Annotated in this window: 120 protein-coding genes and 3 tRNA genes; 61 read left to right on the top strand and 62 right to left on the bottom strand. The window is 46.8% G+C overall.

Going from position 1 to position 113,358, the window contains the following annotated elements:
- The first annotated feature begins 5 nt into the window (after positions 1-5).
- From OU814_RS17040 to OU814_RS17055, 4 genes are all read left to right on the top strand, one after another.
- Positions 6-491: an allophycocyanin subunit alpha-B gene (locus tag OU814_RS17040; RefSeq protein WP_017287927.1), complete on the top strand. Its 486-nt coding sequence runs from the start codon at positions 6-8 to the stop codon at positions 489-491.
- A gap of 131 nt (positions 492-622) precedes the next feature.
- Entirely contained in the window at positions 623-1,180 is a 558-nt protein-coding gene (locus tag OU814_RS17045; RefSeq protein WP_017287928.1) for a DUF924 family protein, read from the top strand.
- A 24-nt stretch (positions 1,181-1,204) separates the two neighbouring features.
- Positions 1,205-2,377, top strand: coding sequence for an alpha/beta hydrolase (locus tag OU814_RS17050; RefSeq protein ID WP_268184486.1), 1,173 nt, complete (start codon positions 1,205-1,207; stop codon positions 2,375-2,377).
- Positions 2,378-2,551: 174 nt separating this feature from the next.
- Positions 2,552-4,825, top strand: a complete 2,274-nt coding sequence (locus OU814_RS17055) for an S-layer homology domain-containing protein (RefSeq protein WP_268184487.1) — start codon at positions 2,552-2,554, stop codon at positions 4,823-4,825.
- Between the two features lie 98 nt (positions 4,826-4,923).
- Here OU814_RS17055 and hemN read toward each other — a convergent pair whose 3' ends face one another.
- From hemN to queF, 4 genes are all read right to left on the bottom strand, one after another.
- The gene (gene hemN, locus OU814_RS17060) at positions 4,924-6,321 is read right to left on the bottom strand and encodes an oxygen-independent coproporphyrinogen III oxidase (RefSeq protein ID WP_268184488.1); all 1,398 of its coding nucleotides are present in this window, start codon (positions 6,319-6,321) and stop codon (positions 4,924-4,926) included.
- A gap of 388 nt (positions 6,322-6,709) precedes the next feature.
- Entirely contained in the window at positions 6,710-7,459 is a 750-nt protein-coding gene (locus OU814_RS17065; protein WP_268184489.1) for a biliverdin-producing heme oxygenase, read from the bottom strand.
- An 11-nt stretch (positions 7,460-7,470) separates the two neighbouring features.
- Positions 7,471-8,547 carry a magnesium-protoporphyrin IX monomethyl ester (oxidative) cyclase gene (acsF, locus tag OU814_RS17070; RefSeq protein WP_268184490.1) on the bottom strand — a complete coding sequence of 359 codons (1,077 nt, stop codon included), beginning with the start codon at positions 8,545-8,547 and terminating at the stop codon, positions 7,471-7,473.
- 498 nt (positions 8,548-9,045) lie between these two features.
- Entirely contained in the window at positions 9,046-9,441 is a 396-nt protein-coding gene (gene queF / locus OU814_RS17075) for a preQ(1) synthase (RefSeq protein WP_017287934.1), read from the bottom strand.
- A 239-nt stretch (positions 9,442-9,680) separates the two neighbouring features.
- Here queF and OU814_RS17080 point away from each other — a divergent pair, with 239 nt between their 5' ends.
- The gene (locus OU814_RS17080) at positions 9,681-10,250 is read left to right on the top strand and encodes a hypothetical protein (protein ID WP_036044579.1); all 570 of its coding nucleotides are present in this window, start codon (positions 9,681-9,683) and stop codon (positions 10,248-10,250) included.
- A 209-nt stretch (positions 10,251-10,459) separates the two neighbouring features.
- Positions 10,460-10,798 carry a P-II family nitrogen regulator gene (locus OU814_RS17085; protein ID WP_017287937.1) on the top strand — a complete coding sequence of 113 codons (339 nt, stop codon included), beginning with the start codon at positions 10,460-10,462 and terminating at the stop codon, positions 10,796-10,798.
- An 83-nt stretch (positions 10,799-10,881) separates the two neighbouring features.
- On the opposite strand, the gene OU814_RS17090 is transcribed toward OU814_RS17085, so the two are convergent.
- Both OU814_RS17090 and OU814_RS17095 read right to left on the bottom strand, forming a co-directional pair.
- Entirely contained in the window at positions 10,882-11,316 is a 435-nt protein-coding gene (locus OU814_RS17090; RefSeq protein WP_017287938.1) for a PPC domain-containing protein, read from the bottom strand.
- A 14-nt stretch (positions 11,317-11,330) separates the two neighbouring features.
- Positions 11,331-12,023, bottom strand: a complete 693-nt coding sequence (locus OU814_RS17095) for a DsbA family protein (protein WP_268184491.1) — start codon at positions 12,021-12,023, stop codon at positions 11,331-11,333.
- Positions 12,024-12,551: 528 nt separating this feature from the next.
- Here OU814_RS17095 and OU814_RS17100 point away from each other — a divergent pair.
- From OU814_RS17100 to OU814_RS17125, 6 genes are read left to right on the top strand one after another with little or no spacing between them, the layout of a single operon-like run.
- Positions 12,552-14,918: a ribonuclease R family protein gene (locus OU814_RS17100; protein WP_190653679.1), complete on the top strand. Its 2,367-nt coding sequence runs from the start codon at positions 12,552-12,554 to the stop codon at positions 14,916-14,918.
- A 45-nt stretch (positions 14,919-14,963) separates the two neighbouring features.
- Complete coding sequence (locus tag OU814_RS17105; protein WP_268184492.1) at positions 14,964-15,584, top strand: flavin prenyltransferase UbiX; 621 nt, start codon at positions 14,964-14,966, stop codon at positions 15,582-15,584.
- A 7-nt stretch (positions 15,585-15,591) separates the two neighbouring features.
- Positions 15,592-16,179 carry a TIGR04282 family arsenosugar biosynthesis glycosyltransferase gene (locus OU814_RS17110; RefSeq protein ID WP_268184493.1) on the top strand — a complete coding sequence of 196 codons (588 nt, stop codon included), beginning with the start codon at positions 15,592-15,594 and terminating at the stop codon, positions 16,177-16,179.
- Positions 16,176-16,853 carry a TIGR04283 family arsenosugar biosynthesis glycosyltransferase gene (locus tag OU814_RS17115; RefSeq protein ID WP_268184494.1) on the top strand — a complete coding sequence of 226 codons (678 nt, stop codon included), beginning with the start codon at positions 16,176-16,178 and terminating at the stop codon, positions 16,851-16,853. The genes OU814_RS17110 and OU814_RS17115 overlap by 4 nt, the downstream gene beginning before the upstream one ends.
- 29 nt (positions 16,854-16,882) lie before the next feature.
- The gene (locus OU814_RS17120; protein WP_268184495.1) at positions 16,883-17,737 is read left to right on the top strand and encodes a class I SAM-dependent methyltransferase; all 855 of its coding nucleotides are present in this window, start codon (positions 16,883-16,885) and stop codon (positions 17,735-17,737) included.
- Between the two features lie 47 nt (positions 17,738-17,784).
- Positions 17,785-18,483, top strand: coding sequence for an HAD family hydrolase (locus OU814_RS17125; RefSeq protein WP_017287945.1), 699 nt, complete (start codon positions 17,785-17,787; stop codon positions 18,481-18,483).
- A 33-nt stretch (positions 18,484-18,516) separates the two neighbouring features.
- Here OU814_RS17125 and OU814_RS17130 read toward each other — a convergent pair whose 3' ends face one another.
- Together OU814_RS17130 and OU814_RS17135 are read right to left on the bottom strand one after the other, a co-directional pair.
- On the bottom strand, positions 18,517-20,154 hold the full coding sequence (locus OU814_RS17130; RefSeq protein WP_017287946.1) for an acetolactate synthase large subunit: 1,638 nt from the start codon (positions 20,152-20,154) through the stop codon (positions 18,517-18,519).
- Between the two features lie 60 nt (positions 20,155-20,214).
- A complete protein-coding gene (locus OU814_RS17135) occupies positions 20,215-21,582 on the bottom strand; it encodes an NAD-dependent succinate-semialdehyde dehydrogenase (RefSeq protein WP_017287947.1) in 1,368 nt (455 codons plus the stop codon).
- A 495-nt stretch (positions 21,583-22,077) separates the two neighbouring features.
- Between OU814_RS17135 and OU814_RS17140 the strand changes: the two genes are divergently transcribed.
- The gene (locus tag OU814_RS17140; RefSeq protein ID WP_017287948.1) at positions 22,078-22,482 is read left to right on the top strand and encodes a response regulator; all 405 of its coding nucleotides are present in this window, start codon (positions 22,078-22,080) and stop codon (positions 22,480-22,482) included.
- Here the strand turns inward: OU814_RS17140 and OU814_RS17145 are convergent.
- Complete coding sequence (locus OU814_RS17145) at positions 22,448-22,867, bottom strand: DUF2294 domain-containing protein (RefSeq protein ID WP_017287949.1); 420 nt, start codon at positions 22,865-22,867, stop codon at positions 22,448-22,450. The genes OU814_RS17140 and OU814_RS17145 overlap by 35 nt on opposite strands.
- 86 nt (positions 22,868-22,953) lie before the next feature.
- Positions 22,954-23,133: a hypothetical protein gene (locus OU814_RS17150; RefSeq protein WP_017287950.1), complete on the bottom strand. Its 180-nt coding sequence runs from the start codon at positions 23,131-23,133 to the stop codon at positions 22,954-22,956.
- Between the two features lie 109 nt (positions 23,134-23,242).
- On the opposite strand from OU814_RS17150, the gene OU814_RS17155 reads away from it, so the two are divergent.
- Entirely contained in the window at positions 23,243-23,767 is a 525-nt protein-coding gene (locus OU814_RS17155) for an SRPBCC family protein (protein WP_144056192.1), read from the top strand.
- A gap of 21 nt (positions 23,768-23,788) precedes the next feature.
- Here OU814_RS17155 and cofH read toward each other — a convergent pair whose 3' ends face one another.
- Genes cofH through OU814_RS17170 form a run of 3 tightly spaced genes read right to left on the bottom strand, consistent with a single transcriptional unit; the run spans position 23,789 to position 26,477 of the window.
- Positions 23,789-24,916, bottom strand: coding sequence for a 7,8-didemethyl-8-hydroxy-5-deazariboflavin synthase subunit CofH (gene cofH / locus OU814_RS17160; RefSeq protein ID WP_268184496.1), 1,128 nt, complete (start codon positions 24,914-24,916; stop codon positions 23,789-23,791).
- Positions 24,909-25,664, bottom strand: a complete 756-nt coding sequence (locus OU814_RS17165) for a circadian clock KaiB family protein (RefSeq protein ID WP_017287953.1) — start codon at positions 25,662-25,664, stop codon at positions 24,909-24,911. Before OU814_RS17165 ends, cofH begins: the two co-directional genes overlap by 8 nt.
- 51 nt (positions 25,665-25,715) lie before the next feature.
- A complete protein-coding gene (locus tag OU814_RS17170) occupies positions 25,716-26,477 on the bottom strand; it encodes an ABC transporter permease (protein WP_017287954.1) in 762 nt (253 codons plus the stop codon).
- A 110-nt stretch (positions 26,478-26,587) separates the two neighbouring features.
- Here OU814_RS17170 and OU814_RS17175 point away from each other — a divergent pair, with 110 nt between their 5' ends.
- The 3 genes from OU814_RS17175 to OU814_RS17185 all read left to right on the top strand — a co-directional run bounded on the left by OU814_RS17175 (position 26,588) and on the right by OU814_RS17185 (position 30,110).
- The gene (locus tag OU814_RS17175; RefSeq protein WP_268184497.1) at positions 26,588-27,700 is read left to right on the top strand and encodes a DegT/DnrJ/EryC1/StrS family aminotransferase; all 1,113 of its coding nucleotides are present in this window, start codon (positions 26,588-26,590) and stop codon (positions 27,698-27,700) included.
- A gap of 250 nt (positions 27,701-27,950) precedes the next feature.
- On the top strand, positions 27,951-29,693 hold the full coding sequence (locus OU814_RS17180) for an ABC1 kinase family protein (RefSeq protein ID WP_190653689.1): 1,743 nt from the start codon (positions 27,951-27,953) through the stop codon (positions 29,691-29,693).
- A gap of 42 nt (positions 29,694-29,735) precedes the next feature.
- A complete protein-coding gene (locus tag OU814_RS17185; RefSeq protein WP_017287957.1) occupies positions 29,736-30,110 on the top strand; it encodes a hypothetical protein in 375 nt (124 codons plus the stop codon).
- Positions 30,111-30,187: 77 nt separating this feature from the next.
- Here OU814_RS17185 and OU814_RS17190 read toward each other — a convergent pair whose 3' ends face one another.
- Complete coding sequence (locus OU814_RS17190) at positions 30,188-31,360, bottom strand: hypothetical protein (protein WP_268184498.1); 1,173 nt, start codon at positions 31,358-31,360, stop codon at positions 30,188-30,190.
- Positions 31,361-31,560: 200 nt separating this feature from the next.
- Between OU814_RS17190 and OU814_RS17195 the strand changes: the two genes are divergently transcribed.
- The 3 genes from OU814_RS17195 (at position 31,561) to hpsE (ending at position 33,282) form a co-directional block, all read left to right on the top strand.
- Positions 31,561-31,932, top strand: coding sequence for a hypothetical protein (locus OU814_RS17195; protein WP_268184499.1), 372 nt, complete (start codon positions 31,561-31,563; stop codon positions 31,930-31,932).
- Positions 31,933-31,990: 58 nt separating this feature from the next.
- Positions 31,991-32,230 carry a DUF6737 family protein gene (locus OU814_RS17200; protein ID WP_268184500.1) on the top strand — a complete coding sequence of 80 codons (240 nt, stop codon included), beginning with the start codon at positions 31,991-31,993 and terminating at the stop codon, positions 32,228-32,230.
- Between the two features lie 83 nt (positions 32,231-32,313).
- Positions 32,314-33,282: a hormogonium polysaccharide biosynthesis glycosyltransferase HpsE gene (gene hpsE, locus OU814_RS17205; protein ID WP_268184501.1), complete on the top strand. Its 969-nt coding sequence runs from the start codon at positions 32,314-32,316 to the stop codon at positions 33,280-33,282.
- Here the strand turns inward: hpsE and OU814_RS17210 are convergent.
- The 6 genes from OU814_RS17210 to OU814_RS17235 form a co-directional block, all read right to left on the bottom strand.
- Positions 33,274-33,774: a chemotaxis protein CheW gene (locus OU814_RS17210; protein WP_268184502.1), complete on the bottom strand. Its 501-nt coding sequence runs from the start codon at positions 33,772-33,774 to the stop codon at positions 33,274-33,276. The genes hpsE and OU814_RS17210 overlap by 9 nt on opposite strands.
- Entirely contained in the window at positions 33,771-36,755 is a 2,985-nt protein-coding gene (locus OU814_RS17215) for a hybrid sensor histidine kinase/response regulator (RefSeq protein WP_268184503.1), read from the bottom strand. Before OU814_RS17215 ends, OU814_RS17210 begins: the two co-directional genes overlap by 4 nt.
- Positions 36,756-36,844: 89 nt before the next feature.
- A complete protein-coding gene (locus OU814_RS17220) occupies positions 36,845-41,080 on the bottom strand; it encodes a GAF domain-containing protein (protein ID WP_268184504.1) in 4,236 nt (1,411 codons plus the stop codon).
- Between the two features lie 37 nt (positions 41,081-41,117).
- On the bottom strand, positions 41,118-41,678 hold the full coding sequence (locus tag OU814_RS17225) for a chemotaxis protein CheW (protein ID WP_017287964.1): 561 nt from the start codon (positions 41,676-41,678) through the stop codon (positions 41,118-41,120).
- A gap of 13 nt (positions 41,679-41,691) precedes the next feature.
- Positions 41,692-42,057: a response regulator transcription factor gene (locus OU814_RS17230; RefSeq protein WP_017287965.1), complete on the bottom strand. Its 366-nt coding sequence runs from the start codon at positions 42,055-42,057 to the stop codon at positions 41,692-41,694.
- A gap of 40 nt (positions 42,058-42,097) precedes the next feature.
- Positions 42,098-43,309: a response regulator gene (locus tag OU814_RS17235; protein ID WP_026148603.1), complete on the bottom strand. Its 1,212-nt coding sequence runs from the start codon at positions 43,307-43,309 to the stop codon at positions 42,098-42,100.
- A gap of 329 nt (positions 43,310-43,638) precedes the next feature.
- Here OU814_RS17235 and OU814_RS17240 point away from each other — a divergent pair, with 329 nt between their 5' ends.
- On the top strand, positions 43,639-44,742 hold the full coding sequence (locus OU814_RS17240; protein ID WP_268184505.1) for a tyrosine-type recombinase/integrase: 1,104 nt from the start codon (positions 43,639-43,641) through the stop codon (positions 44,740-44,742).
- Between the two features lie 1,440 nt (positions 44,743-46,182).
- Positions 46,183-46,767, top strand: a complete 585-nt coding sequence (locus tag OU814_RS17245; RefSeq protein ID WP_268184506.1) for a hypothetical protein — start codon at positions 46,183-46,185, stop codon at positions 46,765-46,767.
- A 26-nt stretch (positions 46,768-46,793) separates the two neighbouring features.
- Here OU814_RS17245 and OU814_RS17250 read toward each other — a convergent pair whose 3' ends face one another.
- Positions 46,794-46,952, bottom strand: coding sequence for a hypothetical protein (locus tag OU814_RS17250; protein WP_268184507.1), 159 nt, complete (start codon positions 46,950-46,952; stop codon positions 46,794-46,796).
- A 172-nt stretch (positions 46,953-47,124) separates the two neighbouring features.
- Entirely contained in the window at positions 47,125-47,790 is a 666-nt protein-coding gene (locus tag OU814_RS17255) for a hypothetical protein (RefSeq protein WP_268184508.1), read from the bottom strand.
- A 282-nt stretch (positions 47,791-48,072) separates the two neighbouring features.
- On the opposite strand from OU814_RS17255, the gene OU814_RS17260 reads away from it, so the two are divergent.
- Complete coding sequence (locus OU814_RS17260) at positions 48,073-48,348, top strand: hypothetical protein (protein WP_268184509.1); 276 nt, start codon at positions 48,073-48,075, stop codon at positions 48,346-48,348.
- A 118-nt stretch (positions 48,349-48,466) separates the two neighbouring features.
- Here OU814_RS17260 and OU814_RS17265 read toward each other — a convergent pair whose 3' ends face one another.
- Entirely contained in the window at positions 48,467-49,165 is a 699-nt protein-coding gene (locus tag OU814_RS17265; protein ID WP_268184510.1) for a recombinase family protein, read from the bottom strand.
- 165 nt (positions 49,166-49,330) lie between these two features.
- Here OU814_RS17265 and OU814_RS17270 point away from each other — a divergent pair, with 165 nt between their 5' ends.
- Positions 49,331-49,768 (top strand): hypothetical protein, encoded by a 438-nt coding sequence (locus OU814_RS17270; RefSeq protein ID WP_268184511.1) that lies wholly within the window; start codon positions 49,331-49,333, stop codon positions 49,766-49,768.
- A 54-nt stretch (positions 49,769-49,822) separates the two neighbouring features.
- Here the strand turns inward: OU814_RS17270 and OU814_RS17275 are convergent, their stop codons facing one another.
- Positions 49,823-50,035 (bottom strand): hypothetical protein, encoded by a 213-nt coding sequence (locus tag OU814_RS17275; protein WP_268184512.1) that lies wholly within the window; start codon positions 50,033-50,035, stop codon positions 49,823-49,825.
- Between the two features lie 47 nt (positions 50,036-50,082).
- On the opposite strand from OU814_RS17275, the gene OU814_RS17280 reads away from it, so the two are divergent.
- Both OU814_RS17280 and OU814_RS17285 read left to right on the top strand, forming a co-directional pair.
- Entirely contained in the window at positions 50,083-50,274 is a 192-nt protein-coding gene (locus OU814_RS17280; RefSeq protein ID WP_268184513.1) for a hypothetical protein, read from the top strand.
- A gap of 48 nt (positions 50,275-50,322) precedes the next feature.
- Positions 50,323-51,039 carry a hypothetical protein gene (locus OU814_RS17285; protein ID WP_268184514.1) on the top strand — a complete coding sequence of 239 codons (717 nt, stop codon included), beginning with the start codon at positions 50,323-50,325 and terminating at the stop codon, positions 51,037-51,039.
- On the opposite strand, the gene OU814_RS31380 is transcribed toward OU814_RS17285, so the two are convergent.
- From OU814_RS31380 to OU814_RS17370, 18 genes are all read right to left on the bottom strand, one after another.
- Entirely contained in the window at positions 51,009-51,182 is a 174-nt protein-coding gene (locus OU814_RS31380; RefSeq protein ID WP_442786145.1) for a GIY-YIG nuclease family protein, read from the bottom strand. The genes OU814_RS17285 and OU814_RS31380 overlap by 31 nt on opposite strands.
- Positions 51,183-51,230: 48 nt before the next feature.
- Positions 51,231-51,587, bottom strand: coding sequence for a hypothetical protein (locus OU814_RS17290; RefSeq protein WP_268184515.1), 357 nt, complete (start codon positions 51,585-51,587; stop codon positions 51,231-51,233).
- A gap of 173 nt (positions 51,588-51,760) precedes the next feature.
- Positions 51,761-52,138 carry a hypothetical protein gene (locus OU814_RS17295; protein WP_268184516.1) on the bottom strand — a complete coding sequence of 126 codons (378 nt, stop codon included), beginning with the start codon at positions 52,136-52,138 and terminating at the stop codon, positions 51,761-51,763.
- A 4-nt stretch (positions 52,139-52,142) separates the two neighbouring features.
- Complete coding sequence (locus OU814_RS17300) at positions 52,143-52,325, bottom strand: type II toxin-antitoxin system HicA family toxin (RefSeq protein WP_268184517.1); 183 nt, start codon at positions 52,323-52,325, stop codon at positions 52,143-52,145.
- Between the two features lie 465 nt (positions 52,326-52,790).
- A complete protein-coding gene (locus tag OU814_RS17305; RefSeq protein ID WP_268184518.1) occupies positions 52,791-54,626 on the bottom strand; it encodes an ATP-binding protein in 1,836 nt (611 codons plus the stop codon).
- A gap of 77 nt (positions 54,627-54,703) precedes the next feature.
- Complete coding sequence (locus OU814_RS17310) at positions 54,704-55,564, bottom strand: hypothetical protein (protein WP_268184519.1); 861 nt, start codon at positions 55,562-55,564, stop codon at positions 54,704-54,706.
- Between the two features lie 11 nt (positions 55,565-55,575).
- The gene (locus OU814_RS17315) at positions 55,576-55,992 is read right to left on the bottom strand and encodes a hypothetical protein (RefSeq protein ID WP_268184520.1); all 417 of its coding nucleotides are present in this window, start codon (positions 55,990-55,992) and stop codon (positions 55,576-55,578) included.
- Positions 55,989-56,192 (bottom strand): hypothetical protein, encoded by a 204-nt coding sequence (locus tag OU814_RS17320; protein ID WP_268184521.1) that lies wholly within the window; start codon positions 56,190-56,192, stop codon positions 55,989-55,991. Before OU814_RS17320 ends, OU814_RS17315 begins: the two co-directional genes overlap by 4 nt.
- On the bottom strand, positions 56,189-56,347 hold the full coding sequence (locus tag OU814_RS17325; protein ID WP_268184522.1) for a hypothetical protein: 159 nt from the start codon (positions 56,345-56,347) through the stop codon (positions 56,189-56,191). Before OU814_RS17325 ends, OU814_RS17320 begins: the two co-directional genes overlap by 4 nt.
- A gap of 11 nt (positions 56,348-56,358) precedes the next feature.
- Entirely contained in the window at positions 56,359-56,688 is a 330-nt protein-coding gene (locus OU814_RS17330) for a hypothetical protein (RefSeq protein ID WP_268184523.1), read from the bottom strand.
- A gap of 92 nt (positions 56,689-56,780) precedes the next feature.
- Entirely contained in the window at positions 56,781-57,041 is a 261-nt protein-coding gene (locus tag OU814_RS17335) for a hypothetical protein (RefSeq protein WP_268184524.1), read from the bottom strand.
- A gap of 234 nt (positions 57,042-57,275) precedes the next feature.
- Positions 57,276-57,590, bottom strand: a complete 315-nt coding sequence (locus OU814_RS17340; RefSeq protein ID WP_268184525.1) for a hypothetical protein — start codon at positions 57,588-57,590, stop codon at positions 57,276-57,278.
- A gap of 54 nt (positions 57,591-57,644) precedes the next feature.
- Entirely contained in the window at positions 57,645-57,887 is a 243-nt protein-coding gene (locus tag OU814_RS17345) for a hypothetical protein (RefSeq protein WP_268184526.1), read from the bottom strand.
- Positions 57,888-58,868, bottom strand: a complete 981-nt coding sequence (locus OU814_RS17350; protein WP_268184527.1) for a ParM/StbA family protein — start codon at positions 58,866-58,868, stop codon at positions 57,888-57,890.
- Positions 58,869-59,056: 188 nt separating this feature from the next.
- The gene (locus OU814_RS17355) at positions 59,057-59,272 is read right to left on the bottom strand and encodes a hypothetical protein (RefSeq protein WP_268184528.1); all 216 of its coding nucleotides are present in this window, start codon (positions 59,270-59,272) and stop codon (positions 59,057-59,059) included.
- A 68-nt stretch (positions 59,273-59,340) separates the two neighbouring features.
- Complete coding sequence (locus tag OU814_RS17360; protein ID WP_268184529.1) at positions 59,341-59,499, bottom strand: hypothetical protein; 159 nt, start codon at positions 59,497-59,499, stop codon at positions 59,341-59,343.
- 47 nt (positions 59,500-59,546) lie between these two features.
- Entirely contained in the window at positions 59,547-59,864 is a 318-nt protein-coding gene (locus OU814_RS17365; RefSeq protein ID WP_268184530.1) for a hypothetical protein, read from the bottom strand.
- Between the two features lie 96 nt (positions 59,865-59,960).
- The gene (locus OU814_RS17370; protein WP_268184531.1) at positions 59,961-60,182 is read right to left on the bottom strand and encodes a hypothetical protein; all 222 of its coding nucleotides are present in this window, start codon (positions 60,180-60,182) and stop codon (positions 59,961-59,963) included.
- Positions 60,183-60,709: 527 nt separating this feature from the next.
- Between OU814_RS17370 and OU814_RS17375 the strand changes: the two genes are divergently transcribed.
- Together OU814_RS17375 and OU814_RS17380 are read left to right on the top strand one after the other, a co-directional pair.
- Positions 60,710-61,018: a hypothetical protein gene (locus OU814_RS17375; protein ID WP_268184532.1), complete on the top strand. Its 309-nt coding sequence runs from the start codon at positions 60,710-60,712 to the stop codon at positions 61,016-61,018.
- Between the two features lie 617 nt (positions 61,019-61,635).
- Positions 61,636-64,839: a PriCT-2 domain-containing protein gene (locus OU814_RS17380; RefSeq protein ID WP_268184533.1), complete on the top strand. Its 3,204-nt coding sequence runs from the start codon at positions 61,636-61,638 to the stop codon at positions 64,837-64,839.
- Between the two features lie 564 nt (positions 64,840-65,403).
- On the opposite strand, the gene OU814_RS17385 is transcribed toward OU814_RS17380, so the two are convergent.
- A tRNA-Asp gene (locus OU814_RS17385) sits at positions 65,404-65,477 on the bottom strand.
- 177 nt (positions 65,478-65,654) lie between these two features.
- On the opposite strand from OU814_RS17385, the gene OU814_RS17390 reads away from it, so the two are divergent.
- Complete coding sequence (locus OU814_RS17390; RefSeq protein WP_017287985.1) at positions 65,655-66,230, top strand: hypothetical protein; 576 nt, start codon at positions 65,655-65,657, stop codon at positions 66,228-66,230.
- Here OU814_RS17390 and tsaD read toward each other — a convergent pair.
- The gene (gene tsaD, locus OU814_RS17395; RefSeq protein WP_017287986.1) at positions 66,227-67,267 is read right to left on the bottom strand and encodes a tRNA (adenosine(37)-N6)-threonylcarbamoyltransferase complex transferase subunit TsaD; all 1,041 of its coding nucleotides are present in this window, start codon (positions 67,265-67,267) and stop codon (positions 66,227-66,229) included. The two genes, OU814_RS17390 and tsaD, sit on opposite strands and share 4 nt — an antisense overlap.
- A gap of 170 nt (positions 67,268-67,437) precedes the next feature.
- Here tsaD and OU814_RS17400 point away from each other — a divergent pair, with 170 nt between their 5' ends.
- The 8 genes from OU814_RS17400 (at position 67,438) to OU814_RS17435 (ending at position 73,236) form a co-directional block, all read left to right on the top strand.
- Positions 67,438-67,980 (top strand): Photosystem I reaction center subunit III, encoded by a 543-nt coding sequence (locus OU814_RS17400; protein WP_268184534.1) that lies wholly within the window; start codon positions 67,438-67,440, stop codon positions 67,978-67,980.
- 27 nt (positions 67,981-68,007) lie between these two features.
- Positions 68,008-68,133, top strand: a complete 126-nt coding sequence (gene psaJ, locus OU814_RS17405; RefSeq protein ID WP_071596157.1) for a photosystem I reaction center subunit IX — start codon at positions 68,008-68,010, stop codon at positions 68,131-68,133.
- A gap of 158 nt (positions 68,134-68,291) precedes the next feature.
- On the top strand, positions 68,292-68,420 hold the full coding sequence (locus OU814_RS17410; RefSeq protein WP_017287989.1) for a hypothetical protein: 129 nt from the start codon (positions 68,292-68,294) through the stop codon (positions 68,418-68,420).
- A gap of 63 nt (positions 68,421-68,483) precedes the next feature.
- Positions 68,484-69,089: a DUF3318 domain-containing protein gene (locus tag OU814_RS17415; protein ID WP_017287990.1), complete on the top strand. Its 606-nt coding sequence runs from the start codon at positions 68,484-68,486 to the stop codon at positions 69,087-69,089.
- Between the two features lie 236 nt (positions 69,090-69,325).
- On the top strand, positions 69,326-70,450 hold the full coding sequence (locus OU814_RS17420) for an ABC transporter ATP-binding protein (RefSeq protein WP_326498315.1): 1,125 nt from the start codon (positions 69,326-69,328) through the stop codon (positions 70,448-70,450).
- 10 nt (positions 70,451-70,460) lie between these two features.
- The gene (locus OU814_RS17425; protein ID WP_017287992.1) at positions 70,461-71,561 is read left to right on the top strand and encodes an ABC transporter substrate-binding protein; all 1,101 of its coding nucleotides are present in this window, start codon (positions 70,461-70,463) and stop codon (positions 71,559-71,561) included.
- Between the two features lie 12 nt (positions 71,562-71,573).
- On the top strand, positions 71,574-72,458 hold the full coding sequence (locus OU814_RS17430) for an ABC transporter permease (protein WP_017287993.1): 885 nt from the start codon (positions 71,574-71,576) through the stop codon (positions 72,456-72,458).
- Complete coding sequence (locus OU814_RS17435) at positions 72,442-73,236, top strand: ABC transporter permease (protein WP_017287994.1); 795 nt, start codon at positions 72,442-72,444, stop codon at positions 73,234-73,236. Before OU814_RS17430 ends, OU814_RS17435 begins: the two co-directional genes overlap by 17 nt.
- Here OU814_RS17435 and OU814_RS17440 read toward each other — a convergent pair.
- From OU814_RS17440 to OU814_RS17450, 3 genes are all read right to left on the bottom strand, one after another.
- Positions 73,233-74,177 carry a CHAD domain-containing protein gene (locus OU814_RS17440; RefSeq protein WP_268184535.1) on the bottom strand — a complete coding sequence of 315 codons (945 nt, stop codon included), beginning with the start codon at positions 74,175-74,177 and terminating at the stop codon, positions 73,233-73,235. The genes OU814_RS17435 and OU814_RS17440 overlap by 4 nt on opposite strands.
- Before the next feature lie 146 nt (positions 74,178-74,323).
- Positions 74,324-75,094 (bottom strand): PD-(D/E)XK nuclease family protein, encoded by a 771-nt coding sequence (locus tag OU814_RS17445; protein ID WP_190653701.1) that lies wholly within the window; start codon positions 75,092-75,094, stop codon positions 74,324-74,326.
- Positions 75,094-75,678 carry a PAP/fibrillin family protein gene (locus tag OU814_RS17450; protein ID WP_190653702.1) on the bottom strand — a complete coding sequence of 195 codons (585 nt, stop codon included), beginning with the start codon at positions 75,676-75,678 and terminating at the stop codon, positions 75,094-75,096. The genes OU814_RS17445 and OU814_RS17450 overlap by 1 nt, the downstream gene beginning before the upstream one ends.
- Positions 75,679-75,973: 295 nt before the next feature.
- Here OU814_RS17450 and OU814_RS17455 point away from each other — a divergent pair, with 295 nt between their 5' ends.
- The 4 genes from OU814_RS17455 to OU814_RS17470 all read left to right on the top strand — a co-directional run bounded on the left by OU814_RS17455 (position 75,974) and on the right by OU814_RS17470 (position 78,325).
- A complete protein-coding gene (locus tag OU814_RS17455; RefSeq protein ID WP_017287998.1) occupies positions 75,974-76,213 on the top strand; it encodes a DUF3134 domain-containing protein in 240 nt (79 codons plus the stop codon).
- A gap of 83 nt (positions 76,214-76,296) precedes the next feature.
- Positions 76,297-77,388: a phospho-N-acetylmuramoyl-pentapeptide-transferase gene (gene mraY / locus OU814_RS17460; RefSeq protein WP_268184536.1), complete on the top strand. Its 1,092-nt coding sequence runs from the start codon at positions 76,297-76,299 to the stop codon at positions 77,386-77,388.
- A 69-nt stretch (positions 77,389-77,457) separates the two neighbouring features.
- Positions 77,458-77,547 (top strand) — tRNA-Ser (locus OU814_RS17465).
- A 112-nt stretch (positions 77,548-77,659) separates the two neighbouring features.
- Positions 77,660-78,325 (top strand): FHA domain-containing protein, encoded by a 666-nt coding sequence (locus tag OU814_RS17470; protein WP_017288000.1) that lies wholly within the window; start codon positions 77,660-77,662, stop codon positions 78,323-78,325.
- A gap of 7 nt (positions 78,326-78,332) precedes the next feature.
- Here the strand turns inward: OU814_RS17470 and phoU are convergent, their stop codons facing one another.
- Positions 78,333-79,004: a phosphate signaling complex protein PhoU gene (gene phoU / locus OU814_RS17475; protein ID WP_017288001.1), complete on the bottom strand. Its 672-nt coding sequence runs from the start codon at positions 79,002-79,004 to the stop codon at positions 78,333-78,335.
- A 248-nt stretch (positions 79,005-79,252) separates the two neighbouring features.
- Here phoU and OU814_RS17480 point away from each other — a divergent pair, with 248 nt between their 5' ends.
- The 3 genes from OU814_RS17480 to purB all read left to right on the top strand — a co-directional run bounded on the left by OU814_RS17480 (position 79,253) and on the right by purB (position 82,155).
- The gene (locus tag OU814_RS17480) at positions 79,253-80,026 is read left to right on the top strand and encodes a hypothetical protein (protein WP_268184537.1); all 774 of its coding nucleotides are present in this window, start codon (positions 79,253-79,255) and stop codon (positions 80,024-80,026) included.
- A gap of 5 nt (positions 80,027-80,031) precedes the next feature.
- Positions 80,032-80,715, top strand: coding sequence for a cysteine hydrolase family protein (locus OU814_RS17485; protein ID WP_017288003.1), 684 nt, complete (start codon positions 80,032-80,034; stop codon positions 80,713-80,715).
- Positions 80,716-80,832: 117 nt separating this feature from the next.
- The gene (gene purB, locus OU814_RS17490; RefSeq protein ID WP_017288004.1) at positions 80,833-82,155 is read left to right on the top strand and encodes an adenylosuccinate lyase; all 1,323 of its coding nucleotides are present in this window, start codon (positions 80,833-80,835) and stop codon (positions 82,153-82,155) included.
- Positions 82,156-82,210: 55 nt separating this feature from the next.
- On the opposite strand, the gene OU814_RS17495 is transcribed toward purB, so the two are convergent.
- Both OU814_RS17495 and OU814_RS17500 read right to left on the bottom strand, forming a co-directional pair.
- A complete protein-coding gene (locus tag OU814_RS17495) occupies positions 82,211-82,981 on the bottom strand; it encodes an SH3 domain-containing protein (RefSeq protein ID WP_268184538.1) in 771 nt (256 codons plus the stop codon).
- 225 nt (positions 82,982-83,206) lie between these two features.
- Positions 83,207-83,968, bottom strand: a complete 762-nt coding sequence (locus tag OU814_RS17500; protein ID WP_017288006.1) for an SH3 domain-containing protein — start codon at positions 83,966-83,968, stop codon at positions 83,207-83,209.
- A 196-nt stretch (positions 83,969-84,164) separates the two neighbouring features.
- Between OU814_RS17500 and petP the strand changes: the two genes are divergently transcribed.
- From petP to psb35, 5 genes are all read left to right on the top strand, one after another.
- The gene (petP, locus tag OU814_RS17505; protein WP_239741164.1) at positions 84,165-84,461 is read left to right on the top strand and encodes a cytochrome b6f subunit PetP; all 297 of its coding nucleotides are present in this window, start codon (positions 84,165-84,167) and stop codon (positions 84,459-84,461) included.
- A 109-nt stretch (positions 84,462-84,570) separates the two neighbouring features.
- Positions 84,571-85,662 carry a Get3/ArsA fold putative tail anchor-mediating ATPase NosAFP gene (locus tag OU814_RS17510; RefSeq protein ID WP_190653708.1) on the top strand — a complete coding sequence of 364 codons (1,092 nt, stop codon included), beginning with the start codon at positions 84,571-84,573 and terminating at the stop codon, positions 85,660-85,662.
- Positions 85,663-85,707: 45 nt separating this feature from the next.
- Positions 85,708-86,685, top strand: coding sequence for a chlorophyll synthase ChlG (gene chlG / locus OU814_RS17515; protein ID WP_017288009.1), 978 nt, complete (start codon positions 85,708-85,710; stop codon positions 86,683-86,685).
- Between the two features lie 237 nt (positions 86,686-86,922).
- On the top strand, positions 86,923-89,295 hold the full coding sequence (locus OU814_RS17520; RefSeq protein WP_197693269.1) for a transglycosylase domain-containing protein: 2,373 nt from the start codon (positions 86,923-86,925) through the stop codon (positions 89,293-89,295).
- A gap of 109 nt (positions 89,296-89,404) precedes the next feature.
- Positions 89,405-89,620, top strand: coding sequence for a photosystem II assembly protein Psb35 (gene psb35 / locus OU814_RS17525; protein ID WP_017288012.1), 216 nt, complete (start codon positions 89,405-89,407; stop codon positions 89,618-89,620).
- A 26-nt stretch (positions 89,621-89,646) separates the two neighbouring features.
- Here the strand turns inward: psb35 and OU814_RS17530 are convergent, their stop codons facing one another.
- Together OU814_RS17530 and OU814_RS17535 are read right to left on the bottom strand one after the other, a co-directional pair.
- Positions 89,647-90,063, bottom strand: a complete 417-nt coding sequence (locus OU814_RS17530; RefSeq protein WP_017288013.1) for a tellurite resistance TerB family protein — start codon at positions 90,061-90,063, stop codon at positions 89,647-89,649.
- Positions 90,060-91,376 carry a 16S rRNA (cytosine(967)-C(5))-methyltransferase gene (locus OU814_RS17535; RefSeq protein ID WP_268184539.1) on the bottom strand — a complete coding sequence of 439 codons (1,317 nt, stop codon included), beginning with the start codon at positions 91,374-91,376 and terminating at the stop codon, positions 90,060-90,062. Before OU814_RS17535 ends, OU814_RS17530 begins: the two co-directional genes overlap by 4 nt.
- Positions 91,377-92,119: 743 nt before the next feature.
- Here OU814_RS17535 and OU814_RS17540 point away from each other — a divergent pair.
- Complete coding sequence (locus tag OU814_RS17540) at positions 92,120-93,481, top strand: toll/interleukin-1 receptor domain-containing protein (protein WP_268184540.1); 1,362 nt, start codon at positions 92,120-92,122, stop codon at positions 93,479-93,481.
- Between the two features lie 338 nt (positions 93,482-93,819).
- On the opposite strand, the gene OU814_RS17545 is transcribed toward OU814_RS17540, so the two are convergent.
- From OU814_RS17545 to OU814_RS17555, 3 genes are read right to left on the bottom strand one after another with little or no spacing between them, the layout of a single operon-like run.
- Positions 93,820-94,242: a type II toxin-antitoxin system VapC family toxin gene (locus tag OU814_RS17545; protein WP_268184541.1), complete on the bottom strand. Its 423-nt coding sequence runs from the start codon at positions 94,240-94,242 to the stop codon at positions 93,820-93,822.
- Positions 94,239-94,553: a hypothetical protein gene (locus OU814_RS17550; RefSeq protein WP_268184542.1), complete on the bottom strand. Its 315-nt coding sequence runs from the start codon at positions 94,551-94,553 to the stop codon at positions 94,239-94,241. Before OU814_RS17550 ends, OU814_RS17545 begins: the two co-directional genes overlap by 4 nt.
- Before the next feature lie 44 nt (positions 94,554-94,597).
- Entirely contained in the window at positions 94,598-94,849 is a 252-nt protein-coding gene (locus tag OU814_RS17555) for a helix-turn-helix domain-containing protein (RefSeq protein WP_268184543.1), read from the bottom strand.
- Positions 94,850-94,987: 138 nt separating this feature from the next.
- Here OU814_RS17555 and OU814_RS17560 point away from each other — a divergent pair, with 138 nt between their 5' ends.
- The 3 genes from OU814_RS17560 (at position 94,988) to OU814_RS17570 (ending at position 96,924) form a co-directional block, all read left to right on the top strand.
- Positions 94,988-95,191, top strand: a complete 204-nt coding sequence (locus OU814_RS17560; protein WP_268184544.1) for a hypothetical protein — start codon at positions 94,988-94,990, stop codon at positions 95,189-95,191.
- Between the two features lie 69 nt (positions 95,192-95,260).
- The gene (gene murD / locus OU814_RS17565; RefSeq protein WP_268184545.1) at positions 95,261-96,625 is read left to right on the top strand and encodes a UDP-N-acetylmuramoyl-L-alanine--D-glutamate ligase; all 1,365 of its coding nucleotides are present in this window, start codon (positions 95,261-95,263) and stop codon (positions 96,623-96,625) included.
- A 23-nt stretch (positions 96,626-96,648) separates the two neighbouring features.
- A complete protein-coding gene (locus OU814_RS17570) occupies positions 96,649-96,924 on the top strand; it encodes an isochorismate lyase (RefSeq protein ID WP_268184546.1) in 276 nt (91 codons plus the stop codon).
- Here the strand turns inward: OU814_RS17570 and OU814_RS17575 are convergent.
- The 3 genes from OU814_RS17575 to OU814_RS17585 all read right to left on the bottom strand — a co-directional run bounded on the left by OU814_RS17575 (position 96,921) and on the right by OU814_RS17585 (position 100,963).
- Positions 96,921-98,528, bottom strand: a complete 1,608-nt coding sequence (locus OU814_RS17575) for a slr1306 family protein (protein ID WP_268184547.1) — start codon at positions 98,526-98,528, stop codon at positions 96,921-96,923. The two genes, OU814_RS17570 and OU814_RS17575, sit on opposite strands and share 4 nt — an antisense overlap.
- Positions 98,529-98,668: 140 nt before the next feature.
- Complete coding sequence (psbA, locus tag OU814_RS17580) at positions 98,669-99,751, bottom strand: photosystem II q(b) protein (RefSeq protein WP_017288020.1); 1,083 nt, start codon at positions 99,749-99,751, stop codon at positions 98,669-98,671.
- Between the two features lie 177 nt (positions 99,752-99,928).
- Entirely contained in the window at positions 99,929-100,963 is a 1,035-nt protein-coding gene (locus OU814_RS17585) for a hypothetical protein (RefSeq protein WP_017288021.1), read from the bottom strand.
- 358 nt (positions 100,964-101,321) lie between these two features.
- Here OU814_RS17585 and OU814_RS17590 point away from each other — a divergent pair, with 358 nt between their 5' ends.
- Positions 101,322-102,008, top strand: coding sequence for a helix-turn-helix transcriptional regulator (locus OU814_RS17590; RefSeq protein WP_017288022.1), 687 nt, complete (start codon positions 101,322-101,324; stop codon positions 102,006-102,008).
- Between the two features lie 97 nt (positions 102,009-102,105).
- On the top strand, positions 102,106-103,077 hold the full coding sequence (cofG, locus tag OU814_RS17595) for a 7,8-didemethyl-8-hydroxy-5-deazariboflavin synthase subunit CofG (RefSeq protein ID WP_268184548.1): 972 nt from the start codon (positions 102,106-102,108) through the stop codon (positions 103,075-103,077).
- Here the strand turns inward: cofG and OU814_RS17600 are convergent.
- The 4 genes from OU814_RS17600 to tig all read right to left on the bottom strand — a co-directional run bounded on the left by OU814_RS17600 (position 103,023) and on the right by tig (position 107,580).
- Positions 103,023-103,877: an alpha/beta fold hydrolase gene (locus OU814_RS17600; RefSeq protein ID WP_268184549.1), complete on the bottom strand. Its 855-nt coding sequence runs from the start codon at positions 103,875-103,877 to the stop codon at positions 103,023-103,025. The two genes, cofG and OU814_RS17600, sit on opposite strands and share 55 nt — an antisense overlap.
- Before the next feature lie 62 nt (positions 103,878-103,939).
- Positions 103,940-105,277, bottom strand: a complete 1,338-nt coding sequence (clpX, locus tag OU814_RS17605; protein ID WP_026148614.1) for an ATP-dependent protease ATP-binding subunit ClpX — start codon at positions 105,275-105,277, stop codon at positions 103,940-103,942.
- Positions 105,278-105,286: 9 nt separating this feature from the next.
- Positions 105,287-105,982, bottom strand: coding sequence for an ATP-dependent Clp endopeptidase proteolytic subunit ClpP (gene clpP / locus OU814_RS17610; RefSeq protein ID WP_086371024.1), 696 nt, complete (start codon positions 105,980-105,982; stop codon positions 105,287-105,289).
- Between the two features lie 191 nt (positions 105,983-106,173).
- Positions 106,174-107,580: a trigger factor gene (tig, locus tag OU814_RS17615; RefSeq protein WP_017288027.1), complete on the bottom strand. Its 1,407-nt coding sequence runs from the start codon at positions 107,578-107,580 to the stop codon at positions 106,174-106,176.
- 436 nt (positions 107,581-108,016) lie between these two features.
- On the opposite strand from tig, the gene OU814_RS17620 reads away from it, so the two are divergent.
- From OU814_RS17620 to OU814_RS17645, 6 genes are all read left to right on the top strand, one after another.
- Positions 108,017-109,057 carry an aspartate-semialdehyde dehydrogenase gene (locus OU814_RS17620; RefSeq protein WP_026148615.1) on the top strand — a complete coding sequence of 347 codons (1,041 nt, stop codon included), beginning with the start codon at positions 108,017-108,019 and terminating at the stop codon, positions 109,055-109,057.
- A 25-nt stretch (positions 109,058-109,082) separates the two neighbouring features.
- On the top strand, positions 109,083-109,979 hold the full coding sequence (gene dapA, locus OU814_RS17625; RefSeq protein WP_268184550.1) for a 4-hydroxy-tetrahydrodipicolinate synthase: 897 nt from the start codon (positions 109,083-109,085) through the stop codon (positions 109,977-109,979).
- A 103-nt stretch (positions 109,980-110,082) separates the two neighbouring features.
- Positions 110,083-111,843: a ribonuclease J gene (locus tag OU814_RS17630; protein WP_017288030.1), complete on the top strand. Its 1,761-nt coding sequence runs from the start codon at positions 110,083-110,085 to the stop codon at positions 111,841-111,843.
- Positions 111,844-111,920: 77 nt separating this feature from the next.
- Positions 111,921-111,993: transfer RNA gene (locus OU814_RS17635), tRNA-Arg, on the top strand.
- 200 nt (positions 111,994-112,193) lie between these two features.
- Positions 112,194-113,018: a restriction endonuclease gene (locus OU814_RS17640; RefSeq protein ID WP_268184551.1), complete on the top strand. Its 825-nt coding sequence runs from the start codon at positions 112,194-112,196 to the stop codon at positions 113,016-113,018.
- 70 nt (positions 113,019-113,088) lie between these two features.
- A complete protein-coding gene (locus tag OU814_RS17645; RefSeq protein ID WP_017288032.1) occupies positions 113,089-113,337 on the top strand; it encodes a hypothetical protein in 249 nt (82 codons plus the stop codon).
- Positions 113,338-113,358: the final 21 nt, after the last annotated feature.

Below are 113,358 nucleotides of genomic sequence, written 5' to 3' on the forward strand. Positions count from 1 at the left end.
TAAACATGAGCGTAGTTAGCCAAGTTATCCTACAAGCCGACGACGAGCTTCGTTATCCAACGAGCGGCGAATTGAGTGGCATAAGAGAATTTTTTCAAACCGGAGAGCAACGGACTCGAATCGCCGCGACTCTGTCTGAAAGTGAGAAAAAGATTGTTGAGCAAGCGAGCAAATTGTTGTGGCAGAAGCGTCCTGATTTCATTGCCCCGGGCGGCAACGCTTATGGCAATCGGGAGCGGGCGCTATGCTTACGCGATTATGGCTGGTATTTGCGATTGGTAACGTATGGGGTACTGGCCGGCAGTACTGACCCGATCGAGAAGATTGGGGTGATCGGGGCGCGGGAAATGTATAACGCGCTCGGTGTTCCGGTTCCTGGAATGGCGGAAGCAATCCGCTGTTTGAAGGAAGCTTCTCTTGGTTTGTTAAACAATGAGGATGCAGCAGCAGCAGCTCCTTATTTCGACTACATCGTTCAAGCAATGTCATAGAGACACTGGAAGTTTTTGAGTTCCCCGCTGTTTGCGGAGATGCGGTAGAGTTTGCGGCATTTCTGAAAACGGCGGGGAATTTGTTTTTAAATTATTCCGAAATTTTACGGAACCCATTGGGAGAAAGATTTATGAATACAGCAGAAGTGTTGCAGTTTTGGTTTGGAGAAACGCTCGAGCGGCGGGAGGCTTGGTTTAAGAAAGATCCTGCCTTTGATGCAGAGATTCGCTCCCGGTTTCTCTCACAGTATGAACAAGCGGCTTTAGGCGAATTGGAGGATTGGATGAATGCGGCTGAAAGCAGTTTAGCGTTAGTGATTGTGCTGGATCAGTTTCCGAGAAATATGTTCCGAGGAACGCCGCGATCGTTTGCCACCGATGCAAAAGCGTTACAAGTGGCTCAATGTGCGATCGCTCAAGGATTTGATCAGCACCTCCCACCGATGCAGCGCTTCTTTTTCTACCTGCCGCTAGAACACAGTGAAAATCTGGATGACCAAAATGAATCGGTGCGCTTATATGAGCCTTTCAGGGATATTCCTGAATTAGCAGATACGTACGACTATGCCATCCGACATCGCGATGTGATTGCACGATTTGGACGGTTTCCCCACCGCAATCTAATCCTCAATCGACCTTCGACCCCCGAAGAACTTGAGTTCCTGAAACAGCCTGGATCGTCCTTTTAAGACCTTTTCGAGTAGAGAATCTGTATGAATATTGCTGCTGAAACGATCCCAACTCTTGAGCAAATTAATCAAACTAAATCTGCGATCGACGCGCATATTGCGAGCCTAAATCAGCACCCTGATCGGCGAGAAGGGGCAATGCCGTACTATTTGTTTCATGAACCTGGAAGACCGATTCGCGGCACAGTCATGATATTCCACGGGTTCAGCGCAAGACCCCATCAAATGTGGCGTTTAGCAGATTATCTCTTTCAGAATGGCTTTAATGTATATCAGCCTTCGATCGCAGGACATGCCTTGATGTATCCCGATCGCAACTGGGCGCAAGTCGATCTCAAACCTGAATATGCAGAGCCGCTCAAAGACAAAGTTCAGAAAGATCCGGTACTGCAAACTTTTCTCCAAAATTTTGCGCATAATCCAACGGCAACCCGTCCAGGGTTTATGCAGCAAATGGGATTGATCGCCCGCTTATTGCTGATCGAACCGCAGTTGTTAGATATTGTGAAATCCTTGGAATCGAATAATGATCCTGATTTCGATCGCTATTTCACGTCTTCGCATTTGCGCTATCTGACTGAAGCTCAGGCGAGATTCGCAGAATTAGATGCGATGCCGGGAGCCGTTTTCACAGTCGGTTTATCGGTGGGAGGCGCGGTGGCTCTGGGCTTGGCAGCATCGCGACCTGAGCGGGTGCGAGGAGTAGTCGCGTATGCACCGTTGCTGAAGATTTATGGAGAACAGCGGCGGCGATATGTGAATTTAGCAGGTCCTTTGGATATTAGTGAGTTGGGCTGGGATGAGAAGTTGCGGTTTCCAGTCGGCTGTTTGACGGCTGCCGATCGCTTTGGCTCTCAAGTCGTGATGAGTGATGAATCTGTGCGATCGCTGTCGAATATTCCGACGTTTTTAGTGCTGACTGAGAATGAAGATGCAGCGGATATTGAGACGAGCCAGGATTTTTATCAGCGGATTGGAGGAGAGGGAGAAGGGCATCGGTTCTTCTTATATCCGAGTGAGGATTTAGTGCCACATCCGATGGTTGATCCAACTGAGGTCAGCCAGAACATGAGTAATCGATTTTGGCAAAGTTTGTATCAGGAGACGTTCCGATTTTTGACGACTGGGCGGGCGAATATGACGAATCTGGGTCGGATTGAGCAAGATCCAGGTTTACCGATCGTGCCTGGAGTGTAGCAATTCTGCGGGAATTCTTCCAGGATTGACGTTTTCTCTGACTCAAAGATTTCTAACGGATAGGTGTCCACATTCGATCGAGTGAGTATCATGAATTACTTTCTCGTATTCCTGGAATTGTCTGTTTCGTGTTTGTTTCAGACCCAATAGCATTTATCACAAAGCTCTGACGTTATGGTTCAAGTAAGCTCCCCTGTTCTTTATGTCAATCCTGCAAGCGGCAATGATAGCGCTGCTGGAACTCAAGCCGCTCCCCTCAAAACAATCGCCCGCGCGCTCCAACAAGCAAAATCTGGGACAACAATCCAACTTGTTCCCGGAACTTATAATGCCGCTAGCGGCGAGGTGTTTCCGCTGTTCGTTCCCGCAGGGGTGACGGTTGTCGGTAATGAATCGACAAAAGGCAAAGATATTCTCGTACAAGGCGGTGGAACTTACCTGAGTCCAACTTGGGCAGGGCAAAATGTGACTTTCCGACTCGATACCAATGCTCAGCTTCGAGGCGTGACCGTGACCAACCCGAACACTCGTGGTAGTGGAGTTTGGTCAGAATCGACTGCGCCGACGATCGCAAATTGTACGTTTACTTTATGTAAGCGAGAAGGCGTTTTTGCGACCGGAACTGCAAACCCGGTCGTGTCAGATTGCATTTTTCTGCAAAACGATGCGAACGGAATTGCAATTTCTAGAAATGCAAAAGGTGAATTGCGCCGTAACGTCTGTCAAAACACAGGCTACGGGATTGCGGTTGGCGACAATGGCGCACCCTTGATCATTGAGAATCGATTGTTTGAAAACCGCTCTGGAATTGTTGTGAGTAATTCAGCACGTCCAGTGTTGCGCGGCAATACGATCGAGCGAAATACCGATTCTGGACTGACGATCGTGGGCAGCGGTTCGCCTAATTTAGGCAGCAGTCAAGACCCAGGCGGAAACATTATTCGCGACAATACAGACATTGATGTCGAAAACGGAACGAATGTGTCGATCGCTTCTGTTGGCAACCAAATCAATCCCTCTAGAGTCCGAGGCGTAATTGATTTCATTGTGAGTCAAGTTCCAACTCCCACACCAACCCCGACTCCAACTCCCACACCGATACCAACGCCAACCCCGACTCCCACACCGACACCGACTCCAACTCCCACACCAACCCCGACTCCAACTCCCACACCAACCCCGACTCCAACTCCCACACCGATACCAACTCCAACGCCGACTCCAATTCCGACTCCCACACCAACCCCGACACCAACGCCAACGCCCACACCAACGCCAACGGCTGGAGTTACGGATATTCGGGGGCATTGGGCTGAGGCATTTATCCAGTCATTGGTAGCTCGCAATCTGATCACGGGCTTTCCAGACAATACGTTTAAACCAGAAAGTCCGCTAACTCGTGCTCAATTTGCAGCGATCGTGGCAAAAGCATTCAATCTGCCCCTCAAGCAACCTGCCACGAATTTCTCAGACGTGCCCTCGAATTTCTGGGCGGCTGAAGCGATCGCCAAAGCAAATCGCATGGGCTTTATTACTGGCTTTCCGGATGGAACCTTCCGTCCTGGCTTGAATTTAACCCGTACTCAAGCGCTCGTTGCATTAGTCAGCGGGCTAGGCTTTACAGGTGGAACTCCAAATACTCTGGCACTGTATAGCGATCGCGCTCAGATTCCGAGTTTTGCGAGCGAGCGAATTGCGGCTGCAACTCAGCGGCGATTAGTCGTGAACTATCCGAATGTTTCACAATTGCGTCCATTGCAGGAGATTACACGGGCTGAGGTCACGACTTTTATCTATCAAGCTTTAGTCGCAACGAATCAGGCACAAGCGATCGCGTCTGCTTACATCGTCAATCCTGATACTGCGACGACTGCCTTTGTTGATGTCACGAATCACTGGGCAAAGGATTTCATTTTGGGCTTATCTGGTCAGAATTTTATCCAAGGATTTGCCGATGGCACATTCAAACCCGATGCCCCAATGACTCGCGCTCAGTATGCAACTGTCATTGCGAGAACCTTTAACCCGGCTCCGCGCCGCGATTTAGCCACTTTCCCAGATGTGCCTGGGGATTTCTGGGCAAAAAGCGCGATCGAGCAAGCGTATCGAGCAGGTTTTATTTCCGGGTTCCCAGATGGCACCTTTAAGCCGAATCAGAACATTACACGGCTTCAGTTGGTGCTCTCTTTGGTCAGCGGATTTAACCTCTCTCCTGCAAATCCGAATGTGCTAGCAGTCTTAGACGATCGCAATGCAATTCCGCAATCGTTCCAAGATCGAGTAGCAGCAGCGGCTCAAGCAGATATGATTGTGAACTATCCGAATCAAAAGCAGTTCAATCCAAATCGTGAAGCAACACGGGCGGATGTCTCAGCCATGGTTTATCAAACCTTACTTCGAGACGGGCGAGTAGCAGCAGTAGATTCGGGGTATATCTTGACAGCCTAGAACCGCAGAGCGAATTTGATGGGGAGTAGGGAGCAATCCGAGCCTGGGTTCTCCCTACTCCTTACTCCCCACTCTCCACTATCAATGCCGTTTAACGACTAGATCGACTTAGAAAAAGTTTGAGCTTTCCGATCGCCTAGATAGGTATCAAACACCGCTGCAATATTCCGAATGAGTAACCGTCCAACTGGCGTAATCTCAATGCCATCACTCCACCGCTTGAGCAGTCCATCTGCTTCGAGCGCATCTAGACGTGAGAGTTCATCCGCGAAGTAATCATTGAAATCTTGATCGAATCCCAAATGATATTTTGCTTCTAAGTCTGCTGCTGAAAGTTGGAACTGACACATCAGTTCCATAATCACAGTGCGTCGGATCAAGTCATCTTGGCTTAAGAGCACTCCTTTCTCAATCGGAAGCTCAGAGGCATCGATCGCAGTGTAGAAGTCTCTTAACCGCTTGTGGTTCTGAATATAGACATCTTGCAACATACTGATAGAAGTAATGCCAAAGCCGAGTAAATCTGACTCAGGCTTTGTGGTGTAACCTTGGAAATTCCGATGCAGTTGTCCGGCTTGTTGGGCGATCGCTAATTCATCATTGGGCTTCGCAAAGTGATCCATGCCAATAAACACATAGTTACTTTGTGTAAGTTGAGCGATCGTGTTTTGCAGAATCTTGAACTTTTCAACAGTACTAGGCAGCGCCGATTCTGGCATTCGTTTCTGAACGGGTTTGAGCCAGGGAATGTAGGCAAAATTGAACACCGCAATGCGATCGGGATTAAGCGCTAACGTTTTCTCAACTGTTTGCTGAAACGTGGCTGAAGTTTGGAACGGTAAACCATAGATCAAATCGACGTTCACACTTTCAAATCCAGCTTCCCGAATCCAATCCATCACATCAAAAAGCATTGCTTCAGGCTGTACCCGATTGATTGCGACTTGCACTTCAGGATTGAAATCTTGAATTCCAAAGCTAATTCGGTTAAAGCCGAGTTGCCTTAGAGAATGAATGTAATGACGATCGACATAGCGCGGATTGATCTCGATCGACAGTTCGGCTGTGGCATCGAATTTGAAGTAGCGATGGAAGCGATTCCAAAGAAATTCAACCTGTTGTAAGTCAAGGTAGTTTGGTGTGCCGCCACCCCAATGCAATTGATGAACTTGACGGTCAGAACTGACCGATTGAGCAACTTGGCGGATTTGACGGGCAAGGTAACCTAAGTAGGGTTCTGCGACTTCTCTACGTTGAGTGATGATCGTATTGCAGCCACAGAAGTAACAGGGTGTTTCACAGAAAGGGATGTGACAGTATAGGGATAAGGGCGTTTTTTTGTGATTGCCGAGGTCGATCGCTCGGTCGAAGAAATGAGGATCGAAGTCGGAACTAAGTTCTGTAGCAGGCGGATAGCTGGTATAGCGGGGAAGGGGCAGGTTGTACTGGTTCAGGAGCGCCGCGTCAAACTCGACCGTTTGGGATAGTTGTTTCATTGGAAAGGATTTAATGGGTTTGGATGGGCGAGCTGTTTTGCAGCATCAGGGTTGAGGGACGAAATTGCCTCTGTTAGCGTGAGGTTGCGACTTTGCACAACAATCGTTGCGGGTTGTGCAAGTTGAGCATTTGCTTAGAAGATGCTTTAAAAGTAATCGTTGAGACGCATTCACCCGCCCCGGAATGGAATTCCAGGGCTAACGGTGCGAAGTCCTTAAAAGGACTGCATCGCTCAAACCTCTGTGTAGTCCAGTTTAGTGGACTTCGTTTTACTAGCCCTGGAATTCCATTCCGGGGCAGGAGGACAACGTGAGCGAAGAGGCTTTTTGTACTTTTAAAGCGTCCTCTTAAGCAATCGAAACTCCACGCATCAAACAATTCTTCGAGTTAAGGAGCTAGGACAGGTTCACGATCGCTACCATGCGATCGTCGTTCTGTACTTCCAGGACGATCCTGCCGAGTAAGTAAATCAAAGGTATGTTCCCCGATCGCTGCTTTCACATCGGGTTCGAGTTCATGCATCACATCTTGATTGAGCACAAAGGCAAGGTTTGCTTCGGCAACAATCCGTTCGATTGTGTTCTCGTCTACAGGCAGGCTATCTAGCATCTGACGGTAACACTCTTTGAATTCTCGTCTGGCTTCAGGAGTTGAGATTTGCTCAAACTCATAAAAATTTGTTCCCTGATTCGGAGGCAAAGATAATGCCGATCGAATGACATTCTTCAAACTCTGGCCTCCTGATAAATCGCCCATATAGCGGGTGTAAGCATGGGCAACCAGCAAGATTGGATCAGTAGCAGCGAGCGTTTTAATTCGAGCGCAGTATGCAATTCCCGCAGATGATGCAACGATCTGATTTTGCCAGTCTTCACCGTAGTAGAATGCGAGATCGCGCGCCAGATTCGCAGCTCGATTCAACCCTGGGAAGTAGAATGCACCAAACACTGGATCTTGAGCGTGCTGCTGTAATGCTGCTTCTAAAGTGCTGTAAACAAAGTACAAATTTGCAAACAGTTTCCGTAGAGGTTCGCGTTCTACAATACCTTTCACAAAGCATTTCATAAATGCAGTGTTTTCTGCTGTGGTGTGAGAGCGTTGGGTTCCTTCTCGTAAGCGGACAGATAAAGTACTCATGAAATTGTTTCCTAATGAATGACAGGACGAGAGGCTTCTGCATCAATTGCAGGTAAGAAATAGAGGCGGAGAAGTTGCCAAATGATCACAGCAATCCAAGGCAATTTTTGGAGCGTTTGAATGAATTTCGGGCGCGACTGACTCGAAATCTCTGCTAGTTTCTGATTCGCGATCGCGCATTTTTCGAGCCGAGGGAAGAACTCTGGATGATCCGTATCCAGCACACTCGGAAAAGCTCGCTTCGAGGTTTCGTTCGTGTTTTGAATTACAGCCTTGTTGTACTCTTGCGGATCAATACCAATCGAGTCGTAAAACGTCGATCGTTCTAAAACAGTCAAGGTGTGAGTTGCAAAGACAGTCAGCAGAAAGAATCTTGCCCACAGTCTTGCTTTCCAGCAATTCCAGAGTTTGGGCTGCGATCGCAAGAGTGCTTTAAAGAAATCTCCGTGTCGATTCTCATCTTGGCACCAACTCTCAAAGTACCGAAACAGAGGATAAAACCGATGTTCTGGATGCTGTTCTAAATGGCGGTAGACCAAAATATAACGCCAGTACCCAATTTTTTCCGAGAGGTAAACGGTGTAGATCACCCATTCTGGCGGAAAGAAAGTATAGGTTCGATTTTTCGTCAGATAGCCCAGATCAAGAGTCAAGCCAAAGTCTGCCATTGCTTTATTCAAGAACCCGGCATGACGAGCTTCATCGCGCGCAAGTAAATGGAATGCTTCTGATAGTAAAGGTTGCCGATTTTTAAGCTTGCGAGAGAGTTCTTTAAAGAGCAAAAAGCCCGAAAATTCTGAAGTACAAGAGCGCTCTAGAAAATCAATAAACGCGTGCCGGGTTTCACCATCAATCTTTTCCCAATCTTGCTGAAACTCTTCATTGCGAACAAAATGGTGACGATTATAGTCTGCTCGCAATTCTGCGACGACCGATTCTAGTTCTGCTTCATGCCCGGATAAATCCATTTGGGCAACCGCATCAAAATCAGTGATGTAAAACCGAGGAGTTAAGAGCGTTTCTTGAACAGGTTTTTTAATGCCAGGCGATTGTTCTGGCAGGTCGGATCTCGAAACTGTGCTGACCATAGAGCGAATGATAACGACTGAAATTACTTTCCCCGAATCTGCGATCGCGGCACAAGTGAGTTACCTGCTCTGCTCTATAGTTACCACAAGTAAAACATTGAGATGAGCACAAGGTTAGAGGGCTTTCTAACAAATTGTTAAAACATCCGCTGAGATTGAAGCAAGGCATCACTCCTAGAAGCCTTCCACCTTTCATCACTTAAATTTGCAAAAGATTTTGCTTTCTCTCATTCTGCTTGTCTACTCTTGCAGCAATCATTACTAGCTCAAATGAAAAGCTCGATCGTAAGTGCTGTTTGCTTTACTAGGATGTCTACTTCGAGGTTAGAGCCAGTAGTTACTGCTCAAGCTAGTTTAGGATCTGAATCGGTTCTGTCTCGCTCCTAAACTGCAAGCTAGAACAAGACAGAACACGGATTTTTTTGCGCTCACCCTATCAAGAAGAACGAGTTCAGACGCTCAGCGAGAATTCTGGACGGTTAGCGAACCGCATTCTACTTATACCTTCGTATGCGTCACTTCTACTACGGTATGCACATTTCCTCGGGGCGTGTAGTCCGCCTTAATCGAGATTTCTAACGGATCACACGCTGCCACAATGTCATCTAGAATTTGATTCGCCGCTTCTTCGTGAGAAATATAGCGATCGCGATAACTATTGATATACAGCTTAATTGCTTTCAGTTCGACGACGCGCTGATCCGGAACATAGCTCACATAGATCGTCGCAAAATCGGGATAGCCAGAAAACGGACACTTACAGGTAAACTCTGGCAGCGTAATATTGATCGTATAACGCCGTCCGGGTCTAGGATTCGGGAAAGTAATTAGACTTCCCTCTTCGATCAGGCGTTCGCCATACTTTACTTCGGGATGGTCTTGCGCTTGCGTCATAGCCTATGAAATTGAATGAACTGACTGATCTTAGCAATCGAATTTGCACGGAGGCACGATCGCGTCTCAAGTTTTTTGAGTACTTGATCTCCGCAATCCCCGAAATTCGTTCACAAAATCGTTTCTTTTTGAAAAAATCTTGACTAAAAATGCGTTGCTTGATTCAATTGCAGCTATTCTGAGGGCATCACAATTTCTCGCTGTTTTGTCAGATTACTCTCGCTGTTATGAACCCCATGATGCAGAAAACACCTAATCGATCGATCAATTTGCCGCCTCAAGCTCCTGCAACCGGATATGCCCCTTCTGTACCGATTTCAGTCTACCGCGAGGTGATTGCTGAGCTTCAAGCTACAAAGAACTCGGTGGAAGCCATGAAGATTCAAAACCAGCAATTGGCAAAACAGAATCAGCAATTGCGGCAAGAAATTGAACGCACGGTACAAGCAGCACTCCAACTCCGCCAAGTCTCCAATGCAATGCCGGGAATTAATCCTGCTGCACCACCCGCACCTCGTCTCGACTTGATGCCCGAAGTCGAAGCTGCATCCTTCCAAATCCCGGTCATGCCACCCCGCATCCCCGTTGCTCCCAAACCAGAACCCGTTCCATCGAGTCTCGAATTTCCTGAAGAGAAGCTGGTAATCGAAGAAGACAGCAAGCCCCGGCGCAAAATTAAGCCAGAACAAGACACTCATTTTGAACTCAGCGGTTGGATGTTGGGCTTAGTCATCGCTTTGATCGTCGTGACTGCTTTCGGCGCTGGCTTCTTGCTGGTGCGTCCTTTGCTGAGTCCTTCATCAAAATAAATTCTCGAATGTAACCAATAGCAACCCGAAATTACGAATTACAACTGATGAATTCCGATTTTGAGTGGCTCATGCGACACTCAAAAATACTATTACAATCGGCGAGGCGGGTAATGATCGGTAGCGATCGTTACAAAATTCTCTTCACCAGAAATGATAGATAGTCTCATGCCCGAATTATAGAGATCACGATTAAGGAGTGTAAGCGCTTGAAAAAGGTTGAAGCGATTGTTCGCCCATTTAAACTCGACGAAGTCAAAATTGCATTAGTCAATGCCGGAATCGTGGGAATGACGGTTTCTGAAGTCCGAGGCTTTGGACGGCAGAAAGGTCAGACCGAACGGTATCGCGGTTCTGAATATACGGTTGAGTTTTTACAGAAGCTCAAAATTGAAATTGTGGTGGAAGATGATCAAGTAGACATGGTGGTTGACAAAATCATTGTGGCGGCTCGAACCGGAGAAATCGGGGACGGGAAGATCTTTATCACACCTGTTGAACAAGTAGTTCGGATTCGTACCGGCGAAAAGAACTTTGAAGCGGTTTAAAAACACGAACCTCCCGAGTTTTTGAAACACTCAGAAGGCTTGCTTCGCTGTGAAGGCGATCCAGATTCGGATCGCCTTTATATTTATTGAACGGGTTTCAGCCGAGTCAATTTCAACTTAAAGGGGCCGCCCGCCGTTTCTCCGAAAGCTTTGACTCGAACGATGTAATTCGCATTGCGCGTGATGCGAGTAAATAAGAGCGAATTCGTTGTCCCATCTGGACCATCATCATTCTCGGCAACGGTTGTCCCTTGTGAGGTCATCAGCGTGACGATCGTATCAAAACTATCCGAAGACAAATCGATCGCCACTTGTTCTCCCGCCTGCAAAGTCACCACATAATCGCGTGCGAAATTGCCTTGCCCGGTGGGAATATCGGCATCCGTTAAGCGATCGTTAATCTCTTTTCCAGGGGCCAGCGGGATTGGCGCATAGGAGCGAGTCGATTGAGCCATTGCGGCGGTCGTCATCAAAACCGCAATTGGAGCCGCACAAAGCCAAGCCATCCATCCTTTCATAACCGTTCCTTTCCTTACTGTGCTTGGTTTAAGTTTTTCTCTAAGGTAGCAAGATCGACTGCCCCTGAAAATGCACGACCATTCATGGCAAAGAACGGAGTACCAGAAATTCCAAGCTGCTCTGCAAGTTGAAGATCTTTTTCGATCGTGGTTTCTGCCGCTTGAGACGCGCGATCGCGATTAAACTTCGCCACATCCAACCCCAGAGTCTTGGCAATCTCTGGATAAATCGCCTCATTCAACTGTTTCTGCTGCGCAAACAAAGCATCATGATATTGCCAGAATTTTCCCTGTTGCTGAGCCGCCCAAGCCGATTTCGCCGCTGGTAGGGCTTGATCATGAATACTCGTCAGCGGCAAATGTTTATAAACCAGAGTGACGCGATCTTTGTACTTGTCTACAAACTGGCTCACCGTGCCTGCTGCTGCTTGGCAGTAAGGACATTGAAAATCAGAAAACTCCACCAAGACAGCCTGACCGTTGCCTTTCGTGGGAGACTGAGCGATCACCGATTTTGGATTCTGCTGGAGATCGCGGAGAAACGACTGTTGTTCTTGTTGTTGTTCTTGTTGTTGTTCGCGTTGATAAGCTTGTACCGAATCCAGAATTGCCTGGGGATTTTTGCGAATCACTTGCAGGACTTGTTCTTCAAATTTTGGATCAATCTTGCTATCTGCCTGCACTGGCAAAGAGCAACTGATTAACATCAGACACAATATAACCAAGCCCGCGAATTGTTTCAGCCTTCTCATCACGATTCCGTCTCAAATCTGTCCTCGCACTATAGCTTAACTTCAGACTTCCGAGACGCATGAACCCGCAAAAGATTCCGTCTCAAATCTGTCCTCGCACTATAGCTTAACTTCAGACTTCCGAGACGCATGAACCCGCAAAAGTTCGAGATTCAATGTGTCATTAGGCTCAACTTGAGTAACAATAGTAAAGGTGCGATCGCATTGGCGGTCAGGCTGTCGTGTAACTATGAGCGACGCTCGGCCTGTCAACATGTTCGTACAGGCGCTTTTCGAGACTTGAAATTCCGAATCGATTGATTTTGGTCAACTTCGGGAGTTCAACCTCATAGAGCCAATGCTAAGTGCGCAGCTTCCTATCTGTTAAAACTGGGAATCGGCTTGTTGATTAATCGGAACTGATTCGAGCTTCGGTTCCGGTGAAGTGACGACTTCAGAGCCATTTGCACACCCCACGCAGAACACACGAGGACAAATCGCTTCATGGAATTCTCGATCGCTGAGTTACTCGCTAACTTCACAGATGATAAATTAGTGGCTCCAAAAGCTCTCGAAAAAAAGCTGGAATGCCATGATGAACCGAGCCTAAGACGCTTACAGATCGCACTAGACGCACTCGAAAAAATCGGAGTGCTCGTGAAGGAACGGGGCAAATATCGTCGAGTGCCAGAAGAAGGCGTAGTAGAAGGAAAGTTACGCTGTTCAAGCAAAGGATTCTGCTTCGCGATTCAAGATGTCGAAGGGTCAGAAGATATCTACATTCGCGAAAGCCAACTGAATCATGCTTGGAATGGCGATCGCGTTTTGGTGCGAGTGACGAAGGAAGGCAGTCGTCGTCGCAGTCCAGAAGGCGAAGTCAGATTGATTTTAGAACGGGCAAATCCCTCGGTTCTGGCTCGCATTAAAAAGAGCGAAAGTGGAGAATTTCGAGCCGTTCCCCTCGACGATCGCTTATTGTTTGAACTGCAAGTCAATGAAAATGGCATCCAACTCGATAATGCGATCGATCATTTGGCACATGTGCAGGTCAAACGCTATCCGATCGGGCAACATGCCCCCCTCGGTAAAGTCGCAAAAGTCTTAGGCGCAGATGATGACGCAGCCGATATTGATATTGTCTGCTGCAAACACGATTTGCCGCGCGAATTTCCTGAAACGGTTTTAGCCGCAGCAAAAGAGTTGCCGACTAAATTGACCAAAGCGGAATTAAAAAATCGAGTTGATTTACGCAATTTGACCACGCTGACGATCAAATCTAGCGACGAAGATAGCGCCGATGATGCGATTACCTTAGAGAAAACGAAAGCAGGCGGCAACTGGCGCTTAGGCATTCATATTGCAGATGTCGCGCACTATGTTGGATCAGGAGCGCCGCTCGATCGCGAAGCTCAACGTCGAGGCGCTTCGGTTTATCTGAGTGAATTAGTCGTCCCGATGCTGCCCGAACAGATCACCGATAATCTCTGTTCGCTTCAGCCCGGAAAAGATCGACTTGCCGTTTCAGTGCTGATTACACTCGATGATCAAGGTGGCGTGCTGGAATTCGAGATTCAGCCCACAGTGATTAATGTCGATTACAAGTTGAGTTATCACCAAGCAGAAGAGATTCTCAAAGACAATCACACAGAAGAATTGAAGCAGTTTGAGCCGATTTTTGAACTGTTGGCGCAGCTCGATAAGCTGAGTCATGCGATCAAAGACCAGCGACGACAACGAGGCGCATTTGAACTGAACCTGCCAGAAAAAATTTATGCGCGTCCTGACGGTTCAGAATCGCCAGAAGAAACAGATAAATTTACGTTTAGCAAGTTTCACTACGATGATGAAGGCGTATTAGGTGCAGTGGTTGTTTCTGCAACACTCCCGATTCACTCGATGATCGTTGAACTGATGTTGCTGGCAAACCAGACCGTTGCATCTCATTTGATTGCTCTGGGAGTTCCTAGCGTTTACCGCGTGCATCCCACCCCTGATCCAGAAGAGGTGCAGGAATTGGTGAAATTAGCAGTCAGCATGGGCATCGAACTGAAGCTAGAAAACGAAGAAGAAGTTCGCCCACAAGATTATCAGAATTTCACACATGCCTTTGCAGAATCGAATGCAGAACGAGTTTTGACTTACTTGTTGCTTTCGACCATGAAACCTGCATTCTACAGTTCTCAGCCGAAACCACATTTTGGCTTGTCATTAGAGCAAGGCTATACGCACTTTACGTCTCCCGTGCGGCGCTATCCTGATTTGCTCGTGCATCGCGCCTTACATGCGGTCTTTGAAGCAGGACGCGATCGTCGATCTTCGCGCGTGAAAGATAGTGTTGATTTACGCCATAGCTCTTGTCATGGAGAGATCAATTGGAATGTGCTGCCGACCGATGTGCATCAAGAATTGGAAAGCCATTTCGGTGCAGTCGTTGTGCATGTGAGCGAACGCGAGAAAGTGGCTCAAGACGCAGAAAACGATCTCGAAGGCTTGAAGAAAGCCGAGTTGATGAAAGAGCGCACAGGCGAAATCTTCCACGGATTGATTACGGGTGTTCAATCATATGGATTGTTTGTCGAACTCGAAGAATTGCTCGTCGAAGGTCTCGTGCATGTGAGTTCGCTCAAAGATGATTGGTACGAGTTTCGATCGCGTCAGCAAACTCTAGTCGGACGCAAGAATCGCAAGCAGTATCGACTCGGCGATCGCATTGAAGTTCAAGTCAAGAGCGTCGATTACTACCGCCAGCAAATTGACCTGATTGCAGTCGGTGGTGGCAGTGAAGCGACCGACGAAGAATTTGAATCCGAAGAGCGATCGGAGTTTCAACCTGAACCTGCCCTCCCCGATGAGGAGTTTAGTGAGGAATAATAAGAGATGCGGGCATGTCCCGCATTTTTTATTTAGGTATTCTCTGTGGTCAATCGTCCTATCATTCTTGGTGTTTCTGGGGCTTCAGGCTTAATTTATGCCGTCCGTGCTTTGAAGTACCTGTTATCGGCAGATTACGCGATCGAGCTTGTCGCATCGAAAGCAACTTATATGGTGTGGCAGGAAGAAACAGGAATGCGGATGCCACCAGACCCAATCCAGCAGGAGCAATTTTGGCGCGATCAAGCGGGAGTCGAAACTGCTGGAAAATTGAACTGTCATCCTTGGGGAAATGTCGGTGCGAATATTGCCAGTGGGTCGTTTCGGACATTGGGCATGTTGGTTATGCCTTGCAGTATGAGCACCGTCGGAAAATTAGCGACGGGGTTGAGTTCAGATTTGCTAGAACGCGCAGCCGATGTGCAGTTGAAAGAGGGACGTAAGCTAGTCATTGTGCCGAGAGAAACCCCGTTTAGTTTGATTCATTTGCGGAATTTGACGGCTTTAGCAGAAGCAGGAGCGCGGATTGTTCCGGCAATTCCAGCTTGGTATCATCGTCCGCAGACGATCGAGGATTTAGTAGATTTTGTGGTGGCGCGGGCGTTAGATCAGTTTGAGATTGATTGTGTGCCTCTGGAGCGGTGGAAGGAAGAAGGTAGGGAGTGAGGAAATTGTGCAAGAACAGTTAATTGTTTTCACTCGTTATCCTGAAGCGGGTAAAGCTAAAACTCGTCTCATTCCAGCACTCGGAGAAGTTGGGGCTGCCGAACTGCATCGACAAATGACCGAAAGAACGATCGAGAAATGCCGCAGTCTCAATTGTCAGCTCTGCATTTATTTCACAGGTGGAACTTTAGAACAGATGAAAGATTGGCTCGGGCATGATCTTTGCTATTACCCGCAGCATTCTGGAGATTTAGGCGATCGCTTAACTCACGCATTTCAAACGGCATTTGATCGCGGTGCAAAATCTGCGATCGCGATTGGCACAGACTGTCCCGACCTCACATCCGAACTCTTAGCGCTAGCATTTTCCAATCTAAAAACTCATCCGATCACGATCGGTGGTGCAACTGATGGCGGATACTACTTGATTGGATGCAATCAGTTTGTGCCCGATGTGTTTCAAAATATTCAATGGAGTACAGACATCGTATTTCAGCAAACGGTAGAAATTATTGAACGATTGGGATTGTCGATCGCTGAACTTCCCATTTTGCACGACATCGATCGTCCCGAAGATTTGCAATATCTGACATGAAAATCTCGATCGTCATTCCCGTTCTCAACGAAGCTCGTCACCTGCCCAATACGCTCTCGATACAAGCAACCGATATCGAAATCATTGTTGTAGATGGAGGGAGCCAAGATGAAACCGTTGCCATTGCTCAATCTTTTGGGGTGAAAGTTCTTCAATCTCATCCCGGTCGTGCTGCCCAAATGAACGCTGGAGCGAAGGTCGCATCGGGTGAAATTCTGCTCTTTCTCCATGCAGATACCAGGCTTCCAGGTGGCTTTGATCAAATGATTCGGGACGCTTTGAAGACAGCAATTGCCGGAGCATTTCAACTGAGAATTGATGCTGATCAACTCGGAATTCGTTGGATTGAACAAGGCGTGAATTTGCGATCGCGTTATTTACAACTTCCTTACGGCGATCAAGCGCTCTTTTTAAGAACCGAAACCTTCCACAAAATCGGCGGCTTTCCTCATCTGCCCATTATGGAAGACTTTGAATTTGTCAGGACGCTGCAACAATTGGGAAAGATTGTGATTTTGCCCAAACCTGTGATCACATCAGGGCGACGCTGGCAGAAACTTGGCGTTTTCAGAACCACGATCGTCAATCAAATCGTAGTTTTTGCCTACTTGATAGGCATTTCACCCAAGCGAATTCAAGCTTGGTATCGATCCGGACTGAGAACAATTCGCTAAACTAAGCACCAGTAGCGTTGTTTGCACCTATGCCAGTTCGCAAAGATACCCTGTTTGAGCAGTACCTTGCCCCGATCGTTCGTCTCTTCATCGATGAAAAAGAGATGAAACAACTTCACGACAGCATTGATTGGAAAGCAGGCTGCGATCGCTTGACCGATCCGAACCTGAGCTATCCCAGCTATTACAAAGACCAGAATTTTCATGGTATCGAAGGCGGCTATCTCACGATCGGTGCAGCGACCTCTTACGATCCGATAACGCAATACGCATTACCGCCAAATGAAACCTGGGTGCGACAAGCCGCGATCGATGCGATTCAAGGCGTGCCGTCGAGAATTCTCGATCTTGGTTGCGGCACTGGCTCAACGACACTCATGCTAAAACAAGCATTTCCGACCGCAGAAGTGATTGGATTAGACCTGTCGCCCTACATGTTAACGATCGCCGATTACAAAGCGAAACAAGCGAATTTAGACATTCAGTGGCGACATGGAAAAGCAGAAAGCACGAATTTTGCAGAGGGTTCCTTCGATCTCGTGACTGCATCGTTATTGTTCCACGAAACCCCCACGCAAATTTCCAAACGCATCTTGCAGGAATGCTTTCGATTATTGCGAACAGGTGGAGAAGTTCTGATTCTAGACGGCAGCCAGAAGACCCTGCGACAAACTGAATGGCTAACACAGATTTTTGAAGAGCCTTATATCCAAGATTTCGCAAACGACAGTATTGAAGCATGGATGGGAGCCGCCGGATTTGAGGCAGTGCAAAGCCATGACTTCTGGTTGATCCATCAAATTACGCATGGAGTCAAACCCTTACCCCATAATGAATCTGAAAACTTCAGCGATGTTGAACAATCGGCTTGGGCGATCGCTTGAGCAAGCTTGGGTGTAAGGTAAAAGATGCGAGAATCATCTCTACGTGTATGCTGAAAGCCGTTCTGTTTGATTTCAATGGAGTGATCATCAATGATGAACCACTTCACGATAAGCTTCTCGAACAAATCCTCATTGAGGAAAATCTGCGTCCTAAGTCTGGCGAATTTCGCGAATTGTGCTTGGGACGGAGCGATCGCGTGTGTATTCAAGAGTTGCTAGAACGGCGCGGACGAGTAATCACTGATGAATATCTCGATGAATTAGTTGCTCGTAAAGCCAAAGCTTATGTAGCGCAGATGAGTAGCTTAGAAAGGCTCCCTCTCTACTCTGGCATTGAAGATGTAATGTTCAAACTGCCCAATTGTAAGTTTGCGATCGTCAGTGGTGCTTTGCGATCTGAAATCGAGCTAGTTCTAGAACGAGCAAATTTACGATCGCGCTTCCACGTGATTGTATCGGGCGATGATTTAACCGTGAGTAAGCCTGAACCAGATGGATATTTACTCGCGATCGAGCGCTTAAATCAGACCTTTCCTGACCTTCAATTCACTGCAGAGAACTGTTTAGCGATCGAAGATACCTTTGCTGGAATTCAAGCAGCAAAAGCTGCAAAAATTCCAGTCGTTGGGGTGGCGAACAGCTATCCGTTTCATATGTTGCAGCGGTGTGCAAATTGGACAGTCGATTATCTGATTGATTTGGAATTCGATCGCATTCAGGAACGCTATCAAGCTGCAATGGTTTAAGGTTGATTGACTATCCCTGAAATTGTTCGGCTCCTAAATCGCGCAGCTTAAATCGCCTGCTCTTTGCGTAAATCGTAAATTCTCCCGATAATCGATCGGGCAATCAATCACCGCCGGAACCTCTTGCTCTAGCGCCTCTTTCAAGGTCGGAATTAACTCCTCCGCTGATTTGATACGATAACCCTTCAATCCCATGCTCTCGGCAAATTTGACAAAATCGGGATTCCCAAACTTGATAAACGAGGAATGCCCAAAATGATTTTCCTGCTTCCACTCAATCAAGCCATAGCCCCCATCATTAAAAATGATCGTGACAAACGGAGTACCGACCCGCAGCGCTGTCTCTAACTCCTGACAGTTCATCATAAAACCGCCATCTCCCGTGACTGCTACAACCTTGCGATCGGGATGCACCAATTTCGCCGCGATCGCACCCGGAATCGCAATCCCCATCGCTGCAAATCCATTTGAAATAATGCAAGTATTCGGACGATGACAATGATAGTGCCGCGCCATCCACATCTTATGTGCCCCGACATCTGAGATCACGATATCTTCTGCGCCCATCACTTGCCGCAAGTCATAAATTAGCTTTTGTGGCTTAATCGGAAACTCTTGATCATCAGCATATTGAGCATAGTCACTGCGAATATCCGCCCGTAAATGCAGAGCTTGCGGTTCCGGTTTACCATCGCGATCGCAGCGATACAAAATCTCTTGCAATGAATCTGAAATATCTCCTACAACTTCCGCGATCGGCACATAGCTACTATCTACTTCAGCCGGAGTACTTCCAACATGAATCACAGGGATCGTCCCTTCTGGATTCCATTTTTTCGGCGAATACTCGATCAGGTCATAGCCGATCGCAATCACCAAATCTGCCTGGTCAAACCCACAGCTAATATAGTCTCGCTGCTGAAGCCCTACCGCCCAGAGCGCTAAGGGATGCGGATAAGGAATCACGCCTTTTCCCATAAACGTATTCGCGACAGGAATATTTAATCGAGTCGCAAATCGGGTGAGCATCTCACTGGCATCGCAGCGAATGGCACCATTTCCGACCAAAATTAATGGATTCTTCGCCTCATTAATGGCTGCCGCCGCCTTCTCAATACTCCGAAACGAAGCAAAGGACTTTTCAATGTTGTCAGGACGTAAGGGACTGCCCTCTACTGCCATCGCAGCAATGTTTTCAGGCAAGTCAATATGGACGGCTCCGGGCTTCTCAGTCTGAGCGATCTTAAAGGCTTTACGAACAATCTCAGCGGTATTACTCGGGCGAACAATCTGAGCATTCCACTTGGTCACAGGCGCAAACATTGCCACCAAATCGAGATATTGATGCGATTCAATATGCATCCGATCGGTTCCCACTTGTCCCGTAATAGCGACTAAAGGAGCGCGATCGAGATTTGCATCAGCCACACCCGTCATCAAATTTGTCGCCCCTGGTCCTAACGTAGACAGGCAGACCCCCGCTCGTCCAGTCAATCGTCCATACACGTCTGCCATGAAAGCTGCACCTTGTTCATGGCGAGTCGTGATAAACCGAATTGATGAGCCTTGTAATGCTTCTAACACATGGAGGTTTTCTTCTCCTGGCAGGCCGAAGATATATTCAACTCCTTCAGCCTCCAAACATCGAACGAGTAACTCTGCTGTATTCACCGATCATCCTCCTCAGTAGTTTTTGACTTGTTATTGATAGCTCAGATTGATCGATTTAATTTACTTCACCCAAACCGATTTGACATTGACAAACTCCAAGATGCCTTCGCGTCCAAGCTCCCGCCCAAAGCCCGATCGCTTAATTCCCCCAAACGGCATCCGCACATCCGATTTGACCATACCGTTGATAAACACAGCCCCCGCTTCAAGCTCTGAAATAAATCGATCTTGCTCGGTTTGATCCTGTGTCCAAGCACTCGCACCTAGCCCAAAAGGTGAATCATTTGCCCGCGCGATCGCACTCTCTAAATCCGGCACGCGAAACACCAGTGCAACGGGTCCAAAAAACTCATCATGCTCAGCCAGACAGCCTTTCGGAATCTCACTCAGAATGGTTGGCAGGTAGAAATTACCCGGTCGATCGCGCAGCGCATGACCCCCAATCAGGACTTTTGCACCTTGCTGCACTGAAATCTCAACTTGCTGATCCAAGTCTTGCAAAATTCCAGGAGTAGCAAGCGGTCCAATGTCAGTATCCATTGACATTGGATCACCAATTTTGAGCTGCTTGTATTGTTCAACTAAGCGATCGATAAATTGATCTGCAATTTCTTCGGCAACAATAAACCGCTTGGCTGCAATACAAGACTGACCGTTATTGATCATCCGCGCCGTTACCGCAGTTTGAACCGCTTGATCCAAATCAGCACTCGGCATCACAATGAACGGATCACTGCCCCCGAGTTCGAGAACAACCTTTTTAATTTGCTTTCCAGCAGTAGCAGCGAGACTTGCGCCAGCAGGTTCACTTCCGGTTAAAGTCGCGGCTTTCACGCGATCGTCTTCAACAATCGCAGCAACTTTGTCAGCACCCACTAACAAAGTTTGAAACGCTCCTTCCGGGAAACCAGCACGAGTAAAAATCTCTTCGATCGCTAAAGCTGACTGCGGCACATTAGAAGCATGTTTGAGCAGTCCCACGTTCCCCGCCATCAATGCAGGAGCCGCAAACCGAAACACTTGCCAAAATGGAAAATTCCAAGGCATGACAGCTAAAACGATACCCAACGGCTGATATTTAATTAGACTCGTCGTGGCATCAGTTTGAACCGAAACATCCGCTAAATATTGCGCCGCATGTTCCGCATAGAACCGACAGACCAGCGCGCACTTTTCTACCTCTGCAATGGCTGCCTTCAAAGGTTTTCCCATTTCTAGCGTCAGCAGTTTACCAAAGCGATCGCGCTCTTGCTCTAAGATAGTTGCGGCTTCGGATAACCACTGCGAACGCTGACTCAATGAAATCGTTCGATACTTCAAAAATTGCGCCTGTGCCAAGCTAAGCTTCTGTTCGATCTCAATATCACTCAAGGCTTGAAATGTCTTCACTGTTTCCCCAGTGAACGGGTTAACTGTAGCGATCGCCATACGTTCCCTCCTACAAGTCGTGACTTCTTTTACGACTTGCACAACATATTCTGCTTCAGTTCTAACAGATTGATGCAGCGATAATCACTTCCGCACTGAAGAAGCTATTTATTATTCTGTGATCAGAAGCATTCTCCGATACATTAAGTTTTGTACTTATTGTTGCAAACTAAATATACTCAATCAATATAAATTTGGAATTCTCACCAATCTAAACCTCATGTAACTAAATATTATCGTTCATGCATTTTTCGCTATCATGAGGACAGCGACAACCAGATTAATAAAGCGCCCTTTCATTGCCGCTTTAGAAATGCTTCACTCAGCGCTTAGGAATGTCTAAATCAGTAGAATTTTGCCGTGGCGTGAGTTTCGTTCAGTCGTAACTTACGAGTTTTGAGGGCTAAGCGCAGTCGCAGCCTGCTCCACCAGGATTCTCTTGAAGTGAGCTTTTCTTACGGTTACAAAAGAAACCTGAGTTGGACACCGTTTTTCATGAATTCATCAAAATTTTCCGAACAGCCGATCGTGCTTGCTGTGGATGACAGCATTGACAATCTGACTTTGATGGAGTGCCAGCTTGAAGCCGTTACGTCTTGTGCAGTCGTCACAGCCACAACAGGTCAAGCTGCCCTTCAGCTAGCACAGCATCAATTGCCTGATTTAATTCTGCTCGATATTTTACTGCCTGACCTGAGTGGGATTGAAGTCGCTCGCCAGCTTCGTCAGTTTGCACTGACTGCTAAGATTCCGATTGTGGCGCTCACCGCCCTCGCCAGAGACGAAGATCGCGATCGTATTCTTTCCGCTGGGTGTAATGACTATCTCAGCAAACCTTATGACTTAGACGATCTCTTCGAGGTCGTTACTCGTCACTTACCCCAGCATTCTCTTCTCTAGAGCGTTTTGGCTGTGATTCCCGTAGTTGCGGAGCTTCTTCTAGCACCACAATCGTGCCACTGCGCCCCGTATCAAACGTCGCATCGCTGAAGATATCCACAACTTTAATGCCAACGATCTCTTGAATCATCGTACTCAACTGCGGATGCAGTGCTTTATCGAGGTCACTTCGTACTTTTTCTGCAAGTTGCTCTTGTCCGTTTTCCATTAGCAACTGTTCAGGCTTGGTAATCGAGTCTTCTAGCACGATCGTAATTTTGCCGTCTGCGATATAACACTGGACTCGACTGGGCTGATGTCCTAACTGAGTCCGATAAAACGCCTGAACTCGTTGCGATAGTGTCCTTTCTAACTGCCCGCGCGTCGGTAAAGCCGAAGAATTCATAGTTGCTAAATGTAAACGATCAAGGTCTGCATATTAGTCATTATTCTGATCTTGATCGCTTTACTAATCTCTCTAGAGAAAGGTTCTTATCGGACTTCGATCAACCCATTCACGATCGTCAAAATAATCGACAGGAAAATCAGAATCCACAAAACGAATCCTGGCAAGAAGGCAAGAAGTCCAATACCGCGCAAGATCCATACGATCGCGGTCATCGCTAAAACTACGATATAGACTGTTGCTCTAGAGTTACTGGGTTGATTCATCTTCGTTCGGGGGAGAATTTTTACAATCTTTATAGAGTTAATGCACTTATTTTATGCGTTGCCTGTTATCGTAACGAGTGATCGATCCTTTGGTGTGGGAGTGACGCTCATGATGACGTTAACACGCGACGTAGTTGCCCTGATGCGCGGCGAAATTTTGCTAGAGACTCGCGCTCATTCGGCTTGGGGTGGAGCGGTGACGGCACAGATGTATTTACCGATCGCATTACCTCAAGTGTGGCAGCAGGTGACTGATTATCCACGTTGGACACAGTATTTTCCGGACGTGACCCGGAGTGAGATTCGTCAAGTGTTGTCTCGCCAAGGTGTAAAACGGCTGTACCAAGTGGCAAGTAAGGCATTTATGATGTTTACAGCTCAGGTCGAGATTTCGCTGAGTGTGTTAGAAACGCAACAACAACGGATTCAGTTTTACTTGGAATCTGGTAGCTTTAGCGAGTTTCATGCCGATTTGAAACTACAGCCGCATGGAGAAGGAACGATCCTGACTTATTCAGTGCAGGCAATTCCAACGATTCCAGTTCCGAGTTTTCTGATTGAGCAAACGATTAAGCTTGATTTGCCCACAAATCTACGGCAAATGCGATCAGTCATCTGCTCAGGACAATCTTAGAAAACATCGGCTCTGACGAAGTTAGGCACAAACCAGCAACCGATACAATGTATCTCTCTGTGCATAAGGTCGATCGAGAGAACGAATTGCAGTCTGCAACGTCTCTACCTCCATACAAGTCCCTCCGATCGCTCCTGCCATTGTCGTGATATGTTCCTCCATCAAAGTTCCGCCAATGTCATTACAGCCCCATCTCAGCGCCTCAACCGCTCCTGCCAGTCCTAGCTTCACCCAGCTTGGCTGATGATTCGGAATCCAGTTGCCGAGAAAAATTCGAGCAACAGCCGTCAGTAACAGCGCATCAGCAAGAATCGGCTGATCATGTCCAACTCTGCGCCGCAAAGGTTTCGGAGCCTCTTTCCCGACAAACGGCAGCAAAATAAATTCAGTGATCCCAGTCAATCCAAGCTGCTGAGCCGACTGTTGAATCGATCGGAGTTTCTCTAAATGCTGAATCTGTTGTTCTGAAGTTTCAATGTGTCCTGATAGCATCGTGCTAGTCGTGGGAATTCCTTGCTGATGAATGGTTTGAACAATCTCAATCCAAGTTTCAGCATCGATCTTTTCCGGACAAAGAATCTTACGCACCTGATTATCTAGAACTTCCGCAGCAGTTCCCGGCATCGAATCGACACCCGCATCTCTCAACCCAACAATGACTTCGGCAATTGTCGATCGATCTTCTCGCGCAATAAATTGCACTTCTTGCGGCGAAAACGCATGAATGTGTAGCTCAGGAAACTCAGACTTAATCGTCTCAACTAGCTTTTGATAGTACTTTAATGAACTCTCTTGAACCTTTGCTGTCGGATTCAACCCGCCTTGCATACAGATCTCAGTCGCGCCTCGTTGGACTGCATCGGTTGCTTTTTCTAGAATCTGTGACCAATCTAGCCAGTAAGATCCTTCGTCGCTTTCATCTCGTCGAAAAGCACAAAAGCTACAATGCTGCTCACAGATATTGGTGTAATTAATATTACGGTTGATCACATAAGTCACTGTCTCGCCTGCCTGTTTTTGTCGCAAGCGATCGCTACTCTGCCGAATCTTCTCAATCACATCCACATCTGTCTGCTTCAGCAGTAAAACCCCCTCATCCACAGACAGATCTAACCCAGATTCTGCTTTGTCTAAAATTGCATCAATCATCCTTCAGCCCTTCATTCAAAGCACCTAAAATTTTTAAAACTCGATCGACATCCTCCAAATTCCCCACAATGCGACGAACCGGAGGCGGATATACCTTTACCAGTGTAGGCGTTGCAGAAACCTGATCAGCTTCTGCCTGCTCAGGATGCTTAAAAATATCAATCACTTTCAACGTGTAAGGATGTTCCAAGGAATCTTCTAGTAACTCATGTAAATTCTGCAAAATCCTTGCTGTTGCAGCGCTGTAGCCAGAGACAAACAAGCGCAACACATAACCTTGCGGGTAAGGAGAAGCAGGCTGCTGCACCGTGACAGGCGGAGTGGGATCACATCGCATCACCAGATCATGATTCTCCCAAAGTTCGGGAAACCGATGACGATACGTTTCTAAAACCATCGGATCACAAATCTCTTGAGAAGGCGCAACCTGCCAATGCAAATCACCCGCCTCGAACACCGTATTCAATAATGCTCGATATCGAAATACAGGCGGATACGCTTCTGCAAAGATCCGAATTTGATTCGTTCTCGCATCAAACCAGCGATCGAGCGTTGCCGTATAGCAAGGAACTAGAAAATGAGGCGGTTCCGAAAGCTCTAAAACCTCTTGCAGCGCCATACACAAGTTAAGATGCCAGCGCCCTTGCTTGTCGGGATCGATACAGTAGAGCAGATCACCGCCTGGCGTGAACAGCGCAATGCCCTTAAAAATGCTAGGAATCGATCGATGAAAGTGAGGATTCAACACGAAGCCACTGATCGAGAAGATTGCCCTCAGTGTATCGCTGTTTGCCAGAAATCACCATCGAATCAACTGCGCCTGTGCATTGAAGAACTTTCGCCAAATTCCGGATGTCACAAGCAAGGTAACAAGCAGTGTCGCAAACAAAACCATAAACAAAATCACAATCTGAAATGCGATCGCTTGAATCGGTTCCGCACCGCCCAACAGTTGCCCACTCACGATCTCTGGAATCGTCGCCAAACCCACGATCGACATTGCATTGATCACAGGCAACACTCCCGCCCGAATTGAGTCTTTCCGATACGACTCAATTGCCTGTGCTGGAGTCGCCCCCAAACTCAATCGCGTCTCAATTTCTAAAGAATTCGACTTTAATGTATTGAAAAGACGTTCTCCCGAAATCGCTGCTGCATTCATTGCCTGAGACAGCACGATTGCCCCTAACGCAATCAAAAATCTCGGTTCATACCAAACTTGAGGCTGAACCACAATCAATTGAACATACGCTACTGTAACCAGTGTTGTGATCAATAACGATCCAACAATCCCTGGCAATGGCAATTTCTGGCTAATCCGATTGCGCGTCACGATCGCGCTAATCATCACCAACACCCCCAATACAAACAAAATCAAAATCGGACTAAGCGGTGGCGCAAAAATGACAGCCAAGACATATCCGACTACAGCAAGTTGAATCACCGCTCGTCCTGCCGCCAAAATCAGACTGCCTTCGAGTCCTAATTTTTGCCAAGACGAGAGCGCAAATGCCGCCCCAACTAGCCCGATCGCCCAAACTGCCTGCGTCGCAAAATTCATTGCCCGATTTTCCCCTTGCCTGATATCTTTAGATCCAATTGAGAAACCAATCTCAATCCTTTCCGGTCTAAAGCATAAGACCAAATTAACTACAGGTGTGGTAAAGCTGAGTGAATACAATTCCCCCGTTTGATCTGTCTGAACAATTTAAAGCGATCGGTTCAGAAATTAATCAAGCTGTTTTAGAGGTGCTGGCTTCCGGTCGATACATTGGCGGAGCAGCGATCGAGAATTTTGAAAAATCATTTGCTCAATATATAGGCTCTGAGATCGCGATCGCGTGTAATTCCGGTACAGACGCTCTATTTCTCGCGCTTCGCGCGCTCGACATCGGCGCGGGCGACGAAGTGATCACCACACCTTTTACCTTCATCGCAACCGCAGAAACGATCAGCGCAGTCGGTGCGACACCTGTATTTATCGACATTGATCCACAAACCTTCAATCTGGATCTCAATCAAATCGAAGCAGCCATCACTCCAAAAACGAAAGCGATCATTCCCGTACATTTGTTTGGTCAGCCTGTAGACATGACAAAGCTGATGGCGATCGCAGATGCCCATCAACTCAAAGTCATCGAAGATTGTGCTCAATGCACTGGGGCAGAATGGGTAGGCAAACGTGTGGGTAGCATTGGACAGATTGGCTGTTTTAGCTTTTATCCCACAAAGAATTTAGGCGCATGTGGAGATGGCGGTGCGATCACCACGAACGATCCTGAAATTGCTTCCAAGCTAAAAATGCTTCGAGATCATGGACGCTACAGCGGTTATTACCATGAAGCACTCGGGGTGAATAGCCGTCTCGATGCGGTTCAAGCTGTCATTCTCCAAATCAAACTTCGCTATCTCGACTCTTGGAATCAGAATCGGACGAGAATTGCCGATCGCTATTTCTCTTTCCTCTCTTCAATTCCTGGCATTACACCTCCACAAGCGCTCGCAGGTGGTCAGAGTGTTTGGAACCAATACACGATTCGAGTTCACGAAAACCGCGACCAACTCAAAGCTGATTTGCTCTCGAAAGGCGTGAATTCGATGATTTATTATCCAATCCCGCTACACTTGCAGCCCGTTTATAAATCGTTAGGCTATCAACCCGGACAACTTCCCGAATCCGATCGAGCGGCTGCCCAAGTCTTGTCACTCCCCATGTTCCCAGAACTGTCTGAAGAGCAGCAAGATCAAGTCATTTACAGTTTGAAAGACTGCTTGATTCGATAACGGATGCCTGAAAAGACTACAGAATCTAGATTACAGCCGCTCACAATAATCAAATTTTGGGCTGTAAAGATGTAGTTTTGTATACTAGAATAGGAGCAAATAACAAAAATCGTAATCATCACAGGGCAGCTAAGCCAGCGGAAAATCCCGGAACTTCCAACAATTTAATGTTGTTAAGAAGCGGAACAAAGACGATGATATTGCTGCAGGTGGTTGCGTTTCATCGATCGAATCAAGAGGCTAAAAAACTGTGGGTCGAACTCCGCTTTTTCAACTCAAACGTTACGACTTCAACGCGATCGCAAATCATTACCGCTTCCGCCCCTGGCAAGTCATCTGGCGAGCACTGCAAGTCACACTGCTATTTACGGGATTTGTCTTTGGTCTGAAATGGGACGACTGGCGAGGCGTTGCAGACCGCAACAAATTTAAGCGCGCCGCTCAAATTCGGCAAATCTTGACTCAACTGGGACCCACGTTTATCAAAGTCGGTCAAGCCCTTTCGACCCGACCCGACTTAATTCGTCAAGATTACCTGGATGAACTGATCAAGTTACAAGATCAGTTGCCCCCCTTCCCGACTGAACATGCCTTTCGCATCATCGAAACTGAACTCGATGCAGACATCGATGAAATTTTCGCGCAAATCTCTACAACTCCGGTCGCAGCAGCTTCTCTCGGTCAGGTTTATCGCGCTCACCTCAAAACAGGCGAAGAAGTTGCCGTCAAAGTTCAACGTCCCAATCTTCTCCCCACATTAACCCTAGATCTCTACATCATGCGCTGGGCTGCGGGCTGGTTAGCCCCGTGGCTCCCATTAAATCTAGGGCACGATCTCACCTTGATCGTCGATGAATTTGGAACCAAGCTCTTTGAAGAAATTGATTATCTTAACGAAGGACGCAACGCCGAGAAATTCGCTACGAATTTCCGCAATGATCCTTCCGTCAAAGTTCCTTCAATTTATTGGCGTTATACCTCGCAGCACGTGCTCGTCTTAGAGTGGATTAACGGCTACAAATTAACTGACGTAGAAGGCATCGAAGCGGCTGGAGCCGATCCAAACGCCATCATTCGCATCGGAGTGACATCCGGGCTGCGCCAACTCTTAGAATTTGGCTTCTTCCATGCCGATCCTCATCCTGGCAATCTGTTCGCTGTTCCTACCGAAAATGGCGGACAAATGGCATACATCGATTTCGGAATGATGGATCAGCTCGAAGAAGAAGCAAAAGAGACGCTAGTCGATGCGGTCGTTCATTTGATCAACAAAGATTATGTTGATCTCGCTCACGATTTCGTCAAACTTGGCTTTCTATCGCCTGGAACTGATATCTATCCGATCGTTCCCGCCCTTGAATCTGTACTTGGAGACATCATGGGCGAGAGTGTTGGCAATTTTAACTTCAAAACGATTACCGATCGCTTTAGCGAACTGATGTATGACTATCCCTTCCGGGTTCCAGCCAAGTTCGCATTGATTATTCGATCGCTCGTCACCCAAGAAGGCTTAGCCCTCACGCTCGACCCCAATTTCAAAATCGTTGAAATTGCCTATCCTTATGTGGCGCGCCGCTTATTAACTGGAGAATCCCCTCGCTTACGTCGCCGCCTGATTGAAGTTCTCTTCAAAGATGGCAAGTTCCAATGGCATCGGTTAGAGAACATGATTTCTATCGCTCGATCGGATTCGAGTTTCGACATTCTTCCAACCGCCCAACTCGGTCTACAGTATTTGCTATCCGAGGAAGGACAATTCTTACGGCAGCAAATTCTAATCGCTCTCACAGAAGACGATCGCTTACATACCGAAGAAGTTCAGCGCCTGTGGGAACTCGTCAAAGACGACATCAAACCAGCTCGAATCTGGACAGCCGCATTAGGAGTCGGAGCAGCGCTTCTGCCGAAAGCGATCGCAGACTTATCCACCGCAGGGACAGCTGCCTTAATTCCAACCGTCTCTTCTTTGACGGGCATCAAGCTAGAACGGTAGGATATGGGGAATTAGCGAACTTTGAACCCGTCCTAAAAAACTGTGCAATACTTATTTCCCCAACCTCCTTACCTCTTATTGATCGTTGCTCTCCTAGCAAGCCTTGCTTCTGGGTCAGCCTTTCAAGCGGTTTTAAAACAATCGGTGAAAGAATGGTCAGAAAACAAATCGACTCGCAGCCTAGCGACGATGCGTGGATTATCTTTATTCACCCCGTTTCTAGGAATGGCAGGCGGTGCGTTTTTCTTTCTTTCAGCAGGTGTTGAAATCTTTGGTTTTCCAACTCGATTGGCCTATGCCATTTCGCTTCCTTTAACGATTGGAACAGCATGGCTCGTCTGGTGGCAACTCGGTAAAATTCTCACCCAAATCGAAGAAGGCGGTTCAGCCGCGCTCGACCTCGATTCTTGGGGCTAATTTCATTTCCTTCTCGCAAACAAGCGCTTGATCTGAGGCAAGATCAAGCGCTTGTTTTTGACACCAAGCATCAGTCATTACGGTTGTAAGAGTGCCACACCTTCAATCCAATTGCCAACTAACACTCGTTCACGGCTGCCATTGGGCGAGAGCATATAGATCGCACTTCCATTGCTATAAATCACTGTTCCATCTGCTGCCAAATCATAGGATAAAACCCCTTCAGCCAAAATTTCTGGAACCCCTTGTGTTCTCTGTCTTACTAATTGCCAAGTTTTGGGCACTAACGACGGGGCATCTGGCTCATCTAAATTTCGATCGCGCAACATCTCCGGTGTCACCCACTCTCCCCAAGCCTGCAACTGCTTCTGCTCTATCTTCTGCTTCGTCACTGCATTCATCAAAGGCTTCCCAGTGTAAATCTGTGAAAAGAAATTCAACCACTGGAAAATTGCGTGCAGCAGTCGGACTGGAATCAGGAAAATTTCCTTCAAAAATTGTAGAAAGTTGAACGATCGCTGTCTCGCTGAGTAAGGTCTACGAATGTAGTACAGCCACCCATCTGCATCCAACTGAGGAGATAACAAATCAGATTTTGGATCAGATGCCAACGTTAAAACATCCTGCTTCTCAAAGTCCAACTTCTCAATCGTAAACGGCGCACGATCACTCACATACCCCTGATGATCTCGGCCAATTCCCGCCGATTGATACACTAAAGCTTTTTCTTTGCCTAAAACCCATCTTGGAGCTAAATCGATCGAATCTCCTTCCGTCACTTCACGTGGGCGAGGCGCATCAATCTGCATCACGGCAATGTTGGAGATTCCCGTTTGATAGTTCGTCGTACAGGCAATTAATTTGCGATCGCGATCATAGTTCAAATGCCCAACTTGAAAATCTGCGGTATGAAATAATCGATCTTCTCTCTGTCGCTTTGGCTGAAACAAAAAGATACCGCCTACATCTCCAGCATTCAGCGCATAAAGTAGCTGTTCAGTATCACCTTGACACAAGCTTGTAATCTCAACTCCTACAACCGACTCTGGTTGCTGTTGTAATTGAGCCTTTAGACCCGGCGGAAGCATCATTTCTTGCAGCCCACGAGGCTTCCAAGCCTTATTCCGTTCCATTCTCAGTTTTCGCTCTTGAACTGTAAGCCCGAACTGGCTTTCAACTTCTTGAACCGGAGCATCTTGGTACTTAAGAAAAAGCTTTCCCTGACTGATATAAGCAAGACTAAGGGTCATGAATGTACATCTGGATTTTTTGCGCCCAGTATACCCAAAAACCTCTCAGCAAGCTTGATTTTCGAGTAGAGTTAGAGAATATCAAGTTTTGTTACGCTACTTATTTGTTGAGGGCTATAAATCTATCTCAAGATATACTTCTACAAAATCACGCCTGTTGTAACGACATATTGCTGATTCTGTAGGAGAATAAACAACCCGTGCAAGATCATACCAGCTTAGACCTTGAGCAAGAATTGAGCCGTTTAGCCTGTGCCTTTGCTACTCGAAATACTGAAATCGGCAAAGCAGTCATTGCGAATTTGAGGAGCCGTCTCACCCTCCGTGATGTAGCAGGAATGGTGATTGTAAGTCTGGAACGCTTAGTTTGGATAGATCCGCTTGCATTCTGTTGGGCGATCGAGAATGTGATTCCAGGCTACGTGATGCGTGAGATTCGCCGAATTACTTCTGTAACGCTCTATCGCCGTCTGATCACTCAAGGTTACGAACCCGGACACGACTTTAGTATGGATGGTAAAGGACAAGTTCTTCTAAACGCGCAAGCAAAAAGCGCAATGTTTGCCGGATAGCTTACTCAAGCCACAGTTAGTAAAATAATCTGACTGTGGCTTGAGCAATATCACTTCTATGAATGATCAATCAACAAACATTTGGCAATACAAACCTTGGTGGTGTCAGCCTTGGTCAATTCTACTCACAGGAATTTGTATAATTGCTGGCAGTTGGTTTGTGTTCACAAAACTATGGCTGACCACTCTCGTCGCAGTTCCAATTTTAGCCTGGATGATTTTTTTCTTGATTATCTATCCTCAGCAGATGCAGGCTTACCTAAGCAAGATCAATAGCTCGGATGATAGTTCAAACTAGCCTAGGCAAAAGCTTATCCCTGTGTTCGGGCACCTTTTTGGGCACTTTAGGGATGTCATGCTTCTGAATTAGGCAAGCCCTCTATGGTACGGATAGATTTTACAGTCGCGATTCGAGCGTACAATGCTGCTCAGCGTTTGCCACTTTTGCTTCAAAAATTACAATTCCAGCAAAATACTGAATCAATTCGATGGGAAATTTTAGTCGTTGATAACAATAGCACTGACAATACTGCTGAAGTCGTGCAAACTTATCAATCGCAGCTGAGCCAGCTTCGCTATATTCTTGAGACTCAGCAAGGAGCTGCGATCGCTCGAAAACGAGCCATTACTGAAGCCCAGGGTACTTGGATCGGCTTCCTTGACGATGACACCTTGCCCGCTCCAGATTGGGTTGCACAAGCTTACAAATTTGGACAAACGCATCCGAAAGTAGGAGCGTTTGGCAGTCGAATTCTTCCTGAATATGAAATTGAGCCACCGAAGAACTTCGATCGCATTGCTCACTACATGCCCATTATGCTTAAAACGCAGTCCTTCTGCTATGACACTCATCTCAAAGGAATGCCTGTTGGTGCAGGGCTGGTGATTCGCAAACAAGCTTGGCTCGAAAGCGCGATCGGCGACCAAATTATCCAAGGTCCAGTCAAACAAGGATTTGCCCTGAAAGGCGAAGAAACGGAAGTCCTTTGGAAAATGAAATCATTCCATTGGGAAATCTGGTACAACGCCGAAATGACAATCGCTCACAAAATCCCGCAATGGCGGCTAGAAAAAGACTATTTATTGAACTTTCTAAGTGTGATCGGACTAAGCCAGCATCGCTTTCGGATGCTTCGCTACCCAGTTTGGAAACGCCCGATCGCTTTCCCTTTTCTCCTCATTAACGATTTACGCAAAGTCGTCCTCTCCTGGCACAAACATCAGCAATCCAACGATCTGATTGATGCCTGTGAACTCCAGTTCTTTATGGGTAGACTTCTCAGCCCTTTTTATATCTGGAAGAGACTTCTCCTCCAGCATCTTGCATCGAAACAAGAGCATTTATCCTAGAGAATTTTCGGATAATGCAAGGACACGCTTCATCTCTAGTAAAAAGATGGCTAGCGTTGCCTTGCCTTGAGGTAAAACCACAACATGGCTAGCAATACTTAAGGGATGCCCCTGACGATAGGGAGCAGGCAACTGCCGAATCGCTGCCGCATCAATTTCGATCAAATCGGGGGGTGCATCTACTCGAAGCGCGCAAAGCTCCGTTTCAACCTGTGTCACCACTAAAAATTCTGCTTGCGATCGCGTGCTCACTGCCTGCGCTTGCCCTTGTGTCATACTCAACTGCGATCGCAAATTCAGCACAGTCAGAGTATACTCACCTACCGGCACCACCTCCAACGTCCCAGAAGCGCTTGATTTCAATTCTTCTGGCACATTCACAACTCGCAAAATGCTCTCCAGTGGTAGCCCGAATCGATATCCAGCAATCGTAAAAACAACCAACCGCATCATCTGCCGCGTCGTTTGAGAATGCTCTATCACTTGAGTCATCGCACCACCTTTCCTGCCATCAATTGATGAACGAGTTGAACTAATTGATCTGAATCAAACGGCTTCGTCAAATAAGCCGCTGCACCCAATTGCTTTGCTAATTGTTGATGTTTCTCATTACTGCGCGAAGTCAGCATCACTACCGGAACGTGAGGAAGCTGGGATTCCTGCTCATACCGCATGAGAAACTCGAACCCGTTCAAGCGTGGCATTTCTACATCACAGGTAATTAACTGAATCTCAGGATGACATTGCAATTGTGCGATCGCATCGAGTCCATCCTGTGCCTGCACAACTTGGAATCCTGCATCTTCTAAAGTCATAGCTAATGCTTGCCGAACTGTGATCGAATCATCAATGACTAAGACTGATTTGAGGGATGTCTCTTTTTGAGCAGGGGGCGAAATTGCAACCGGGGCTGAAAGTTTACCTTGATTCTGCTCGACTAAGGTCACAGCATCGATCGCGAGGAGTGATCGACCATCTCCCAACACACTGCACCCATACACGTATCGAGGTGCAGCGATCGTACTTCCCATCGGGCGCAACACTAATTCCTGCTCACCCAGTACTCGATCGACCTCTAGCCCAATCCAATGCTTTTGACGACGAATGATCAGAATTGAAGTGGTCAAGGTGGGAGCAGCTCCGAAAGTTTCAGGAGATTGGGCTTGCATCCCGAACAACCAATTCGTATAAGTCACCAACTGCCCCAAGCTGTGAATCGTAATGGTGTGTTCTTCTCCTTCATATCGCCAGCGTAATGTGCGCTGGTTGCCAATCTGATCAATCTCAGCAGCATCTAATGTCACAATCCGCTCAACGTCATCTGAGGGAAATCCATACGTTGCCGAACCTGCCTGACAAATGAGCAACCGAGTACTCATCAACGTTAAAGGCAATCGCAAAGAAAATGTTGTTCCCTGGGTTGGAACTGAATCAACCGTGATATCGCCTTTCATCGCTCTGATTTGCGATCGCACAACATCCAACCCTACCCCTCGCCCTGACAATTCTGTCACTTGCTCGGCCGTCGAGAATCCAGGCTCAAACAAGAGATCCAATAATTCAGACTTCGAGATTTGGTCAATTTGATTAGAAGACAATCGATGTTGTTCAAATCCACGTTGACAAATCTGCTCTAAATCCAACCCCTTGCCATTATCCGAAACTTCAACCAAGGTTCGATTGCCTTTCTGATAAGCTCGAATCTCAATTTCTCCAATGCCTTTTCCTTGTTGTTGGCGAATTGCGTCACGCTCAATTCCATGATCGAAGGCATTACGCACCAGATGGAGCAATGGATCGTAAAGCTTGTCTGCCAATGCTTTATCAATCATCACCTGCGTGCCAGTCAACTTCAGATGAACTTTTTTCCCATAGGTTTCACACAGCTGCTCAACAACTGGTGGGAAGCGATTTAGAACTGTTCCGATCGCGATCATCCGCACATTCATCAAATCATCGCGCAGATTCGTCAATAATCGACCTTGTTTGCTGCGCGATAGTCGTGACTCCCTAGCTAAAAAGTCGATCGCCTCAGTCGATTCATCAATCCGTTCTGCCTGTTCTACGAGTGTTTGTAGCAGTACATGCAAGTCATTGTATCGATCCAGTTCCAGGGTATCGAAGTTCTGTTTCAAGTCGTTCTCAACAACGAGAGAACCGCTTCTTCTGGAGAATCGCTCTGGAGCGAGCAATGACCACTCACGCAACTGTGCTAGAGCACGCTGATGTTGCTCTACCTGATGCAGCAATTCTGCTAGCATCATTTGGAGCCGCTCATCTTGCAAAAGTTGCTGGTTTTGATGAATGAGCAGTTCACTGGTGATAAAGTTGAGCGATTCCAAGTGGGTAAGCTTGACTCGAACTGTATCCTGAGCAGGCTTTTGAGACACGTTTTGCGCTGACTCTTTCAGGTGTAAAGGCTCAGATGGTGACTCAATCTCGGTTTCTGCGATCGGGGTATCCCATAATTCAAATCCTAGATCTGCCTTGGCTTCAGGCAATTCGGTCTGCCATGCCTCAAACTGATCCGCCAATGCTTCAATCTCAGGATCAACCGAAAACACCGCTTTCGGTTCGTCAAAGCTTTCGGCAACTTGAGGTTCAGAGAGTTCATTTCGTGAACGCTGGAAGAAGTTTTTGATCTTTCTCCAGGCGCGATGAGAGAGTTGCTGGCTATTTTGAATCGAATTCGATTCTGCAAAGCTCTTGAGTGTGGATGACACTTTTCCACCTGAGACACGGTCACCTGACAGCACTGCAATTTGCCCTTGTCTAAAATCAGCTAATGCAGCTTGGGCAATGTCACGAACCTGATGAGGCTTCTGCTTCATTGCCTTTAATGCCGTGTGTGCAATTTCCCCAAATCCCGGCAAATTAAGCGACTCTGCTAATCCCAGAAATACCTCGGACTGAGTATGTAGCGTCAGCGCGATCGTGTCGTCATCGTTTTGAGAAATTGCGATCGCTAATTGTTCTAGTCGCTCCGTCACTCCCGTTTCAAACAGCGATTGAGCAATATCAAATCCCAAATCTGCTGAGGTTGGCAAAGCTGCACCTGGATCAAAGTGTTTGCCTAACTTGTTCCGAATTTTAGAAAAGATAATTTCAGATCGATCGAGCACTTCCGTATCCTGAGACTTTACTCCTGAGACAACAGTTGTCAAAGGTAAGCGTAAGCAATCATATCCCTCATACAGTAAGGCTTCTAACTCCGCATCAATCTCAACTTCTGGCTTGTAGAACGCCTTGAAAACATCCTCAAATGCATGTGCCATTGATTTCATGCTATCAAACTGAACGCTGGCTGCTGCACCCTTCAAGGTATGTGCCGCACGCATCAGTTCATGCACTTTCGCCGCAGAACGCTCTTTGCGCAGAGACAGTAAATTTTGCTCGATCGTTTGCAGCAAATCTTCAGCTTCAGCTAAAAAATAGGAATAAGTTTGTTCGCGAAGTTTAGCATCAGAAATCATAGGGAACTCACAGAATTGCAGATGAACAAAACAATTCAAGGCATTGAGGTTCAAGCCGGATTTGGCTCAAACCTCCCACCTCATATTTCCTAGCTGACTTTGAATTGTCCAACACTCGTTTGCAGTTGTTGAGCTGTATTGAGTAGCTCTTGGAAAGATGCAGAGATTTGACTCGACTGAGCAGAGTTCTTACTTGCTAGTGTTGCCACGTCTGTCATCGATTGAGTCACGAGTTTCGACTGCTGCGTCTGTGCTAGCGTTGCCTGGGTAATTCCTTGTACCAGTTGGCTAATCTGCGCGGTTGCATTGATAATCTCAGTCAACTGCTGACGAGTTTCATTCACCAGACCTGTTCCACTGACAACCTGTTGAATTCCTGTATCCATGGCTGCCGCAACAGCACTCGTTTCCGATTGAATCTCTTGTGCAAGTTTCTCAATTTCACGCGTCGCGTCTGCCGATTGTCTCGCGAGCGATCGCACTTCATCCGCAACGACTGTAAAGCCACGTCCATACTCTCCCGCACGCGTTGCCTCGATCGAAGCATTCAGCGCTAGAAGTTGCGTCTGTGTTGTAAAGCTTCCAATCAAGCTAACGACCTTAGAGATCTTCTGAGAAGATTCACTTAAGCGTTTAATCTTCTGACTGGTCTCTGCAACCGTTTCCCGAATCGCCAAGATCCCATCGACCGTCCGGTTCATAGCAGCATCTCCAGATCGAACCGTTTGATTCGCCTGCTGAAGTGCAGTTTCAACTTGACGCGCATTTGTCGCAACTGCTTGAGTTGAACTGACCATTGCTTGGAGCTGATCCAAAGCCCGAGTGACTTCCTGCAACTGCTCTTCTGCTTGTTGTGTCAGCTTTGCGATCGCACCACTACTATTCTTAGAAGTACTTGCAACTTTGGTCGATGTCGCTTGGACTTGAGTTACAATCTTCCGCAAACTTTGAATTGTATTGTTGTAGGCATCTGCGATCGTTCCAACTTCATTTTCTACGACTGGAACTCGGATGGTTAAATCTCCCGAGAATACAGGTTTAATTGCACCCAACAGTTGAATCACCTGCATTTGCAATTGTTCTTTCGCAGTTTTCTCACGTTGAGCCGCTTGAGCAAGCTGCTCGGACTGTGTTCTTAACTGTTCAAGTGAATCCACTTGTTCTAGGGCAACACCCAATTGTCCTGCAATCTGATTCAGCAATACAACCTCTGCTTCTTCCCAGTGACGGGTACTTCCATTTTGGTAGACTGCCAAAATTCCCCAAAGCTCTTGGTGCTTAAAGACAGGAACAAGCGCATAAGCTTTCGCCTCAAACTGTTCTAGAAGCTCAACGTGACAAGGGTCATGACCCGCATTGTAAATATCATCGATCGCTAAGCTTTCTCGATTGCGATATCGTCCACCCTGGGTTTCCCGCAGATACGTATCTTTGACATTGGTACCAATTTCAGTGCCAACCAGCTTACCCCATCCACTATTAATCGATTCATAAATGAAGTCGCCACTCCAGTCTGGATTGAACCGATAAATGGCAGCCCGATCGACTTTCAGAAGTTGCCGAATATCTTGCGTGATCACTTGGAAGACTGAACTGATGTCAGCAGATTGGCGCACAAAGTCGATCGATTGACGAATTCGATCACTTACTTTTGCCAAGACTTTCTCTCGGTCAGCTTGCCGTTGAATCTGAGAAACGTAATCAGCTTGCTGAATTGCAACCCCTAACTGTGCTGCCAACTGAGCGAGAAGATTCACTTCTGACTCTTCCCACTGACGCGGAGCCGAGTTTTGATAAGCACCCATCAATCCCCAAAGCTTCTGCCCCGAAAAAATTGGAACAATCGCATAAGCTTTAACTTGAAACTGCTCCAAAATTTCAAGGTGGCAAGGCAAATGCCCAACCTGATAAATGTCATTCACAACAAAGCGTTCATTATTTCGGTATCGCCCGCCTTGAGTCTCTTGTAGATGAGTATCGTCCCAAGCGGTTTTGACATCTGCTCCAACTAGGCGCACCCAACCTGGGGCAACTGACTCTGAAACAAATTCACCTCCCCAATCTTGATTAAAGCGGTAGATGGCAATGCGATCGGCTTGCAAGAACTGACGAATCTGCTGAGTGGTTTGACCAAAAATCGTTTCAGTACTTTCAAACTGCCGCATCCGCTCTAGCACTGATTTATTCACCTGGTCAATCACGCGAATAAAGTTCCGTTCCCGCGCCGCTGATTTTGTCAATTGCTCAGCTTGATTCTCAACTTTCTCTAGATATTCAGCTTGCTGGATTGCAACTCCAAGCTGGGTTCCGATTTGAACCATCAAAGAAATTTCTGACTCTTCCCATCGACGCGCCTCAGAGTTTTGATAAGCTGCCAGCAGTCCCCACAGCCTATCTCCTTGCATGATGGGAACGATGATATAAGCTCTTGCCTGAAACCGCTCCAGTACACCGAGATAGCAGGGAGAAAAGTTTGCTTTATAAATATCCTCAACGGCTCTAAAGGTTTCTCCTCGCGTATAGGCTCCACCTTGAGTTTGTTCCAGATACGTGTCGATCGATTTTGCAGATTTACCCATCGATCTGATGGTGCAATCGCTCGCATTCTCTCGAAAACTTGAATCGCTGAGTTGCTCTTCCATCACTGAACGCCAACCCGCTGTCACAGATTCCGCAATAAATTCGCCGCTCCAATCTTGCTCAAAGCGGTAGACCCCTACTCGATCTGTATTTAATAACTGTCGAACTTCTTGGGTCGCAGTTTTGAAGATGGTATTGAGATCCAATGAAGTGCGGATCTTTTCGATCACTCGTGCGCCTGCTCTTTCACGTTCAGTCACTTTTGCAAGTTGCGCTGTACGGGATTTCAATTGATGTAAGTTCTCAGCTTGCTGAAGTGCAACTTCTAACTGAGTTCCAATCTGCATCAGCAGGGCGATTTCTGCTTCTTGCCACTGCCGTGGACCTGAGTTTTGATAAGCTGCAAGCAATCCCCAAAGCTTCTGATTCTGTAAAATTGGAATCATCACGTACGCTCTTGCTTGATATCGCTCCAGCATCTCAATGTAGCAAGGCGAAAATCCGGTTTGATGAATATCAGTGACAGCTCTAAAATTGACGCCTTTCGCTAATCTTCCGCCTTGAGTTTGCTGCAGATAAGTATCTGTCAGCTTTCCTAGCGATCGCACACTACATTCGCTAACATTCTCTTTCAAAACAGGATTATCAATTTGCTCTTGGAGCAGCGAAGTCCAACCTGGTGCCGTGGATTCTGCAACAAATTCACCACTCCAATCTTCTTCAAACCGATAAATGCTCACCCGATCCGCTTTCAGCAATTGTCGAATTTCTTGGGTAGTAGTACGAAAAACAACATCTAAATCCAGCGATCGACGAATCCGATCGATAACTTTGAAAACGGCTTTTTCAGTTTCACCTTGCTGAGCCAGCCTTAATGCAAAGTCAGACTGCTGAAGATTGATCGTCAATTCTAGGCAAAGTTGATACAGTAAGTTAATTTCAACTTCTTGCCAGAGGCGCGCTCGAGAACATTGATGAACCACGAGCAATCCCCAAGCCTCACCAGCAACACGAATCGGTAAGCTTAAGCTCGCTTTAACTTGAAGCTGATCCAGAAGCTGATGTTGATAAGGCATCAAATCGACGCGCGTGATATCTTCGATGACGACGACTTGATTCTTGACATAATCTTCAGGCTGATCAAAGCAAAAGCAAGTTAACGCCGGCGCTTCCCCAAGTGCTGGGGTCCATCCACGCTGAACCGATTCTGCCACGATCGAACCGCCTTCTTGTGCACCAAAGCGATAGATGATGGCTCGATCGACTTGCAAGGTTTCGCGCGCGACTTTGACAAAACCTTTGAGCAAAGCATCTAAGTCAGGCATTTGGCGCATTTGAGCAGAGATTGCGTTTAATTGCTTCCGCTGATACCGAAGCTCACGCGATGCACCTTGCTGGTTCGTTTTTTTGGGTTGAGTCGCAGCAAATTCAGCAACTTGACGGAATAGATTTTGGACATTCGGCTTGTCCAGAAGTCCAGCCCGTTTGAGTTCTGATTTTAGACCTGTCAAAGCAGTCACAACTTGCTGAATGTCTCGCCCTGCATCTTCAGGTTCTGAACGACTGACCCCATTACCATTGGAGTAGCCTGGAGATTCGGAAACCTCGATCGATAAATCCGCACCGTTGCTTGATATCTCAACGGGAGTTTCTGAAAGGAAAGCAGTAAATTCCTCAAGAGTGGGTTCTGAAGACATCATAGAAGACATATCAAGCGTGGGTTCAGTACGACGCGATGCGGACATAGGGAATCTCCTGGAGGCAATAGAAAAAGAAAATTTATCAAGAATTGAAATGATGCAATTGTAAAGACGGATCTTGTACAACCGCCGCCGCATCTAAAACCAGGCTGCGATCATGCTTAAAATATCCTCTTATAAATGGAAAAAATGGGTTCGTCTGAAGATCAGCAGGAGGATTGAGCAACATTTTGGGGTTGTATTCCTCAATTTCGTAAATCTCTGGAATAACAAGACCCAGAGTGTTGTCATTAATTTGCACCACGATCGTGCTTAAAGTGGTGAGCTTTTGCATCCGATTCAAGCGAGTTTGAACTCCCAGTTGTTGTGCGAGATCAACAAGCCAGAGGGAGTCTCCGCGCCAATTTGACATGCCTAAAATACAAGCATTCATCTGGGGCACAGGCAGAATATCTGCGATCGCAAGGGTCTGAACAGCTGCAATACCCTCCACTGCAAGGAGCATCGATTGAGTTCGATCCAGGCGAAATCGCAGAAATTTCTGCATCGGTTCAGTGCCAGCAGGCGGACTGAGAAGAGATGCCAAACTAGTCAGTGAAGCCGTTGCAATTGGAGTTCGCGTGAACTCAGACAATTTGGTCATAGTTCCTCCGAGCCTAATTCACCATCAACTGGCGAACCGTGTTGAGGAGTTCTGTCTGATCAACGGGCTTTGGCAAATATGCATTTGCACCGAGCAAGTTGCCCCACATCATATCGACATCTGTGCCTTTGGTAGAGCAAAGGACAACTGGAATCTGGCTGGTTTTGGGGTCAGCTTTCAATTCTCGACAGAGTTCAAAACCACTCTGACCTGGCAAAATTACATCTAATACAATCAGGTCAGGCGTTTGGGTCGAGAGTTTCGTTTGGGCTTCTTCTCCACTAGTTGCACTGACGACTGTCAGCCCAGCTTTCTGCAGATAGCCTGTGAGAAGTTGCATCTCAGTGATGCTATCTTCCACGATGAGTACGGTTTTCATATGTTCCTCCGGGTTACTGAGATGAGAAGCTTTTAATGATTTAGTCAAGAATCGGTAGCATCTTTCGCGCGATCGCTAACACGCGATCGGCATCGACTGGCTTTGCGAGAAACCCTGATGAACCCACAAATTTTGCGCGAACCCGATCTATGATTCCGTCGTTACTCGTCAAAATAACAATCGGAACGTCTTTGAAAGTAGACACCCGACGAATTTGGGCACAGATCTCGTAGCCATTCGCAATTGGCATAACTAGATCGAGAAAAATTAGTCCTGGCTTTTTCTCAATGAGTGTCGGTATTGCCTGCACAGAATCTTGAACGCCGACAAACTGATACCCCGCTTCAGTCAAAATGCGTTCCATAATTTGACATTCGCGGAGACTATCATCAATGCAAGCGACGACGGGTGCCTGATTTGAACCCGTTAAGGGGAGAGAAGGCACGATCCCAGAAACAGGTGCCCCAGAGATCGGTGGATCAGAAGTGTCAGAGATGGGAGTGCTGCTTGATCGGGATGCACCCGGAGGGGGTAAGTCAGGAATTTTAGTTAAGCCAATCAGTCCTTTCCGATACAGGGGAACGAGAACGCGCGTCATCTGAATGAGGTCTTGCTTCATCAGCATTGCTAAATCTCGTAGAGTGCGCCGACCATCAACGAGTGATACCAGCATTTTGTAAACTTTCTCAGGCGCATACTCTGGAAGTTGTTTAGGATTGCGTAGAACTGGGGCGAGATTTGGAGAATGATCGGCAAGTCCAAGCGATCGCCAAGTATTCCACTGCTGTTGAACCTCTGCAAGGAGTTGTTCAGCATTCAGAAGCGCTAACGATGCCTCCAACATCGCTGAGGCATCCGAGCGGAAAGCAACAGGCTTAGTTTCCTCCTGTTGGATAATATCGAATAAGACATCAATAACGGTGCTCCGAATCACTGCAACTGCGTGTTCAGGGCTAATTTGCTGACGTTTTACTAAGACCGCTAAAGCATCATAATCCTGGCAGGGATTTTCATCCGAGGGAGGAAGCGTGAGCAGGTTGGGGCTGAGGTGTGGGCAGTGCTGGGTTAAATAGCGATGCCAGCGGCGGCGAGGATGAGGACCACCCGTTGCCCAAATCAGCCGACCCATATAAAGATATAAGCTCCATTGCTGTCCACGGGTCGAAACGTCCAGCCGTCCACTAAAGTGCATCCGACTACGGAGACCTAACAGACCACTAGGAGAATCGGTTGAGGAATCGTCAACTAACATTTCCTAAAGTTCCTTAGATTTGGGCTTTGAGCATTTACCCAGGTTTTTCTAAGGTTATCTTTCCCATGTCGAAATGAATCTTCACTATCTCCAAGTAAGAAATTTCATGCACGATTCAATGAATGTTGACAATCCATCTACCAGAAGCTGATGGGCTAAATTCCTATATCGGAGGGGATAGGGTAATCTACGGGACTGACGGGGCTCGAACCCGCAACTTCCGCCGTGACAGGGCGGTGCTCTAAGAGCCTGTAATTCAATCGGTATAGGCTTTTCAGCCTTTGTCTGCTTCAAAATTTCCCAATCCTATCCAGATTTGGGACAGGATCATGAGGGCAATTAAGCCGATTAATCACAATGGGTCAATCCAATTAAAATTTTCTGTCTCTGGAAAGCGTTATAGCTTTCACCCGATTCCAGGGGGACGGTTTGCAGACAAAAGAGATCTGGCAACTGCCCAAGCGATCGCAACTCAAATTGAAAATGCCCTTTTATCGGGGCATTTCGATCACACTCTACAAACTTATCGACTTGCCCCTAAAACGGCTTCATCTGACCCCTCACCCGTTCTATACAGCTCAACGTTGGAATTATGGGACGCTTGGGTAAATACCCTGAGTCTCTCTGAGGAAACCAAAGCGGATCACTATGAAATGATCCGCCGCATGATCGTTAAACATTCCCCCCTGGTAACTCAAACCGATTGGTTAACCAGTGCCAAAATTGCCCCTTCCACTTTTAACAAGCGCTTAGGGTATCTCAAATCCTGCTTCAAATGGGCAATGAGCCAGGGCTGTGTAGAGAATGACCCTATGCAAGCCATCAAGACAAGGAAGGGCACTAAACCCGAAATCAAACCCTTTTCTGCCAGTGAAATGACTCGGATTCTTCAGAGCTTTGAGCAGATTTGCCCACACTACACCCCCTTCGTTCGTTTTTTATTCCTCACGGGTTGCCGCATCAGTGAAGCGATCGGCTTGCAATGGCTCCATGTGGACTTTGAACAGAAACTCATAACCGTCTCAGAGTCCTTATCCATAGATCGATCAGGCAACGGCTATAAACGCAAGCGAAAATCCACTAAAACCGGGAATGTTCGACTATTGGCGTTCAACACTCCCCTGGCAATCCTGCTGGATCATCTAAAAACCCCAGGTTGCCATAGGGAAGATTTAATTTTTACCACAGTAAAAGGGTGTGTCATTGATGCAGGAAATTTCAGAACTCAATATTGGATGAAGGCACTAGAACATGCTCAAGTACCTTATCGGAAGATTCACACATCTCGACATACCACAGCCAGTTACGCAATTTACGAAGGGATTCCAATAACTGCGATCGCCTATCTTCTGGGACACAAAGACACACGTATGGTGATGCAAACTTATGGTCACCTGATTAATCGACCGGATCTACCAGAGATGCCAATTTGAACCACATGGAACTCACTAGGAGTCGTTACCTGAGTTACCTGAGTTACTCAAGATATCGGTAGTCACCCGATATGTTTCCACCCGACCGCGGGGAAATAGGTCGTTACTTGAGTTACTTATTTACTTATTATTTCTTTTTTAAGTAACTTAGGTAACTTACATTGAAAACCCTTGATTTCACTGGGTTTCAGAAGTTACCTATTTTTTGATCGCGAGGTAACTTGGGGTAACTTTCCAATCCTCCAAAACAGGGAGATTTTCGCTAAAACCCAATTAACAAAGGAGTTTTAGCGAGTTTCTTCATATTCTCCTAAAGTTACCGATCGCCTGATCCACAAACTGAGATTGCTCCCCTAAATTCCTCTCCATTTAGGCTTTCAGAGAAAAGCGATAGAACTCTCGAAACGTGTGAGCGTTTTGGCTGTTTCCTCTGGGACTAGTCCTGACAGTTAGGAAGTGTACTCGAGTGTTTTATTTTTAGAACGAGTACATTCTCAGAACTCGCACTTAATGACATTTTCCAGAAGAATGCAGGCATTACTCAAGAGATCAAAAAACTGATGAAACAGCGAGGTTTCAACCCGCAGGATCTTAATGAAGACGACTTCGGACGCTCGTTTAAACATTCTTGATCAAGCACTTAAGGTAGCGACTCCCTGATCCAAAAGCTCAAGGGAACAGCAGAGACGGTTATTACAAATACTGGGGACAAGCTTTTCAATTCCTAGACCGGAGTGCTTGGCTTTCTACAATGCTTGGCTAGAGAGAAATTACGTTCACCATAACCCGATTAGGCAGATTAAGCTTGCAACTGCTACAACGAGTGTTACTTTTTTACAAGGCTGTGAACTTCTTGTTTACTCATTTAGGACTCATTTTAAGAACATATATGTAATGGAAAATTGATAATCATTAAAATTCAGTCTTTTTAGGGAGATGCGTAACGCTCAAGCGTGTAATATTGGTGTACACACGATAGCGTTACCGTAAAACTGTGTTACGTTGATGAAATCTGTATTGGTTTTACTACAGAGGGATTTCTATGAGTCCACACGCACCTTGCAACCTGCCTGATTCTAAGCATCTAGATCAATCTTCTCAGAGTGATGTCGATTCAAGTGAGAATGCTTCGCGCTGTGTTCGGGCAGGATCTCACAAGGTTATGACTTATGAAGAGAGACGTGAATTTTTGAAGAATACACCACTAGGAAAAATCCTTGGTCTGCACAGATCTAACTCACCCAGTTAATGTAGACCGGCAGGCTATCTAAATTTGTAAGGAGGGCGAAACGATTGCCCTCCTTATTTTTTTAGCAGTAGGCAACGCTATATCTATATATTTTTTTGATAAAACTCGCTATATGTGGATCATCGGGTGGATCATGTGTTTTCATATAATAACCCTCTTAAACAGCGCGAAATGCAGCAGTCAAGATGATTGTGTCAGCTTCTTATAAAACTCAAATTGATTTTGGCGGTAATGGAAAGCCTTCCTTTCTAATTGAACCTGCGCATTTTGATGATATTTCTAACGCAGAAACGTGGGATTTTGATTGGTTGAGTCTTTGGAATGCAACCAACTTTGACTACGAGGGAATAGCTAGGATTTCTTGGCAATCCAAAACTTACGGTTTCATTCGCTACAGTATATATCCTGATTTAGAAGAACCGATGGTTATCGAGATCCAACAATTAGAAGCTTCACCTATCAGTAGGAGTGATAGTAAGAGCAGACTTGTAGCACCAATAGGAAAATGGCTAATTTGGTATGTTGCACAGATTGCTCTAACTTTTGGTAAAGAATCGGAAGAAGCTCTAATTGTGCTTTCAGCTTATGAAGCAGCCTTTACATATTATCAAGAGAAAATAGGAATGACATTTGAGCGTTGGACTACTATTGCACCTGGCGAAGATGGAGCTGTATTCACTTTCAACCGGCAACAAACAAGACACTTTTGCTTAAAACTTGAAGAGGAATTTGGAAGACCCACAAAAGTAGGTCTGACTAAAATCATTTCTCTTTAGCCTTGTATTATGAGATGAGAGAATATTTAGCTAGCCACTTCAAACCATACAAAGCAGTGTGTTGAGGTTGCCTTGAGGATCGAATCTAGCGCACCAAACACCATCATTGAGCCAAACCTTGATCGCGTGAATTGACCAAGTGATCGCACCTGAAGTGTCCATCTCGCGTAGTCGTCAAGAGTCACGAAATTACACCTTCCAATACGAGAAAATTGGAGCGCGCGATATGGTTACGGTCGATCAGTTGCGTGAACTGGAAACACGAGTGAATGAGCGAAATTCGCCTAAGCGCAGCGCAAAGTATACGATCGACGCGCGGTAGTGGTGCGGCGAGAAGGCAAGCTGGATTCTGAGCGATCAATGAAATTTAATATCAATCAGTTCTACTTGAACTGAAGTTTCTGCGCGTACATTCCAACACTTGTATTGATGCTCTACTTTTGTTCCAAACGCATTAGTGCCATACACGCTTTGATTTAAAACCAAGCTATTCAGATTTGGATATTCAAAAGCTCTTGAGTTAAAAACCCCAAAATCATTGCTACCGCTTTCTAAAGCTATTGCAGCCTTACACGCTTTCTGAAATTCGCCAATAGACTCAAAGCCAAAATTCTGACTGAATTTAGCCTTCTCCTCAGCCTTCTTTTCCGCCTCTATCTTTTGTCTTTCTAATTCTGCAACTCGTTCTTGTTCTTGTTTTTGAAGTTTTACCGCTTCAGCTTGTTTTTGCCTTTCAATCCGAGTCTGGATGCTTGATGACGGCGCTACAGTAGCAGTTTTATCGGGATTTACAACTACAACGAACATAGCCCAACTAATTGGTACTCCGGCAATCCCAGTTGCCGCCCATACCCACCATCGCGCTGCACCTTTCAAGCCAATTTTTTGCCATAACAAGTAAGATCCGATACTTAATGGGAATCCGAAAACCCCACCGGTAAATAAGCCTGCTATTCCGCTAATTGCTATATCACGAGAAGTTTTTTCAGCTTTTTCAGCTTGAGGCTTTACATCTAAACTCATGTGTTCCTTCTTACTCTCTAAGGGGTAACTTACGCACGTTACCGTAAGAAGCAGTTTTCTCAAACAGACATAAATCCTAACGGCAGAGATCTTCATCCTGTCTTTACAGTTTCTACAATTGTGGTTTTTTTACAGTTGTAGAAACTGTATGCCCCCCTTCTTTTTCAAACAGCAAAAACCCCACTCGATCGCGCTTGATCGAGTGGGGTTTCTTCAAAATTGGATGTAGCCGATCGTGCGACAGATCGGCTACAGAAAAATTACCAAGACTTTCAAACTAGCATGACCTATTTTAATCTGCGCAAAGTAACTTTCCCACTGATGACTTATTCCGAAGATCGACCAACTGACCTAACCCTAGAACGATTCAAGGAACTTTTCAAAGCGCAATCAGAATTTGCACCGAAGCGGGCAGACAAATTGATTCAAGCTTGTCTTGATGGGACATTGGCAGAAGGATCGATGTTTGCGACCGAGCCGACGAATCCATTGAAGCGATACATCTTGTACAACGGCGGTCGCCTTGTCGAATATGACTGCCTTGTCAAATTGCCCTGATCCGTATCTGATATGCAGCTTTTTCTGCTACGGATAATTACGGATAATTACTACTCGCAATCACTGATAATCAACGAAAATCACTGTTTCTGGATTGTTGGCAGCGCCTACCGATCGTTTATACGCTTTGTAAGCGCTGCCTCACGTTAGCGGCGTACCATTTTCCACCGCGAGAAGTGGCGAAACCTTCATCGTTGAGAGTTTTGGCGATCGCATGATACCCATGTCCCAACTCTCGGAGCGACATCGCATATTGAATTGCCCCATCGGTTGCGATCGCGGCTTTCTGTCTTGCAGCATTCCGCCCTACTTCCCCATTTGGGGCGGCTCCTCTTGCTTTTCTAGCGCTTAGGGCTTCACGGGTACGCTTTGCGATGAGTTCCCGTTCTTCCTGCGCTAACACTGCTTTAATTCTCAATTCCAGCATGGAAGCATTGGGCGACTCTGCCACAATTAATTCAGGCGTTCTGTCTCCAAAGAAATAACGATCGCAGTACCCAGCAACGTGATACACCTCGCGACTGAAGCGATCGAGCTTGGCGATCATGAGCCGCGCTCCTTCGGTCTGGCAAAGCTCGATCGCTTTCATCAGTTCGGTACGTTCTCGCGGGTCAACTTTCCCGCTAACCGACTCTGCGAAATCGGCAACGATGGACAATCCCAACTGAGCGCACGTGCGATCGCACATTTCTTTTTGAGCTTCTAGCCCCAAGCCTGATTTTTCCTGTGCGTCCGTACTTACGCGCCGATAAACGACAACTTTGGACATATCCCATTGAATCGGGGCATTTTTGCGGGTAGTTTTGGTCATTGCCATCGTCGAATCGCTCCATTTTGTAGTGTTCTTACGGGCGTTAGATCACTACATTATACCGTTAGAACACTACAAAACGACCAAAAACAGACCTTAAGCTGTACCTAAGTCAGCATTGTCAGCAAAATTGAGTGATGAATTGCGGATTGCATCAAAAATATGGGACAGATGAAAAATATCGGAGTAAGACTATCCGATGAATTGTTCGCGGCGTTAAACGGTCGTTGTGCTGCGAGCGGAGAAGATAAGTCGGACATCTGCCGAAACGCGATCGCGCTTTATCTGGGCGAGCCAGTGCCACCATCACCTGATGAGCGCTTTCAGGACATCATCGATCGTCTTTCACGGCTTGAATCGCTGATTCTGCAAAAATGCCCCTCTGAGAATGGGCAGGAATGTGGCTCAAATTCATCTCAGGTATATTCGGACGTTGCAAATCCGCCATATTTGCTGAGTGAATGGGTGAATGAGGACGCGCTGATCGTTTGCCCATATTGCGGCTCACTCGATTCTGATTGGGCGGAAGCGTACCCGGAGGATGCAGAAGTGAAGTCGATCACTTGCCATCAGTGCAGGAAGCGATCGTCTTTTGATATGACCCGGTAGTTTAAACGCAAAAAGCCGCGCATCAGACCACTTGATCTGATGCGCGGCTGAGTTTTACTTGCGTGGTTTCTTCTTGTCGTCGTCGTCAGGCTTGGTTAAGCGCTCAATCGGCTTCAAGACCGTTTGAACAACTTGCGCCTTATGTTGCAAGTCGGCAGCTTGATCGGGTGTAATAACCTCTGACTGAGCCAGGACAGGCAGGAAAATAAGCCGACAGGCGAAAAGTGCGAAGTTTGCGCGGACTAATAAGCGATGCAGTCTAGCCATAGTAGTTTGAATACGTTTACTCTTCTAAGCTGTTCAACTGGGAGTAGTTGCTCAGTTGGCTAAAACCTATCGAGAGTTTGGGGGCACAAAATGGGCAACTTCTCACCGTCCAAACGCAAAAAGCGCCCATCGGATCAGGTGATCCGATGGGCGCTTTGATTAATTTCTATGCGGAAACGCGATCTCTCTGGCTACTGCTCGATCGTGCCATCACATTCAGCCTTATTGCTGGATTCTGAATGTGATTTATATGACAGGATTTTAAAGCGGAATACTGAGACAGACTAATGAAGCGCCCCCTACTTATCCTGATTCCAATTGCGCTCGGAATTCTTGGAGGAATTGGAATCGCTGCCAATAATGAATCGAAACCGAGTCCAACTTCTACAGCAAATCAAGCTCCTATCCCTACACGGACCGCTAAGGAAACGTGCGGGGATTCGGGCAGTGCTGACAACTGGTATCCGGTTTTTATCGACGGTGGGAACTTGGCAGAGATTCAAGCGAAATTTTGCAAGGATGCGATCGCGAAAACTCGCGAGAAGACCGGAAAGCCGACAGTACAACTAGCTAGTTTCAGCGATCGTACTAGAGCCGAGAAATTCGCTAAGTCTGTTAGGGGCGAGGTGGGTGAAGCATATTCGGTTGCTGCTGCCTCTACTCCTGTTCCCATTGCACCTGTTGAACCGGAAATCAAAGCACAGCCATCAAAAACAGATGGTGAAAGGTTTGCAGAAGAAATGGAGAAATATCTCTCAACTGCTGAGAATACCAAATATGCGCGGGAAACCTTACAAACATGGAGAAGGGGAAATGCCCAGTTTCGTACAAACGATCTGGAACTTGCGATGAAATTCACCTGTGAATCAAAACAAGAGGAACCAGACCCGGATCGAGTAGCGCTAACTGCATTCGAGATAAACGAACGTGCGAACCCTTTGTCTCAGTATCAAACCTTTAACCGTGCCAAATATCACGCTGCAAAAGTAGTCGCTGGGTGTTGAGATTTCAGCATCCAGCACACACCCTGCCGTAGAACCTCCCTATCAGAGCATGAGGTTCTGAGGGTCATGAGCCGCTTGTCGATATCCTTGGCGATACCAATTTTGAGCACTTGTTGCCGCTCGGAATGCATTACGTAAATCATGCGGCACAGGATCGATCGCGCATTTGATGAGGAACAGTGCGAAAAGGATCAACGATCGCGATACTGCGGACACACGCGGCTAGTCGCAATCACCTCAAGGCTCACTAGAAAATCATGAAGTCTTTCCCGGCTTTCGGCTGACTGCTTACGCAGATATGCGACCCGCCGATCTGATATCTCATTGCTCGTTAATCCCTGATCATACAAATCGCAGTACGATCTCAATCCACGGACAATTGTTTGATCTTCAACTCGATCGAGGCTGTAATTAGACAGATCTCGCACTGCGCTGATCGCGCTTTGCTGAACAACCCAAGCGCTCGGTTCTGCCTTGCTCTGACTCGCGAATCCCACAACAGAAGAAAGGACGATCGCGCTTGAGAGCATCAAATTCTTGAATTTCATGATTTTTCTTTGCCTAGCTGTTTCTTCTTTTGTATCCGAAGTATTGAGAAATACAGCTCGGCACAATGGCGGAAACTACTTACCTGAATTCGAACACACTGCATTATGTGCTACCAGTACTACGAGTGAATCGGACTCGATTTCATTAAAAACCGTATCCATATCGAACATATTCAGCAGCTCAACTCGTCGAAGCACGACTCGAACATAAGCGCGTTTAATCTGCTCAACTGACAACCCGGACGATCGCGTAAATTCCGGTTTAGCTCGGCAATTCGCTTCGACTGAGCGACCCACAGCCCGATCTCAGTCTGCGATTGCCAACATTCGATCAACTGCTGGCGTTTCTTCTCGCTCAAGCCAGCGACCGGGCATTCTTTCCAGCTTGATGTTTTTGGCATCCATCGGAAAAGACGATCGTTTTTCTCCCCGAATGGTGCAGTCCAGAAATAGATTTGTTCAATTCCGAGCCGCTTTGATTTGGCGCGGAACTCCAAGCCGATCGGATCGAAGCGATTGAATCCAGGGACACAAAATGATGCTAATTTCATGCGGCTAAACTCCTGCAACGCCGAACAATTTTGACGAGAGTGCGCGATCGATTTTGCCGCGTTGAGCAGCGAGGGAAACCGCGATCGTCCCTCGCTGTGGATGGCTCCAGATTTGATGTGAGCCTTTGCCATTGCGCTTGAACTGCCATCCGTGGGCTTGGAGTTGCTGTTTGAATTTGTGGCTCATGACTTATTCCCCGCGAGTCGAATCACGTAAAGATGCGCGGCCGAGACTTGCGTTTCGTTATCTATTGGTTCGATGTACGTATCAATGAAAACAACCCGAAACTTCAACATTTGTCTCCTCAATTGGAGGGTGATGCAGGAGTGTATCGGCGGCACGAAATCAGACTCAAAGCCCTCGATCGAGTCTTTAGCTACAACAGGAATTTCATCAAAATCTGTCCTTCCATCCTTTAATCTGGTCAAAAATTCTACTTCATTTTTAACTTCCCAAACGACACAATGCATGGTCATCTCCTAATAGTTTGATAGTTCATTTGTAGAGCGTCGCACTGTCGCATTTTGCGGTGTCGCATGTCGCATGTCGCATTCTGTCGCACTGTCGCAAGGGCTGTCGCACCCTTGTCGCACCGTTGCGACAGAATGCGACAAGGGATATTTTGCGACAATGCGACAAATGCGACAGAGGTTAATTACTGTTAGTAAAAAACGTGCCATCAACCTCGTAAATTTCTTTATCTAACGCCATTACTTCCAGGTAAAGCTTGATATCCTCTGTAGACATCCCACGAACAGGCTGACGGGCATTTCTGGCAAGGTCACGAGGTTTAGATCCTTCACTATTTGCCAGTAGGAAACGCTTGATTTCGGTTCTGATTGCGAGTTCTGAATCATCTGTTTTAGCGGCATCAGATGGCATTGAATCGCTGTGATAGAACTGCTCGATCGGATGCTCGGCTTCATCAGATTGCAGAATCGACTCTAAAGAATGTCTGCGCGATCGTGGTTCCGGTTTTGGTTCCGGTGCAACATCTTGAACCAGGTCAGGATAGACCGGAGTGATTCCCCACGAATTTGTGATCGAGTCGAAGTACACTCGCCCGGTTTCGTTCAGTTGGGATTGAGTCGGTTCACCACTAAAGAAAGTCGATCGATTGGCAATCAATCCTTGATTTGATTTCGCCAACAACAACACCCGTCTGTAAACGTTGCGAGTTCCGCCACTGATGCCGAAATCATCGGTATTCGGCGATTGGCTCACTAGCCATCCATATTGCTTAGAACTCCGTCCCATTGAGCAAAGTGCGTTGAACCCTGCCATCAGTCCCTTGAACCACTTCCCGGTCTTTTCCTTCACCGCCAAGGCTTCATCAAAAATCAGAAGTTTCATGGGTGCGCGTGAGTTTTGAAACTCAGCAATGAAGTTATCGATCGCGTCTTGAATGGCTTCCATGTCCTCAGCAGGAGTGAACGGACGAATAGGGCATTGCAGCAAGCGATCGCACATCTTCCAGTAATCCGCCTCTGCCGGATCTGACTTCGGATCAATCGCCCAAATTTGGCAAGCAGGATGAAGCTGTTTGATCCAGCGAGTTGCGTAAGCGATCGTGAGTCCTTTACCTGCCCCTGGTTGCCCAACAATCAAAGTCGATTGGAGATGTTCAGCAAGTGACTTTGCAATGTCCTCAGATGCTCCATTTTGAGCCGTAGAACCGACACTTTGAATCATTGGCGAGGAATGCGCCTCTACCGCATTCAATCGGGTATTCGCCCCGATTGTGGACACTGCCGCAGGTTGAAAAGTCGATCTCGCTTTCTCCCCTTCAATTGCACCTGCACTTTGCAACCCATATTCAGGGAAGCGCTTCGATGCTTCTGGCAGATGGCTTGTATAAATTGCGGGATTGCCTAGAACGTCTCGCAATGCTTGCGGATTTGCAAAGTAGCTCTGAATCGTTCCCGCGAGAAACGCATCAATCAGAAATTGATAGCACGCCCACCGTTGCGTCGGTGGTACATGGTTCATTGCTGATAGCAATCCTTCTGGTGAGAAGTGGAGCAATTCATACTCAATCTTTTCGCGATCGCTCAAGTAGGCTGCATTCTCTCGAATTGAATCGCGCTGTCCTTGGATTGCAGCGACATCGTAAGCGTTTCCGGTTTCGGTTGAACTGGCTAACTCAAAATCTCTCTCTGCTTGGGTCTTGCTAGACATCGGCATGATTTGAAGCTTGCCAGTTTGCAGCCATTGCCCGAAAACCGAGACACCATAGCAAATCGCGCCACCCGCGATAAACAGGCTACCCAATGGATTGCTGAGAATGAGTAAGCCTGCGCCACCTGCCATGCCAGCAAGAGCGGATACTTTACCGACTCCGGCATTAGTCTTTGACTCTCTAATCTCATTGCGTAGCGCATGTTTGCGAGTCTCAATGAAGTTGAGCGTATCACCCATTTCTAGCAGGGTTGCAGGCAACAAATGCTCGTCATTCATCCGTTGCGGGTTAAATTTATCTAATGCCATTTGGGTAGCTCCGAGAAAGTAACTTGAATGGAACAGAAACGCGATCGCAGTTCACGCCTGCGATCGCGCTTTGTTGTTTATGCCGATTTGGATTTGTTTTTAGATGGCTTTCTGAAGTTCAGTAGCTTAGGGAAGCGCTTCGACTCTCCCTCGGCTTTTACGATGTCTTCATTCGCTTGCCACAGTGCCACAAACTTTTCAGCCGCGAACACGTTGATATAAGTCCAAATTGCACAAGTCACGAAAGCGCTAGGACTAAGGAACATGAACCGATAGAGCGGTGCAACTGCCGACGCAATATCCACAACGTAGGAAGCTCGAACCGCCCCTGAGATTTTCTTGTGATTGGCTGTACCTGCTTGCTTGTAGGCTTTCGCTTCGATGTGCGCCAGGTCAATCGATTCTTTTGGAACGTCCCCCACCCGAAAATTCTTCACCGCTTCATAGTCCTGCTTAGCCTTGGCGACAGACTTCTTACCGCGCTGCAAGTTGGCTTGAACTCCGAGAACGACGATCGAGATAATCCCGGTTATATAGAAATTCGGATCAGCGAATGCAATCCCAATGTTCTGAATATCGCCATTGTTAGGACTGAACGGCTTGGGCATGAATGACGGATGAGTTTCGGCAATGTATGAGCCATCAAACTTGCCAGTCTTAGAGAAGTAGTTACCGATCGCGAGTGCTTGCCAGTACGATTCAGCGCTGCACAACCAAAAGTAAATCGCCATTGAACCGAGAAAGATTCGCTGCCCGCCTTTTGGAGCCGTACACCATTTGTAAAGCGCCGCAGGACGGGAGAAGAACCACGCGATCGTGTCTGCCATTGAAGCAACGATGTCATCAACAGTCGGGTCGGTGCTGTGATTCGCTTTCGGTGGTTGCGCTTTGGGCGTTTCGGTCTGAGTTGAATTGCCTTGAGTGCTACGAATTGACATGAGTTTTGCTCCTATTTGAGTAAGGGGTGATTAGGGTCATTACAAACTTTGGTGTCTGGCGTGAATTTGCGATCCTTCCAGATACCCGCGCATCGCTCGAACTTGTCAAAAATCAACCGTGTCTGCGTCGGTTGAGTGTTCCAAAATGGAAGCCCTGGCTTGATTTGCTCCCTGCCGACATCGTTGACAATCAGGCGATGAATGTTTAACTGATCCGCCTTCTGAAATGCCGTAGCCTCTCGGTTTTGGGCATCGGCTTGCTTCTCTGCAATCCGCGCCCGTTGCTCGATTTGGGCAGTCCGCATATCGGTCTCATGCTGCTTACCCGCTTTGATGAATAGTTGACTGCCACCGATGGCAACGGAAGTTAGCAGGATGCCGAGACCAGCATTTCGAGAGAACTTGTAAAGCTGTTTGGGTAGGCTCACTTTGCCCTCCGTTGCTCGATTTGCTCAACTTCATCCGGTCGGATTGTGTTGTTTTGAATCCGGTTGGTTGGTTCGATTGCTGGACGATCAGCAGGAACTTCAAAGCCTTTAATCGGTTCGGTTTTGGGCTGATGGCTGATAGGTTGGCATCCTTGGATGATTGCGACCAGGGCGATAAATGGAATTAAAAAGCGTGTCATTTGCTCAATCTCCGTTGCTCGATTTGAGGAATATCAAGGCGAAATCGAACGCCCTGGTCACGCACCCAGTAGCCAGCGACAAAGGCAAGCAGGACACATCCAAATACGAAAATCCCGCTTGCCGTCGAGCCATCATCACGGTGATAGTTGCTCATCTCATGCCCTCCTAAACCAACCAAGCGATGAGTGCGTAACACTGCATGGGATCTTCCAGCGATTCGAGCGATTGAAGTGCAAGCAGCATTGGATCGGTCGCCGTCTCGTTTTCCATTGAGGTTTCCACACCATCCCCGATCGCGTCTGTAACGCTTGTCCAAAAGTCGTCTTGAAGTGCGGAAGCCAAACCCCAAGCGTGAACCGCAAGCACAGCAACTAATGCCTTTTGGTCGTTGTCCGACAGCAAACACTTGCCTGCTGCATCTTCAAATTGGTTTGCAAACTGAGCGATCGCGGGATTGTTGTAATCTCCGCCGAAATATCCGATCGATTTGTTCATAATGGTTGAATCCTCAAGTGATTTACGTTGTTTGGGGATAGCCGATCGCTTTCCTTTGTCACGGGCTGGGCGATCGGCTTTTTGATTGAAAGTCAGTCAGCAGATTTCTCAGATGTTTCTTTCGGCATCTTCATCATCTTGAGCAAGCTCGCCTTGGCATGGAAAGCGATTTGATTTGCATCAAGCTGCTCTTGCATTGCTTCAATGCTCGAAATCTCAATGTCTAAAACGCGATACTGATCCTGCTCAAAGTTAATATGGTCGCCCGTTCGCGGAAGAACAGGAGCCACTAGATAGCGCTCCGTCGAGCCGCGAGTAAGAAGCTCAAATGCCGAAAATTTGATGATGTACACTTTTTAGCCTCTGGATGGATTGGAGAAATTGGACTGAGGAATTCTGATGATCGATCGAGATGTTCGGAGAATCTTTGGACGCTGGCTCAGCTTCCAGCATTTTTCAAGCAATCGAAAATTCTCGAAAGCCTTAAATTGAGCGATATGCTCCGGGGGGAATTCCATCATGGTTAGTAGATTTTTTTTTGTTTCTTGTTCAACTCATCGTCAATCTGAGTAAAGCTTGAAGAACTGCTAATCGAGTCCATAACCCTCATCTAGTAGTTCTTCAATTGCGTAAATGAGATAGTCAATTTCTTGCCGATCGTCTGGGTCGCTGAAATCAAAACTCCACCACTCGAACGCATCGCGGACGGTGCAACAGATGTGAAGCATTTCCGGATCGTCATATTCGTTGGGAATGTCGGGATACTGCCAAACAGCATCGATGCGATGTCCGCTGAATTCGTTAGCTTCCGACTTCAGAAAAGAATGAAGGTTGAGCAAGTCATCGCGGGGAACACTGTCGAAAAACTGCTCAACCTCCTGAGAAACTTCGGGTTTGGTCATGGGAGAATGATTGAATCCTCATTGATTTTGTGTTTAGTGGGGCGAGTTGCATTGCTAATCTGTCTCATCGCCGAGAAGGTCATCTTCATCCTCATCGGGGGATTCCTCAGACTGATTCGCGATTGGAGTCGTTACCAGCGAATGAGGAAATCCGCCAAAGGTCAAAGCACCTGCACTGAATGATTGAAGAATCCATTCAATGAATGCCGCGTCATCACCCGAAAATCTCGGATAGATTGCGCGGCATTGGCTCACGAGTTCCTTGCTGATATAAGGGCGAAGTTTTCCAGCTTTCATTTACGCTGCCTCCGCTTGGCTTTGAAACATCCAAACAGCGCGCGCGTGAAGCCCTTTAGCATTCGCCCATTGTGGGTCAGAGACGATCGTGAAGCCTTTAGCTTCCAAATACCGACGAACAGCAGGGATGAGGCATGAGCCGCCGGAAGCAAGCTTCATGTCTGTTTGCTCCAAGTGCTGCATTGTCCGCTTCTCTAAATCAGGCAGTACCCGATCGAGCCACTTGTGAACCTCTCGCTCTACCACACTGGAAAAATCGCTGAAGTTGTTCAACCCGGACACTGTATGACCTGGCTTTTCCAGAATATTGACTGATGTTTCCTTGGAAAGTCCGCCAACCTTCCCGACTGCTTGAACCGCTTCGGTGCAATTTGCAAGCTCATTAATCAAGGTTCGCGATCCGCAGTTGGGAGCAATGTACGGGTCGCAAAGGACTTTTAGTTTATCGAAGGCGCTAACGTTGATTGTTCCGCCTCCGATTTCCATCAGGTAGACCTTCTTGGCTTGCGGACGCTCATCCAAGATGACTCCGACGCCTTCATGAAAAGTACTCAGAACTTCGATATCGATCCGCTTAGTAACGCCGTTGCAGGTGAAGGAGTGAACCCCGTTAAGCGCGGATTCAATGGATTTGCCGTGTAAATCCTTACGTGGGACTGAGACAGCTAATTTCAAATTGTCGCCATCTTTCAACACATCCCACATTGCAGAAATCAGAACGGGTAAAGCAAAGTGAGCTTTGCCGTTTTCTATGTTCATAACTTCCTCATCGCCATCGGAACAATCAATCCATGATTGATTGTTCCAGTGCGAAAACTGAGAGGCGCAGGTGATTGCATTCGGGTAGTCGGAATCAACTAAGTCGATCGCGCTACGCATTGAGATTTGCTTCGGCTCTGACTTTTTCTTGGAAACTTCGGAGTAAACGATCTTCTCTTTCCAGTTCCCCGTGTCAACGCCTGCGATGATTGTTCGTGCCATTCGTTCAAAATCTCCTATGAGGTTCAGTTTTTGTGTTTGGGTGAAACTAGCCCAAAAAGTAAACGTTTTCTAGTAAAAGAATTTCTTTTTGGGCTAGGAGTCGAGATCTGCTGTTTGCTGTTTTGGGCTAGAAAGTATCGATTTCTGCTAAGAAACAGCAATTTTTAGGCTGAATTTACCTTTTGAACTTAGAACGGATGCAGCACAGCAAAACTGCAAGCCGCTCGATCTGGATGAGTTCTGCTTGCAATTTCGCCCCAATCCGATCGCGCTTTCAGCCTGCAAAGTCCGCGATCGAATTCCCTGCAATTGCCGCAAACTCGCTTTAATGTTCGCGGTTGAATAGCCTTGGAAATGCGAAGCATATAAAGGTCGATCGCGTCAGAGGTCGTGATTGTTGTCATAATGTTGTTGTTCGTAATTGGACAAACAAAGAGCCGCTCTACTGTGCAAGGTGGGAGCGGCTCTTTGATTAGCGTTGCTCGTCAAAATTCGTGATTGACGGACGATCCGGGGGCACTACTCGCTGATTCAATTCGAGAAGTTCTCTCGCATTTCCAGCAGTCAGGATGGCGAAAGCTCTCAGGAATAGCAAAGGAACGATCGCGCTTCTAAGTTTCGGCATAATCATTAGTTTTGTTCCTTGGGGTCAGCGCTGACCCCGTTTCTTTTCGCTGTCTAAACTTGCGCTTCTAGTAACTCGTCGATTTCGCTTTCTGCTTCAGGCAACATGGGAAGCTCGATCGTTGGAATCTGAACCGAAATTCCGCGCTGCTCCAACCAAGGCAGAAGTGCAAGGTCAAAGTACTTTCGAGCATTGCGTCCGGTTGAAATCGCCCAACCGTAGACGAATCCGATCGCCGCGAAGAATGCGATCGCGTCCTGCCAAACTCGCTGATAGTCAACTGACATCGAAGCAATTTCGCCATCTTGAACAACGGAAACACGCTGAGAAGTGTATGCGCCAATTGCAGCGCACAAAATGAATGTGAACATGATTGAATTCCTCGCAATAGTAGTTTGAATGCCCGTAGGCAATAGCGCGTTTAGGAATTGCACCTAGAACATCGACTTGGTTATCGATCGCGCTGATCAATTGTGATAGAAAACTCTACCAATCACGCTTCCGGTGGATTGGTTGCCTAGGAGCGTGACTCTAGAACTGCTATCAAGATGAAAGTCGATCACTTCTGAACTATCAAACCAGGCATGGCTAACTTGGTTTAACGCTCCAATGAAATCGAGGGCTGCAAAGCTTCGGTCTTCAAATGTTGCGGGATTTCGGAACGTAAATTTCTTCATTTGGTCTGACATATATTCTTCCATTGGAGCTTTGAATCAATGTAATGGAATCAATACTTCGGACAAAATTTGAGCAGGTTTTACGGCTCAAGCCCTGATTCAATCGTAGACCAGATCTTTTTTCAAAGTGAGGGGCAAAGCTAAGTTGGAAAAAATGACTCACCCGTGAAGCTTCAAGCGCTGAAAGCATTGTGTTTAGAGTCGGTTGCTCACCCCGACTGATTTCGGTCTTCTTATCTACGAGAGGCATCACTCTGAGCGGACTCCCCGTGAGGGACTTTCACCCCCGGCTTGGGGTTGTCTCTCCCCTCGCTTGAAACTAATATAGCTCGATTCTTTTCAAAGTGTTAGTACTATTACATTGATATCGCTTATGTGCTAAAAAACTGAAAAAACAAGCTGAAATTAGTCTGTAATCAGCTTTACAATCTCAATAAAGTACTAGCATTTTGATAAGATAAATCAATGTAATAGTACTATTACATTGCAAAGAAGTTAGATTATGCTGAGATTTATACGCTTCAATGTATGGAGAAGATATGATCACTTTTCAAACAGCAACGACAGTGCCACGGAAGAACGCAGGCTATCGACTAGATGAACGATGTATCGAGGCGATTAAGGAATTAGCAAATCGCACCGGAAAATCTATCAATGAATATCTCGAAGACCTAATCTTCCAGCATGGAAAGATCAACGGAGTTATTCCGCCTGAGGCTGAGCCATTAGGGGAAACACGCGGAGGCACTCGAAAAGGCGCAGGCAAAAAAGCGAAATCAGCAGATGCACAGAAAGACGATCGTGCGTCTGCCCCAAATAATGATTCGCCTGTCGATGGCAACGAATAGAAAATCCTCTGATGCCCATTGATGGATCAGAGGATCATTTGTTCTTTTAATCCGATTGTGACATTTTGTAAAAGCGGCTGAATATCCCTGTATACGGCTATTTTCAACGTTTTTCTATAGGAATTCATCGGATTTAGGACTGTTTTGATAGATCGTTTGTATTGAAAAACGCTGAAACGTGCTAGGAACAAGGCTTTTTTGAGTGTTTTTCAGCTTTTCCCAAAATTGGTTGTCCTAATTCAGGAAGTCAATATGCGGAAATTTAGACGTTGTGTGCAGAAGCGCGAAAAGGGTCAGCCAAAAAAGTTTTTAGGTTGCAGTCTCCCTCTCAGCTTTGCGCTGGAGATCGAGCGGGAAGCTGAGCGGCGAAATTTGAGTGTTTCGGCTGTACTCGCAGAGCGGCTGCTATCTCAGCCGGAGCAAAAAACAGCATGAATGCTGCTTAAAAAACATTAGCCAAAACACTGGCTCCCTAAATTCAAAAAGCTATCGCCACGGGTTAAGTCCGCGTGGTCGCGCTCTTAGGCGAGGAGCGAGCTAAGGAAAAAAATCGCATGTAAATGCCCGTTTGCAAACCGAGACGCAAACGGGCTTCAGTAAAAGACTGAGCTAATTGTATGCGATACAGCAATATTTCAGCAACGGAAAAGATCAAAGTTGGCTTGCACTCGCTGATGCTAACAGGGAAAGCCGAGCCGTCAAAATTCAGCGCGGCAAGCCACTGGACTCCCTGTGACCTGACAGTATCCGAGCTTGCAAACTGGATCGGCGACCAGGGGTGTGCCTGGATGCCTGCCATTCTTGACAAGAATCAACCACGTTGGCAAAACAAAGCGAACTACGCAGAAGTAGGCGCGATCGACGTTGACAATCAGGTGAAAAGGGAAGGCGAAAAAGTTTACCTTCACCAGATGACGATCGAGGAAGCGTTAGACCATCCGCTTGTTAAAGAGCATTGCTGCTTGGGCATTCCCTCGGCAAGCCACACCGAGGACTGGCATAAATTCCGCTTAGTCTTCCGCTTTCCCAAAGCGATCGAGGGTTGGGAAAATATCAGAATCGCCAATCGCTACCTCGCTCACTTGATCAATCAAGACAAGCCAGGAGAGAGCGACGTAGCCGACCCTGCTTGCAAGGACGCTTGCCGATTCTTCTATGGTGCGCCGGGTAGAAAGCCATTCTTGATCGAAGACTCGAAAGCGCTGCCTGAATCGTTCTTTGAGGACGCAATCTCTTGGAATCGGGAAATTGAAGCAGAGCAGGCGAAACAAGCAGAGCAGGCGAGACAGCAATGGGAAAGCTGGAAATCTAACAAGGGAGAGCAAGAGCAAGAGGGGTTAATTCTCACTGCGCTCAATACGATCGATCCCAACTGTGATTACAACGACTGGATTGCGATCGGTATGGCGCTCTGCGGTATGGGCTATCCAATGAGCGTTTGGGATGATTGGAGCGCGGGTGGTTCAAGTTACGACAGCAAGCAAATGGAATCCAGGTGGAAAAGTTTTCAAGGCAAAAAAGGCGATCCAGGGGTGATTTTTGGAATTGCCAAAAAACACAAGTTTAAGTTTCCGAAGAAAGAGCGATCTCATGATCAATTTACGTCAAGCGAAAAATCTTCGAGCATTGGGGTTACGGCAGAACAAACTCCAAAACAAGGTCTAGTTCAATGCTTGCCCTCGTACAATTCGCAGATCGGCTCCTGGACAAAAACGATTAAGGGTAAAGAGGTTAGCAATGAGGAATTTGCTGTTTTTGACTCGCCGCTCCACAAAGCTCTGTTGAAGCAGGCTGAAGAAGATCCTAATTTCGTTTTTGATCGAGAAGAAGGAGTAGGGAAAGACAAAAAGGCTGTGTTCAAGCGTTTTACGCCTTTTACTGACTTTGACTTCACGTTTTCAAAGATTCTATCTGGATCGGACGGTGGGGGATCTGTTTTGAAAATTGTGCAGATTCAAGGATCGAAAATTGTTAGCAAGGAAGTTTTGATCCGATCAAGTGAAACCACAAGAATTCAGGATTTTGCAGACGCTCTAAAACGAGAGCTAAAACGCGATATTTTCTGCATTCTAAAGATTGAAGACCTGCAAAAGTTGTTGCGCGATCGAAGAACAAAATACGAAAGGGATGGCGGACAACTCTACAAACTAGCCGATCGTGTCGGAAAGCAAGACGACGGAACTTGGGTTCTTGAAAACTGCCAATTCAAAGCGGACGGCACAACTACCAGCGAATCGGAGTCGCTGTGGGTGTTCAACCACTCTCTAGGTGAGACGGAAAAGATTCCGTCTCCCAAAATTGCGGCACAAGATCCAGATGCCCTGAACCGTCTTGTTCTGGCAGCGAAAAACTTCTTTAGTCCGGAGGCATTTGGTTTTGTGCTGCGAGATCTTGGACAAGGTTCAGCCATCCTTCATAGGGATGTTGTGATGAGCTATTTGAATTATTTTCCTCAGTCCTGGATATATGGGGAAAAACACGCAGGTAAGACTCTTTCAGCGACGATCGCGGTTTCTTTAGCTGGAATGCACCGTTTTACGATCTCAAGCTTTACCGAGTCATCACTATACGAGTACTTCAAATCACTGGGATGCCTGCCTTTTCTTGTAGACGATCCAATCAAGCCGGGTAAAGAACAGCAGAAAAACAAAGAATTACTAGAGAAAATTCTTTGGAATAGTTACGGCGGTTTTTCTCGAATGGTTAGAGGGAACAACCAAGTGCCGCATACTTGCGCCCTGTTTACGTCGAATCTCGCGATTGGAGACAAAGCGGGTGCTTTGATAACTCGATTGCTAATGAGCTCATTCAAAAAAGGCGAGTTCAACAAGGATTACGAGAACGAACTGAAAGACGCGATCGATAATGCTTCGGCAGGATTCTCTCAGCTTGTCTCAATTCAATACGACCATGCAGCGTTTCGAGAAATCTGCATATATCTTTCTCCGTTAATGAAAGATATTGACTCCAGAATCAAAGAATCGTTAGCGCTCAACATCTTCTTTACTGAAAAGTTTCTGGAGAAAGCCCGGTACGAATTCGATTACAGGAAGTTCTGCATTGAAAATTTCATTCCCCAAATGAGTGGTTATGACTCTACAAGGGACTCACTAGCTGACTTCCTTGAAAAACTTAGCACCTTGAGAGCAGATAACGAGATTGGAGCTTGGAACGCCAGAATGGTCAAGTATCAAGGTAACTCTTACCTTGCGGTCGATTTGGCTTCTGTTTGGGGCAAGTTTGAGCAACGATTTACCCCCAATTACTCAAGACAGGGGCTAAATGCTTTGATTCAGGCAGCAGGCGGAGAAGTTGGCAAGGTTCAGAAGTTTGTCGATACAAAGCTCACTTGGAACGACTACCTTCGGGCTAAGGCAGAGTTCGAGCGCAAATCTGAATACGAGCAACGCGAATCGAATCCACCACAAGAACCGAAGAAAATACTATCTCGGAAGTGTGTTTTAATCCCGGCTCGACTACTACCGAATCAAGAATCAGAGGAGCAAGATCAGCCGGAAGCCGAAACGATTGAAACGCCTGAAGTCGAGCCAGAGAAGGCAGGTCAACCGGACGGTTGGACAGAGATTGAAGCTCGACCTGTTGAAGCTCAAAAAGTCGTTCTTCCTGGGTTGCCGGACGGGTGGCAACCCAGGAAGAACGATCGCATCCTAGCTCTTGATTTCAGCGTATGGAAACCTGCCACTGTTCTCGAAACCCCTGGCAGTAAACGAGAGTGGAAAGTTAAGATCGATGGCGTTCCGAACCCCGTCCATTTTTACGACTTAGCACCGATGCGACCGATGGAGGCTATTGCAGTCTAAGCCAGACGTTTTTTGAACTGATCGAAGTCTGCTCAATTCCCGGCAGTCACGCGGGATTAAGAGCAGACTTCGATCAGCAAGTTACCGCCGTAAATTCAGAAAGTTACCTTCTCTCGAAACTGGGAAGGTAACTTTTCTTATTTCAAGAGGTAACTTTCTGAAATGCTTTCTGTATATAGGGTTTAGGCAAAAGCCCCCCGCTTTAAAATCTAGAAAGTTACTTTTTTCAGCATGAAAAGTTACCTCGGCATGTAACTGCTGAAACCTTCTCACAGCAACAGTTTCAGGCAAAAGTTACCTGAGTTACCTGAGTTACCCTTAAAAATCAGTACCCTTAAAAATCACCACCATTACAATTTGAAATACTGCAATATAGAAACTGCGCCACACAAACAAAGCGCAACTCTGGGACTGTAGTTCAATTGGTTAGAGCACCGCCCGATTTTCACGGTTGACCTCAAAGAGCTTTTGAACGATAGTCAAATCTGTTAATGTTTGGGACAGATTTGGGACAGATTAAGGGTGACGTGTAGAGATTCCTGAAGGAACTCTTGACTATTTCTACGGGACTGACGGGGCTCGAACCCGCAACTTCCGCCGTGACAGGGCGGTGCTCTAACCAATTGAACTACAGTCCCAGATTTGCGCGTTTGTGTGGCGCGATTTCTATATTGCAGTGTTTTAGTAGATTTGTCAAACAAATTACAAAGATTTTTTTGGCGTGCTTCTTCAACCTCAATAAAAATTTCTGCCCCGATCTCAAATTCCCTTGTTATTACTGAAGTAGGAAGATTGACACGAGCTAGGCACAGGTGATGAAAGAAATAAAATCGGGATCTCGTCCGACTGGGAGAGTTGCACTGCAAGTTGCTTTGGCTGCGATCGTTTTGATCGGAATTGTGGGCGCGGTTCTGATGAAATTATTTGCAATCGAGATTTCGATCACGCCCGCTGCGCCAAATTCTGTGCCGATGATCACAACGGATGAATCTCCTTCAGGTGAACTAGTTACACCTGTAAAAATTGAGAAGCCTGATGCGACAGCAATTGCTGCAAAACAAGGCAATCTTAGAATTCGCAATCGATCAGATTATCCGATCCGAGTTGCGCTGCTTTCGCGACAACCAAAAGAGGCAAATCTCAAGTCAGGTTCACCGCAGAGCGGTTTTGCACTTCCGGCGCACTGGGATTTTGCGCCGCAAGAAGGCAGCCAAACCGGATTATTAGTGTCGTTGCCGCAGCGATCAATTCGACTGAAACGAGGTGATGTCGTGGTTGCCTTCGCTCAGGATGGCTCACAACGGTATTGGGGGCCGTTTGTCGTCGGAGAGACTGAGCGACCCGATTGGAATGCTCAGGCAGGGGAATGGGAGCTTGTGATTGAGAATTAAGCGTAGAGGGTCATGACCTCGGATAGTGGCAAACGGGACTGTGCTGCGATCGCAAAGTCTGATGTATGCCCCCGATCAAAATGCTCCGCTGCGGCACATCCAATCATGGCAGCGTTATCTGTACAGAATTTCATCGGCGGAAATAAAACTTTAATCTGATGCGGTTCAGCCGCCGCTTGAAGTTCTGCTCTCAATCCTCGATTGGCTGCAACACCCCCGCCGACTGCAATTGTGTTTAGTCCGTAATTTTTAGCGCAGGCGATCGCTCGTTTCGTCAAGGCTCGTACCACGGTTGCTTGAAAACTAGCCGCGAGATCGGCAATGGGGATCGGTTCACCAGTTGCCTGCAATTTTTGAGTCAGCCGCAAAACCGCTGTCTTTAAGCCGCTAAAACTTGAATCATAAGGATGAACGCCACCTTCAGGTAAAGAGATCTGACCTTCAGGTAGGGCAAAAGCGCGCGGATTGCCCTCTGCCGCCAACCGATCAATAACTGGGCCGCCTGGATAGCCCAGATTCAATAAGCGAGCAACTTTATCAAACGCTTCACCTGCGGCATCGTCCCGGGTCTGTCCTAACACTTCATATTTGCCGCAGTCTTTGACGTAGATTAGGCTGGTATGTCCGCCAGAGACGAGAAGACAGAGAAAGGGCGGTTCGAGATGGGGATCACTGAGGTAGGAGGCGTAAATGTGCCCTTCTAGGTGATGTACACCAATAAAGGGCTTTTGATGGACGATCGCTAAAGTCTTGGCGGCAGTCAATCCCACTAAAAGTGCACCGACGAGTCCGGGCGTACAAGTGCCAGCGATCGCATCGATTTCTGACCAGGTTATGCCGGATGCTTCAAGGGCTTGAGCGATCGCTAAATTGACCATTTCCACATGTTGCCGTGAAGCAACTTCAGGAACAACCCCGCCGTATTTCTGGTGAATCGCGATTTGAGACGACACAATGCTGCTGAGAATGTGACGATTTTTTACGATTGCCACCGCAGTTTCGTCACAACTTGTTTCAATTGCTAAGACCGTTGCCATTTGCTGGTAGGTTTTGGGAGTAGGTGACTTTAGCAGTCGCTCGAATTAGAGTGAGCTAAGCTGATTTCCTAGTTTAGCGCTCTGTTGGATTCACCCCCATTTGTGGAAAAATCAACTTCGTTTTTGACACAACTTTTCTTTGTAATTCGTAAATAAAGGGAAACAATTCCATGCAACGATTGTTTGCTCTAGTTCTCGTTCTTTTCCTAGGATTGGGCTTTGCCAACCCTCAGCCTGCTCACGCCTACAATTTGACTCGGTGTGGCGACAATCCTGTGTTCGTTCAACGAATGAAAGATTCGACTAGCGCCAGCGCGCAGCGTCGTTTTGAGCAGTATTCCGATTTGCTATGCGGCAAGGATGATGGTCTACCTCACTTGATCGCGGATGGCAACCTGGCACATGCTGGCGAATTCACCATTCCTGGCATTCTGTTCTTGCTGATTACGGGCTGGATCGGTTGGGCAGGTCGCTCTTATCTCCAAGCCGTTAAGAAGACAGGTAAGCCTGAAGAAAACGAAATCATTATCAATGTGCCTTTGGCAATCTCCTGCATGTTGGGGGCTGCTTTATGGCCTTTATTGGCAGTGAAAGAGTTGCTGAGCGGCGAATTGACCGAGCGTGACGGAAATGTTCCAGTTGGAGCAGATTCTGTCCTATTGGCTCAAGCGAATAAGCAAGCACCTGCGGCTTCACAAAACCGAGCACGCTAATTTTCTTCACGTTTTGGAGGTTCATCCATGTCTGGTCTTCTGAGATATCTTTCATCGGCTCCTGTAGCGACTGCACTGTGGTTGACTTTTACTGCAGGTCTTTTGATTGAATTTAATCGGTTCTTCCCTGATTTGCTGTCTCATCCGAGATAAGCGGATTTGGAACTTTTTTGAATGCGCGATCGACTTCTGTGATCGCGCATTTTTGTTGAAATCTATCCATTAGTAGAGTGAGGGGTCTTCATTGGGTTGATGATTCGTAGTCGCAATTTTTTTAAGGTGTAAGCGTCCTTAATATATTGGAGCCGCTTATGTCTTCTGGTTTTCTCAGATTTCTCTCGCTTTCCTCAATTCTAGGGATTGCAACTGTTAGCTTCTTTTTGACTTTATTTATTTTGATTAACTGGGTTTCGCCTGATCTGCTGTATTTGATGCATTAGAAACTTACAGGCAATACGCTGATTCGCTTATACTTTGAGGCGTGTCGCGTATTGCCTGCCGTTATGAATCCTGAGCTTGAGATTAGACGATTGTTAGACGTGATGCCCGCATCGGGTCGGATGTTTGTCAAGTTGGTCAGTAAGCCAGATCAGCGATCGTTCATTGATACTCCTGCACCGTTACCCTGGGGCAGGGATCGCCCGGTTTATATTAATTTCGACCTTTGGAGTCGGTTGTCGCGATCTCAGCGTGATCTCCTGATCTTGCGAACGGTCAGTTGGAGTAGCAATATTAAATGGTTTCAACCGACCCCAATGTTAGGACTGACCGCATTAGGCGCGATCGGATTGGGGGTTGAACTTGCTCAGCAGGATTTTGTGGGAGTTGCAGCGGCAAGTGGATTAAGCGCGATCGCACTCTTTCAAATTTGGCGGAATAACCGCAGCTCACGGATGGAACTCGAAGCGGATGAACAAGCGCTGAAAATTGCTCAACGACGAGGCTATACAGAAACTGAAGCGGCACGGGCTTTGTTGAGTGCGATCGAAGCTGTCGCCCAAAATGAAGGGCGCATGTTGAGTTTTGTGGAATTACTGCGATGTCAAGGTTTGAGAGCCATTGGGGGACTTTCTCCCGTTGGCATTCCTGACGAGTTGAGAAGCGAATGATCTACCCAATGACTGGGAGAGTTAAATTGCGGTGAACTCCGGGAAATCACTTAGGAATTTGAGATCGGGGCAGGGAACTTTAGCAATACGACCCCACTGGAAATAAAGACTTCATGATTGAAGGCATGAATTCACGGACTGCTCCGAATTCAAAGTTTCTGGATACTATGGGTTTGTTGCGGAAATGACGGACAATCGCGCCGTCAGTGACCCACGATCGCAGGGCAGCATATTTTATGTCTCACATGGCAACCCAAACTCCACCCTCTCGCAGCATTGATGTCAGCTTAGATGTCGAGTTGCGAAACGTCACCAAAGTTTATCACGGTGAACCTGCGGTTCGCAGTATTGATTTGGGCATTCGGCGCGGCGAGTTTTTTAGTATCTTAGGGCCGTCTGGTTGTGGTAAAACGACGACGCTGCGGATGATTGCGGGATTTGAGCATCCGACCTCGGGCGAGATTTTGATCCGCGATCGCTCGATGTCGAATGTCCCACCGTACAAACGTCCTGCCAATACAGTCTTTCAGAGCTACGCCCTGTTCGGTCATATGACCGTCGCAGAAAATATTGCATTTGGGCTGAAAATTCAGAAATGTTCGCGATCAGAAGTTCAAGATCGAGTTCGAGATGCGTTGAAATTAGTCAAGCTCGAAGCGCTTGCCAATCGATTTCCAGCGCAGCTCTCCGGTGGACAACAACAACGAGTCGCCGTTGCCCGTGCTTTAGTCAATCGCCCCGCCGTTCTGCTGCTCGATGAACCGCTAGGCGCATTAGATTTGAAGTTACGCAAAGAGATGCAGGTTGAACTCGCAACGTTACATCGAGAATTAGGCATGACCTTTGTGATGGTGACGCATGATCAGGAAGAAGCGTTGTCATTATCCGATCGCATTGCCGTGATGAACTTGGGGAAAGTTGAGCAAGTGGGAACGCCTGAGCAAATTTACGATCGTCCACGCACTTCATTTGTTGCAGATTTCATTGGGGATACGAATCTATTTCGCGGCAAGATTGAAGGCGCACATCCTGAGACGCTTTGGATTAGAACCGAGACGGGTATCAAAATGACCGTCCAGCAGGATACTGCCTCGAAATCCCTGACTTCTGGCTGGGTCACGGTGAGCGTACGTCCTGAGAAAATCCAGATTAGTCTAGCTCCTCAAGCAGCAGCAAACTGCTTTGAAGGCAGATTGCAAGATGTGATGTATCTGGGAACTCATGTCTATTGCGTGATAGCCCTGAACTCTGGCGATCGTGTGATTGTGCGTCAGCCAAAATCACCTAAACTTCCAAACGCAGACGCTCCACTCTATGTGTCTTGGGATGCAGCCGACAGTTTAGCGTTATCTGAGTTGTAAGGAGGCAGTTATGTCCTATTGTGCCTCTCGTCGCCGATTCATCAAAACTGCAGCCGCAGGAGTTTCAGGGTTTGCGCTGTCAAGTTGTGGTTGGACATTAGCAAAAGTTCAGACTGATCAGGCGATCGTGCAGTCTTCCGATGAACTCAATATCTACACTTGGTCGAATTACATTGATCAAGAACTCGTCGATGCATTTCAAGCCAAGACAGGGATCAAAGTTAAGTTTGATGTGTTTGATTCTAACGAGACGATGTTGGCAGCTTTCCAAGCCGGAAAAGCAAAAATCTATAGCGTCATTTATCCATCGGACTATAAAGTGACTCAGATGAGTAAGCTCGGCTATTTGAGCCAGCTTGATCACTTACGGTTAGAAAGCCTCCGTCATCTGATTCCGCGTTTTCAAACCTCACTACATGACCCCGGCAATCGTTACAGTGTGCCGATGAGTTGGGGAACGACCGGATTGATCTATAACAGTGAAAAAATCAAGGATGCACCCAAAGATTGGAACTATCTGTGGGAGAACAAAGAGAAGTTGATGCGACGCATGACCTTGATGAATGATGTGCGGGAAGTGTTAGGAGCAACGTTACGATCGCTTGGATTCTCCTACAATTCCACCAACCCAGCCGAATTGAAAAAAGCATACGATCGGCTACAAGAATTGAAACCTGCGATCGCGACTTTCACAACCGATGCCTGGCGGGATCAATTAATTGCTGGAGATTTGTCGATCGCGATGGCTTACTCCTCAGATGCGGCACTGGCAATGAAAGACAATCCAAAGTTGAAATATGTCATCCCGAGCAGTGGCACTTCTCTCTGGACAGATACGATGGTGATTCCCAAAACGGCTCCCAACCCTGATGGAGCTTACGCTTGGTTGGAGTTTATGCTTCAGCCTGAAGTCGCCGCCAAAATGACAGAACGGTTATCCTTTGCAACGACCAATCAAGCTGGCATTGCTCAACTCCCTGAAGCGATTCGGTCAAATTCTAGCTTGTTCCCCGCGATGGAGTTGTTGAATAGATCCGAATCGATCGCACCCGTAGAGCGGGAAACGCTAGAAGCCTACGAACGATATTGGACGAAACTCACGAGTAGCTGAGGATATTAAACTATGAAAGCGCCCTCGATTTCTGAATCCTCTACCTCTAGCTCTCCTCGCTGGTTGCAGCCAGTCTTGATGCTCTCGCCTGCGGGACTTTGGCTATTGTTGCTGTTGATTGTTCCGACCCTGATTATTTTCCAATTGAGCCTTGTTCCCAACATCAAACCGGGCGATGTCGTGAATCCATCAGGATTGGAGAATTACTTGCGGATTTTTCAGCCTGAGAGTTTCCCTGCTCTTTGGCGATCGTTCCTCTTCGCATCCGGCACAACGATCGCTTGTCTTGTCCTCGGCTTTCCCGTCGCCTATTGGATTGCTCTCACTTCTCCCAAACGCTGGCAAAATCTCATCTTAATGGGCTTTACATTGCCACTTTGGACATCTTCGCTGTTGCGATCGTATGCCTGGATTAGCATTCTGCGTCGAACTGGCGTACTCAATAGCTTTTTGATGAGTCTCGGTTTACCGACTTTAGATTTATTAAATCAACCGATCGCAGTCCTGATCGGCATGACCTATGGTTTATTGCCTTACATGGTTCTGATTCTCTATGCCTCGTTAGAAAAGCTCGATCGACGATTGTTAGAAGCCGCCGCAGACTTAGGCGCAACCCCTCAACAAGCGTTCTGGAAAGTGACTGTCCCCCAATGCTTTCCGGGCATTATTGCTGGAGGTTTGCTGGTATTCATCACGGCGCTAGGAGACTTTATCAATCCAGAGCTATTAGGCGGAACATCGAGCCGAACTGCGGCGCGTGTCGTTTATGACCAATTCCTAGGTGCAACGCAGAATTGGGGATATGGCTCAGCTTTGAGCATGATGCTGATTTTAATCGTCAGTATTGCGATCGCACTGCTCATTAAATACGGAGATCAGAATGCAAAGTCAATTTAGAAATCGCATCTCAGCAGGGTTTACCTTGCTGATGTTTGGCTTTATGTATTTACCGCTATCAGTGCTCGCGTTCTACAGCTTTAATCAAGCTCCAAACAGTGCTCAGTGGACTGGATTTACATTATCTTGGTACATCAAATTTTTCCAAGATAGTCGAATTCTTTCAGCGCTTCGAGATAGTTTGTTAGTTGCAAGTTTGGCAACTGCGATCGCAGCTGTCATTGGAACCTTACTGGCGATCGGGCTTGCAAAATATCAGTTCTTTGGCAAAAAGTTATTTCAAGGTGCAGCTTATTTGCCGTTGATTATTCCTGATATCGCGATCGCAGTTGCAACCCTTGTATTTTTAGCAGTCATTGCAGTACCCCTGAGCCTTTGGACAATCGTGGCTGCCCATGTCGTTTTCTGCCTGGCTTACATCGCATTAGTCGTTTCAACACGACTTGTCAATCTTGACCCGCATCTGGAGGAAGCAGCGTTAGATTTGGGTGCAACTCCGATGCAGTCATTGGTGATGGTATTGCTGCCGCAGTTAATGCCCGCGATCGTCTCGGGCTGTCTCCTAGCTTTCGTGTTGAGCATGGATGATTTTCTCATCGCAAGCTTTACAGCAGGTGGAGGGATTACAACTTTGCCGATGGAGATCTTCAGCCGAATCCGAACCAGCGTAAGACCGGATATGAATGCATTGAGCGTCGTTTTGCTGGTGATTTCAGGTGGACTCGCTCTACTGGCTGAAGGGATTCGCTACCAGGGTGAGAAGAAGCGATTCACTTAGGTCGGTTCTAGTACAGTCCGCCGAAGCTGCATTCGGAATGAAGGGTCGAGATATTTTTCTTGTTGCGATCGCCATTGCTGCCAAGCGTTGATGATTTTCTCTTGCAGGCGATCGGCAAAAATCGGACAAGTTTTCTCGATCGCTTGCTTCAAGCTGCTCTCTAAGAACTCCTGCATCACAACGCTATCTTGAATCTCTCCCAAACTCTCTTGAATCGCTTTGAAATTTTCAACTTGAGCCTTGTAAGCCTCTCCGTAGAACTCGGTGAATAGCTCAGTTTGATAGCGCACCCGTTTCATTTGCTTCCGTAAATCGTGGAGCGATGCGTTCTGCTGCAATTGTTCTCGAATCGATTCGGCTGTAATTGGGGCAAATCTGCCAGATTCTTCTCGTCCAATCAGCCAAGCGGGATGCAGCAGAACGCCATGAATCAGAGGCATCAAGACATCGGGTAAAACGGATTGAATTGGGAGTTGCCCAATCACCCGATAATGTGGCAACGCTAACCAATTCTCCATTTCTTTCCGAAATGCCTTGTATTCATGCGATTTCAACGCCTTTTGCAGTTTTTTGAAATCTCGCGATCGCTGCTTCTGGAGTTTCTTCAACGCCCGTTTTAATTCTTTCTGCTCTGATTCCGGCAAAGTGGGCGACTTCAATTCAAGCTGCAACACATCTGCATCTCGCACTGCACCTAAAATTTGAGCAAACTTACGGATTTTTGCTTCACTCGCGGCTTTTGGCAGATCTGCTACAAATCCAAAAACCTGAATTGCGGTTCTCAGTCGCCGCAGTCCGACTCGCATTTGATGCAGTGCCTCTGGATCTTGATCCGCTAAAACTTCTTCTTCGTGCTTCATCGCTTTACGGAAATGTTTCTCGATCGCACGATAAGCAAAGTGACTCAGCGTTTCTGATTGCAGTGGGATATGGAGATTCATGGCGAGTTTTTATCAAGGGAATACACCTCTATTCTGAGTCTCTGTCACTCCCAGAATAGAAACATCTCACTTAAGTTAATGATTGCGGTTCTGACGCATTCAGTGGTGTTTTAGAGATATTTCGGAATCCTAAATTTCAGCTTCTTTCATAAAGGAATCTCTTGGATCTCTGCCAAGTTTAAGAACACTTCCGCATTGACTGCTTCTGTCGATCGCTGACATCGCACCGCAAAACTACATCCGCTACATTCTTCGGTTTGTGGAATTTGCGGGAAAGGCTGATTTTTGGTCTCATAGCGATCGAGCCATTCATCCAACTGGGCTAACAATTGCTGCAAGCTTTGCCGCGTTTCCTTATGCTGTTGCGTACTGTAAGCGAATCTCAAGCTCTGAGGAGATTCAGCGGCTCCCTGCGCTTGGAAAAACCAATACGTCATCGAAATCTGCTCTGGTGCGTATTCACTCGTCTCCGCTAAAACGAATGGATACAGGCGAGACTGCCAGTTTTGTGATAAGTCCTTTCGCGCTGGTTTTGGATAAGTCTTCCAATCTAAAATTTGCGCTGCTGAATCTGTTAAAAGTAGCAAATCATAGACCACAGTCAATAAATGCCCATTGAATTCGAGCGTCCGAAGATGCTCACTCTCCCGAAAGCTAGGACGCTCAATCTGAAGAATTGTTGGAGCAGCACCCGTAAAAGCGTGAAACCATTGACGAAGTTGCGGATCTTCTTGCAGAAAAGGCTCGATCGGTAAATCCATTTCCCACTGTTGCATCAGCGCATGAAATCGACTTCCCGCTGCAAGTCGCTCCTGTTGCTCGGGTGAATTTGCTGATCCCAACTGCTCTATATAAGTGTGCTGAAATTTGCGCGGACACAATTCAAGTAAATTCAAATGTCCTTGAGAGATTCGCATTAGTTCTTCGTTAAAACAAACACACTGCCTTCATTGCCGCGTCCGATCCGCAAATCCTCATCGAGATAGGTCACATCCAGCCATCCTTGTTGATCCCGGTCTTTGATCTGAAAATCGATCGCGGCAAACTTCTTCTCGGATTCTAGCTGTTGAATAAAGTAACTGGGAGATTGGTAATCGATTAAGCGTTGCAGACCAATGAACGATCGCTCAAATTTCACATCGACTCGGCGATCCGTCATCCGACGAAAGCGAGCAACCACAGCCACGATTCCTTCTAAAAACGGCACGCCCGAAACTTCCGCAATATTATAGAGTTTCGCTTCGGGAGCGTGAATACACTGATAAACCTGTCCCAATTTGAGCAACGGAAATTGATCAATCCCCAAAATGCCGCGACTGGTCGTGTAAATTAACCGCCAATTACCATCAAGTAAGTGAATTGCTTCAAGTGGGCGAGGGGTAGGATTGCGATCTTCGAGTTGAGCGATCGCCGCTAAAATTGCCTGTTTTTCGGACTCTGAGGCGAGAATGCCGCGATTCGTTCCCGCGATCGCTTCGAGTAAAGCAGCTTTCCCGATCATGATGCGCTCCTAGCGTAAACAGAATTAATCGTAATCGCTCTCCACGGCTCTGCTTCAGATTCAAAAAGTTTCTTAAATTCAGTCTTGATCCAAAAAATCCGAAAATCCGAAATTATTTGCTTGACAATTTCAGAAAAACGTAGAAAATGCATTGAATCTAAACCGTATATTGCTAATTTGCGAAAGCAAAAGCAAATTCAATGTGCCAGCTATACCCGTAAGTGTTACACTCTGGGTGTTTCGGTCGATCTAAGATAAAGTAGAAGCTCTCTACTGTTGGAGTTACAACCGCTCAATGATTTACAACCCCTCTCTACGTCAAGAACCTCGAACCCAACGTGCCGCTGTGATCCCGATGCAGCAGGAATCATCGATCCTCGACTGGTTAGAAAGCACAGGACGACTTCTGGCACGCGACAATGCAGATTTCGACTATCTAGACGATGAAGAAGAGATCAATGAACTGATGGATGGCGAAGGCAGCAGTGCCTTTGACACAGACGATGACGATGATGATTTAGATTTAGAAGATTAGACGATGAGGCGCGAGATTCTTCTGAATCTTGTGCCTGATTTGATAATTAAGTGGTGAAATGTGCGGAGTGAATTGAGAAGCCTGTGGACGCAAAACTTTTTACAGGAAGGACATTGAATTTTTCGGGTACGAAGCTGTTCCTTCTACTCACGATTGGCATGACGATCGCAGCAATCTCGCTGGATCATTTTAGTGGACGAGTTTGGAGCCAGAATACATCACTGACGTTCCCCATGTGGATGAGTGGACTGGCAACGGCAGGGATCGGCTTTTGGGCTGTGCCTTTCCTCAAGGCACTGAAAGCTGGACAGATTATTCGCGAAGATGGCCCACAATCGCATTTGAAGAAGGCAGGAACCCCGACGATGGGAGGAGCCTTCTTTGTTCCCATCGCGGTTGCACTGGGTTTAATTTTGTCTAATTTTTCGGGCAATGTAATTGCCGTTTCAGCATTGACCATGGCGTACGCTGCGATCGGCTTTCTCGACGATTGGCAAATCATTCGCCGCAAGTCCAACAAAGGCATTTCTCCGCGGATGAAAATGGGACTGCAAATCTTCTTTGCAGTTGCGTTTTGTCTCTGGTTAGCCCTGACAAATCCGAGCGTCACTTCGATCGCATTGCCGTTGGGTCTAGTGCTGCCGTTGGGATCGCTCTTTTGGGCGTTGGCTTGTTTCGTTTTAGTTGCAGAAAGCAATGCGACGAATCTGACTGATGGAATGGATGGATTGGCAGGTGGAACAGTCGCGATCGCGCTGTTGGGATTGGGTGCTTTGATCGCACCTGAGCATGCTGATTTAGGTATCTTCTGTGCGTCCCTAAGTGGAGGTTGCCTCGGCTTCCTGGTTCACAATCGCAATCCGGCAAAAGTCTTCATGGGAGACACTGGATCGCTGGCGTTAGGTGGCGCATTAGCGGCAGTTGGATTACTAACGAATTCGCTGTTCGCGTTGTTGATTCTGAGCGGCTTGTTCTTCTTAGAAACTCTCTCTGTCATTGCTCAAGTGACATATTACAAAGCCACAAAAGATGCAAATGGCATCGGCAAGCGTTTGTTCAGGATGTCTCCATTCCATAACCATTTGGAATTGACGGGCTGGACAGAAACACAGGTTGTCGGTTGGTTTTATACGATCGCGGCTGTCCTGGCTGGATTCAGTCTTGCAATTCACTAATTTCTCAAATCTGCACAAAAAACTGTGATCGAGTCACAAAAAGCTGTTATGATGTGACTCGACAACTCTGGAGAGATGGCTGAGTGGTCGAAAGCGGCAGATTGCTAATCTGTTGTACGGTCTTGAACCGTACCGAGGGTTCGAATCCCTCTCTCTCCGTTCTAAAATCCCGTAATCAACCGATTTAAACTTGTATCTACTGCAAGTTACGAACGCGGCTGAAATTTTTAGCAGCTATCATTAAATTCACCTTTGATCGGAACCTGTCGAAATGATTGTCTGTCCCAATTGCAATCATGCTAATCCTGACGGTGCAGTGCAATGTGAAGCGTGTTACACGCCTTTGCCCGTCTCGATCGCCTGTCCAAGCTGTGGCACGACCGTGCAAGCGGATGCCAGTTTCTGTGGACAGTGCGGCTATCACCTGAAATCTGTGAGCGCTCCTATGTTATCGACTCCTGAATCTTCGCTGCCTGATCCCTTAGAATCGCCTGAACCGATCGTGCCTGAACCTTTGGTTCAGCCCGATCCGATTCTTCTACCGACCCAAGCTGAAAGAATCCCTGAAGCTGCCGCCATTCAGCCTCCAGTCTTGGCAACTCAGCTTCAGCAATCCTTCGCCCGTTTGTTAAATCTACAAACCAGCACGGTGGTGGAAATCCCGCCAGGTCTAACTGTGGTGCATATCGGAAAACCCAACGATCAAATTCCACCCGACATTGATGTTTCGGGGTTTCCAAACTCAGAGATCGTTTCACGGATTCATGCCGACATTCGCGTCGAAGGTGAAACCTACTACATTGAAGATGTCGGCAGTTCTAACGGAACTTATATTAATAATTCGCCCCTACCGATGGGCAATCGGCATCGATTAAGACCGGGCGATCGCATTTCACTCGGCAAAGGCGATAAGATTTCGTTTCTCTTTCAAACCTAATCCATCCTCACCGTTTGCCAGTCACGATATAAGCCACCCGTTTGCCAATATTTGCAGCGTGATCTGCCATTCGTTCTAGATGGCGGATCACCAGGATTTGCAGCACAATTGGCTCGATAATGCCTTTTACGTCTTGCTGACGCGCCAGTAGGTTGTAAAGCGTTTCATAGTCAGAATCGACCGCATCATCTCGCTGGCGCACATCCATTCCGGATTCTGCATTCAGATCAGACAACGATTCTAGACTCAACGCTAACATCGCACGACAGCGATCGAACATTTGCAAAATCTGACCCATGTAAGGTGATTCTGCATAGGGAAATAGTTGCACTGCGACATCCCCTAAGTTTTTGGCATAATCTCCAATTCGTTCTAGATCTCGGACTAACTGCATCAGAGCACTTAACAGCCGCAAATCCTGCGCGACCGGAGACTGGAGCGCAATTAAATTCACACAATCGAGTTCGATTTGTTTATAGAGACGATCGATTTTTTTATCTTGTTTATTAATTTGCTCAGCCGCTTCAAGATTGCGATCGAACAGAGCTTCTCTTGCTAGACAGCAGGAGCGTTCAACTAACGCGCCCATTCTCAAAACATCACGCTGAATGCGTTTAATCTGACGCTCGAAGTGAACACGGATCGGTTCCTGACCTTCTGGCACATTTCTATACAGCATCAATTAGAGGGATAAATTTTGGACACACAACCGAGTATCGAATGAACATCAGGAACAGCGGTTAATTTCAGCCGCCTCAATATAACAAGAGAAATTTATCTTGACAGGTATTACACAAAACGTTTTGACTCTTTTTCTATTGTAGAGTGATCGATCTGGAGAGAGATCCTGTAACCTATAAACTTTCATGGTCGCGGCAGTTTGCCCTTCTTCCTACAATAGATATGATTGCGAACCTCACTCCTGTTATGTTCTCTTCCTCTGAAGATTCTCTCAATTTGGCATCTCACTCCCAAGGACATAGTTTATTTGCTCAGTTGCGGAGCCGATTTCCGCAAGGAGCGCTGATTTCAGAACTGGTGCAGGTGCAGGATGGGCAATTTGTCGTTCGCGCGATCGTGCAAGTCGGAACGGCGATCATGGCAACCGGAATGGCTGCCGCCGAGAAGATTGAAGTCGCAGAAGATCGAGCCAGAGTCAGAGCGATGGAAGTGTTGGGAATTTCACCAACTGGCGGTGCCGCGACATTTGATGTGCCATCTAGACCAATGGTGGAAGCGCCAAAAGAAGTGGAACCCAGCTTAGACCCCATGGCAGAAATTCCGTTGCCGCCCGTTGAAGAGTTGGTTCCTGAAGGGGTTGCACCGAAAAAGCCCGCGCGCAAAAAGAAAGAAGATCCGATCGCCCCTGCGCTTGAATTTTCCGTGCCAGACTTCGATCTTCCCGAGATCAAATCTGAACCTCTTGAATTTACTCGCGAACCTGTGCCGCCTGTAGCAGATTTTGCACCCGATTTTGAGGAAGATGATTTTCCAGCACCCGAACCCATCGACTTATCCGATGCGATCGCTCAGATTGGAACTGAGATCGAGCGCATCGGCTGGACGAAAAAACAGGGCAGCACTTACTTGCAAGATACATACGGCAAGAAAACCCGTGCGGAGCTTGATGAGGATGAACTGATCGAGTTTCTGCATTACTTGAAAGCCCTTCCCAGTAAAAATAGCCAAATTCCCTTCTAAACCTTATGCCTTCGATCGCCGCACAGCCTTACGAATACGAACTTCCGAGTGATTCCCAAGTCGCGTTAATCGTGATCGATATGCAGCGCGATTTCCTGGAGTTAGGCGGATTTGGTGAAGCCCTTGGCAATGATGTGAAACTCGCTCAAGCGATCGTACCCACCGTGAAACAACTGCTCGAAGGATGTCGATCGCTGCACCTGCCGATCTTTCATACTCAAGAAGGACATCTGCCGGATCTGTCTGACTGTCCGCAATCGAAGCTCAAGCGGGGAAAAGGAAACCTGACCATTGGCGATCAGGGCAAGTTGGGGCGGATTCTGATTCTGGGTGAACCTGGAAACGCAATCATTCCTGAACTCGCTCCCTTACCGGGGGAAGTTTTGATTCCCAAACCCGGAAAAGGAGCGTTTTACAACACTGATCTGGAGATGCAGTTGATCAATCGCAATGTTACCCATCTTTTGATTGCAGGCGTAACAACCGAAGTTTGTGTGCAGACCACGATGCGAGAGGCAAACGATCGAGGATATGAGTGCTTACTCGTCGAAGATGCCACTGAGAGTTACTTTCCACAATTTAAACAAGCGACGTTAGAGATGGTGCGGGCACAAGGGGGCATTGTGGGATGGACGGCAAACACAGAGGCGGTGTTACAGGGTTTACGATCGTGGAAAGCCGGAGAATGATAAGTTAAGTCCAGTGCATCTCGATCAATACTTTCATCATTATTCCTTGCGTTTCGGGTGGCGGTTTGTCACCCTTTTTGTTGCCCTCTTTGAATCGGGAACTTGAGGCGCTACAATGTGACGGTTGAATTCGGCACCCCTACCTTGATTGAGCGTTACACCCTGCCTGAGATGGGCGATTTGTGGACAGATCACTACAAATTTAAAACCTGGCTCCAAGTTGAAATAGCAGTGTGTGAGGCGCAAGCCGAGCTAGGTTATATTCCGGCTGAAGCGGTTGAAGAGATTAAAGCGAAAGCGAAATTTGATGTGGCGCGGATTTTAGAAATCGAAGCGCAGGTTCGTCATGATGTGATCGCGTTTTTGACGAATGTGAATGAATATGTAGGCGATGCGGGTCGCTATATTCATTTAGGCATGACCAGTTCGGATGTGCTGGATACCGCTTTAGCCTTGCAAATGGTCGCCAGTTTAGATGTGATCATGACGCATGTAGAAGCGTTGATTCAAGCCATCCGATATCAGGCCCAACAGCATCGCAATACGGTGATGATTGGTCGATCGCATGGAATTCACGCCGAGCCGATCACATTTGGATTCAAACTGGCAGGCTGGCTCGCTGAAATGTTGCGTCATCGCGATCGCTTATGCCAACTCAGAAAATCGATCGCAGTCGGTCAAATCTCTGGCGCAGTAGGAACTTACGCCAATATTGATCCGCGCATTGAGGCGCTGACTTGTCAGAATTTAGGACTTGAACCGGATGCCGCTTCAACCCAGGTAATTTCTCGCGATCGCCATGCCGATTATATGAATTGCCTCGCTTTGTTAGGAGCTTCGATCGAGCGGTTTGCAGTTGAGATTCGCAATTTGCAGAAAACGGATGTTTTGGAAGTTGAGGAATTTTTCTCAAAGGGTCAGAAAGGATCTTCTGCAATGCCCCATAAGCGAAATCCGATTCGATCGGAGCGTTTGACCGGAATGGCAAGATTACTCCGAGGCTATGCAACCGCTGCATTAGAGAATGTTGCGTTATGGCATGAACGCGATATTTCTCACAGCTCCGTTGAGCGAGTTGCGTTACCCGATGCGTGCATTTTGACGCATTTTATGTTGGTTGAGACGACAGACTTGATTAAACACCTGCTGGTTTATCCAGAGAATATGGCTCGCAACATGAACGTTTACGGCGGGGTAGTGTTTAGTCAGCGGGTGATGCTGGCATTGGTGCAGAAGGGATTGAGTCGAGAGGATGCTTATGCGATCGTGCAATCTTGCGCCCACCAAGCCTGGAATCGGGAAGATGGGAATTTCCGTCAATTGCTGAGTGAAGACGATCGCGTGACCAAAACGCTATCGACTACAGAATTGGATGAGTGTTTTGATCCACAGGTGCATCTGAAAAATCTCGATCAGGTTTATCAACGGTTAGGGATTTAATCGGGGAATGTGGGAATGGGGAAAGTAGCAATGGTTATGCTGACTTCCCATTCCCCTAACGTGCCTCGACAGACACTCCATATTCATATCCTTTGAAGTTCGATTCAAAAATAACTGCGTAATCTCCGGTCGCAGCAACCTCACCCGTCCAAGATTTTCGGTCTTCTCTGTACTCAACCAAATCTTTCCCATCCGGCGCAACAATTCTGGGAAAAACTTGGCGATCGCGCGTCACCGTCAATGTCTGACCTTTGCTCAAATTGAAGGAATAGGTGTGACTGCCAGTTCCAATGAAGCGATCTCTAATTTCAATGTTGTCTTGTCCTCCAGCAAATTCGATCCGCTCAACTTTTTCACCACAGTGATTTTCTGTTCTAGATTTCGCAATCCAACCTGGCTTCTCACCCGTGATTTTGAACCAGCCGTCTTGTTCATTCTCAACATCGACAAACGTTCCATTTGGCAACTGTCCCAAAATCTGTGAGGAAGCATTGGGACTCGATCGTACATTCAGAGGTGACTCCGGATCGTTGACTTTCGCCATACGAATCACACATTTTTCGACGGTTCGAGTCGCTTTTGATCCAGAGGGCTTAGCGTCAGAAGCAGCATCCGATTTTGGGGATTCGGGCGACAGTTGAGGGATCGATTGAGGTGCAGCCGTGGGAGATTCAGTCGGTTTTGCAGGAGATTGAGGCGCTGCAGTCGGAGAGCTTGCACTTGGGGCAGAAGATTGAGGCGCAGAAGAACAAGCTGCCATCATCGCTAACAAGGTTGCACAAGTGCTTGAGCGGAACCAAATCAATGCTGAGGATCTAAAAGGCATATGTCGTAGAGAAGCTTAGGATCAAGAAATTACTTCAATACTTGCAAATTCAATCACGGAATGGTTTAGTGAATTACAAAAAACCTCCAGACTTGCAAAAGCCTAGAGGTTTCAATTCAACTTTCGCGTCAGGTTGAGTTTCGGCTATGGTAAACCCGCACTGACCTTGACTGTGCAAAGACCTACTGAAAGTCTTGAGCATTGTACAAAGCTCAATGTGCCACCTTACTGAACATCTCTATCTGACCCGGAAAAATCGTGTTGCATCTGGATCGCCCGTTTTACAATCGGCGTGAGTTTCTCTCTCCAGTAGCGAATATCGGGATAATTCGTCGCGATCTTGAGAATATCGCTCCAACGGTTCTGTTCTTCTGCTGCTAGCGCCGTTGAATATTGAGTCACAGCTTTATCCCAGGATTTGGGCATCGTCTTGAGAGCCGATTGAGCTTGGGGATAGGCGGCGCTGTTGGCTGGCACAGCTTTTGCAAGTGCGATCGCGCCATCTAAATTTCCAGCTTGGAAATGCGAAAGTGATTCACGGTAGAGGCGGCTGCCTGGATCATTCGGCAAACTCGCTAAAGCTGGATCATTCGCTCGTTTCCGATTGAGCGTTGCAACAGGACCATCACTTTCACAGGTTTTCCGAGTTAAATTCTCATAAATCCAGCCCACAACAGGTTGGCTAATTTGTAACCAGCCATCTCTGCGCCCAATCACGGTAACAACAATACCATTCTGTAGCGACCCCACAATATTTCCGACCTTCTCGATTGGAGCCGATCTCACATTCAATGGCGGCTTATCGTCAAAGACGATCGTTTGACAATCCTGCGCGACCGTTTGAATGACATTCGCCGATTCTGTACTGTTAATCGTCGCCTTGGGTTTCGCTACCGCATACAGAGTTCCAGACACGGTCATGACTGCGGTAATACAAGCTCCAACTGCCAAAGGAGATTTCAGAATCGTCTTCACGTTAACCGACATGGTGATGCCTCATGCTGATCCAAAATTGAGAATTCAAACTTTACAAGCGCTTGTTCAGTTCCGCGACTCGTCTTCACTCTTGTAGATTGCCCTAAAATTCATGCAAATGCGTTCAGGAGTCCCAACAATCCTAGAAAATTAACTCTTCTCAATTCATCGTGTTCTCCCACTTGACAAAATAATCTGGGTCAGACCCATGAGGGGTAATACCCCTCGACATTTGATTCTGTCTTGTCAGCAGCTTAATAAGACGCAACATCCTGGTAAACTTTTGGATGGTCAAGTATCAGAAGTGGCAATGGAAATTGGTCAAAAAGTGCGCGTTCGGCGACTGCGCGATCGTGTCCCCCAAGATGTGGTTAAAAAGCTCGGAGCAACTGGCGTTATCAGCCAATACAAAGTGGTTGATGGCAAAGGCATTGGTTTACTCGTCCAGTTTGAGGATAAATACTCAACCTGGTTTTTTGAGGATGAGTTGGAAACGATCGGCTAATCGAGCTAAGAATTCGACCAGTCGATACCATAGGGGTTAGGGAATCAAGCAGTTTGCCTTTTTCCCTGACCCCTCTTCTCATGAATCGCCCCTTTTTGCGGATTTGGATATGGCTTTTATATTGACGTTTTTAGGTAAAGGCGGAACCGGACGGACAACTTGCGCGATCGCGGCTGCCAAAAAGTTTGCTGCTCAAGGAAAGCGCGTTTTACTGGTCGGACAAGATCCGACTCCGGCTTTTGGTTTAGCACTCGGAACAACGGTTGGCGTTGATCCACAAGAAATTTCTGCCAACTTCAGCGCCGTTCAACTTCAGACAACAACGCTGCTCGAACGCAGTTGGGAAGAAGTGAAAAAGTTGGAGGCGCAATATCTTCAGTCACCGATCCTAAAAAATGTGTTTGGTCAGGAATTGGCGATTTTTCCAGGCTTGGATCAGTTGCTCGCTTTGAATGCCCTGCGAGAGTTTGATAGCCGCTATGACGTAATCATCTACGATGGCGCAGGCAATCAAGATACGCTGCGATTGTTGGGAACGCCTGAGACCTTGAGTTGGTATATTCGTCGATTCCGTCAGGTCTTTATCGATTCAGATTTAGGGAAAACGGTTTCGATGTTGATTCAACCGATCGCTGCTGCAATTTTCACGAACAACAATTTCGTCGGGGATAACTTTGCCCAGCCGACTCGTCAAGCCAATGATCTGTTAGATCAAGGGAAGCAAGCGGTGAATGATCCGAAACGCATGGCGGCTTTCTTAGTGACGACTGAAGATGAAGCAGCGATCGCGAGTGCAAAATATCTCTGGGGCAGCGCTCAGCAAATTGGCTTAACCGTTGCAGGCGTTTTGTGTAATCGTTCCAGCGATGCTTCTGCGGTCAGCGAAGCATTTCAGCCTTTGCCAATTTCAGCGATTCCGGTTCAGCCCGTGAATGACTGGCAGTCCCTGATCGATGCATTGCCAGAACTCGATCACACTTCTGAAGCCCCGAGACCGATCGCGGTGAATGTCGCCGAAAGAAAAGTAAGCTTATTCTTGCCGGGATTTGATAAAAAGCAAGTCAAACTGACCCAGTATGGGACAGAAATCACGATCGAAGCGGGCGATCAGCGGCGCAATATCGACCTGCCTGCGCCATTACGCGGGCAACCTGTGACAGGCGCAAAATTCCAAGACGGCTATTTAATCATCTCGTTTTAGCGTGTCTTAGTCGTCCGCGATTATTCAATTCACGACCCTAACCTTATGACTGAATCTTCTGAACTTCAAACCGAGCGCTCTGCCAAAACTCGCCAGATTCTGGGGATGAAAGGCGCAGACGTGAAAGAATCTTCGATCTGGAAGATTCGGCTGCAATTGATGAAGCCGATTACCTGGATTCCGCTGATGTGGGGAATTCTCTGCGGTGCGGCTTCGTCTGGAAACTATCATTGGGCACTCGAAGATGTGCTGAAATCTGCGGCTTGTATGCTGCTGGCAGGACCACTGCTCACAGGCTACACGCAGATTATGAACGACTACTACGATCGCGAGATCGACGCCATCAACGAACCGTATCGTCCGATTCCATCGGGTGCGATTCCTCTGAACCAAGTTGTAATCCAAATTTGGTTCTTGCTCCTCAGCGGTGTGGGACTTGCCTATGTTTTGGATCGTTGGGCAGGGCATGAATTTCCAACGATTACAGTACTGGCGATCGCCGGATCATTCTTGTCTTATATCTACTCAGCACCCCCTCTCAAGCTCAAACAAAATGGCTGGCTAGGCTGTTATGCGCTCGGGGCAAGCTATATTGCGATTCCCTGGTGGACAGGACATGCTTTATTTGGCGATTTGAATCCGACCATTATTATCTTGACCTTGTTCTACAGCTTTTCGGGATTGGGAATTGCGATCGTCAACGATTTCAAGAGCGTCGAAGGCGATAAAGCGCTAGGACTCAAATCACTTCCGGTCATGTTTGGAGTAACAACAGCAGCTTGGATTTGTGTAGCAATGATTGATGTTTTTCAAGCAGGAGTTGCAGGTTATCTGATGACCATTCATCAGAATCTGATGGCGACGCTGCTGATCTTGTTAATCATTCCGCAGATCACCTTTCAAGATATGTACTTCCTGCGAGACCCGATCAAGAACGATGTTAAATATCAAGCCAGCGCCCAACCCTTTCTTGTGTTTGGCATGTTGGTGACGGCGTTAGCATTAGGACATGCAAATATTTAGCCTTGATTTGCGATCGCTAACCCCGGAATCAAAGGGATTGCGATCGCAAAATCCTGAAAGTCTTGTAGACTAAACGTCAGTAATTCTTCAAATTCGGTCATGATTCTGACCCCGCAGCAGAGATCATCCGTTTGAAGAACACGGTTGACGTAAGAATCGCTTTCCGTCAATTTAACAGAGATGAATTCCCTGGTTTCTGCGGATCTTTTCTTCTGCTTTGTGATAAGAGGCACAATCGTGGCACAGCATCGCTCAAAACGTAGAGAAAAACCGACTCGGATGGATCAATCTTCAACAGGGCTGGACTCTATGACAGACGGAACAGGAAAGAAGCGCCAAGTGAAGCCAAAATCTAGACGAGAACGCGCCCGCAACCCTTTATCCGCAGGAGTAACGAAGCTCATGGAGCATCCTCGGATGGCAGGGGTGCGAAGGTTTTTAGATGTTACCACTCGTCGCCTTGAAGCACTAGACCATAAGATACCTGCACCGATCAAAAATCCGGTGGTACAAAAGCGAGTCGCGATCGGGATTGTCATTTTGGGCGGAGCTGGACTATTCCGATATGCTGCGATTCAAGTCGATCAAAGCTTACCTGACCCGGCTGAATTAAAGACATTTGCTCGTCCCGGAACACTGACCATTCGAGCTTCCGACGGATCAGTTTTACATCAATTGGGTCCCGCAACGCGCGATCAAGTGGCGGTTGATCGGATTCCGAAGCGATTGATCGATGCATTTGTTGCTTCGGAAGACCGTAGATTTTACGATCATAACGGGCTTGATCTTCAGGGAATTGGGCGGGCAGTCTTTCGCAACCTGACTTCGAGAGATGTAGTTGAGGGAGGAAGTACGCTCACTCAGCAACTTTCACGAGTGGTCTTTCTCGATCAAGACGATCGCTCTCTCGGTCGCAAGGTTCGCGAAGCCCTGATTGCTCAGAAACTTGAGCGCACGATCGATAAAAAGCAGATTCTCGAAAAATATCTGAACTTTGTTTATCTTGGCTCTAATGCTTACGGTGTAGCAGATGCAGCGTGGATCTATTTTAGTAAGCGCCTCGATCAGCTAACGCTAGGCGAGATGGCAATGATCGCGGGATTGCCTCCTGCGCCCAGTTTATATTCCCCATTAGTGAGCTTAGAAAAAGCTCAAGAGCGGCGAAATACAGTGCTCGACAAAATGGTGGTGGCTGGTTACATCAGCGAAGCAGAATCTCAGGCAGCCCAGGCTGAGAAATTGGTTGTGAAGCCCAGTATGCCGAAAAATCTTCAAAGTACGTCGCCATACTTCACATATTACGTTCAGCAGCAGCTTGAGAAACTTGTACCGAAAGACGTACTTGCAGCAGGTGGCGTGACCGTTGAGACGACTCTGAATGCGAAGTGGCAAAAAGTTGCAGAGCGATCGATTCGAGAGGCGATCGGCGTAGACGGAAATGCTGAAGGCTTCAAGCAAGCCGCACTCGTTGCTATCGATCCGCGCAATGGTGAAATTCGATCGATGGTCGGTGGATATGACTTCTACAAAGATAGTCAATTCAACCGAGTGACCCAAGCTCAACGGCAACCTGGATCGACATTTAAGCCCTTTGTCTATGCCACTGCCATTGCAACCGGCAAGTCGCCTTATCAATCCTATTTGGATGAGCGTTTTAGCGTCGATGGCTATCAGCCGAAGAACTACAGCAATAAGTATTCTGGCTGGTTGAACATGAAAACGGCACTGACCAATTCAGTGAATGTGATTGCCGTTAAAGTGCTGATCGATGTCGGATTTGAGCCTGTGATCAAACTAGCGCAGGGCATGGGAATTCGATCGAAGATGGAACCCACTTATTCATTAGCGTTAGGCGCATATGAAGTGAATCCATTAGAACTGACCAGTGCGTATGGCGTGTTTGCTGCTCAGGGAAATTATGTTGAACCTCATGCAATTCGCAAAGTGATCGATCGTAAAGGCAAGGTTCTCTATGATGCAAACTACAAACCAAAACGAGTTTTAGATGCAGAAACGGCGGCAATTACGACTTGGATGATGCGTGGAGTCGTTTCAGATGGAACAGCACGGGCAGCCCGACTCGATCGACCCGTGGCAGGAAAAACTGGAACTTCAGAAAACGCGCGTGACCTTTGGTTTATTGGCTATGTCCCACAACTGGTTACAGGTGTATGGCTCGGCAACGACGATAATTCCCCCACTTGGGGAAGCAGTGGAACGGCTGCTTTTACCTGGCATGAATTCATGAAAGAAGCTGTGGCAGGAATGCCGACGCAAAAATTTGCTGAGATTCCAGAGAATTTGGACGATCGCAAAGGCACGATTAAGGCTCAGCCTGTAAAACCGAATCGGCTCCGAGCACTGGGCACAGCTCCAGATTCCCCTGAAGAACAACCTCGTCGTCGATATGAGGAAGCTCCACCCGAACCAACTTACTCAGAACCCCGCTATTCTGAGCCAGAGCCTCCTAGATCTGCTCCACCTGAACCTGAGGCTGCTCCACCTGAACCTGAAGCTGCTCCACCTGAACCTGAGGCTGCTCCAGTTGCACCACCTCCTGCTGATCCTGCTCCCGCCGCTGCTGACCCTCTACCTCCTCCAGGGAATTAGTAGAAAGTACCTAATTCTGTAACAACGGATCGAACTGGCGAAAGATGCCCTGCTATGATGACTTTGTTAGTCTGGATTCCACAGTAGAAAATTTACAGGAGCAGTTTAGATGAATCTTCTATTAGAAGTGGCAACCGAAGTAGCAACAAAGCCTGGAATGCAGTTTCCGACCTCGTTCACGTTAGTTTATGGGGTTGGGTTTGTGGCAGCCGTGACGATTGGGTCAATCGCTTGGTACAACTCGAAACGCCCGGTCGGTTGGGAAGATAAAGAGCGTCCTAATATCGTGCCAGAAGTTGAAAAAGAAGAAACGCCTGGTATTTAGGCTTAAACCAAGCTCTGGATTACGATTCAGAGCTTTTCAATTTTTTGGAGTCCATGCTGATAGAGCTTACGCAGCGCTGAGACAACCTTGGTTTGCAGGGTTGGGACAGGTTCAGATTCGAGAATTTGCAGGCGAGTGAGAAGCTTGGCTTCCTCGCTGTCGATCATGCCATCGGTATAGATAATTTCACTAATGGCTTCGATGAGATGATGGCATTCTTCAGAGGTAGGATGCTCGCCCAGATAGTCTTGTATCCATTGGTAGCATTCCTCTGATCGAACCGCTCGAAGTTCGTGCAGGATGGGTTGAATTTCTGGATCTTTTGCCACTCCTTTTTCGATCGCAATTCGCTGTAAGTACGTTCTTTCTTCCGGCTGAATTTTCCCATCTAACCAAGCGACACCGATCAGAATTTTTACTAAATCTTTGACATCGTTTTTCATATTTGTTTGAGTCGAACCATAAAGAATCCGTCCATATTGTGGCAGTGCGGGAGGACTTTGATCCACCCTTGTTGGGAAGTGAGTGTGATCAAAGCTGGATGCGTAGGGTGTTCGATCGCCCAATTTGGATGCTGATGGAGGAATTTCTCAATCACGGATTCGTTTTCGAGCGGATTCAAGGTGCAAGTTGAGTACACAAGCACGCCTTGAGGTTTTAGCCAACTTGCAGCTTCGGTGAGAATTTCTTGTTGCAGTTGAGCAAGTGCTGTTGCGCTTTCAGGGGTTTGTCGCCAGCGTGCATCGGCATGACGATTCAGCGTTCCTAAGCCTGAACAAGGTGCATCGACTAAAACCCGATCGCATTTCCCTTTCAAACTGGGAACGTCTCGGCTATCACTTGTCAAAATCTGAATCGAAGTGACCCCTAAGCGATCGATGTTTTGCTGAAGCTTTTTCAATCGAGAGGCGGTTTTGTCGATCGCCCACACGGTTCCTTGATCTTGCATCAATTCTGCCAGGTGCAGAGTTTTGCCACCGGGAGCCGCACAAGCGTCTGCAACAATCTCTCCAGGTTGCGGATCGACTAAGTAACTGACGAGTTGAGCACTACTATCTTGAACAATCCACCAGCCTTCTGCATAGCCTGGTAAGTTCTGAATGGCTCCAGCGTTGCTAGGTAATCTCAGTGCATTTGGCACGTTGGGAATGCACTGCGAGTCTGGAATTGCAGATTCAACTTGCTCGATGTTGGTCTTTAAAGTATTCACCCGCAGATCAATCCGAGGGGGTTGATTCATCCATTCACAGAGTTTAGCTGTATCGTCGATTCCAAATTGCTCTAACCAAACTTGAATGATCCAATCGGGATAGCTATGTAGCGTTCCAAGTTGTTCGACTGGATCATCGCAAAGTTTTAATGGGTCAGCGTGAAGAATCAGTTGCGATCGCAGATACTGCCGCAAAATCCCATTGACGACTCCTGTGAGTCCACTCAGCTTATTTTTCTTCGCAAGTTCAACACTCGTATCGACTGCGGCGGATTCAGGAATTTGATTGAGATAGCGCAGTTGATACAGTCCCAATTGCAGAATCAATCTGAGATCAGGCGGTTGATCTTTCTTTTTCGCAAACTGATCAATCAGCGCGTTTAAGGTTCTCTGACGACGAACGGTTCCATAAACGAGTTCAGTGAACAATCGTCGATCGAGGAGATTCAGATCAGATTGATGCAGCGCTTGATCAACTGCAACATCGGCAAAGGCTCCTTTCTGAATCGATCGAAGCGTATTAAAGGCAAGTTGGCGAGGATTCAACGATTGAGGAAGTGTTAAATTGGCTTATCTAGAATAACAATCGAGCGATCGCTTTGGATAAAATGTATCCTCGATATGAGGCAAAATCTTATGAAAACCACTCAGGAATATGATGGATTTGCGTTAACAGAAAGTACACCTGCACCTCTAAGACTACGTATCAGCTGATTCTTCTAAGGCACCGTCAGAGTAGCACTGTATGGATAACATTCGATGATCAAGCTTACCTGATTGATTTTGCAGATGCTCAAAGCATGACTTATGCAATAGAGACGATTCCGATGAGTCGAATTACTCCTATTCTCTTCTTTGAATCGCTAAAGTGGCATCTCGAAAGATTTGAGCTTTTCTTGTTCCTGTTACAAAAGGCTCAACTCAACTACGCCTCTAAGTAAACTGGAACATAGTTGAGCAATCTTTTCAGATGGTAAGCAAAGCGTTAGGAATTTCCCATCAACGAAAGTGCTTTCTGACGCAACGGAGTGCACTTGGTCTGGAGTAATTATTTCGTGTTCTGTTCGAATTTTATCGGCGCGATTTGCAATTGTATTTAGCGTAAATACTCTGTCTCGCAACGTGTCATGCTTATGATTACTGAATTTGATAGCAAACATTCCAGCACTGTCCATTTGTTATTGCTTAAAAGACAACGGGATTAAATTGCAGGGCCATCGCAGAAATTGTCGATCCACAAGCCTTTTTTCTTCGTTAAACTAATGCGTAAATTGAAACATAGGGCAAATATGACTATTAGAGTTTTCTTGTCGTATTCTCACAAAGACGAAACGTTTAAGGAAAAACTTGTCAATCAACTAATAATTCTAAAGCGGCAGAGTGTGATTGATACTTGGGATGATCGCAAAATTTTGCCTGGTGAGGAATGGCATAACAAAATCAGTTCTGAATTAGACCATGCTGATATAATTTTGCTCTTAGTCAGCTCAGACTTTCTTGCTTCTGATTATTGTTGGGAAGTAGAAATCCGCCGGGCGATTGAAAGGCATAATCTGGGTGAAGCTTGCGTAATACCAATAATTCTGCGTCCTACTGATAACTGGGAAAAAGCACCTTTTGGGCATATTCAAGCACTTCCAAAGAATGCTAAACCCATAAATAAATGGGGAAATAGAGATGAGGCTTTTGCCATTGTTGCTGAAGGTATTCGTAAAGCAATACAACCGATTCAGGAGAGGAAGCAATATCAAGCAAAGTTGAATACTTACTCTCAAACTGTACATAGGGCATTTAATAGCTTAGATTCTTCAAGCAATGAATTTCGAGTTTTTTTAGAGACATACCAGCAGGAGCTAGGAATTAATGATGAAGATGCAGAACAAATTAACAATGCTGTGAGAGAGCAGTTATTTGCTCAAAGCAGAACTAATCAAAATCAGAGAGGCCATTACTATAACGCTTCATCTAACTCTCAACCTGATATACCGTTCTATGATGCTATCTCTAAAAACGTTATCTCTAAAGCTGGAGTTGTAGGACTAATTGTTTTTCTCGGTCTAGCTGTTATGTCTTTTCTCAATTCACAAGTACAGATTAACTCTGCTTCGCAAAAAATGCTTGAGCGAGCTAGAACTTCTTCTGTACCTAAATCCTCAGTTACTCAAGCTTCCGAATCAACAATTAAGATTTCAATGCTTTTTGATCAAGCAAGAGCAAAAGAAGCCAAAGGAGATAATGAAGGTGCACTCGAAGACTATACACAGATTATTAAACTGAAGCCTACTTCCCCTGCAATCTATAACAATCGTGGTCTCGCTCGGTTTCGCTTAGGTGACAATCGAGGTGCAATTCTAGATTTTAATAATTCCTTGAAGCTGAAAAACCCTGAGCCTTGGCTAGTTTATATGCACCGTGGTCTTGCTCATTCGAGATTGGGGAATAATCAAGCTGCGTTAGCAGATTACGACAAAGCTATTAAGTTGAAGCCTAACTATGCTGACAGCTATTACAATCGGGCGGCTCAGTATATTAACTTGAAAGACAGAATCAAAGCAACTGCCGATTTTCAAAAAGCTGCTAATCTCTACAAACAACAAGGGAATTCAACTTGGTATCAGAATACTTTAAATCGATTAAAAGAGCTTGAGTAGCAATGATTGTGATTTGTGAACTTCATCGTTTCACTACTTCTTAGATTCCCCATATAAGAAGTAGTGAATTCTGTTGCTGCCGGATCAACTTCTTGAAGTCTATCTCGACTATCTAAGCTCGCATTGCCAACTGGGTCAGCAAGCTCATTAACCCATTGATTAACATTTGACCGACCAGTTCTCATCTTAACAGCCAGGCGATTTTGGCTAATCTCATAGGCTTCTAAAACTTCTTCAGCAATTTATCTGCTTCCCACGCCTGACTTGAACAGCACCGTCTCCTATAGTGTCATGAGGTAATGTAATTAGGTGGATTGACGATGAGCGTTGAACGATCTCTAATCTTCTCTCAATAATGCTCGAAATCCTGCTTGCTCAAAGTGCTTATCGTACGCAAGTGCGTCTGTAATTCCTAGCTCAGTCATGATCAGAAACGAACTGCAATCGGTGAGGCTCCACTGTTTGTCGAGACGGTTGGCATAAAGTGCTAGAGCGCGGCTGAACTGATTAGAAGTTTGAACAATCACTTCAGTATTTGGATCGCCTTGAAGATGTGTGACCCATTGAGCGACTCGCGCACGTAGTTGAACATCCGCACGAGAAAAGTAATTTACAAACTCAACAAGCACCATTTCACTCGTACAAAGGCGTACATGATTCTCGATCGTGTTGCTATAAAAAGCCAAAGCCTTTTCGTGCCAGCAATCGCGGGAATAAATTAGTGAGATCCAATATCCCGTATCGACAAAAATCTGGCTCATGTTTCTTTGGATACACCGTATAAGTAGTGATCAACATTTGCTGAGCCGTCGGTTGGAATCCCTTCCCAAGCTTCATCAGGAAGACCACCAAATATCTCTTGAACCATCTCTGAGAGTGGTCGAGCCGTCGTATCGTAGGGCTTTTCTAAAATCTCTTCAACAGTCAACCCGCCTAATAAAGGACTACCTTTTCCCTCTCGTTGCTTTTCTTCAGAGATGATTTGTTTGGCAAGCTGGATAACACGTGCATCTAAATCTGCGATCGTCATCGAAGCGATCGTGTCATCTTTAACAGGTTGAGCGCTCGTCATGGCTAAATCTCCAACTCTACTGCCTATTTTAGCGATACGATCACTCACTCTTCTAATTCATCTTTTCCCCAATATAAACGAGTAAATTCTTCGGCAGCAGTTGCATCAAAACTTTCAAGTGCATCTCGAATTTCTAAAACAGACTCCGCAGATGGTTCGCGAGTTTCAGCCAGCCAGCGACTGATATTTGATCGATCTACATTCATCGCGATCGCCAATTGATTTTGGTTGATGCCGTAATTCTTCAACACCAGTCCTAGTGCCTTTCCTGCCCGTCCCATACTCTTTACGTTCACACTTCATTCAAGAGAAGATGTTTCCGATTGACAACAAAACTCTTATTTCGATATAATGTTGCCGAACGGAAACAAGACTAAAGCCAGTGCTTAGCAACGACCAACTCCTCAGCACTGGCTCAACATCACCATTCAACAATGGAGACAGCTATGATTATGCCCTATCGGGAGCGACTCGTTTCCTGGATTGTCGTGCAACTTTTTCCGGATATGCAGCGTGTGGTTCGCGGACGATATTACAAGCGATCTGATGCCGAAGGACATCTAGCAATTTTGCAGAAACAGATCCCTGACCAGACCTTCATTCTCATCTTCGACTCAACTCCAGCGAGAAGCATATAGAGATTCAATCATCCTGAAGCGTTCCGCAGTACGATGAAGGATGCAAAAAGACTCAGTGTGTTTGTGACTATGCCGAAAGCTTACGTAATTGGTTTGGGAAGATCTGGCAATGCTGCCGCCCGACTTCTGAAACGTCAAGGATGGCAAGTCATCATCAGCGATCGCGGGTCTTCCGAAGCGCTCCACTCCCAACAGCAAGCCCTGATTGTAGAAGGCATCGAGGTGCGGTTAGGCGATAACTTTGACCCTGAATCAGCCCGTCCAGATTTAATTGTGGTCAGTCCGGGTGTGCCGTGGGATGTGCCCAGTTTAGTCAAAGCGCGATCGCTCAACATCGAAACTATCGGCGAAATGGAACTCGCTTGGCGATCGCTGAATACTTCTCCTTGGGTCGCCATTACCGGAACCAATGGCAAAACAACAACCACCGCGCTGACTGCGGCAATTTTTCAAAAAGCCGGACTTCATGCGCCTGCTTTTGGCAACATTGGCTATGCCGCTTGCGAAGTCGCATTACTGGAGCAAAAACCTGATTGGGCGATCGCGGAAATTAGCAGTTATCAGATCGAATCGGCTCCTTCACTTGCACCTGAAATCGGCATCTGGACAACCTTCACGCCCGATCACCTCGCCCGCCACAAAACCTTAGAAAACTATTACAACATCAAAGCGAGTTTACTCAATCAAACTAAGCAGCAGATCTTTAACGGCGATGACCCCTATCTTCGGAAGATTGGAACAGCCCATGGTTATCCAGTTCAAGAGACTGCCTGTTGGACAAGTGTCAAAGGACGGTCTGAGTTGATTGGAAATCCCGCATTCGGAGCGTATATCGAGAACAATTGGGTCTTTGTCCGAGATGAAAAAATCGTCCAAGCAGATGCGCTAAAAATGCCCGGAGCGCACAATCTACAGAATTTACTAGCTGCTGTTGCAGCCGCACATTTTGCAGGCATTGAGAAGAGTGCGATCGCCGAAGCCGTTGCAGAATTTCCTGGAGTAGAACACCGTTTAGAATTCATCTGCACTTATCAAGGGGTCGATTACATCAACGACAGCAAAGCAACGAACTACGATGCTGCCGAAGTTGGACTCTCTGCCGTCAAAGCTCCAGCAATTCTGATTGCAGGTGGAGAACCGAAAATTGGCGAAGATCAAGCTTGGCTGAATGTCATTCAATCCAATGCTGCCGCAGTGCTATTAATTGGAGAAGCAGCCCCGACCTTTGCGAAGCGCTTAGATGAGGTTCGCTACTCGAATTACGAGATTGTCGAAACCATGGATCGCGCGATCGCACGATCACCCCAACTCGCAAAACAACATTCCGCTAAAGTCGTGCTTCTCTCTCCCGCTTGTGCGAGTTTTGACCAGTATCAGAGCTTTGAGCATCGCGGCGATCACTTCCGTCAACTCTGTCTAGAATCCTTCCAATGAAGCCACCTGAAGAATGCCAGAACATGACTGAGATTCGATCTGAGATTGATAATCTTGATCGACAAGTTATCCAACTTCTTGGTCAACGTTTCGCTTATGTGAAAGCTGCGGCTAAGTTCAAAACCGATGCAGCCAGTGTCAAAGCACCGGAACGATTTCAATCGATGCTGCAACAGCGGAGAGTTTGGGCAGAAGTAGAAGGATTAAACCCTGATGCGATCGAGAAACTATACCGAGATCTCGTCAATCATTTCATTCAGGAAGAACTCAACCAATGGAACACTCAACACCCGGATTAGTTAATCTCAACCAAAGAAACTTCAGGGATTTCTAAAAGCTTTGGTTCATCTAATTTTTCTGCTTCCAAGTTCACATCTTCCTCCACCTTTGCCCCAATTTCTAAAGGAACTTCCTGGGGCGCAGGCAACCCTTCCATCGGAGTTGGAGGTGGGACGGGCGCGGAAGCAGAAAGCGGCGTTTTCACCAACCGATCGACTGCCTGTTTGACAAACATTTGCATAAACGGCAACCGTCGATTCTGCTCAAAGACTCTTTCCATAATCTGTTGCAGAATATCAGGCTTAATCTCTTCTGCTGATTCCCCTTCAAAATATTCAATCAACGTCAATCCAGCTAATCTAGTTAAATACGCTGCACTCACGCCTTGAATCAATCCGCCTGCCACAAAGGTAATCGCATTCGTTTTCATAATTGCCGCGATCGCTTGTGTGGAAACCTCCACTAGCCCCAACTTCACCATCACACCTGCCATCGTCGCAGCCACAGTTTTCGCTTGTTCTAACGTGAATTTGCGCTGATACAGATGACTCAGATCCATCACCATCTGACCATTGATGGCAGCAGTTGCTAAGAGATCCAATGCTGGAAATGGATTGGCAAATGCTGTCCCTGCCACAATCCATTGGGCTTGATCAATTCGGGGCATCGCGCGATCGCGCCGAATTCGATTTAATGCGGATTTCGCTTCTGCCTGAACCGCAGTCACATTACTAAGAGAACTCGACAAAACCAGTTGCTTCCCTTCCTGGATGAGAATTTGATTTAACCGCTCCAGTAAGGGCAGAATCTGCGGTTCGACTTTCTCCATCCATTCCTTGAATGTGCCGTCTGATCGATGTTGTCGGATTTTCAAAGATTTTGGATTGGTTGCAATTCCAATGACATCTTGTGGGCTGAGAATGCCATCAACTCGTTCACGCAATTGCTCTAAAACGATTTTTTGCTCCTCTGGTAAATACTGATCTTGTTTGTTGAATACCAAAACTAGCCGTTTACCCACAGAAGTAATTTTTTGAATGGCTTGAAATTCCGTTGCTGTCAAATCACCAGTCGTCATAAATAAAATGACATCTGCTGATCGCGCTAATTTCCACGCATCCCGCTCTGCAATAATTCCGCCTTCCGTTGCTGCAAAGAGTTCAGGAGTGTCCTGCAAAACGAGCTTTTGTGAAATGCCTCTTGCCCATTTGATCTCGAGCAAATTCATCAACATGGTTTTGCCAACTGACTTACCGCCCATCACAGCAAACCGAATCTCATCTCGCTTCAGATCCGCAGTAATGTTTTGAATTTGCGATCGTAGGTCGGATAATTGCTGAGCACTGCCATCGATCGATAAATCTTGCGACTCGATCGCGAGTTGGTCTAGCAGTCCTTTCGCCTCGACCAATTCAGTCTGAACTTTATTCAGCGAAACTGGCTCGACTCGAATCTTAGGCGTATCGCTCTGTTGAAATTTTAGAACAACCCAGGCAATTCCACTTCCAATGACAATGGCGGGCAGCCAATCTCCCAAGGTATGCGTCAAATTTTCGAGGACCCAGAGTGAAAGCGTTGCGCCGACACCCCCTAAGATTAACGATCGCTGCCACGAACTAGTCATTCTTAACCCACTCTTGCAAATCTCTGACTTCCAGGATAAATCAAAGTCTCGCGATTGACTTGCCTAGCTGGGATCAATCCTCAAATACGAAAAAGCCCCCCATTTCTGGAGGGCTTCATTTTGCTCAAATCAGTTAAAGATTAACCGTTGATTGCAGGTGCGCTCATTGCAACAGGTGCAACTTCACCAGCAGCCAAGTCGAGCGGGAAGTTGTGAGCGTTACGCTCGTGCATTACTTCCATACCCAGGTTCGCACGGTTGATCACATCAGACCAGGTGCTCACCACACGACCTTGCGAGTCGATGATCGATTGGTTGAAGTTAAATCCGTTCAGGTTGAACGCCATCGTGGACACGCCCAATGCGGTGAACCAGATACCGACGACCGGCCATGCACCCAAGAAGAAGTGCAGTGCGCGAGAGTTGTTGAACGATGCGTATTGGAAGATCAACCGTCCGAAGTAGCCGTGTGCTGCAACGATGTTGTAGGTCTCTTCTTCTTGTCCAAACTTGTAACCGTAGTTTTGGCTCTCAACTTCAGTAGTCTCACGTACCAAGGAAGAAGTTACCAACGAACCGTGCATTGCCGAGAACAAGCTACCACCGAATACACCAGCTACGCCCAACATGTGGAACGGGTGCATCAAGATGTTGTGCTCTGCTTGGAAGACCAACATGAAGTTGAAGGTTCCAGAGATTCCGAGGGGCATACCGTCGGAGAACGATCCTTGTCCAATCGGGTAGATCAAGAAGACTGCGGTTGCTGCTGCAACAGGTGCAGAGTATGCAACACAGATCCAAGGACGCATGCCGAGACGGTAGGAAAGTTCCCACTCACGTCCCATGTAGCAGAAGACGCCGATCAAGAAGTGGAATACGACGAGTTGGTAAGGACCACCGTTGTACAACCACTCATCTAAGGATGCTGCTTCCCAAATTGGGTAGAAGTGCAAGCCAATGGCGTTCGAGGAAGGAACAACTGCACCAGAGATGATGTTGTTGCCGTAGAGCAAGGAACCTGCAACAGGTTCACGGATGCCGTCGATGTCCACAGGAGGAGCAGCGATGAAGGCGATGATGTAGCAGATGGTTGCAGCCAGCAAAGTGGGGATCATCAATACGCCGAACCAGCCTACATACAGGCGGTTTTCGGTGGAGGTGACCCAGTTGCAGAACTGCGCCCACAGGTTTGCGCTTTCGCGTCTCTGTAAGGTCGTTGTCATGATTCTGTATGAGTGCTTGATTTGTTTGCTCAAAGATTAGATTGAAATTTCAATCTATGAATCTAGATTAAGTGAATCGTTTCATTTTGTAAAGAGGTAAATTAAGTTTTTACTCAGGTTTTGTAACAGAAAGTTCACAAAATCGGCATTGAATCCCTGCAAAGCCTGACACAGAGCTTATTGCGAGGCGTCTCCGATTCTGAGATTTGAGAGTGCCCGCTGCATATCAGTTTCTAAGAAACGATCGATTGCGCCATGAATCCAAGCAAAGGAACGCTGACTGTCTTCACAAATTCGCTCAAATCCTAGAATTCGACGTAACTCTTCGTAAATTGGGTGAACGATTAATGTGTAAAGGTCACAGCTTTCCGGATAATCCTCACGCATCTTAATTAAGGTCTGCTGAGTATCTTCTAAGAGCTGGCAGAGCGATGTGATCGTTAGATACGGTTGATCAATCACCCAAGCCCGAATGTAAATCGAGACGCAGGTCTTATCGCCTGGCTGAGCCATGATGAATGGATCAACTGGATTGTCCGTTGTGAGATAAAAGCTTTTACTCGGTTGCTGAAAGAAGTACTGGTCGGATTCTGCGGCGACTGGATACAGAACACAAGCGGCCACTACATTATGATTATCTGACCGCCGAAGTACCCGCATTCCTTTGCCGTACTGTTGTGACCATAATCTGAGAACTTTAGCAAGCTTAGCCATCGCTGCACCATCTCGAATCATCGGTGCATAGTTTTTGGTGTATAGCGTTGAGATAGTAATTGCGTCAGTTCGAGGATTAAACATATCAGCAAAAAGCTCGACAGGCTCTTCGCTGGGAGGAAGTTCAATTTCAGGAAAGGTACGTATTTTGAGTGCGAGAGAATTCCCGTCATATTGTTTGTCGAGTAATCCTAACGCAGCAAGACGATCGATCATCATTCCCGCCGCACGATCGCTACCTTTTTCCTGATCTCGGTAAAACAGCTCAGCTGCTTCACGATGAGTACAGTTGACTAATCCTTCTGGAGCACGAAGTTCTTTTAAGCGAGTTGGAATACCGCCATGTAATTCTTCTTGCTGTTTCAGCAAGAGATACGCCCAGAGGCGGACAAAATATTCTGCCTTGCGCCGAGTGAGTCCGCCTCGGCGTTGAATCAGAGCGATGTAAGAACGTTGAACCTCGATTGGAAATAAGCGATCGACCAGATCTGGAAGCATGGCAAAGGTGGGGGCTAAAGAGAGTTGATAAAACAACCTGAATGGGTGAAGCGAGATAATGCTTGGATCAGCAATAGTTTAGAGTGCGAGACATTTGCACAAGTGAAATTGCTGGTGCATCGTTAGTCAATCCAAGCAGAGATAGCCCTGCATCAGTTCGGTCATGCAGCGCAAAACTCCTGTTGTTCTTACGATTATGACTAACTGTTTTTCCTCTGGGATGAAAAAGCCCTAAATCTTTAAATTATTTCAGCCTTGTTCACCTTTGTTCGGCATTCTTCGGGGAGCTTCTGTGCGCTCATTGTGACTTCGGACGTACGATGTTCACAATCATGAAATTGCTTGAGGATGTCACATTATGACTGCCCGCCTTTTTTCTGTTTCATCGGATTCTCAGTTTGTATTCACGCCTAATCTGCAAAAGAGATCGTCTCGGCGTTCTCAGAGAAAACAACTCAATACTAATAAACAGCAGCGATTACGATCGGTTGAATCACCCGATTTCAGTCGTAATTTCATTAGCCAGGATGCACTATGGGCAGTTTTGTTAGATACGATGCCAGTGGGGATGATGGTGCTCACCGATGAATTACAAGTGTTTTACTGCAATGAGTCAGCAAAGCACTTATGTCATCGTTTAGAACCCAATAACTCTATACCAGCGTTAGTTCGTTCGCTCTGTGAACGATTGCTAGCAGAAGGATTTGTCATACCAGACCCCCTCATAATGGAGTATCAAGATGGAGCCAATAAACTCTTTCGATTACAGGTTCGCTGGCTAAATTTAGCTGAACGGACATTCTTTCTCGTTCATTTAGAAGACTGTTTTGCCTTGTTACAGGAAGAATTGACGATCGAACAAGTAAAATACGATTTCACCGAACGAGAAGCCGAAGTTTGGTGTTTGTTGCGGCAAAAGTATTCATATCAAGAGATTGCAGACTTTCTAAAAATCACATTGAATACGGTCAAGACCCACGTTAAGAATATTTATGCAAAACGCAAGAGCATAGGAAACCAACAGCAAATTTGGTATTCCAGATAGACAAATTGAGTCGAGCATCCCGTCAGGGTTGGGTTTCGACTATGCTCAACCCGGCGTATGATGGCTCTATTGCCTGATAGCAAGTCTTCTTGGATCAATGAAAGCGATTACCTATAGTTCGGCTTACACGATTGTTCCAACCTACGAATGTTTTAATCGCTGTACGTATTGCAATTTTCGTACTGATCCGGGTCAGGATGAATGGATGAGTTTGGCACAAGCCGAGCATATTTTGCAACGATTAGACCATGTTGTCGAACTACTAATCTTGAGCGGCGAAGTCCATCCAAACAGTGCAAGACGCGCTTCTTGGTTCGATCGCATTTTCGATCTTTGCAAATTAGCGCTATCGATGGGATTTCTCCCGCATACCAATGCTGGAATTCTCAGCTTTGATGAGATGGCAAAGCTAAAAACCGTCAATGTTTCAATGGGGCTAATGCTAGAACAAATGACCCCAACCTTACTCGAATCTGTCCATCGCCATGCACCGAGCAAATTACCTGAGGTGAGATTGCAGCAGTTAGCCTGGGCTGGTGAATTGCAGATTCCGTTCACAACTGGGTTATTACTCGGGATTGGGGAGAGTGAACGCGATCGCATTGAGACATTAGTCGCGATCGCGAACATTCACGAACAATACAAGCACATTCAAGAAGTCATTCTCCAGCCTTACAGTCCTGGACAAAAAGAGAGCCTTTCTCAAGCTGCTTTTCAGCCTAGGCAGCTCATTCAACTGATTAAAATTGCACGATCGATCTTGCCAGATACAATTTCAATTCAGATTCCACCGAACTTGGTCGCAGATGATTTGATTGCCTGCTTAGACGCAGGTGCGCAGGATTTGGGTGGGATTAGCCCGCATGATGAAGTTAATCCCGATTATCCGCATCCTAAAGTTGAGGCGCTGAGACAACAGCTTGAGCCGCAGAGCTATCACTTAGTGCAGCGCCTGCCCATCTATCCGCAGTACGATCGCTGGCTGGCTGACGACCTCAGAACCGCAGTTGAGCATCATAGAACGGCTGGACTTGAAACCTCTAAAAACTCAGTCACAAACCGCAAATAAGTTGTCGGGTCTTCCAACATCGGGAAATGAGCCGTGTTCGGAATCACAACATGCTGAATGTGATCGCTTAATGCTGCCGCCTGTCTGCCCATTTCAGCCGGAATAATTTTGTCGTACTCTCCTGAGATTAACAACGTTGGAACGGTAATTCGAGAGAACTCCCCTGGCATTGTCTCCGCTGCTTCTTGACTCACCGCAGAAAACATCGTTCCGAGTGCAGCAGGTTCGTCTGCCATTAAGAAATCATCTAGAAATGCTCGGCTCATTTCCCTGGGCACAGACTGATGGAGAAAGCGCTGCATAAATAGTCGATCGGTAAACGGCAAGCTATAGAGCCATGGATAACGGAATTTCACAACGTAGCCACCAAATTTATGAAATGCTTTGAACGCTTTTTCTTGGTATTCAAAAATGCCGCTACAGGTGAGAATTGCTCGATCGACGAATTCCGCGTACCGATTCAGGAATAATACGGCGATCGAAGATCCGGTCGAATGCGCATTTAGGCTCACTTTCTGAAGCCGCAGCGCCACGAGTAATCCTGCTAAATCTCGAACATAAATATCTAATTCATAGGTTGATTCAGGCGCATCGCCCATTCTCGATCGCCCAAATCCGCGCATATCGTATAGCAAACAATCGAAATGTTGACAGAGCGATCGAGCCGTACTTTCCCAATAGCGCGCCGACCCTCCCCAACCATGCACAAAAACTAAAACAGGCTTACCGCTCGGCTGATTTCCCGATTCAGTAAGCCATTCGTAGTAGTGATTAAAACCGTTTACAGAGATGTAAGCCATGAGCGGATTGAAACATGTCCAGAACTTAGGGTAGCACTGGAATTTCAATCCGCTAAGAAGCTTTAGGCTGATTCCGGTTTTGGCAAAGAAGACGGGTGCAGCAGCAATTCAGCCGTCGATCGCTTCTCAACCATTTCGCGAGTAATCGTGCAGCGAGTCACATCTTTGCGTGAAGGTAACTCGTACATAATGTCGAGCATCATTTCTTCGACAATGCTGCGAAGTGCACGTGCCCCAGTTTTCCGGCGATATGCCTCTTGAGCGATCGCGGTCACCGCATCCGGCTTAAATTCAAGCTGCACATTGTCCATCTTCAGCAATTTCTGGAACTGCTTGACCAGCGCGTTCTTCGGCTCGGTGAGAATCTCAGACAGTGCTTTCTCATCGAGTGGATCAACGACTGCCATCACGGGAATACGCCCGATGAATTCAGGAATTAACCCAAATTTCACCAAATCATCTGGCTCGAGATGCTGAAGCACATCAGCGGTTCGCTTCTCTTTCGATTGTTCACCCGCTTGGACAAAGCCCATCGATCGCTTGCCTAAGCGCTGCTCAACCGCTTTATCTAATCCAACAAATGCACCACCGCAAATAAACAAGATATTGCTGGTGTCGATTTGAATACAGTCTTGGTAAGGATGTTTGCGACCGCCTTGCGGGGGAACATTCGCGATCGTGCCTTCCAACATCTTCAGCAGAGCTTGCTGGACCCCTTCGCCTGAAACATCACGAGTAATCGAGGGATTTTCGCTCTTGCGGGCAATCTTATCAATTTCGTCAATGTAGATAATGCCGCGTTGCGCTTCTTCAACATCGAGATCCGCAACTTGTAGAAGACGCAGCAAAATGTTTTCAACATCTTCGCCGACATAACCTGCTTCGGTTAGGGTCGTCGCGTCAGCAACCGCAAACGGTACATCTAAAATCTCAGCCAAGGTCTGAGCCAAGAGCGTTTTACCGCACCCCGTCGGACCAATCAGCAAAATATTTGACTTCTGCAACTCAACCGAATCATCAGGCGATGACTTACCGCTATTTTTCGCTTGTAAAAAACTCAAGCGTTTGTAATGGTTGTAGACCGCGACCGAGAGCACTTTTTTCGCCTCGTCTTGACCGATCACATGCTCATCCAGATATTTCTTGATCTCCCGGGGTTTCGGCAACTGATTGAGAGAGATATTGGCTGAGCGCGATCGACGTTTTTCAGGCGCTTGTTCTCGGCGCGGCACAGGTTGTGGAGCAGCGCTGGAGTCAAACAACTCCTCATCTAAAATCTCGTTACATAAATCCACGCATTCATCGCATATGTAAACCCCAGGTCCAGCGATTAGCTTGCGGACTTGCTCCTGAGACTTGCCACAAAAAGAACATTTCAGATGGGAGTCGTACTTTGACATAGCTGCCTCTTATCTTGCTGCGGCGACAGGTTCTCCAGCTTTGGGAAGGTTCTGCCGGGAAATCACTTGGTCAATTAAGCCATATTGCTTTGCTTCGTCAGCAGACATAAAGAAGTCACGCTCCGTGTCTGCTTCAATGCGCTCAAGCGGCTGTCCGGTATGTTGAGCTAAAAGCTCATTTAGCTTGCGCTTATGATAAAGGATTTCTTTCGCCTGGATCTCGATATCCACTGCTTGCCCTTGAGCACCGCCGAGCGGCTGGTGAATCATGATGCGAGAGCTGGGCAAAGACATCCGTTTACCGGGTGTTCCACCTGAGAGGAGAAACGCTCCCATACTAGCAGCAAGCCCAAAACAAATGGTCACAACATCACAGCTAACTTGCTGCATGGTGTCATAGATTGCCATTCCTGCCGTGACTGACCCGCCCGGAGAATTGATATAGATCTGAATGTCTTTTTCAGGATCTTCAGCTTCGAGAAACAGCAATTGCGCGACTAGAGAATCCGCAACGCTATCGTCGATCGCGCTTCCTAAAAAGATAATGCGCTCCCGCAACAGACGGGAGTAGATGTCGAAGGCACGCTCACCGCGCCCAGACTGCTCCACCACCATCGGAACGACGTTAGTTGGGGCAGCTTGAGAGACGACATCCAGCGTGCTGAGATTTTGAATTGCGTAGTCGAAAGACTGAGAGTTATACATGAGGCAAGCGGCTTACGTTCCACAAGTTCAATTCTAGCCAACAAACGCGAAGTTATCCGGCACACATCCGAATGCTTACAGATTTGTGGATGGACTTTAGATCTCGACAAAATTGAATTCCGGTTGTGGAGCAGGCATCTTGCCTGCAGTGGGGCAAAATATTCTGCCCCACAATTCATTCTGTCGCTAGACTATTCAACCACTTCAACTTCGACTGCTTCCGCTTCGGTTTCGTCGTCGTCAAAGCCGTCTTCATCGGGTTCGTCTTTTTTCAACGTGCCTTCTGGGACAAGCTCGATCGTTGAATTTGCAATCAGCCAATCCATGATCTTTTCTTTCAGCAGGTCTTCTTCAACCGCGCTTCTGAGCCGATCCATATCAATGTCGCGTCCCGCCAATTCTGTCAGAAGTTCCTGAATTTTGGTATTCAGTTCGTCTTCTTCGACTTTAAGCGATTCTTTTTTGGCGACTTCTCCCAAGGCAAGAGTGCGTTTGATTCGCTCGATCGCATCCGGTCTAGAGCGCTCTTTCAACATTGGGATGGTGTCTTTGTTGAGCAGGCGCTTGATGTCGATGCCTTGCTGCTGAAGCTGCATCGCGGTTTGAGTCACCATGTATTCGACTTCACGTTCGATCATGGTTTCAGGCAGATCAGCTTCAACTTGATTCAACAATTCGTTGAGCAGTGCTTCTTCTTTGTTGGTTTTGGTCTGCTGTTCCGCTTCGTCGTTGAAACGCTTTTCGAGGGCTTCACGCATTTCAGCGATCGTTTCATACTCATCGCCACTCGCTTCTTTGGCAAAATCGTCATCGACTTCAGGAAGTTCTTTTCCTTTCAGTTCTTTGAGGGTAATTTCAAATTTTGCGGGTCGTCCAGCCAGTTGTTCTTGAGGGTAATCTTCGGGGAAGGTGACGGAGATTTCCTTTGTTTCGCCAGGCTTCATACCGAAAATTCCGTCAATAAAGCCTTCGATAAAGCGACCATCTTCGAGTTCAAGTTGGAAATCTGATGCTTCGCCGCCCGGAACTTCGATTTCTTCTTCACCCTCTGCCGGAGTAAAGCGACCTTTAAAGTCGATCACGGAAACATCGCCTTTCTGAGCAGGACGATCTTCGATCGGGATCAAGGTTGCTAGCTGAGTGCGGTAATTTTCGATGACAGAATCCACTTTTTCTGGATCGGGTTTCACTTCTTCTGCTTGAACCGTGAAATCCTTATATTGCTTGAGGTTCACTTCCGGTGGGACATCAACAGAGGCGGAGAAGGTCAAGGCTTCGCCTGGTTTGTAGTTTCCAACCAGTTCATCAAACGACGACTTCAGTTGGAAGTTGCCCAATGCGTCGATTTTTTCTTGTTTGATGGCTTCTTTCAGTGCAGTATCAACCAATTCCTCCACAACTGATGCATTGATGCGCAACGAGCCGATCCGCTGAATCAGTACCTGTTTCGGCACTTTTCCTTTACGGAACCCAGGAATATTTAGCGATCTCGTGAAGTCTTGAAGGACTCGATCGTAAGTTTTCTGAGACAGTTCTGGCGTAACTTCAATTTCTAACCCGACCTGACTGGCGGGAAGCTTTTCCTGGGTAACTTTCATCGGCGTAAGTGACAAAAAATGCGAATTTCTACCAAGCAGTAAGCTATACTAACCGATTCTAGTCACGGTTGCGCGATTCGTTTCGGTGAATCTTTAGATTTTAGAGAGTCCAGATTGTTATAAAAGCCCGCCTGGAGAAGAATATGAGGCTGTATGCTTCGTTTCCATTTGCCCCACATTGCAGTGATCGGGCAAACAGTGCAGGTGATATCTATAAACATCGACGCTCTGCAATAATAATTTAAGAAATACCAAGGATCAAAACCTTGTCGGATCAGCTACTTGAATTCGGTTCAAAAGCACGCTAGTCTCTGAAAGAAATCAGAAGCAACCGAAAGTCTTTATATTTCAGATTATTCGTATTACCGATTCGTATTCAAACAAAATCTTATTGAAGCTTTTGAGACTTTAGTCATTCACTGTGGAGGAATTTATTTTGGGTCAATCCTATCGAGTAGCGATTTTAGGGGCGACAGGGGCGGTTGGAACTGAACTACTGGAACTGTTGGATCAGCGTAATTTTCCCGTGTCTGAGTTGAAGCTGTTAGCCTCTCCACGATCGGCAGGCTCAACCGTAATGTTTCAGGGCGAAAGTTTAACGATCGAAGCCGTCAACGAGTCGTCATTCAATAATGTCGATATTGTTCTCGCATCAGCAGGCGGATCAATTTCCAAGCAATGGGTGAAAGATATCGTTGCGGCTGGAGCCGTGATGATTGATAACTCTAGCGCGTTTCGGATGCAGCCAGATGTACCCTTGGTTGTGCCAGAGGTAAATCCAGAAGCGGCAGCAGCCCATCAAGGTGTGATTGCGAATCCGAACTGCACCACGATTTTGATGTCGGTTGCAGTTTATCCGTTACATCAAGTCTTGCCGATTCGGCGGATTGTCGCATCGACGTATCAATCCGCTAGTGGTGCAGGTGCGCGAGCAATGGAAGAAGTGAAAAAACAATCGATCGCGATTCTACAAGGACAAGAACCAAAAGCCGAAATTTTGCCTTATCCATTAGCGTTTAATCTGTTTCCACACAATTCAAAACTCGAAGCTTCCGGGTATTGCGAAGAAGAGTTGAAAATGGTGAATGAGACGCGCAAGATTTTTGGCGCGCCCGATCTGCGGATTACCGCAACCTGTGTACGGGTTCCTGTCTTGCGGGCACACTCGGAAGCGATTAACCTAGAGTTTGATTCTCCTTTTGCAGTCGAGAAAGCGCGCGAACTCCTGATCCAAGCTCCTGGAGTCCAGCTAGTCGAAGACTGGGACGCAAACTATTTCCCGATGCCGATCGATGCTAGCGGCAAGGATGATGTTTTAGTGGGGCGGATTCGTCAAGATATTTCCAATCCCAATGGTTTAGAGCTTTGGCTGTGTGGCGACCAGATTCGCAAAGGCGCCGCACTCAACGCGATTCAAATCGCTGAACTCTTGATCGAGAAGAATCTCTTGAAACCAGCTTTAGTCGCCAACTCATAGGATTTATAGGGAGTTTAGATAGAGTGTGATAAATTTTGGAAATGTCCTGACCGCAATGATTACGCCCTTCACAGCAGATGGGGAAGTCAATTATGCTGTGACCGAAAAATTAGCGGTTCATTTAGCAGATCATGGTACAGATACGATCGTGGTCTGCGGAACGACCGGAGAATCCCCAACGCTTTCCTGGGACGAAGAATTTGAATTATTCCGAGTCGTAAAAAGTGCTGTGGCAGGTAAGGCAAAAGTCATGGCAGGAACGGGATCAAACTCGACAGCAGAAGCGATCGAGGCAACTCAAAAAGCCGCTAAAATGGGGTTAGACGGTTCGTTACAAGTTGTGCCCTATTACAACAAGCCACCACAATCGGGGTTGTATCAGCACTTTAAAGCGATCGCGGAATCTTCCGATCTGCCGCTGATGCTGTATAACGTACCAGGGCGCACCAGTCAGAATTTGCAAGCTGAGACAGTCGCTCGACTTGCGAAAATTCCAAATATTGTTGCAATTAAGGAAGCGAGTGGCAATCTAGATCAAGTAAGCCAAATTCGACGGATGACCCCGCCAGAGTTTGCAATCTATTCTGGAGACGATTCCTTGACTCTGCCGATGTTAGCGATTGGAGCAAAAGGCGTTGTGAGTGTGGCGAGCCACTTGGTTGGCGATCGCTTACAACAGATGATTCAGGCTTTCGAGAGCGGTCAAGTCCAGAAAGCGACCCAAATTCATTTAGAGTTGTTGTCCTTGTTTAAAGTTCTATTTGTCACAACGAATCCAATCCCAGTTAAGACTGCCATGAGCCTGCAAGGCTGGCAAGTTGGGGATTTACGTTTGCCGCTCTGCGCACCTGACGACGCTGTGCGAGATCAAGTCATGCAAGTCATGAGTGAACTGAACTTGCTGAATGCTGCACATGTCTGACAAGTTTCTGCACAACTGAATAGCTCCATTTTTTAGTCAGCGACTTGAAAACTTGCTCTGCTGACTTTTCACTAAGTTTTTTTCGTAAACCTGAAGGATACTGATGACTCAAAATAACTCTTCAAACGCGCTCAAAATCATCCCGCTTGGCGGATTACATGAAATTGGTAAAAATACCTGCGTTTTTGAATACGGCGATGAGATTGTGCTTCTCGACGCTGGACTTGCTTTTCCGACCGATGGGATGCACGGTGTGAATATTGTGCTGCCGGACATGACCTATCTGCGGGAAAATCGCGAAAAGATCAAGGGGATGATTATTACCCACGGTCATGAAGATCATATCGGTGGCATTGCTTTCCACTTGAAGCAGCTAGATATTCCAGTGATGTATGGACCTCGTTTGGCTCTGGCATTGCTCGAAGGCAAACTCGAAGAAGCTGGCGTTGCCGACCGCACAGAACTCAGAACGGTTCGCCCACGCGACATTATCCGCATTGGTTCTCATTTCTTTGTTGAGTTCATTCGGAATACTCACTCGATCGCGGATAGTTTCACCGTTGCGATTCATACGCCTGTCGGGGTTGTGATTCACACAGGCGATTTCAAATTCGATCACACTCCAGTTGATGGCGAGAAGTTCGACATTCAGCGCTTAGCGGAGTACGGCGAAAAAGGTGTGCAATGTTTGATCAGCGATTCAACGAACTCTGAGATTCCAGGTTTTACTCCTTCGGAACGTGCTGTATTCCCGAATCTCGATCGAGTGTTTACACAAGCTCAAGGTCGCTTACTGATCACGACGTTTGCTTCTTCTGTGCACCGGATCAACATGATTTTGGAACTGGCAGAAAAGCATGGTCGTGTGGTTTCGGTCTTAGGTCGATCGATGCTGAATGTGATCGCTCACGCGCGAACTTTGGGATATATCAAATGCCGCGATGATATCCTTCAGCCACTACATGTGACGCAGAAGATGCCCGATAAAGATGTCCTGATTTTGACCACTGGATCGCAAGGTGAACCGATGTCAGCGATGACTCGAATTGCTAATGGAGAACATCGCCAAGTCAAAATTCGCGAAGGTGACACTGTTGTTTTCTCAGCGAATCCGATTCCAGGAAATACGATTGCGGTTGTCAACACGATCGACAAGCTGATGATGAATGGCGCGAAGGTCGTTTATGGAAAAGACCAAGGCATTCACGTTTCAGGTCACGGTTGCCAAGAAGATCAGAAATTGATGCTGGCTCTGACTCGTCCGAAGTTCTTCTTACCCGTTCACGGTGAGCATCGGATGTTAATCAAACATTCTCAAACGGCTCAAAGCACGGGCATTCCGGCTGAGAATATGGTGATTATCGACAATGGTGATGTTGTTGAATTGACCAAAGATTCGATCCGCAAGGCTGGCAAAGTGAAAGCTGGAATTGAGTTAGTCGATACGTCGCGATCGGGCATGGTGGACGATCGCGTTCTGAAAGAGCGTCAGCAGTTAGCGGGTGATGGTGTTGTAACCGTTGCTGCGGCTGTGACGAATGAAGGGCGCTTGTTCAGTAAGCCCGATGTGCATTTGCGTGGGGTTGTAACTTCGGTGAATCCAGAGCAATTGAGAACGAGAATTCAAGACGCGATCGAGGCGGTGTTAAGCGATCGCTGGAAGGAGTTCTACAGCACGTTTGAGGGTCGCATTGAGATCGACTGGGCTGGTTTGGAAGTTCAAATCGAGCGCGAGATTCATCGCTTGCTGCGTCGTGAGTTGCAAAGCAATCCGTTGTTAGTGTTCTTGATGCAAACTCCGGATGCGCCTGTGGTGAAATCGACTCCAGGAAGAACGCGATCGACTGCAAGAGTCGCGTCTTAAGAGACTAGAATTCGGAATTAAGGAATCCTTAAGTTCTTTCGTTCCGAATTCTTGCTATACTCACAAGAGTATTGCGAGGGCATGTAGCTCAGGGGATAGAGCACCAGATTCCGGTTCTGGGTGTCGCAGGTTCGATTCCTGCCATGCTCGTTAAACTGATCTCCTGAAAGTTAATAACTTTCAGGAGATTTTGTTATTGAAATACCGACCCTTTTTGATAGATGGGTTCAATGCAAGTTTAAGACGAATGCTGAGTATCGCTTTATAGTTGACAGAGCAATGTTTTTACTGTCCTACTAGACCGTTTTCTCATGAAGCGACTTACCTCTTCAGTGCCCACTTTCGACACAATGCTTTTACCAACAATTCAAGCTCTACAGACCTTGGGTGGTTCTGGCACAACTGAAGAAATCTATGACAAAGTAGTGCAACTTCTCAATTTACCAGATACGGTGTTAGAGATTTTACATGGCACCACTTCACAAACTGAAGTTGAATACCGATTGGCTTGGAGTCGAACCTATCTCAAGAAGTATGGCTTACTGCAAAATTCAGCCCGTGGAGTTTGGTCTTTAGTTTCAACCTCTATTAATCTCGATGATCTTGATGCAAAAGAGATAGTCAAAGCGGTTCGAGATACTCACAAAAACAAAGCAACTCAATCAGAATCGACAGATGCAGATGTAACGGTTGAATCTGAAACATTAGAAGAACTGACTTGGCATCAACAACTTCATAAGTTGTTGCTTTCGCTTACTCCTGCTGCTTTTGAACGATTGGCACAACGTCTCTTACGTGAATCTGGTTTTATTCAAGTACAAGTTACAGGTAAGTCTGAAGATGGTGGTATTGATGGAGTAGGAATTGCTCGAATCAATGGTTTTTTAAGTTTTCACGTTTTGTTTCAGTGCAAGCGGTATCAAGGTTCTGTATCAGCAGGTCAAATCCGAGATTTTCGTGGAGCAATGCAGGGGCGTACAGATAAAGGATTATTCATCACAACCGGAACTTTTACGAGAGATGCAATCAAAGAAGCAACCCGAGATGGTGCACCTCCAATTGATTTAATCGATGGAGAACAGCTAGTCCAAAGATTGAAGGAGTTAGGGCTAGGAGTCAAAATTACAATGATTGAATCAGTGGAAGTTGATACAAACTGGTTCACAAAGATTTGATCTACTAATTTTTAAGACGGCAAATTTTTCATTCTTTTAGAATTGTATTGAGTGCTGTAGAGAAAAGATTGTGTCGATCGAGATTACTCTAAACCCAGAACTAGAAGAGCAGTTACGCAAAAAGGCAACACAGCGGGGGCAAGATATCAGCCTTGTTGCCACTAAGCTTTTGGCAAGTGTTCTGGAATGGGAAGCCCAGGATTCAGAAGAAGCAATTCAAGGTATTAAGCAGGGATTGAATGATTTTGAAGCAGGCAATTTTCGCGGTTTTGACGAATTCGCTGCCGAACAACGCCGTAAATACAATTTGCCCGCATGAGCTACCGGATTAAGATTTTGA

The organism is Leptolyngbya sp. GGD (genome assembly GCF_026735145.1).
GTDB lineage: Bacteria > Cyanobacteriota > Cyanobacteriia > Leptolyngbyales > Leptolyngbyaceae > Leptolyngbya > Leptolyngbya boryana.

What these genes read in the sequence shown, in the direction of transcription:
- OU814_RS17040 (WP_017287927.1), top strand. Translation starts at nt 6, where the DNA reads ATGAGCGTAGTTAGCCAAGTTATCCTACAAGCCGACGACGAGCTTCGT.
- OU814_RS17045 (WP_017287928.1), top strand. Translation starts at nt 623, where the DNA reads ATGAATACAGCAGAAGTGTTGCAGTTTTGGTTTGGAGAAACGCTCGAG.
- OU814_RS17050 (WP_268184486.1), top strand. Translation starts at nt 1,205, where the DNA reads ATGAATATTGCTGCTGAAACGATCCCAACTCTTGAGCAAATTAATCAA.
- OU814_RS17055 (WP_268184487.1), top strand. Translation starts at nt 2,552, where the DNA reads ATGGTTCAAGTAAGCTCCCCTGTTCTTTATGTCAATCCTGCAAGCGGC.
- hemN (WP_268184488.1), bottom strand. Translation starts at nt 6,321, where the DNA reads ATGAAACAACTATCCCAAACGGTCGAGTTTGACGCGGCGCTCCTGAAC.
- OU814_RS17065 (WP_268184489.1), bottom strand. Translation starts at nt 7,459, where the DNA reads ATGAGTACTTTATCTGTCCGCTTACGAGAAGGAACCCAACGCTCTCAC.
- acsF (WP_268184490.1), bottom strand. Translation starts at nt 8,547, where the DNA reads ATGGTCAGCACAGTTTCGAGATCCGACCTGCCAGAACAATCGCCTGGC.
- queF (WP_017287934.1), bottom strand. Translation starts at nt 9,441, where the DNA reads ATGACGCAAGCGCAAGACCATCCCGAAGTAAAGTATGGCGAACGCCTG.
- OU814_RS17080 (WP_036044579.1), top strand. Translation starts at nt 9,681, where the DNA reads ATGCAGAAAACACCTAATCGATCGATCAATTTGCCGCCTCAAGCTCCT.
- OU814_RS17090 (WP_017287938.1), bottom strand. Translation starts at nt 11,316, where the DNA reads ATGAAAGGATGGATGGCTTGGCTTTGTGCGGCTCCAATTGCGGTTTTG.
- OU814_RS17095 (WP_268184491.1), bottom strand. Translation starts at nt 12,023, where the DNA reads ATGTTAATCAGTTGCTCTTTGCCAGTGCAGGCAGATAGCAAGATTGAT.
- OU814_RS17100 (WP_190653679.1), top strand. Translation starts at nt 12,552, where the DNA reads ATGGAATTCTCGATCGCTGAGTTACTCGCTAACTTCACAGATGATAAA.
- OU814_RS17115 (WP_268184494.1), top strand. Translation starts at nt 16,176, where the DNA reads ATGAAAATCTCGATCGTCATTCCCGTTCTCAACGAAGCTCGTCACCTG.
- OU814_RS17120 (WP_268184495.1), top strand. Translation starts at nt 16,883, where the DNA reads ATGCCAGTTCGCAAAGATACCCTGTTTGAGCAGTACCTTGCCCCGATC.
- OU814_RS17125 (WP_017287945.1), top strand. Translation starts at nt 17,785, where the DNA reads ATGCTGAAAGCCGTTCTGTTTGATTTCAATGGAGTGATCATCAATGAT.
- OU814_RS17135 (WP_017287947.1), bottom strand. Translation starts at nt 21,582, where the DNA reads ATGGCGATCGCTACAGTTAACCCGTTCACTGGGGAAACAGTGAAGACA.
- OU814_RS17140 (WP_017287948.1), top strand. Translation starts at nt 22,078, where the DNA reads ATGAATTCATCAAAATTTTCCGAACAGCCGATCGTGCTTGCTGTGGAT.
- OU814_RS17145 (WP_017287949.1), bottom strand. Translation starts at nt 22,867, where the DNA reads ATGAATTCTTCGGCTTTACCGACGCGCGGGCAGTTAGAAAGGACACTA.
- OU814_RS17150 (WP_017287950.1), bottom strand. Translation starts at nt 23,133, where the DNA reads ATGAATCAACCCAGTAACTCTAGAGCAACAGTCTATATCGTAGTTTTA.
- OU814_RS17155 (WP_144056192.1), top strand. Translation starts at nt 23,243, where the DNA reads ATGATGACGTTAACACGCGACGTAGTTGCCCTGATGCGCGGCGAAATT.
- cofH (WP_268184496.1), bottom strand. Translation starts at nt 24,916, where the DNA reads ATGATTGATGCAATTTTAGACAAAGCAGAATCTGGGTTAGATCTGTCT.
- OU814_RS17170 (WP_017287954.1), bottom strand. Translation starts at nt 26,477, where the DNA reads ATGAATTTTGCGACGCAGGCAGTTTGGGCGATCGGGCTAGTTGGGGCG.
- OU814_RS17190 (WP_268184498.1), bottom strand. Translation starts at nt 31,360, where the DNA reads ATGACCCTTAGTCTTGCTTATATCAGTCAGGGAAAGCTTTTTCTTAAG.
- OU814_RS17200 (WP_268184500.1), top strand. Translation starts at nt 31,991, where the DNA reads ATGAATGATCAATCAACAAACATTTGGCAATACAAACCTTGGTGGTGT.
- hpsE (WP_268184501.1), top strand. Translation starts at nt 32,314, where the DNA reads ATGGTACGGATAGATTTTACAGTCGCGATTCGAGCGTACAATGCTGCT.
- OU814_RS17210 (WP_268184502.1), bottom strand. Translation starts at nt 33,774, where the DNA reads ATGACTCAAGTGATAGAGCATTCTCAAACGACGCGGCAGATGATGCGG.
- OU814_RS17215 (WP_268184503.1), bottom strand. Translation starts at nt 36,755, where the DNA reads ATGATTTCTGATGCTAAACTTCGCGAACAAACTTATTCCTATTTTTTA.
- OU814_RS17220 (WP_268184504.1), bottom strand. Translation starts at nt 41,080, where the DNA reads ATGTCCGCATCGCGTCGTACTGAACCCACGCTTGATATGTCTTCTATG.
- OU814_RS17225 (WP_017287964.1), bottom strand. Translation starts at nt 41,678, where the DNA reads ATGACCAAATTGTCTGAGTTCACGCGAACTCCAATTGCAACGGCTTCA.
- OU814_RS17230 (WP_017287965.1), bottom strand. Translation starts at nt 42,057, where the DNA reads ATGAAAACCGTACTCATCGTGGAAGATAGCATCACTGAGATGCAACTT.
- OU814_RS17235 (WP_026148603.1), bottom strand. Translation starts at nt 43,309, where the DNA reads ATGTTAGTTGACGATTCCTCAACCGATTCTCCTAGTGGTCTGTTAGGT.
- OU814_RS17240 (WP_268184505.1), top strand. Translation starts at nt 43,639, where the DNA reads ATGAGGGCAATTAAGCCGATTAATCACAATGGGTCAATCCAATTAAAA.
- OU814_RS17255 (WP_268184508.1), bottom strand. Translation starts at nt 47,790, where the DNA reads ATGAGTTTAGATGTAAAGCCTCAAGCTGAAAAAGCTGAAAAAACTTCT.
- OU814_RS17260 (WP_268184509.1), top strand. Translation starts at nt 48,073, where the DNA reads ATGACCTATTTTAATCTGCGCAAAGTAACTTTCCCACTGATGACTTAT.
- OU814_RS17265 (WP_268184510.1), bottom strand. Translation starts at nt 49,165, where the DNA reads ATGGCAATGACCAAAACTACCCGCAAAAATGCCCCGATTCAATGGGAT.
- OU814_RS17270 (WP_268184511.1), top strand. Translation starts at nt 49,331, where the DNA reads ATGAAAAATATCGGAGTAAGACTATCCGATGAATTGTTCGCGGCGTTA.
- OU814_RS17275 (WP_268184512.1), bottom strand. Translation starts at nt 50,035, where the DNA reads ATGGCTAGACTGCATCGCTTATTAGTCCGCGCAAACTTCGCACTTTTC.
- OU814_RS17285 (WP_268184514.1), top strand. Translation starts at nt 50,323, where the DNA reads ATGAAGCGCCCCCTACTTATCCTGATTCCAATTGCGCTCGGAATTCTT.
- OU814_RS31380 (WP_442786145.1), bottom strand. Translation starts at nt 51,182, where the DNA reads ATGATTTACGTAATGCATTCCGAGCGGCAACAAGTGCTCAAAATTGGT.
- OU814_RS17290 (WP_268184515.1), bottom strand. Translation starts at nt 51,587, where the DNA reads ATGAAATTCAAGAATTTGATGCTCTCAAGCGCGATCGTCCTTTCTTCT.
- OU814_RS17295 (WP_268184516.1), bottom strand. Translation starts at nt 52,138, where the DNA reads ATGAAATTAGCATCATTTTGTGTCCCTGGATTCAATCGCTTCGATCCG.
- OU814_RS17300 (WP_268184517.1), bottom strand. Translation starts at nt 52,325, where the DNA reads ATGAGCCACAAATTCAAACAGCAACTCCAAGCCCACGGATGGCAGTTC.
- OU814_RS17305 (WP_268184518.1), bottom strand. Translation starts at nt 54,626, where the DNA reads ATGGCATTAGATAAATTTAACCCGCAACGGATGAATGACGAGCATTTG.
- OU814_RS17310 (WP_268184519.1), bottom strand. Translation starts at nt 55,564, where the DNA reads ATGTCAATTCGTAGCACTCAAGGCAATTCAACTCAGACCGAAACGCCC.
- OU814_RS17320 (WP_268184521.1), bottom strand. Translation starts at nt 56,192, where the DNA reads ATGACACGCTTTTTAATTCCATTTATCGCCCTGGTCGCAATCATCCAA.
- OU814_RS17325 (WP_268184522.1), bottom strand. Translation starts at nt 56,347, where the DNA reads ATGAGCAACTATCACCGTGATGATGGCTCGACGGCAAGCGGGATTTTC.
- OU814_RS17330 (WP_268184523.1), bottom strand. Translation starts at nt 56,688, where the DNA reads ATGAACAAATCGATCGGATATTTCGGCGGAGATTACAACAATCCCGCG.
- OU814_RS17340 (WP_268184525.1), bottom strand. Translation starts at nt 57,590, where the DNA reads ATGACCAAACCCGAAGTTTCTCAGGAGGTTGAGCAGTTTTTCGACAGT.
- OU814_RS17345 (WP_268184526.1), bottom strand. Translation starts at nt 57,887, where the DNA reads ATGAAAGCTGGAAAACTTCGCCCTTATATCAGCAAGGAACTCGTGAGC.
- OU814_RS17350 (WP_268184527.1), bottom strand. Translation starts at nt 58,868, where the DNA reads ATGGCACGAACAATCATCGCAGGCGTTGACACGGGGAACTGGAAAGAG.
- OU814_RS17355 (WP_268184528.1), bottom strand. Translation starts at nt 59,272, where the DNA reads ATGACAACAATCACGACCTCTGACGCGATCGACCTTTATATGCTTCGC.
- OU814_RS17360 (WP_268184529.1), bottom strand. Translation starts at nt 59,499, where the DNA reads ATGATTATGCCGAAACTTAGAAGCGCGATCGTTCCTTTGCTATTCCTG.
- OU814_RS17365 (WP_268184530.1), bottom strand. Translation starts at nt 59,864, where the DNA reads ATGTTCACATTCATTTTGTGCGCTGCAATTGGCGCATACACTTCTCAG.
- OU814_RS17370 (WP_268184531.1), bottom strand. Translation starts at nt 60,182, where the DNA reads ATGTCAGACCAAATGAAGAAATTTACGTTCCGAAATCCCGCAACATTT.
- OU814_RS17375 (WP_268184532.1), top strand. Translation starts at nt 60,710, where the DNA reads ATGATCACTTTTCAAACAGCAACGACAGTGCCACGGAAGAACGCAGGC.
- OU814_RS17380 (WP_268184533.1), top strand. Translation starts at nt 61,636, where the DNA reads ATGCGATACAGCAATATTTCAGCAACGGAAAAGATCAAAGTTGGCTTG.
- OU814_RS17390 (WP_017287985.1), top strand. Translation starts at nt 65,655, where the DNA reads ATGAAAGAAATAAAATCGGGATCTCGTCCGACTGGGAGAGTTGCACTG.
- tsaD (WP_017287986.1), bottom strand. Translation starts at nt 67,267, where the DNA reads ATGGCAACGGTCTTAGCAATTGAAACAAGTTGTGACGAAACTGCGGTG.
- OU814_RS17400 (WP_268184534.1), top strand. Translation starts at nt 67,438, where the DNA reads ATGCAACGATTGTTTGCTCTAGTTCTCGTTCTTTTCCTAGGATTGGGC.
- psaJ (WP_071596157.1), top strand. Translation starts at nt 68,008, where the DNA reads ATGTCTGGTCTTCTGAGATATCTTTCATCGGCTCCTGTAGCGACTGCA.
- OU814_RS17410 (WP_017287989.1), top strand. Translation starts at nt 68,292, where the DNA reads ATGTCTTCTGGTTTTCTCAGATTTCTCTCGCTTTCCTCAATTCTAGGG.
- OU814_RS17415 (WP_017287990.1), top strand. Translation starts at nt 68,484, where the DNA reads ATGAATCCTGAGCTTGAGATTAGACGATTGTTAGACGTGATGCCCGCA.
- OU814_RS17420 (WP_326498315.1), top strand. Translation starts at nt 69,326, where the DNA reads ATGTCTCACATGGCAACCCAAACTCCACCCTCTCGCAGCATTGATGTC.
- OU814_RS17425 (WP_017287992.1), top strand. Translation starts at nt 70,461, where the DNA reads ATGTCCTATTGTGCCTCTCGTCGCCGATTCATCAAAACTGCAGCCGCA.
- OU814_RS17430 (WP_017287993.1), top strand. Translation starts at nt 71,574, where the DNA reads ATGAAAGCGCCCTCGATTTCTGAATCCTCTACCTCTAGCTCTCCTCGC.
- OU814_RS17435 (WP_017287994.1), top strand. Translation starts at nt 72,442, where the DNA reads ATGCAAAGTCAATTTAGAAATCGCATCTCAGCAGGGTTTACCTTGCTG.
- OU814_RS17440 (WP_268184535.1), bottom strand. Translation starts at nt 74,177, where the DNA reads ATGAATCTCCATATCCCACTGCAATCAGAAACGCTGAGTCACTTTGCT.
- OU814_RS17445 (WP_190653701.1), bottom strand. Translation starts at nt 75,094, where the DNA reads ATGCGAATCTCTCAAGGACATTTGAATTTACTTGAATTGTGTCCGCGC.
- OU814_RS17450 (WP_190653702.1), bottom strand. Translation starts at nt 75,678, where the DNA reads ATGATCGGGAAAGCTGCTTTACTCGAAGCGATCGCGGGAACGAATCGC.
- OU814_RS17455 (WP_017287998.1), top strand. Translation starts at nt 75,974, where the DNA reads ATGATTTACAACCCCTCTCTACGTCAAGAACCTCGAACCCAACGTGCC.
- OU814_RS17470 (WP_017288000.1), top strand. Translation starts at nt 77,660, where the DNA reads ATGATTGTCTGTCCCAATTGCAATCATGCTAATCCTGACGGTGCAGTG.
- phoU (WP_017288001.1), bottom strand. Translation starts at nt 79,004, where the DNA reads ATGCTGTATAGAAATGTGCCAGAAGGTCAGGAACCGATCCGTGTTCAC.
- OU814_RS17480 (WP_268184537.1), top strand. Translation starts at nt 79,253, where the DNA reads ATGTTCTCTTCCTCTGAAGATTCTCTCAATTTGGCATCTCACTCCCAA.
- OU814_RS17485 (WP_017288003.1), top strand. Translation starts at nt 80,032, where the DNA reads ATGCCTTCGATCGCCGCACAGCCTTACGAATACGAACTTCCGAGTGAT.
- OU814_RS17495 (WP_268184538.1), bottom strand. Translation starts at nt 82,981, where the DNA reads ATGCCTTTTAGATCCTCAGCATTGATTTGGTTCCGCTCAAGCACTTGT.
- OU814_RS17500 (WP_017288006.1), bottom strand. Translation starts at nt 83,968, where the DNA reads ATGTCGGTTAACGTGAAGACGATTCTGAAATCTCCTTTGGCAGTTGGA.
- petP (WP_239741164.1), top strand. Translation starts at nt 84,165, where the DNA reads ATGAGGGGTAATACCCCTCGACATTTGATTCTGTCTTGTCAGCAGCTT.
- OU814_RS17510 (WP_190653708.1), top strand. Translation starts at nt 84,571, where the DNA reads ATGGCTTTTATATTGACGTTTTTAGGTAAAGGCGGAACCGGACGGACA.
- chlG (WP_017288009.1), top strand. Translation starts at nt 85,708, where the DNA reads ATGACTGAATCTTCTGAACTTCAAACCGAGCGCTCTGCCAAAACTCGC.
- psb35 (WP_017288012.1), top strand. Translation starts at nt 89,405, where the DNA reads ATGAATCTTCTATTAGAAGTGGCAACCGAAGTAGCAACAAAGCCTGGA.
- OU814_RS17530 (WP_017288013.1), bottom strand. Translation starts at nt 90,063, where the DNA reads ATGAAAAACGATGTCAAAGATTTAGTAAAAATTCTGATCGGTGTCGCT.
- OU814_RS17540 (WP_268184540.1), top strand. Translation starts at nt 92,120, where the DNA reads ATGACTATTAGAGTTTTCTTGTCGTATTCTCACAAAGACGAAACGTTT.
- OU814_RS17545 (WP_268184541.1), bottom strand. Translation starts at nt 94,242, where the DNA reads ATGAGCCAGATTTTTGTCGATACGGGATATTGGATCTCACTAATTTAT.
- OU814_RS17550 (WP_268184542.1), bottom strand. Translation starts at nt 94,553, where the DNA reads ATGACGAGCGCTCAACCTGTTAAAGATGACACGATCGCTTCGATGACG.
- OU814_RS17560 (WP_268184544.1), top strand. Translation starts at nt 94,988, where the DNA reads ATGGAGACAGCTATGATTATGCCCTATCGGGAGCGACTCGTTTCCTGG.
- murD (WP_268184545.1), top strand. Translation starts at nt 95,261, where the DNA reads ATGCCGAAAGCTTACGTAATTGGTTTGGGAAGATCTGGCAATGCTGCC.
- OU814_RS17570 (WP_268184546.1), top strand. Translation starts at nt 96,649, where the DNA reads ATGACTGAGATTCGATCTGAGATTGATAATCTTGATCGACAAGTTATC.
- OU814_RS17575 (WP_268184547.1), bottom strand. Translation starts at nt 98,528, where the DNA reads ATGACTAGTTCGTGGCAGCGATCGTTAATCTTAGGGGGTGTCGGCGCA.
- psbA (WP_017288020.1), bottom strand. Translation starts at nt 99,751, where the DNA reads ATGACAACGACCTTACAGAGACGCGAAAGCGCAAACCTGTGGGCGCAG.
- OU814_RS17585 (WP_017288021.1), bottom strand. Translation starts at nt 100,963, where the DNA reads ATGCTTCCAGATCTGGTCGATCGCTTATTTCCAATCGAGGTTCAACGT.
- OU814_RS17590 (WP_017288022.1), top strand. Translation starts at nt 101,322, where the DNA reads ATGACTGCCCGCCTTTTTTCTGTTTCATCGGATTCTCAGTTTGTATTC.
- cofG (WP_268184548.1), top strand. Translation starts at nt 102,106, where the DNA reads ATGAAAGCGATTACCTATAGTTCGGCTTACACGATTGTTCCAACCTAC.
- OU814_RS17600 (WP_268184549.1), bottom strand. Translation starts at nt 103,877, where the DNA reads ATGGCTTACATCTCTGTAAACGGTTTTAATCACTACTACGAATGGCTT.
- clpX (WP_026148614.1), bottom strand. Translation starts at nt 105,277, where the DNA reads ATGTCAAAGTACGACTCCCATCTGAAATGTTCTTTTTGTGGCAAGTCT.
- clpP (WP_086371024.1), bottom strand. Translation starts at nt 105,982, where the DNA reads ATGTATAACTCTCAGTCTTTCGACTACGCAATTCAAAATCTCAGCACG.
- tig (WP_017288027.1), bottom strand. Translation starts at nt 107,580, where the DNA reads ATGAAAGTTACCCAGGAAAAGCTTCCCGCCAGTCAGGTCGGGTTAGAA.
- OU814_RS17630 (WP_017288030.1), top strand. Translation starts at nt 110,083, where the DNA reads ATGACTCAAAATAACTCTTCAAACGCGCTCAAAATCATCCCGCTTGGC.
- OU814_RS17640 (WP_268184551.1), top strand. Translation starts at nt 112,194, where the DNA reads ATGCTTTTACCAACAATTCAAGCTCTACAGACCTTGGGTGGTTCTGGC.